The organism is Achromobacter pulmonis, assembly GCF_902859765.1.
GTDB classification, from domain to species: domain Bacteria; phylum Pseudomonadota; class Gammaproteobacteria; order Burkholderiales; family Burkholderiaceae_B; genus Achromobacter; species Achromobacter pulmonis.
In genome coordinates, this window is the sequence record NZ_CADIJV010000002.1 from 1 (window position 1) to 115343 (window position 115343).

Genomic DNA, 115343 nt, shown 5'->3' on the forward strand with positions numbered 1-115343 from the left:
CCCAAGCTGGGCGTGGTGCCGCGCGAGGTGACGCTGCTGCCGCGCCACTGGGACTGGCTGGCGGCACAGCCGGGCGGCGCCTCGGTGGCGCTGCGCAAGCTGGTCGAACAGGCGCGACGCGACAACGAGGCGCGCGACCGGCAGCGCCAGCGGCAGGAAGCGGCATACCACTTCATGTCGAGCATGGCAGGCGATCTGGCGGGCTTCGAGGAAGCGACGCGGGCGTTGTACGCCGGCGATCACGCGGCTTTCACGCGCCAGGTCGCTGCGTGGCCGGCCGATGTCCGTGAATACGCCCTGGCGCTGGCCTGGGCGGATGACGCCGCCTGAGCATTGCAGCGCCAGTCGCTGGTAAGCTGTACGTCATGGATACGGATAGCGCCCCCCGCAACTTCCTGCTGTACGACGGCGATTGCCCCTTCTGCACGAACTACGTGCGGATGGTGCAGTTGCGCAAGGCCGTCGGCCCCGTCGCATTGCTCGACATGCGCGAGCATCCCGAGCTGGTGGCGCACTACCGCGACCGCGGCTACGACCTGAACGAAGGCATGCTGCTACGGCTGGACGGGCACGTCTACTGGGGTGCCGATTGCATCAACCGGCTGGCGCTGATCAGCTCGGACAGCGACCTTTTCAACCAGGTCAATGCCGCGATCTTCCGCCGCCCCTGCCTGTCGGCGGCGCTGTATCCCTTCATGCGGCGCGGCCGCGCGCTGACGCTGGCGCTGCTGGGCAAGAAGAAGATGCCGGCCTGACGTCGTGCCCGGATCATTTCCCCGCGCTGACGCGGCGGCCGCGATCGCAGGCCTGCCGTTCGCCGAACAGGCGGCGGCATGATCGCAAGCCTGCCCTTCGTGCGCAGGCGGCGCTCCTCATGTCCATCGTTCGACTCCGGCGCAGGTTCCTCGCCACCGCGCTGCTGGCCATGGCCGAAGGCGGCGCCGCCGCGCAAGGCGATGCGGGCGCCGAGCTGCTGCGCGCCACAAGCCAGGACGACCCCGCGCGGGTCCAGGCGCTGCTGGCGGCCGGCGCCCGCTGATCCGCAAGGTGCCGGGATCAGGAAAACCCCAAAAGTGGCCGATTCATGTCCACGGCATGGACACCACGCCTGGCAGAATATCGCATATCTGATAAATTTCTCATCGCACTGGCTCGTGCCGGCGAGCTGTTGTGCTTGTTGTTGTATGTTTTATCCGGCCTTCGGGCCGGATTTTTTTTGCTTGCGCGACAGCGCTGCTGGCGCGGGCAGGCCGCCGCGGCCACATCCGCCTTTATCGGCCGGCATTTCCCACCAAACCGCGCCTTATTCGTCGATCCGGATCGACAGGCCGTCACCATCGACCACGATTGATCGCACCTGCACGTTCCAGCCGGCATTGATCGCTACTTCCTGGTCGTCGAACACGCCGTATTCGGTCACGGTGACCGCGCCGCGCAACGCGCGGCCATCGGCCCCTGGCCCATGCGCTTCGATCACCGGCAAATAGCCGTCCTGTATCCGCACCGCGCCGCGCGTGATCTGAAAGCCGTTGATGTTTTCCATGTGACGTCCAAGGCTGTGAAGGCACTCATCGTAGCGCGATGGCGGCCGCCCGGCCGGCGCCACTCGCGCCGCACGGCCGCCCGGCCCCTCAACACGGCCCCGCGTCCCCGGCCTGCAATTGCGTGCGCAGGCTGGCGATGAAGGCCTCGGCGGCTTGGGGCAGTACGCGGCCGGCCAGGGTCTGGACCTCGAAGTGGCGTTCGTTCATTTCCCGATCGCGCAGCGGCACCGCCACCACCTGCTTGCCCTGCAGCCGATAGCGGATCGCCAGTTCACCACAGAACGCCACGCCGCCGCCGGCCCCGGCAAACGCCACCAGCGCATCGACGCTGCGGCTGGAAAACACCGGTTCGCATTGCAGTTGCTGGCGGCTGCAACTGATGTCGATCAATTGCCGCAAGGTGGAATCGGCGTCCGGCAGCGCCAGGGGATAGGCCATCAATTGCGCCAGCGTTACCTCGGTCTGGCGCGCCAGCGGATGGCCGGCGGCCACCACCGCGCGCACCGGCGCCGGCATGCGCAATTCCACGCGCACGTCGCGATGCGAGGTCAGGCTGAGGGTGATGCCGACATCGGCCGCGCCATCGCGCACCCGGGCCGGCACCTCGCGCTGCGAACATATGTCCAGCGTGAAGCGAATGCCCGCGTATTGCTCGCGGAATCGCGCGATCGCGGCGGGCACCACGTCATGCACGAAGCCTTCGGTGCAGACGACCCGCACCAAGCCTTGGCGCAGGCCGCGCAGCCCCAGGATGTCGCCGGCGACGCGGTCCACGTCCTGTTGCGCGCGCCGGGCGTAAGCGGCCAGCAGCTCACCGGCCGCGTTCAGCGCCATGCCGCGTGAACGGCGCTCGAACAGCAAGGTGCCCAGTTCGCGTTCGAGGCGGGCGATCTGGCGGCTGACCGCCGACGGCGCCACCTCCAGCTTGTCCGCCGCCACGCTGACCGAGCCGCAGCGCGCCACTTCCAGGAAGTAGCGCACCGCCACTTCCTGCAGGATTTGCGGGTTCATCGGGTTTCCCCTTGGTTTGCGTAAAACGCAACGAATGATTCTAACAATTCATATTGCAGCAATACTAAGGCCCCGCCTAGGATGTGACCATCCGACGACGCTTTCCTTTGCAGCCACGGCATGATCCCGTCCCACGCCTCCGTTTCGTCCTTGTCCTTGGCGGCGCTGCGCGCGGCGCGTCCCGTATTGTGGACCCGCCCCGATCAGGCCGCGCCTGCCGCCGCCGCGCCCTATGGCATGGCCGACGTGCGCGCCGCCCATGATCGCTTTGTGCGGTTCGCGCCCTTGTTGGCGCAGTTGTTCCCGGAACTGGAGGCCGCGGGCGGCGTGATCGAATCGCCCCTGCTCGCCGCGCCCGCGATGCAGGCGGCATTGGGCCTGCCGGACACGGCCGGACGCCTGTGGCTCAAGGCCGATCACGCGCTGCCGGTGGCCGGCTCGATCAAGGCGCGCGGCGGCATCCATGAAGTCCTGGAGTTCACCGAAAACCTGGCGCTGGCGCAGGGCCTGATCGCCCCGGGCGACGACTACCGCCAGCTCGGCACGCCCGCCGCGCGCGCCTGCTTCGCGCAATACCAGGTGGCGGTGGGTTCGACCGGCAACCTGGGCCTGTCGATTGGCGTGATCGCCTCGGCGCTGGGGTTCCGCGCCGCCGTGCACATGTCGGCCGACGCCAAGGAATGGAAGAAGGCGCGCCTGCGCGCCCGAGGCGTCGAGGTGGTGGAGCATCCGGGGGATTACGAAAAAGCCGTGGCTGCCGGGCGCCGCCAGGTGCAGGCCGATCCACGCGGCTATTTCGTCGACGACGAACGCTCGGCCTCGCTGTTCCTGGGCTACGCGGCGGCGGCCCTGACCCTGCGCGACCAGATCGCGCAGGCCGGTCTTGTGGTGGACGCCGAGCATCCCTTGTTCGTGTATCTGCCTTGCGGCGTGGGCGGCGCGCCGGGCGGCATCGCCTTCGGCCTGTCGCTGCTGTTTGGCGCGCATGTGCACTGCTTCTTCGCCGAACCGGTGCAGTCGCCCTGCTTCCTGCTGCGCATGCTGGCCGGCCATGGCCAACTGCCGGGCGTGCCGGTGCCGCCATCGGTCTACGACATCGGCCTGACCAACCAGACCGAAGCCGACGGCCTGGCCGTGCCGCGCGCGTCCGACCTGGCCTATAGCGCCGTCGGCCACCTGCTGGCCGGGGTCTACACGGTGGCCGACGACACGCTTTATGGCGATCTGGCCCGCCTGCACGACAGCGAAGGCCTGCGCATCGAGCCATCGGCGGCAGCCGGATTCTCTGGGCCGCGCCATCTGCTGGGCAGCGTCGCCGGCCAGCAGTGGCTGCGCGCGCGCGGCCTGCTGCCGCATCTGCCACGGGCCACGCACCTGGCCTGGACCACCGGCGGACTGTATGTGCCGGCCGAAGCGTACGACCGATTCCTGAGCCGCGGGCAACGACTCGCGGCCGCCCATCAGGCGCAGACCAATGCGCCTTTCCTCCACCATCCCTCTTATCGAGCATGACCATGAAGACTGCCTTGATCGCCCTTGGTGTCGCCCTGGCGGGCGCCCTCGCCGCCGCCGCGCCGGCCAGCGCCCAGTCCGGCTACCCGACCCGTCCCGTTACCCTGGTGGTACCGTACCCGCCCGGCGGCGCCACCGATGTGCTCGGCCGCGTCATCGCGCAAAAGCTCGGCCAGGAGTTGGGCCAGACCGTCGTGGTGGAAAACCGCGCTGGCGCCGGCACCGCGATCGGCGCCGGCTATGTCGCCAAGGCCGCGCCCGACGGCTACACCCTGCTGGTCAGCTCCGGCACCACCTTCACCGTCAATCCGGCGATCCAGAACAAGCTGCCCTACGATCCGGTCAAGAGCTTCGAGCCGATCGGCATCGCCGGCCGTACCGGCCTGGCGCTGCTGGCCAACCCGCAGGTGCCGGTCAAGAACCTGAAAGAGCTGGTGGCCTACGCCAAGGCGCGCGACAAGGAGCCGCCGGCCTATGGTTCGTTCGGCGCCGGCACCACCGCGCATTTCGTGGGCGAGGCCTTCCTGGCCGCCGCCGGGATCAAGATGATCCACGTGCCCTACAAGGGCAGCGCCCCGGCCATGACCGACCTGATCGGTGGCCAGATTCCGTTCTCGGTCGACACGGTGGCCGCCGCGCTGCCGCAGAGCAAGCAGGGCAAGGTGCGGGTGTTGGCCGTGTCGGCCCCGGCCCGCTCGGCCTTCCTGCCCGACGTGCCCACGTTCGCGGAACAGGGCTACCCATCGGTGGCCATGGACACCTGGCTCATGTTCGCCGCGCCGCGCGGCCTGCCGGCGGACGTGAAGAGCAAGCTCGAAGCCGCCTTGCGCGCCACGGTCGAATCGCCCGACGTGCGCAAGAGCCTGGAGGCGCAAGGCTTCGAGGCGGCCTACTCCAGCGCGGCCGAGGGCGAAGCGCTGATCCAGAAGGAATTGCCGCAGATGCGCGAAGTCGCGCAGCGCGCCAACATCAAGATCGATTGAAGGAAACCCTCATGACCCTGGACGATTCCCTCGTCTGCCTATCGGCGGTGGAACTGCGCCGCATGATCGGCGCGCGCCAGTTGTCGCCGGTGGAACTGCTGGAGGCGTGCATCGCGCGCATCGAGGCGGTCAACCCCTACATCAACGCCGTCACCGCCACCGCCTTCGAGCGCGCCCGCATCGAGGCGCGCGCCGCCGAACAGGCGGTGATGGCCGGCGACGCGCTCGGCCTGCTGCACGGCCTGCCGCTGGGCGTCAAGGACCTGGAGCCCACCGCCGGACTGCTCACCACCTTTGGCTCGCCGATCTACCGCGACCACGTGCCGGCCGAGGACGTGACGCTGGTGGCGCGCCTGCGCCGCGCCGGCGCCATCGTCGCCGCCAAGACCAACGTGCCGGAAATGGGCGCGGGCGCCAACTCGCGCAACACCGTGTGGGGCGCGACCGGCAATCCCTTCAACCCGAATTTGAATGCCGGCGGTTCCTCGGGCGGCTCGGCCGCCGCGCTGGCCAGCGACCTGTTCCCGCTGTGCACCGGCTCGGACACCGGCGGCTCGCTGCGCATCCCGGCCGCCAAGTGCGGCGTGGTCGGCTTCCGGCCCTCGCCCGGCGTGGTGCCGAGCGTGCGCAAGCCGCTGGGCTGGACGCCGATCTCGGTGGTCGGCCCGATGGGCCGCACCGTGGCCGACGCCTGCCTGCAGATGGCCGCCAGCGCCGGCCCCGACGCTGGCGACCCGCTCAGCTATCCGCTCGATCCGTTGCAATTCCTGGCCCCCGGCGTGGCCGACCTGGGCCGCCTGCGCGTGGCCTATACCGAAGACTTCGGGCTATGCGACGTGGACGACGGCATCCGCGCCACCTTCCGCGCCAAGATCGCCGCCATGCGCCATCTGTTCGCGGCCTGCGACCCCATCGAGATCGACTTCGGTGAGGCCCACCGCTGCTTCGACGTGCTGCGCGCCGAGGCTTTCGTGGCCGGCATGCGCGACGCCTACGAGAAAGACCCGGCCAGCCTCGGCCCCAACCCCCGCGCCAATTTCGAGATGGGCGCGGCCATGAGCCTGAAGGACTGCGCCTGGGCGCAGGCCGAACAGACCCGGCTGATCAAGCGCTTCCAGCGCGCCTTCGACGACTACGACCTGATCCTGTCGCCGACCACGCCAGTGTCGCCATTCCCGTGGACGCAGTTGTATGCCGAGGCCATCAACGGCAAGCGCCAGGAGAACTATTACCGCTGGCTGGCGCTGACATATGTGATCACGCTGACCACGCATCCGGCGCTGACGCTGCCTTGTGGGCGCGATCACAAGGGGATGCCGTTCGGCTTGCAGATCGTGGGACGGTTTCGCGGGGATCGCGAGGTGCTGGCGGCGGCGCAGGGAATGGAGTCGGCGTTTGCGGGGAATGAGGAACTGCGGCGGCCAAGGCCGGATCTGGCGGGGTTGAAGGCGGCGGAGCCGGCGTTGACGTCGATCGTGACGGCGCCGCCGGGGCGGGCCCAAGGCGATGCAGCGGCGGCCGTGTCAGCGGTGTAAGCATGGCGCGGCTGCGGACGCCGCAGGCCTGACCGGCGAGCGGGCTCGCCGGGACGCAGGCATAATCCCGACCGAACCACTTCCCTGGCCCCGCCGGCGATGCCGGTCTTCAAGGACACCCATGCGCGCATTGCCTCGCATTCTCCTCGCCGGCGCCCTCCTGGGCCCGGCCTTCGCCGCTCAGGCCGGCGAGGTCGATAAAGAAAACTGCACCTACAACGGCATCCCGCTGCACGGCGCGGTCGAGATCGTCACCGCCTTTCCCGACATCAGGGTAGAGGTCGTCAACGCCTTCGCCGACATCCGCGTGCAGCGCGTGGACGCGTTCGCCGAGCGTTGCGGCGAGTGGAAGATCGTCGACACCTTCCCGGACTTCACGATCCAGCTGGTGGACTCTTTCCCCGACGTGACCGTGACGTGGGTCGACGCGTTTCCGGGCACGGACTGACGCGCGCCCGATACCGGTCGTCCCCTTGCCATGCTTTCCTCATTGAAGTGGCCTAGGGAAATCCCGTAAGCCATTGAAATAACGCGAAGTAATGAAAGGGCATAAGGAAATCCCGATTAGGGAATTTGCTTATGCCCTTTAATTATTTGTACGGCGCATACTTGATACGCAAGAATTCGTCCTTGGCATAAAGCAAGAAAGATGGAACTTCGTCAACTCGAGGCCTTCGCGGCCGTCATGTCCACGGGCAGCGTCACCGCTGCCGGGCGCTTGCTTGGCCGCTCGCAACCGGCCATCAGCCGCCTGCTGCAAGAGCTGGAGGCCGAGATCGGCTATGCGCTGTTCGCCCGCAGCGGCCCGCGCGTGACGCCGACCGATCAGGGTTTCCTGCTGTACGACGATGTCGAACGCGCCTTGTCCAGCCTGCGCCAGATTCGCGAACGCGCCGAGGAAATCGCCCGGGGCCAGGCGCAGCCGCTGCTGCTGGCGGCAACCTCGGCCCTGGCTGCCGGCTTGGTGCCGGCCGCCCTCAAGCAGGTGGAAACGCAAACCTCCTGCCCGCGCGTCGAGCTGCGCAGTGCCTCGCCCGAGCGGGTGGTGCACGCCGTGCTGAGCGGCGCGGCGCAATTGGGCGCGACCAGCCTGCCGCTGGAGCACCGCGGCCTGACGGTGCACTGGATCGGCCAGGCGCCCTGCGTGGTGGCGTTGCCGGAGGACGATCCGGCCGCGCGCCATGCGGTGGTGCCGGTGGCCGAACTGGCCGGGCGCCGCGTCGTCACCATGGCCAACCCTTACCGCCTGCGCCGCCGCCTGGATGCGGCCCTGCCGCCCAACGGCCACACGCTCGGTCCAATCGAAACCAATTCGTCCGTCAATGCCCTGGCCGCCGTGCGCGCCGGGCTGGGCGTGTCGGTGCTGGAACCCATCACCGCCTACGGCGCGCCGATGGCGGGCGTAGCGATCCGCCCGATCGACCTGGACATTCCTTTTTTCTTCGGGGTCATTACCTCGCAGTCGCAAGCCCTGACACCCGCCTGCCAGGCCATGGCCGACGCGCTGGCGCAGGCCGCCGCGCGCCTGCTGCCCGGCTTCGTGCTGCACGACGCCGGCCAGCACGGCGCGCTGCTGCAGTCGATCTACGGCGATGACACCCCTCTTACGGACCCCTCCGCATGAATCACTCCCTTGCCCCGGCCCCGCAGGGCCTGGCCGCGCTGGAAGCGCGCCTGCGCCAGGACCTGTCCTGGCTGGAACTCCCCGCCAAGCCCTGGGTGCCGCCGCGCCTGGCGGACGGCCAGCCGGTGCTGGACGTGGCCATCATCGGCGGCGGCATGGCCGGCCTGGCCGCGGCGGCCTCGCTGACGCATCTGGGCATCGCCGCGCCGATCTTCGACCAGTCGCCCGAGGGCTATGAAGGCCCGTGGGCCACCACCGCGCGCATGGAAACCCTGCGCTCGCCCAAGCAGTTGACCGGCCCGGCGCTGGGCCTGCCGGCGCTGACCTTCCGCGCCTGGTTCGAGGCGCAGTTCGGCGGCCCAGCCTGGGATGCGCTGGACAAGATCCCGCGCCTGCAATGGATGGACTACCTGCGCTGGTACCGCCGCGTGCTGAACCTGGACGTGCGCAACCAGCACCGCGTGCTGGCGGTGCTGCCGCGCGCCGATCAACTGGTGCAACTGGACATCGAAGCGCCCGCCGGCCGCCACACCGTGCTGGCGCGCCGCGTGGTGCTGGCCACCGGCCGCGACGGCCTGGGCGGCGCCTACGTGCCGGACTTCGCGCGCAAGCTGCCGCGCGACCGCTGGGCCCATTCATCGGACGTACTGGACTACGCGACCCTGGCCGGCAAGCGCGTCGGCGTGGTGGGCGCGGGCGCGTCCGCCATGGACAGCGCCGCCACCGCCCTGGAAGCGGGCGCGGCCAGCGTCGACCTGCTGATCCGCCGCAACGACATCCCGCGCATCAACAAGGGCAAGGGCGCCGGCAACCCCGGCCTGACCCATGGCCATCTGAACCTGCCCGATGAATGGAAGTGGAAGATCCGCCATTACATCAACGCCGCCCAGGTGCCGCCGCCGCGCGGCAGCACGCTGCGCGTGTCGCGCCACCCGAATGCCCGCTTCAACCTGGGCTGCGGCGTGCAGGACCTGGCGCTGGTCGATGACGCGATCCGCGTCACCACGCCCAAGGGCGTCTTCACGCTGGATTTCCTGATTTTCTCGACGGGATTCCGCATCGACTGGACCGTGCGTCCGGAATTCGCCGCGCTGGCGCCGCACGTGCGCGCCTGGGGCGACCGCTACGTCCCCGCCCCCGGCGAGGAGGACCAGGAACTGCATGACTCGCCCGACCTGGGCGCGGCCTTCGAACTACAGGAAAAGACCCCGGGCGCCTGTCCCGGCCTGGACCGGGTGCACTGCTTCTCGTACCCGGCCGCGCTGACGCATGGCACCGTGTCCGGCGACATCCCCGCCATCAGCGAAGGCGCCAGGCGCCTGGCGCAAGGCATCGCCGGCCTGCTCTACCGCGAGGATGTGACGACGCACTACGCCAATATGGAAGCCTTCTCGGAACCCGAGGTGTTCGGCGACGAATGGACGCCGGCCCCGGCGCCTGGCGTGACCCGGCAGGCGGAGACCGCGCAATGACCGCTTGGCTGCTCCGCCGCGTGGCGCAGGCCGCGGTGGTCGTGTTCCTGATGACGCTGATCGTGTTCGTCGGGCTGCACGCCATCGGCAACCCGGTAGACATCCTGATCGGTCAGGACGTCGATCAGGTCGACCGCGCCCGCATCATCGCCGAACTGGGGCTGGACAAGCCCCTGTGGCAACAGTACCTGGGCTTTCTGAACGGGGCGCTGCATGGCAACCTGGGCAACAGCTTCGTCTACAACATCCCCGCCGTCGAGCTGGTGATCCAGCGCCTGCCGGCCACGCTCGAACTGGCCATCGCCGCGCTGCTGCTGGCGGTGATCATCGGTCTGCCGCTGGGCCTGCTGGCCGGACTGTATCCGGACAGCCGCTTCTCCAAGCTGGTGATGGCGGGCAGCATCGTCGGTTTCTCGCTGCCGACCTTCTGGGTCGCGCTGATGCTGATCATGACCTTCAGCGTGTCGCTGGGCTGGCTGCCGGCCAGCGGCCGCGGCCAGACAGTGGAGTTCCTGGGCTTCCAGTGGTCCTGGTTGACGGCCGACGGCTGGCGCCACCTGATCCTGCCGGCGCTGAACCTGTCGCTGTTCAAGATCTCGCTGGTGATCCGCCTGACCCGTGCCGGCGTGCGTGACGTGGTGCCGCTGGACTTCGTCAAGTTCGCCCGCGCCAAGGGCCTGTCGCCCTTGCGCGTGGTCTGTGTGCACGTGCTGCGCAACACCATGATCCCGCTGGTGACGGTGCTGGGCCTGGAGCTGGGCTCGACCATCGCCTTTGCCGTCATCACGGAGAGCATCTTCGCCTGGCCCGGCGCCGGCAAACTGATCCTGGACAGCCTGAACGCGCTGGACCGCCCGGTGATCGTGGCCTACCTGATCGTGGTGGTGTGCCTGTTCGTGACGCTCAACCTGATCGTCGACATCCTGTACAAAGTGCTGGACCCGCGGGTACGGCTGGAGGCCGCGGCATGAGCGCGCCGAACATTCCCCAGGCAGAGGCCATGCAACCCGCAACGCCCACCGCGCCCGTCCTGAAGCGCGAATCGCCCTGGCGCCGCAACCTGCTGGAATTCCTGTCGTCCAAGACGGCGGTGTTCGGGCTGGTGATCGCCACCCTGCTGATCCTGGCCGCCATCCTGGCGCCGTGGATCTCCCCGCAAGACCCCTACGACCTGCTGCAGATCGACGTGCTGGACGCGCGCCTGGCGCCAGGCACGATGAACGGCCTGGACACTTTCCACTACTGGCTCGGCACCGACGGCCAGGGCCGTGACCTGCTGTCGGGCATCCTGTACGGCCTGCGCATCAGCCTGATGGTGGGCGTAGGCTCGGCGCTGATCGCCGGCGTCATCGGCACGCTGCTGGGACTCTTGGCGGCCTACGCCGGCGGCAAGGTCGACGCCCTGATCATGCGGCTGGTGGACCTGATCCTGTCGTTTCCGTCGATCCTGGTGGCCATGATGATCCTGGCCTACCTGGGCAAGGGCGTGGGCAACGTGGTGCTGACGCTGGTGATCCTGGAGTGGGCCTACTACGCCCGCACCGCGCGCGGCCAGGCCCTGGTCGAGCGCCGCCGCGAATATGTCGAGGCGGCGCGCTGCCTGGACATTCCCAACTGGCGCATCATGCTCAAGCACATCCTGCCCAACTGCCTGCCGCCGCTGATCGTCATCGGCACTTTGCAGATCGCGCGCGCCATCACGCTGGAAGCCACGCTGAGCTTCCTGGGCCTGGGCGTACCGGTGACCGAGCCCTCGTTGGGGCTGCTGATCTCCAACGGCTTCCAATACATGCTGTCCGGCGAATACTGGATCAGTTTCTACCCCGGCATCGCGCTGCTGATCACCATCGTCGCCATCAACCTGGTGGGCGACCGCCTGCGCGACGTGCTGAACCCGAGGACCCACAAATGAGCGCCGTCCGCCCCGTCGCGGCCCCGGCCGCCCCCACGTTGGAGGTGCGCAACCTGCGCACCCACTTCTTCACCCGCGCCGGCACCCTGCCCGCCGTGGACGACGTGTCCTTCACGCTCGAACGCGGCAAGATCCTGGGCCTGGTCGGCGAGTCCGGCTCGGGCAAGTCGGTCACCGGCTTTTCCATCATGGGTCTGGTGGACGCCCCCGGCCGCGTGGTCAGTGGCCAGGTGCTGTTCCAGGGCCGCGACCTGACCAGGCTGCCCGCGCGTGAACTGCGCCAGTTGCAGGGCAACCGCATCGCCATGATCTTCCAGGATCCGATGATGACGTTGAACCCGGTGCTGCGGATCGACGTGCAAATGATCGAAACGGTGCGCGCCCACAACCGCATGAGCAAGGCGCAGGCGCGCGAACTGGCGCGCGACACGCTCGACATGATGGGCATTCCCAGCCCCGAAGAGCGGCTGCTGGCCTATCCGCACCAGTTGTCCGGCGGCATGCGCCAGCGCGTCGCCATCGCCATCGCCATGCTGCACCGGCCCGACCTGATCATCGCCGACGAGCCGACCACGGCGCTGGATGTCACCATCCAGGCGCAGATCCTGTCCGAAGTGCAGAAGCTGGCGCAGCAGCACGGCACCAGCCTCATCTGGATCACGCATGACCTGTCGGTGGTGGCGGGCCTGGCCGACGACGTGGCGGTGATGTACGCCGGCCGCATCGTCGAGCACGGCAAGGTCGACGACGTGCTCGACCGCCCGCAGCATCCTTATACGGTGGGCCTGATCGACAGCCTGCCCAGCAACAACCAGCGCGGCCAGCGCCTGCGCCAGATTCCCGGCATGACACCCAACCTGCTCACCCTGCCCGCCGGCTGTGCCTTCGCGGCGCGCTGTTCGCGCGCCACGGCGCAATGCGGCCAGCAACCCGCCATCACCGACGTGCTGCCCGGCCATCAGGTGCGCTGCTTTCATCCGTCGCGGCAACTGCGCGAGGTGGCGGCATGAGCCAGACGACGATTCCGGATATCCGCGACCAGGTGGGCGCCGGCGCCCATGCCGCGCCGGCCAGCGCCGCCACGCCGCTCATCGACCTGCGCCAGGTCAGCAAGCGCTTCGGCGATCGCCCCGTCGGCGCCGCCGGCCGCGCCATGCAGCGCCTGGGCCTGTCCAAGCCGCCCGCCGTCACCCGTGCGGTCGATCATGTCGACCTGCTGGTGCGGCCCGGCGAAGTGGTCGGCCTGGTCGGCGAGTCCGGCTGCGGCAAGTCGACCCTGGGCCGCATTGCGGCCGGCCTGTTGACGCCGTCCGGCGGCGAGGTGCTGATCAACGGCCAGCGCCCCGCCGACATGACGCCGGCCCAGGCCCACGCCGCGCGCCTGAAGGTGCAGATGATCTTCCAGGATCCGTACGCCAGCCTCAACCCGCGCCTGCGCGTGGACGAGATCGTGGGCGAAGCCGCGCGCATCCACGGCCTGATCGGCAATGGCGACTTCGATGACTACGTCAGCGCCCAGCTACAGCGTGCCGGCCTCGATCCGGCGCTGCGCCAGCGCTATCCGCATCAGTTCAGCGGGGGCCAGCGCCAGCGCATCGGCATTGCCCGCGCCCTGGCGGTGCAGCCGTCGATGCTGGTGTGCGACGAGGCCGTGGCAGCGCTGGATGTGTCGATCCAGGCGCAGATCCTGAATCTGTTCATGGACCTGCGCGAACAGCTCAACCTGACGTACCTGTTCATCAGCCACGACCTGGGCGTGGTCGAACACCTGTCGGACCGCGTCGTCATCATGTACCTGGGCCGCGTGGTCGAGACCGCGCCGGTCGAGGACGTGTTCCGCCGCCCCAACCACCCCTACACCCAGGCGCTGCTGGCCGAGATCCCCAATCTGAAATCGCGCCACAAGACCTTCACCGCCATCAAGGGCGAGATCCCCAGCCCGCTCAACCCACCCGGCGGCTGCCACTTCCACCCGCGCTGTCCGCATGCGATGGCGCGCTGCAAAACCGAGGTTCCCACCTTGAAGGGAATCGCCATCAACCACCTGAGCGCCTGTCACCTGAACGACATGGCCTGACGCAGTTCCCCCTCACCAAGGACCCCGAACATGAAACGCCTGATTCTCTCGACCCTGACCGCCGCCATCCTCGGCGCATCCGCCGCGGCCGCGGCCGACAACCTGGCGATCGGCTTTGCCGACCCGCTGTCGTCGCTCGATCCGCAACTGAACAACCACGCCGGCGACCGCTCGGTCGATCTGCACTTCTGGGACCTGCTGGTCGAAAACAAGTGGAACAAGCTGCAGCCCGGCCTGGCCGTGAGCTGGAAGCCGCTGGACAGCACCACCTGGGAATTCAAGCTGCGCGAAGGCGTCAAGTGGCAGGACGGCGTGCCTTTCACGGCCGATGACCTGATCTATTCGTACACCCGCGCCCGCGCCGTGCCCGGCAGCGTCGCCACCTTCGCCGGCTACCTGCGCACCATCGAGTCGATGAGCGCCAAGGACCCGCTGACGCTGATCGTCAAGACCCGCGCCCCGAACCCCGACCTGCCGTTGAATCTGGCGTCGGTGCACATCGTCAGCAAGCACGTCGGCGAAAAGTCCACCACCGAAGACTACAACTCGGGCAAGGCCATGGTCGGCACCGGCCCCTACAAGTTCGTGTCGTACACCCCCGGCGACCGCGTCATCATGGAACGCAATGACGGCTACTGGGGCGAGAAGGCCACCTGGGACAAGGTCAACTACCGCTACATCAACAACGCCGCCGCCCGCACCGCCGCGCTGCTGGCCGGCGACGTCGACGTGATCGATAAGGTCTCGGTGTCGGACCTGGCCAAGCTGCAGAAGTCGCCCGGCATCTCCGTGTTCCCCTATGACGGCCTGCGCGTCATGCTGCTGCAGCCCAGCTTCAACCCCGCGCCCAACCCGTACATCACCGACAACAACGGCAAGCCGCTGGACAAGAACCCGCTGCTGGACGTGCGCGTGCGCCAGGCGCTGAACCTGGCCATCAACCGCAAGGCCATCGCCGACCGCATCCTGCAAGGCGCCGCCACCGAGGCCAACCAATGGATGCCCAAGGGCACCTTCGGCTACAACCCCGAGGTCAAGGACATCCCCAACGATGTCGCCCAGGCCAAGAAGCTGCTGGCCGAAGCCGGCTATCCCGAGGGCTTCAAGCTGACCATGCACGTGCCCAACGACCGCTACCCGCAAGGCCCGGAAACGGCCCAGGCGGTGGCGCAGTTCTGGACCCGCATCGGCGTCAAGACGCAAGTGGAAGTGGTGCCGTGGGCCGTCTACTCGGGCCGCGCCAACAAGAATGAATTCGCGGTCAGCATGCTGGCCTGGGGCAACGGCACGGGCGAAGCCAGCTACGCGCTGGTCAACATCCTGGCGACCGTGGACGCCAAGAAAGGCCTGGGCGCCTCCAACTGGGGCCACTACAGCAACGCCAAGGTCGATGCCGCACTGGACCAGTCCACCTCGGAATTCGACGTGGCCAAGCGTGAAGCCATCCTGCGCGACGCCGTCAAGATGGTGTCCGACGACGTCGGCATCATCCCGCTGTTCCACTACAAGAACATCTGGGCCGCCAAGAAAGGCCTGAAGGTCACCCCCATGACCAGCGACCGCACTGCCGCCATGATGGTCACCAAGGACTCGGCCAAGTAAGGCGCGCACATGGTACCCAGCCTGAGCATCCAACCTGCCGACGCGCTCATCGACGTGCCCCGCCAGATCCGGGTGGAGCACGCCGCGCCCGGCCAGACGGTGGAGATCACCGCCCTCACCCGCCGCAACGGCGTGCTCTGGCAAAGCCAGGCCGCCTTCATCGCGGGCGAGGACGGCGTGGTCGACCTGACGCGCGATGCGCCCGTCTCCGGCGACTATAGCGGCCTCGCGCCCATGGGCCTGGTGTGGTCGCAGTCGCCCGTGGACTCGCCCAGCCGCGAGCCCTTCAACCACCCGGTGACCGAGCCGCTGGTCACCGAGGTGGTGGCGCGCGTGGCCGGCGCCCAGAGCGTGGCGCGCTTCACCCAGCGCCTGGCGGCTGATGGCGTGACGCGCCAGGACGTGCGCGAGGACGGCCTGGTCGGCACGCTGTACCTGCCGCCCGGCGCCACACCCGGCTCGCATCCGGCTGTGCTGATCCTGAACGGCTCGGGCGGCGGCATCAACGAACCGCGCGCCGCGCTGTACGCATCGCGCGGCTACGCCGCCTTCGCGCTCGCTTACTTCAAGGCGCCCGGCCTGTCGGATTACATCTCCAACACGCCGCTGGAATACTTCCAGACCGGCCTGCGCTGGCTGCGCAAGAAGGTCCAGCCCAAGCACGACTTCGTCGCCATCAGCGGCCAGTCGCGCGGCGGCGAACTGGTGCTGCTGCTGGGCGCCACCTTCCCCACGGAAGTCTCGGCCGTCGTCGCCTACGTGCCCGGCGCCGTGGTCCACAGCGGCCAGAACGCCTGCGACCCCAAGATCGGCCGCGAAGGCCCGACCTGGCTGCTGGGCGGCAAGCCCCTGCCGCACGTCTGGGAGAACAACCGCACCGCCACCTGGGCGCCGTTCGACGAAGGCCCGTCGCCGCACCGCCACGAAAAGGCCATCCTCACCGCGCTGCAGGACCCCGACGCCGTGGCCCGCGCCCGCATCAAGGTCGAGGACATCCAGGGCCCGGTGATGCTGCTGTCGGCCACCGACGACGGCTCGTGGCCGTCCAGCCTGTACTCGAAGATGGTGCGGGACAAACTGGCGGAAGTGCAGCACCCGTACCCGGTTCAATGGCTGGACTACGAGAACGGCGGCCACTCGATCCTGTTCCCCTACGTGCCCACCACCCAACTGGTCTACGCCCACCCCGTGTCCGGCAAGATCAGCACCAGCGGCGGCAACCCCAAGGACAACGCGCGCGCCGACGAGCAATCGTGGGAAGGCGTGCTGAAGTTCCTGGACGCCGCGGTCAAGGCGCGCGGACAAGCCGCCCGCTGAACGACATCCAAGGAGATTGATTCAATGGCACACCCCCCCATCGTCTACGACGCCGCCCGCGACCTGGTGGACCAGCTCGTCGGCCTGCAGCCCGACAGCGCCACCTACGCCGTGCGCCACCAGCGCGACAAGGTGGCCGCCGCCACCCAGGGCAGCTACGACGCCCTGTTCGACCCGGCGCTGCCCGGCCTGACGCTGGCCGAGCGCCTGCTGGTCGCGCTGTACGCCGCGCGCCTGACGCCGTCGCCGGCGCTGGCCGCGCACTACCGCCAGCGCCTGGCCGAAGCCGGCGCCAGCGCCGCCGACATCCAGGTGGCCGAGTCCGGCACGCCGGCGGACGCCGCCGATCCGCGCCTGGCCGCCATCCTGGAATTCACGCGCAAACTGATCGAAAAACCGGTCGAAGGCGACGAGGCCGCGCTCAAGACCCTGCCGGCCGCCGGCGTCTCCACGCCGGCCGTGGTCACGCTGTCGCAACTGGTGGCGTTCCTGTCGTACCAGGTGCGCCTGATCGCCGGCCTGCACGCCATGCAGGCGCTGGCGGCCACGCCCCTGGCGGCCGGCGTCCCGCCCGCGCCCTTCCCGCCCAACACCGCCGCCACCGAGCCCGGCGCCGTCATCAAGGCCCACGGCTTCACCAACGAAGTGCTGGAATGGAAGGCGTGGCTGGACGTGGTCCAGGTCGACAGCGCCACGCCCGAGCAGATCGCGGTGCTGGAAGAAAGCCACCCCAAGGCCAAGGTCTCGGATTACTACCTGTTCCTGGTGCACCAGCCGGAAATCCTGCGCCAGCGCTCCACGGCCTTCAACGCCATCATGTACGCGCCCGGCGGCCTGTCGCGCGCCGAGCGTGAGCTGGGCGCGACCGTGGTGTCGCGCGTGAACGGCTGCGTCTACTGCGCCTCCGTGCACGCGCAGCGCTTCGAACAGCTGGCCAAGCGCAATGACGTGATCGCGCAAGTGTTCGAGGACCCGGCCACCGCCGGCACCACCGCGCGGGAACGCGCGATCAGCCAGTTCTCGATCCAGATCACGGACGCGCCGGCGTCGGTGGATGCGGCCAGCATCCAGGCGCTGAAGGATGTCGGCCTGAGCGACGGCGAGGTGCTGGACCTGCTGCACTCGGACGCGATCTTCGCCTGGGCCAACCGCTTGATGCTGAACCTGGGTGAACCGGTGCTCGTGCAGGTCTGACGCCGGCGTTTTCGTTAAACTGGCGCTTTCCGCCTATTCATGCGCCCCGCCCCACGCGGGGCGCATTGCCTTACCCCCATGTCCGAGAAAACCCACGACATCCGCCCCGGCCAGTCGATCGAACTGCTCAAGGCCCTGCACATCCTGACCCGCGACGGCAAGATGAACCAGGACAGCCGCCGCAAGCTCAAGCAGGTCTACCACCTGTTCCAGTTCATCGAACCGCTGCTCAAGGACGTCCAGCAACAGCGCGGCGCCGTCACCCTGGCCGACCATGGCGCGGGCAAGTCGTACCTGGGCTTCATCCTGTATGACCTGTTCTTCAAGGAACAGCCCGAGGCGCAAAAGGCCGGCTCGCACATCTACGGCATCGAGACCCGCGAGGAACTGGTCAAGTCATCGGAAGAACTGGCCAAGCGCCTGGGCTTTGGCGGCATGTCGTTCCTGAACCTGTCGGTGGCCGAATCCATCACCTCCGACAAACTGCCCGCGACCATCGACGTGGTCACGGCCCTGCACGCCTGCAACACGGCCACCGACGACGCGATCCATTTCGCGCTGGAGAAAAAGGCCAAGTACATCGTGGTGGTGCCCTGCTGCCAGGCGGAAGTGGCGTCGGTGCTGAGGAAGAACAAAGCCAAGGCGCTGGCCGATCCGCTGGCCGAGATCTGGCGGCATCCGCTGCACACGCGGGAATTTGGGAGTCAGATCACCAACGTGCTGCGGTGCTTACAGCTGGAAGCGCATGGGTACCAGGTCAGCGTGACGGAGCTGGTGGGGTGGGAGCATTCGATGAAGAATGAGCTGATCATCGCGCAGTACAAGGATCTGCCGCGTAGGAAGCCGGCACAGCGGCTGACGGAGATGCTGGATCGGATTGGGTTGCAGGAGTTGAAGGATCGGTTTTTCCTGCCGGAGCCCGTGGCGACGTCCTGAATGCGGCGACAAGGCCACGCCCGGGATCAATCCCCCGAGCTGCGGCGCAAGCGATCCGTCGACTGCTTGTTCAGCCGCTTCGCTTCGGCCTCTGCGTAGTCTTCCTCGCCCTGTTCGTATTTTCCTTCATACATGCAGCTGCTGCGAACCAAGCCGCACTCGCCGATGATTGAAGAACAGCCCGAGCTCAACGCGGCGAGAAATAGCACGACACCGTAACGGCCCAACGTGTGAATCGACATATGGCTCCTTGAGGAATCGCCGTAGTGTACCGGCGAGGATGACAGCCCCAGCCCAGGGCTGGGGTAAAAAATGGTGTCAAACGACGGCGTGCGCGCTCCGGTGGCCCCGGGTTGAGTGAACTGCCGGCAAGGCTGCGCGCCAGGCTACCGCGTCCGACCACCGCCGCCACGACCTAAGCCCCCCGACGCCCCGCGCTCCCCCGCCGCCTGCCGCAGACTCTGCATCAGTTGCGCCGCTACCGCCGTCGGCGTGCTCTCGCGCAGCGTGATGATCCCCACGCTGGGCAACTCCACTTCTACCGCCAGCCGCAGCACGGCCAACGTGCCGGCGCGTTCGAGTTCGCGCGCGGCGCTTTGCGCCATGAAGCCCACCGCGCCGCGCCGGCGCACGAATACCCCGACCGTCTGGTACGACCAGGACTCGATGATGTCCTCGGGCGGCTGGACGCCGTGGCGGTAGAACTGCTGTTCCAGCTTGACCCGCAACGAGGCCCACGGTGGCGGCATCACGCAGGGCATGGCGGCGATCTGCGCCCAGGTCGGCTTGCGACGGCGCGCCAGCGGATGGCCGGGCGGCGCCACCGCGACCATGGGCTCGGCGTAGAGGGCCTCGGTGGTCAGGTCGGGCGAGGCGTAGCCTGGTTCCAGGCGGCCGACGAAGCAGTCGATCTCGCCCAGCCGCAGCTTGGGCAACAGCCCGGTCAGGTCACCGGTTTCGATTAATACGGTGGCGCGTCCGCTGCGCTGCTTGAGCAGGTCCACGGCGTCGGCCAACAACGGCGACAAGGCGACATCCATGGCGCCCACGCGCACCCGGCCGGCGGCGCCGCTTTCGAGCGCGCCGATCTCGTCGCGGGTGCGCTCGTACTGAGCCAGCACCGAGCGGGCAAAGCGCACCATGGCGGCGCCGGCAGTGGTGGGCTCGGTGCCGCGCGTGGACCGCAGGAACAGGGTCTGTCCCAACATCGATTCGATTTCGGTCAGCATGCGCGACACGGCCGGCTGGCTGACGGACAGGAATTCGGCGGTGCGGCCCAGGTGGCGGAACTGGTCCAGCGCCACCAGCAATTGCAGGTGGCGCAGCTTGATGTTGCTGCGCAGGACGCGGTCGATCTGGGCCATGGGGATCTCTACTTAATGTCCATGTTATGTAGCAATGCCATTTTTTGATTGGAAGGTTATATAAACCGCCGCCACAATGCAAAGCAAGTCCGAACGCCAGAGTCGGGCCGAACCGAAAGCGAGGAGACAATGAAAGAACGTTTTGCGATGCAGCCGCTGCGGCGGACATTGCTACTGGGCGGCGCGGCCATGGCCGGCGCCGCGATGCTGCCCCGGGCCGCGCGCGCGGCCGGCTTCCCCAGCCGCCCCATCACCTTCATCTGTCCGTGGGCAGTGGGCGGCACGGCCGACCAGTCGATGCGGGTGTTGTGCCAGGCGGCCAGCAAAGTGCTGGGACAAACCATCGTGGTGGAAAACCGTGCCGGCGCATCCGGCATGATCGGCGCCAAGGCGCTGGCCAACGCCAAGCCGGACGGCTACACCATCGGCCAGATTCCGATTTCGGTGACGCGCTTTGCGCAGTTGGGCATGCTGTCGGCCGACCCGCGCCAGGACTTCACCTACATCGCGCGCACCTCGGGCCAGACCTTCGGCATCGTGGTCAGGGCCGATTCGCGCTTCAAGTCGCTGGCCGACATGGTGCAGTACGCCAAGGCGCATCCCGGCATCGTGACCTATGGCCACGCGGGCGTGGGCGGCGCGACGCATGTCGGCATGGAGCAGTTCGCCCTGGCGGCCGGCATCCAGTTCAACGCCATCGCCTACAAGGGCGGCGCGCCGGCGCTGCAGGACCTGATGGGCGGGCAGATTGACCTGCTGGCCGATTCCAGTTCGTGGGCCACACAGGTTCAGGCCGGCAATCTGCGGCTGTTGGCCACCTGGGGTGCGCAGCGCACGCCGCGCTTCAGCGATAGCCCGACGCTCAGGGACCTGGGCTATGACGTGGTGGTGGACGCGCCCAACGGCGTCGGCGCGCCCAAAGGCCTGGACCCGGCCGCCGAGAAAGTCCTGCGCGACGCCTTCCGCCAGGCCGTGGCCAGCCCTGAATTCAAGCAGGTCGCCGACAGCCTGGACGCGCCGGTCATGTACCTGGACGGCCCCGACTACCAGCGCTTTGTCGCCCAGGTCTATGGCCAGGAAACCGAACTGATCGAGCGCCTGCACCTGAAGGCCATGCTGCAACAGAGCTGAACCATGCCATCGCCGCTTATCCGCCTGCATCCCGACGACAATGTGCTGATCGCCCGCGACGGCCTGGGCCTGGGGCAGTCCCTGCCGGACCTGGACCTGCGCGTGCGGGCCCAGGTGCCCGCCGGCCACAAGATCGCCGCGCGCCGCATCGCGCAGGGCGAGACCATTCGCAAGTACAACGTCGTCATCGGCGTGGCGGGCCGCGATATCGAAGCTGGCGACCACGTGCATACGCACAACGTCGAGCTGGCGGACTTTCAGCGCGATCCGGGTTTCTGTCTGGACGCGGTGCCGGTGGCGCCGGTGGCGCCCGACGAGCAGGCGCGCTTTCTCGGCTACGTGCGGCCCGATGGACGGGTCGGCACACGCAACTTCATCGGCATCCTGGCATCGGTGAACTGTTCCGCCACCGTCATCAAGGCCATCGCGGCGCACTTCGACGCGCAGCGGCTGGCAGCCTATCCGAACGTGGATGGCGTGGCGGCGTTCGCGCATACCAGCGGTTGCGGCATGTCCTCGCCCAGCGAGCATTTCGACGTGCTGCGCCGCACGCTGGCCGGCTATGCGCGGCATCCCAACCTGGCCGGCGTGCTGATCGTCGGGCTGGGCTGCGAACGCAACCAAGTCGATGCGCTGGTCGATACCCAGGGGCTGGCGCGCGATCCGCGGGTGCGCACGCTGGTGATGCAGGACAGCGGCGGCACCCGAGCCACCATCGCCGCCGGGATCGCCGCGATCGAAGCCATGCTGCCGGCGGCGAACGACTGCGCGCGCAGCGAAGTATCGGCGCGGCACTTGAAGATCGGCCTGGAGTGCGGCGGTTCGGACGGGTTTTCCGGCATCACGGCCAATCCGGCGCTGGGCGCGGCCATGGACATCCTGGTGCGGCATGGCGGCACCGCGATCCTGTCGGAGACGCCGGAGATCCATGGCGTCGAATACCTGCTGACCCGGCGCGCCGCCAGCCGCGAAGTGGGCGAGAAGCTGCTGGCGCGGCTGGCCTGGTGGGAACGCTATGCCGCCGGCCAGAACGCTCAGTTCAATGGCAAAGTCGGCCACGGCAACCAGCAAGGCGGGCTGGCGAACATCTTCGAGAAGTCGCTGGGATCGGCCATGAAAGGCGGCAGCACGCCGTTGCAGGCGGTCTACGAATACGCTGAGCCGATCGACCAGCCCGGCCTGGTGTTCATGGACTCGCCCGGCTACGACCCGGTGGCGGTGACCGGTCAGATCGCCAGCGGCGCGAACCTGATCTGCTTTACCACCGGGCGCGGCTCGATGTTCGGCTCCAAACCGGCGCCGACCCTGAAGCTGGCCAGCAACACGCCCATGTTCCGCCGCCTGGAGGAAGACATGGACATCAATTGCGGCCCCGTGCTCGACGGCGAACTGAGCGTGGCGCAGATGGGCCAGCGCATTTTCGAGCAGATCCTGCTGGCCGCCTCGGGCCGGCGCACCAAGAGCGAATTGCTGGGCCTGGGCGATCACGAATTCGTGCCGTGGCACCTGGGCATCGTCAGTTGATCCATGGCGCCGCGTCCGCGGCGCGCTTCCTTCACGTCATTTGTCATAGGCGCTACTCATGCCCGCCCTGAATCCCTTCAAATCCGCGCTGGCGTCCGGCACGCCGCGCATCGGCCTGTGGCTGTCCATGGCCGACCCTTACCTGGCCGAAGTGGCCGCAACCGCCGGCTTTCACTGGCTGTTGATCGACGGCGAGCACGCGCCCAACGACCTGCGCAGCACCTTGCAGGCGCTGCAAGCCGTAGCCGCCTACCCGTCGCAGCCAGTGGTGCGGGTGGTCGACGGCGATCCGTCACGCATCAAGCGGCTGCTGGACATCGGCGCGCGCACCCTGCTGGTTCCCATGGTGGACACCGCCGAACAGGCCAGCGCCCTGGTCGCGGCCACGCGCTACCCGCCCCACGGCGTGCGCGGGGTAGGCAGCGCGGTCGGCCGCGCCTCGCAATGGAACCAACGCAGCGACTACCTGGCGGTGGCCGACGACGAGATCTGCCTGCTGGTGCAGGCCGAGACCACCACCGCCCTGCGCAACCTGCCCGCGCTGTGCGACACCGATGGCGTGGACGGCATCTTCATCGGCCCGGCGGACCTGGCGGCCTCGATGGGCCACCGCGGCAACCCCGGCCACCCCGAGGTGCAAGCCGCGATCGAAGCGGCCATGCGCACCATCGTGGCCTCGGGCAAGGCCGCCGGCACGCTGACGTCCGACCCGGCCCTGGCCCGGCGCTACCTGGAACTGGGCTGCACCTTCGTGGCGACCGGCGTGGACATCCTGCTGTTCGCCGGCGCCGCGCGCAAGCTGGCGCGCGATTTCGATTGCTGATCCGACCGGCCGCGGCGGCGCGGCCTACCTTCTGCCAATTCCCCCGGCCCGCCAACGGCCACGGAGCCTGAACGACATGACCACCCATGCCGACGCATCGGCGCTGTTCCAACCCGACAATTTCATCGACGACGCCTGGGCGCCGAGCCAAACCGGGCGCCGCTTCGAGGTGACCGACCCGGCCACGGGCGCGATCATCGCCCACGTTCCCGACAGCGGCCCGCAGGATGCCCGCGCCGCCGCCGACGCGGCCGCGGCCGCCCTGCCCGCCTGGCGCGCGCGCCTGCCACGCGAACGCGCCGAACTGCTGCGGCGCTGGCATGCGCTGATCCTGGCGCGCCAGGAGGAACTGGCCGCCCTGATCTGCCGTGAACAGGGCAAGCCGCTGGCCGAGGCCCGCGGCGAGGTGGCCTATGGCGCGTCGTACGTCGCCTGGTTCGCCGAGGAAGCCACCCGCATCTATGGCGACATCATCCCCGACCAACAGCGCGGCAAGCGCATGACCGCCATCAAGGAGCCGATCGGCGTGGTGGCCGCGATCACGCCCTGGAATTTTCCGCTGGCCATGATCGCGCGCAAGATCGCGCCGGCGCTGGCCGCCGGCTGCACGGTGGTCGGCAAGCCGGCCGAGGACACGCCGCTGACCGCGCTGGCGCTGGCGCGGCTGGGCCAGGAGGCAGGCTTTCCGCCTGGCGTGCTGAACCTGATCACCGCATCGCGCGCGCAGGCCGCGACGGCGGTGGATACATGGCTGGCGGACAGCCGCATCCGCAAGATCACCTTCACCGGCTCGACGCCGGTGGGCAAGCACCTGGCCCGCGAATCCGCCGCCACCCTGAAGAAGCTGTCGCTGGAACTGGGCGGCAACGCGCCCTTCATCGTGTTCGACGACGCCGACCTGGAGGCGGCGGTCGATGGCGTCATGGCGGCCAAGTTCCGCAACGGCGGCCAGACCTGCGTCTGCCCCAATCGCGTCTATGTGCAGGCGGGTGTGTATGATCGTTTCGCCACCCTGCTGCGCGACAAGGTCGCGGCGCTGCGCGTGGGGCCGGGCACCGACCCGGCCAGCCAGATCGGCCCCATGATCAACGCCCGCGCGGTCGACAAGATCGCCCGCCACGTCGACGACGCCCGCGCCCAGGGCGCCCGCGTGCTGACCGGCGGCGAGCGCCTCACGCACCTGGGGCCGCATTACTTTGCGCCGACCGTGTTGGGCGGGGCCCACGCCGGCATGGCGCTGTGCGGCGAGGAAACCTTCGGGCCGGTGGTGCCGCTGTTCCGCTTCGACGACGAAGCCCAGGCCATCGCCGCCGCCAACGACACGCCCTTCGGGCTGGCGTCGTACTTCTACACGCAGGACGTGCGCCGTATCGAGCGGGTGTCGCGCGCCCTGGAATCGGGCATCGTCGGCGTCAACGAAGGCGCCTTGGCCTCGGAGGCCGCGCCGTTTGGCGGCGTCAAGGAATCCGGCTACGGCCGCGAGGGTTCGAAATATGGCTTGGACGATTACTTGTCGATCAAGTATGTGTGCCAGGGCGGGTTGGGGTAAGCCGCCCGGGGTGCGGATCCGGCGCAGTGACCGGCCGAGGCGAGGCGATGAACCGCGTCACCACTGATACGCCACCTTCAGATTCACCACCCTCCCCGCCCCCGGGAAGCACCCGCCCATCGTCTCGTCATAGCAGCTCGCGATATGCCGCTTGTCGGTCAGATTGGTGACATTCAACTGCACCCGCGCGCCCTTCAGGCTCGGCACCTGCCGGCCCAGGTCGTAATGCAGCTGCGCATCCACCAGCGTGAACGCCGCCGTGCGGTACTGTTCCAACCGGCCGTCCCCCACCCAGGTCCCGCCGTTGTGCCGCACCCCCAGCGCCGCCCCCAGGCCAGACGGCGCATCCCACGCCAGCCAGACGCCGCCGAAGCGCTCCGGCACGCGCGGCGGGGTCTTGCCGATGTTGGCCGGATTGCCCTTGGTGTATTCCACGTTCTGCCACGTGTAAGCGGCGATCACGCTCCATTGCGCGCCGAGCTTGGCGCGCGCCTCCAATTCCAGGCCGCGCGAGCGCAACTCGCCGCCCTGGATGCTGAACGCCACGTTGGCCGGGTCGGCGGTGAGCAGGTCAGATTGCGTCAGATTGAAGACGGCGACGGTGAGCAGCGCGTCCCAGTGGTAGGGCTGGTACTTGAGGCCAGCTTCGATCAGCTCGCCTCGGCTGGGCTTGAACGGCTTGCCGCTGGATGACAACTGGTTGGTCGGCTGGAACGACTGCGCATACGTGACGTAGGGCGCCAAACCGTTCTGGAAGTGGTAGAGCGAGCCGACGCGCACGGTGGTGGCTTCGTCGTGCTGCTTGAAGCCGCCGCGCCCGAGCAGGTCGATCGTGTCGATGGTGGACCAATCGTGCCGCACGCCGAGCGTGGCGGTCCAATTACCCAGCGCCAGTTGGTCTTGCAGGTAAAGGCCGGTCTGCGTCGAGCGCACGCGATTGTTCGTGTACATCATCGGCGCGCCGGTCACCAACGCGCCATGGACGGGCTGGTACAGATCCAACGGCGATGCCGCTCCTTGGGAATAGTCGCCGCGGCCGCGCATCTGCTCCCAACTGATACCGGCCAGCAAGTCGTGTTGCAATGGGCCGCTCGTGAAACGGCCTTTCACCTGATTGTCCAGGGTGATGGCGTGATAGGTTTCCTCGGACAGCGAGGTATTGCGGTTCAGGGTGCGCAGATCCGGCTGCAAGCCATGGCCGATGACGACGTCGCGGTGCATGGAAATGCCGCTGTAGCGGCCGCTCGACGTTACCCACCAACCGCCGGCCAGGCGCTGGTCGACGCGAAAGCCGGCCACGCGTTGCTTGCGGGAGAAGGCGTCGTAGGACGGCTCACCGATATTGGTGTAGCGCGGAACGCGGCCATTGGGGTTGGGTAATACGCTGCCGGCGACGGGCACGGAGCCCAGCGAGCCCAGGGAAGGATCGTCCTGGTAACGCGCATACAGCGTCAGGCGCGTCGCGGCGCTCGGCTGCCACACCAGCGACGGCGCAACCGCGCGGCGCCGCGCGGGGAATCCGTCCACCTTGCCATCGCTGTTCCAGACGGTGCCGGCGATCCGGTAAAGCCAGGCGCCGTCGCGGTCGGCGCGGCCACCCAGGTCGAAGGAGCCGCGTCGATAGCCGCGCGTGCCGCCTTCCAGCTCGACCAGCCGGATCGTTTCATCGCGAGGCAATTTGCTAGTCAGGGCCAGCACGCCGCCCGGAGTGGCCATGCCGTACAGCACCGATGCGGGACCGCGCAGCACTTCCATGCGTTCCAGCAGGAAGGGATCGACCTGCTGCGCGCCGTAGACGACGCCTCCAGTCTGGCGCAAGCCATCGAGAAAGGTGTCGGCGCTGCCATTGCCACCGGTAAATCCACGGATGGTCAACTGATCAAAAGCCGTGACACCGCCCCATTGCTCGGTGGCGATGCCGGGCGCGTAGCGGAAGGCTTCGTTGATCGAGCGGGCGTCTTGCGCGTCCATCTGGGCGCGGGTGACCACGGAGACCGATTGCGCAATCTGGCCCAGCGGCAGGTCGCTGCGCGTGGCCGAACTGGCGCGGCGGGGCACAAAGCCGTCGTCCTCGACGCTGCCGACGACCTCGATAGACGGCAGCGTCGGCGCCTCGGCGGCCTCGGCCGCCAGCGCCGCGCCCGGCTGGGCCCAGGCCAACAAAAGCAGTTGAAATCCGACGGTAAGAACCCGGGGCGTTGTGCATCTGGCGCGGGATTGGAAGATCATGAGCGTGGTCCGGTTGTTTGAAGGCATACATCCCCTGCCACGGCAAGCGCCGTCGGCGCAATGTATGAACATTCCCTTGGGGCAACCGTATTTGATGGTGCGTCTCATTCCCTAAACTACCCGGATCGGGTCAATCACCCGCATCGGTTGCCTGTCCCACCGCCCGAATGAAATTCCAAGACTCCCTGCCGCCCAGCGCGGCCCGCGCCCTGCCCGAAGCGTCCACGACCGCGCTATGCGATCCGGATTACGTGGCGCGCCTGCTGCCGGAGCAGCAGCACAAGCTGGTGTGTCTGCCGGCCGGCGACGGCGTCGAGCTGTGCTACTGGCAGAGCGTGTTCGATCAGCCGCTGACCGCCCGCGTGCGCGACGCTGGCGACCGCGTCATTCTGTCGTACCAGTTGCGCGGGACAACACATTGCTGGCTGGAGGGCGGCCCCGCTGGCGGTGAAACGCAGCTGCGCGAGACCTCCGGCAGCATCTTCTTCGCGCCGGATCGGCGCGGGCACTTTTGCCAACAGGGGTTGTGCGAGAGCCTGTCCGTCGCAGTACGGCCCGACGTATTGCGAAAGTGGCTCGGACACGACACCCATCAGCCTCTGGAACGGTCGTTGGCGTTGGGCAGCTGCCTGCATGCCGGGTATCGCGGCGAAAAACTGCACCAGGCGGCACTGGCAGTCAGCCGGGATCTGAAGCACTTGCCCCCTCGATCCAACGAAACACGCGGCACGCGCTTGATCCGCGAGGCGCAGGCGCTGACGTTGGCGGGATTGTTCCTGGAAGACGAATACACGACCGGGGCGCGGGGCAATGCCGCCACGCCGCACCGCCAGCGCCTGCTGGCGGCGCGGGACTATCTATTGGCCGATCTGGCCCATCCCCCCACGCTGGCGCGCATCGCGGCCGAAACCGGCTTGAGCGCCATGCGCATCAAGCGCGGCTTTCGCGAGCTGTTCGGCCACAGCGTCTATGGCTTGTTCCAGCAGGAGCGGATGCGTGACGCGCAGCGGCGGCTGCGCGCGGGCGGAGTGACGGTGATGGAGGTGGCGTTCGACCTGGGGTATTCGAACCCCAGTCATTTCGCGGCGGCATTCCGCAAGGAATTCGGGCTGGGGCCGGGCGAATTCAAGCGCCGTGCGGCCGGCGCATGACGCGCCGGCATCGCCACGCAGTGCCGGCCCCATCCCGATTACCACTGCGCCCAAGCCCGGTGGCGCCCCCCACGCCAGCCAGACGCCGCCGAATTGCGCCGGCACGCGCACGGGCCGCTTGGCGACGACTCATGCGCGGCGCCGCAGCCAGGCGAGCCAACCGGCGATGCTATAGAAAAAAATGGCCGATCCAATGAAGCCGACGCCAAACACCGCCAAGATCAGGAACCAGTCGATGGGACCGCCAGCCCTCGGCAATCCGGAAGCAGACACATATGTCACGAGCGCCAGCGCGCCCGCGCCGCCAAGCAGCCCAAAGGCTTGCGATTGCTTCCACCTGCCGGCCATGATGCCATTTTCCCGGAACAGCAGCGCCGCGAACAGCACGGCGCATAGCATGACAAGAGCCAGCAGCACCCACAGCGCGAATCCAAGCATTTCGTGCAGCACGTAGAACATTGTCCAGGCATCGAAGTTCTTCATGGCGGTGGGCGGCTATGCGCGGCCGCGCAACATGCTGAGGTAAGTCGGCTTCAACGCGACCGTCTCCATTACCCAGCTAATCCACAGTTCCTCCAACGGCGCGATCACGCCCGGAAAAGATGGCGTCAGGTTATTGCGATAGTCGAACTCTACCAACATCGCCCGGCCCAGGCCGGTGATGAGCGGGCACGAGGTATAGCCCGTATAGAACGCATCGGGAAGCGCTCCGGCGATCTGCGAAACGAGATGGTTGACGGCGACGGGAACCTGCCATTTCACGCTGGCCGCGGTCTTGCCCTTAGGCACCCCGGCCACGTCACCCACCGCGAATACATTCGGGTAGCGCGCATGACGCAGCGTGCGGGGGTCCACCTCGACCCATCCCTCGGCTTGCCAAGGGCCGCTTTGCCAGGGCAAGGGGCTGTTGCGGATTGCCTGCGGCGCGCGCATCGGCGGCACCACATGGATGAAGTCATAACCCTGATCCTGCAAGCCCTCGGGCGTGTCGAAGGTGGCGATGCGCCTGGCGGGGTCGATGGCCCTGAGCGTGCGCCGGTAATTGACGCGGATGGCCCGCGACTCAAACAGCATCCGCACCTTTTCCGACACGATCGGAACGCCGAAAAGCGCATCGTTATGCGCGTTGTAGGTGATTTCGGCCTTGTCCCGCGTGCCACGGCGTCTCAGGTAGTCTTCCGTAATGAAAGCCATCTTGAGCGGCGCGCCGGCGCACTTTATCTCGGTCGCCGGGCGCGTAAAAATGCCGCGCCCGCCCTGCCCGACAAAAGCGGACATCATCCGCCAGGTGGCTTGCGCCGCCTGTGGGCCGTGATACACGCTGCCCACACCATGGCTGCCGATCAGGCCCGCATCCATCCCCTCTATCAGCCCATACTCGAGCGCCAGGCCAGTGGCGATGACCAGATAGTCATAGGCAATGGCCTGCGACCCGGTATGGACGCGCTGGCTATCCGGGTCGAACTGTGTCACGTGCTCCGGTATCAATTCGACGCCGGGCGGCAGGTATTCGGCAGTGCGGGAAATAACGTAGTCCGCCGGTTTCAGACCCGCCGCGATGAGCGTGAAACCCGGTTGATAGAAATGCTCGCGTCGCGGATCGATCAGGATGATGCGCGCGCCGTCGAGACTGGCCGCGAGCCGGGACGCGGTGGCCAGGCCGGCGGCGCCGGCCCCCACGATAACGATGCGGGCACGGGTTTTCACCGTCGTGGGCTGCTCGGCCACAGCCAGGCGCGGCAAGGCTGCCGCGCCGAGCGCGGCCAAGGCCAGCAGCGCCTGGCGGCGATCGATTGACCTGGCCTCGGCGCCGGTACGCGGCAACGTGCCGGCCTGGCGGATGCTCATGGTGTGCCCCTTCTTATATCGACGCGCAGAATAAGTTGATCTTGCGTCAAAAGACCTCACCCGCCCATGCGTTTGGTCAATATCGGCCCCGCTTGTCTTCTACCGGGCGGGCGCCTTGGCCACGAGCGCTATCCCACAGCGGCTCGGCACCGCCCGACCGACGGCCCCCAACGCCATCTCACTGGCCCAGCGCCCGACTGATCCGATGCCGCCCCACCGTCGTCTTCGGCACCTTGAACGGAAACCAACTGCGCACGTCCTCGTCCAGTCCGATCCTGTGCATGTAGTTGTAGATCGCCTTCTTCAACGCCCGCCCCAGCGCGTCGTGATCCACCCCGGTCGGGTCGTCGAAGCCGATGTCGTTCTTGGCGAACGTCACCTCCGGCAGCGGCCGCAGCGTCACGCCGTATTCCTCCGGGTTCAGCCCCACCGGCGAATGCACCGTACAGGCGAAGCGGTGGAAGAACCCGCTCTGGATACAGCCGTTCTCGAACAACTGGCGCACGTATTCCAGCGCGTCGACCGTATCCTGCACGGTCTGCGTGGGAAAGCCGTACATCAGGTAGGCGTGCACCAGGATGCCGGCGTCGCTGAAGGCGCGGGTGACGCGCGCCACCTGGTCGACGGACACGCCCTTTTTCATCAGATTCAGCAGGCGGTCCGAGGCGACCTCCAGGCCGCCCGAGACGGCGATGCAGCCGCTGTCGGCCAGCAGTTCGCACAGCTCGGGGGTGAAGGTCTTTTCGAAGCGGATGTTGCCCCACCACGAGATGCCGGCGTTGCGGTCGATCAGCTCGGTGGCCAGGGCCTTGAGGGACTTGGGCGGGGCGGCCTCGTCGACGAAGTGAAAACCGGTCTGCCCGGTTTCCTGCACGATGGCCTCGATGCGGTCGGCCAGCACCGTGGCCGACGCGCCTTCGTAGCGGCCGATGTAGTCCAGGCTGACGTCGCAGAAGCTGCACTTCTTCCAGTAACAGCCGTGCGCCACGGTCAGCTTGTTCCAGCGGCCGTCACTCCACAGGCGGTGCATGGGGTTGAGCATGTCCAGCAGCGACAGGTAGCGGTCCAGCGGCAGGCCGTCCCAGGTGGGCGTGCCGACTTCGGCGAAGGCGACGTCGGGCTCGACCAGGTTGACGTAGCGCACCGCGCCGCTGTCGGCGTCGCGCAGGAAGGTGCGCACCAGGCGCTGGCGCGAGCGCTTGCCTTGGACGTGCTCCAGTAGCGCCAGCAAGGGGCGTTCGCCGGCATCCAGGCTGACGAAGTCGAAATAGTCGAAGACGCGCGGGTCTTTCAGTTCGCGCAGCTCGGTGTTGACGAAGCCGCCGCCCAGCACGGTGATGATCTTGGGATCCTGCGCCTTGATGGCCTGGGCGATGCGGAAGGCGGCGTAGACGGCGCCGGGAAACGGCACCGACAGCAGCACCATGGTGGGCTGGTGGCGCGCCAGGGCTTCCAGGGTCAGGGCGCGCAGGGTGTCATCCACCAGGTTCAGCGGCGCGGCCAGCGCTTCGGCCAGCGGGTCGAAGGTCGGCTGGCTGCCGGCCAGCGATTCGGCATAGCGCACGAATTCGAAACGCGGATCGATGGCGTCGCGCAGCACGTCGGCCAGGTCGTTCAGGTACAGCGTGGCCAAATGCTTGGCGCGATCCTGCAGGCCCAGGGCGCCGAAGGCCCAGCCCAGCGGGTCGCCGCCTTCGTCGTCGACATACACGTCCAGCGAGGCAAAGCGCGGGCCTTCGGGCAGGAAGTGGCGGCCGACGATGCGGTGCGCCAGCGTCGAGTCACGGCCTTGCAGAAAGGCGATCACCGGGGCGATGGTGGCCAGGTAGCGCGGCTGCATGGCGATGAAGGCCTGGATCGCCGGGGTGTGCTGGTCCAGCGGCAACGCCTCCACCTTGGCCGCCACGGCGCGCAGGCCGTCGGGCGACAGCAGGCGCAGGACCAGCGCCAACGCCAGGTCTTCCTGGGAGGCCGTGACGCCGCGTGAGCGCAGGAAGCCAGTCAGGTAGGCGGTGGACGGGTATGGCGTATTGAGCTGCGTCATCGGCGGGATGACGGACAGCACGCGTAGGGGGGTGGCGGACATGGGACACGGCGGGAAATGCCGTCAAAGCGGGGATCGAGGGGGGATTATAGGCAGCGCGATGACAAGCGCCGATACCCGGAGGCAAATCCGGGTATCGGCGACACGTGCCATACGACTAATCCGCGTGGTTGGGGATATCGCACTTCCCCGTAGGATATCCAGCGCCGCTGAGCTGATAACTGACCGTGCCTACCGGCTCTACCGGCTCGCGCACCACCGTGCTGGACGGAGAAAGAACGAGCTGTTGAAGGCGGATATCGCAATTGCCGGGCGCGATATCGATGCGCAACTCGTATTGCTCCCCCTGCCTGGGCACGAAAACAGGAAACCGGCATTCGCTCGGTCGCTTTGCATTGATCTCTTCGTTGACCATGCCTGCCCCCACCGGATTCAGCACAAACAGCGTAGAGCCGAGGGAGAGCATCGTGACGAACCATTTGGGCACGATCGCGAACGGCTCACCCACCGGAATGCGCCGCTCCAGTATGCCGTCCTTGACGGGCGGGGCGCCATCAAGCATACCCACCCTGACAGCATCCTTCTGGGCGCCTTGGCTGAGAAAGCCGACCTGTGAACGCAGCTGGCAGGTGCGAGGGTCCAATTCCCCCAGCAGCAAGCCATAGTCATCCGGGTTGCCTTGCACCACCCGTAACTTGGCGGAGGATGACTCATCGGGCTGGATATAGGTGTTGTTGGCCGCGCAGCCGGCCAAGCTCGCGACGATCACGGTCACGACCAACCGCCGGGACAGGCTGGACAACGACGGGAACGTCGCTGACGTTCTCGCGGCCGCTGCCTGGAAGACCACCGGCAGATCAGACGCACTCATTGGAAGGGCTCCGCTTGGTTGACGAATGCAGGTTCGGAGATCGCGCGGAAATTGCCGAGCGGTGGATGCCGCGCTGCCCGACCTGTCTCCCTTGATGAAGCGCCGGCATCAGAGCTTCAACACGTCTCGCGCCAGCACTTCCGCGCATGCCACGGAGGCTTTGTCGAGATAGCTCTTGAGCAGCTCCGCATTGTTCTCCAGCAACTGATCCTTGGTCGGTGGATTCTTGTCGTCACCTTGCACCGAGGCGCAAGCGGACTGGGCCACGACCGTCTTGGTCACTGTGTCGATCAGTCGCAACCGCGCGTTGTAAGTCACGCGGTAATGTGCCCAGTCGGTCGGGTAGTAGTTGAACATCCAGCTCAGCGTCTTCACGTCCAAAAGAAAATCACTACCTGGATTGGCGGCCACGACTGTGGCAATGTCGTCTTTCTTGAGCACCGTAGTGGAAGCCATCGGCGTTGTGCGCTTGGCGGCGGCAAGCTTGCCCTGCAAGGCCGTTGAAATGGCGATTGCCGGGTCCTCGATGGCGTTCTCTTTCACAATGGTGTTGCCCTCCGAGATCATCGCGGCGGCACCGATCATCGCGAAAGCGGCCTTTCCAGCGGTGAATGCTGCAAAATCGGGGCGTTCATAACTCACAGTGGCCACTGATCGACCTTCCAACTTGTCCAGCGAATCCTGGGAAATGGGTGAGTGCTTGACGGTGGTGCAGGCCCCCAGGGTCAACGCAAGCGCAATTGCAGTACCGAACCGGAACATCGAGACTCTCTTTGAACGTGATAAAGGAAAATTTGCTGCCGCGAGCAAGCTTGCATGCACATGTCTCCCCCTCGGCATCAATACGGAACACAGGGGTTCTGGCCTCGCTTGCTCCCGAAATGTCCAGGAGAACCCCGCAAGCTACGCCAAAGCCCGCGGATATTACTATCAGTTAAGAAACAAGACAAAATAATTTCAATGCACCACCTGCGCACTTTTCCAACCTGACGTTGCAGGAGCATTCCGTGCTGAATCGAGACCGACATAAGGGCCGCCTGATTGACCACATCGGACTCGTCGTGCGAGATCTGCCGGCGAGCAAGAAGTTCTATACCGCGGTATTTGAAGCGCTGGGAATTCCGATCGGCGGGTCGGACGACAGGAATTTCTGGGCGGATGAGTTGTTCATTTCCACGCCGGATAGCGATGAGGTGCAGGGGCAGTTGACCGGGCGCCTGCATCTGGCGTTCCAGGCGCGGGACCGGGACATGGTGGATGCGTTCTACCAGGCGGCGATAACCAATGGCGGGCAGGATAATGGCGCGCTGGGGGAACGGGCGTACCACAAGGGGTATTACGCGGCGTTCGTGCTGGATCCGGATGGGAACAATATCGAGGCGGTTTGCCGGGATTCGGCGGTACGGAGTGCGGATTCTGTTGTAGTTAGGTATTGAGCTAGGCTAAAGCCGTGCCTAGGCATGCCTTGACACGTCCAATAAATTCCTCAAACATCGGCCATCCGCCTGCAATTTCAAAAGACTCTAAAAAAATACCTTAGATGCCGCACAAGAAGATCGTCTCAGATGCAATCAGCAGCTATCAGGAAACACTGAGCGAAGCGATCACCATCGCCCGCACTCTCACGCTGGAACCATTTTTCGAACTGAGTTTCAACACCTCTGCCGTTTCGAGAGAATGGACAGAGTCCAAACTTCAAGATCTGAGAACGGGCTACGCGCGGCCCGACAAGCGAAAGTGTGCCCTGTATATATTCAAACTGGACAATCCTCAACAAAGCAAGATCGTTCTCAGCGAAATCGAACGAGCCAAAGGCGGACAAGGCACAGACGACGGAAAGAAAAATCTCTGCACATTTAATCGTCAGTTCGATGGCTCTGAAACTCTCTACGTGGGTCGCAGCTTTACTCCTCGATCGAGAATAAGCCAACACCTGGTTTCGTCAAAAAGTGGCACCTACGCGATGCATTTGGAGGAATGGGCGAAACCGCTCGCATTGAACATCAACTTAACCATTTATGACGTCCCCCAATACAACGACGAGGTTGAAGTCGAACGAGCGATGAGCGTTCTGGAAACAGGTGTATGGGACCATCTTAGGCCACTCCTTGGGCGCAGGGGCGACAGGTGATCCAAGAAAATCAGCGACAAGGATTCCGATTGAAATAGCTTGTGAAGATTGCACCCCACGGACCTAGCCCCCTCCAAACAAATCCGCCCCCCGCGCATCCGCCGGCTCCACCACATACCCGATCTCCCCCGCCACCTCGCGCAGAATCCCCTGCGCCAGATTGAATGCGGTATTGGCCGCCGGCACGCCCGCGTAGATCGCGTTCTGCAGCAGCACTTCCTTCAATTCATCCGGGCTCAGCCGCGAATCGTCCTTGGCGGTCAGCGCGGCGCGCACGTGCAGTTCGAATTCTTCCCAGCGACCCAGCGACAGGGTCACCGCCAGCACCATCATGCGCCGCGCCTTGTGCGGCAGACCAGGGCGGCTCCAGATGTCGTGCCAGGCGTAGCGGGTGATCAGGTTCTGGTAGTCGGCGGTGAAGGTGGTGGCGCGGTCCAGCGATCGCTGCACCCACTCTTCTCCCAGTACGGCGCGGCGGTTGGCCAGGCCGCGCTCGAAATCGTCTTCCCGGCTCATTGCGGCATCTCCCAGAGTGCTTGCGTCGACCCGGCGGGCGGCGATGCCGCCCGCCGTGGGGCGATCAGTTCACCGTGATGTTATTGGTTTTCACCACCTCGGCCCAGCGAACCTGCTCGGCGTCGACGAACTTGGCGAAGTCGGCCGCGCTGCTGCCGACCGGCGTCAGGCCGAGCTTGGAGAGCTTTTCGCGGGTCTCCGGGCGGGCCAGGGCCTTTTGCACCAGGTCCTGCAATTTAGCGACGACTTGCGGGTCGGTGCCCGCGGGCAGGAAGAAACCATTCCATTCGACCACGTTGAAGTCCTTGATGCCGCTTTCGCTGACCGTGGCCACGTTGGGCAGTTCCGGCATGCGCTTGGCCGACGACACCGCCAGGGCCTTGAGCTTGCCGCCGCTGACGTAGTTCAGGCTGGAGGCGGCGTTGGCGAAATAGACGTCGACCTGCCCGCCCATGACGTCGACGATGGCGGGCGCGCCGCCCTTGTACGGCACGTGCACCACATCGATCTTGGCGTCTTTCTTGAGCAGTTCGGCGGCCATCTGCGCCAGGCTGCCCGGGCCATAGGAGGCAAAGGTGTAGCGGCCGGGGTGGGCGCGCGCCGCCTTGATGAAGTCGGGCAGATTGTTGAAGGCCGAACCGGGCGCGGCCACCAGGATGTTGGGCACGCTGACCGCTTGCGAAACCGGGATGAAGTCCTTCTTGGCGTCATAGGGCAGCTTGCGCAGCACGGGATTGATCGCGAAGGCGGACGCGTCATAGAGCACGGTGTAGCCGTCCGGCTTGGCGCGCGCCACATAGGCGGCGCCGATGGAGCCGCTGGCGCCGCCCTTGTTCTCGATGACGACGCTCTGGCCGGCGACTTCGCCCATGCCCTGGGCGATGATGCGGGCCGCATTGTCGGCGCCGCCGCCGGCGGAATACGGCACCACCACGGTGATGGGCTGGTCCGGATAACCGGCGGCCTGGGCCGCGCCCAGGGTGCAGGCCAGGCCCAGGGCGGCAGCGACGGGACGCAGTGCGGCCAGGGCCGCGTGACGGGTTTTCTTCATGTGTGCTCCTCACTTCTCCCCTGCGGGGATGTTGAATCGATCAAGGATCGCGGCGCGATCCGCCCGAGGTCAGACGGTCGCGATGGGGTTGACCGGCGCGCCCACCAGACCGGGCACGTACATTGGCGCGGCGGTCAGGAAGAAAGCGTGGCGGCCATGCTGGCGCAACCATTGCGCCAGCGGGGTCAGGTGCCAGAGTTCGCCCAGCGGCAGCCCCAGCTTGAAAAGGCATTGTTCGTGCAGCGGCAGCAACGGCCCGCTGCCCGCATCCAGGTGATGGTTGCGCAATTCGACCGCGTGGTTGTCGGCGGCGATGGCGGCGATGCGGCTGTCCTTGATCCAGGCCAGCAATTGCGCATCGGCGCCGTCCAACACGCAGCAGCTGGTCTTGAGGCGTTCCTGTTCATCGTCGCCCAGGGACAGCGCCAGGTCGGCCAGACCCGTATGCAGGCACAGGATGTCACCGGGCCGCGCCTGCACGCCGTCGGCGCGCATCACGTCCATCAGGTCCTGGTACGAGACCTTGCGGTGCGCGTCGCCGAAGTGCGCGCGCAGGTCGACCATCACGCCGCGCCCCTGGATGCCGTGCCGCGCCATTGGCGCGATGGACAGGTCCTGCGTGCCGGTAAAGCCTTCGGCGCGCGCTTCGCTGACGGCAAAGCCGTTGTAGCCGGTGGGCTGGGCCTGGCCGGTGCCGTGGGCGTCGTACATCGACCCCACGTGGCCCAGGGCGTCCCACTGGGTGGAGTATTGCGGCGACAGGGTGACACGGTCATCGCTGACCACGTCGGTGGCGCCGGGCACGTCCCGCGCCAGCGGATAGCGGTAGACCGGCACGCCGTTCTTTTCGGCGGGCTGGATCAGTGGCCCCTTGCGCCGCGGGTTGAGCACCGGCGCGCGCGGCACCGTCAGCGGCAGGCTCAGCGAAAACGACAAGCCCTCGCGGATTTCCGCGATAGCCGCCAGGCGCGCCTGGCGGTCCAGGTGATTCAGGGTGCCGAGCTGGTCGTCTTCCCCGAAATCGCCCCAGTTGGAGCCCTCGGGGCGGTGCAGATAGCGTGCGGGCATTCGGTTGTCTCCCCGTTCGTTGGCGGATGAGTCTTATTTTGTCGTGGCGGCTATTGCACCACCGACGACTGCAACAATTGGCGGATTTCCGGTTCGCTGTATCCCAGGGTGGACAGAATTCCTTCGCTGTGTTCGCCCAGGCCCGGCGCACCCCGCCCCGCCGCCTGGCTGGCCGCCGGTTTTTCGGCGGCGGCCCCGAAGTGCGCCCACTGCCCCAGGCCCAGGTAGCCGCCGGCCTGCGGGTTGCGGTAAGGGCGCATCAGTCCCATGGCCTCGACCTGCGGGTGGTCGAACATGTCTTCGACCGGGCGCACCTCGGCGCAAGGCACGCTCTGGCCGAAGCGCTCGGCCCACTCGCGGGCCGAAGCGCGCGACAGCGCCTGGCGCACCAGGGGCACCAGCACGGCGGCCTGCGCCGCGCGCTTTCTCACCGAGTCGTAATCGGGGTGGTCAGCCAGTTCGGGCAGGTTCAGGTGGCCGCACAGCGCGCGCCAGAAATGCGGCGTGTTGGCCGACAGATACAGATAGCCTTCGCGGGTGGGATGGATGCCGGTGATGCCGCCCGAGCGCATGTCGCGTTCGACGTGGCGCGGCTCGCCATCGGCCCAGACCAGGCGGGCCGATTGCATCGCCAGGGCGCTGCCCAGCAGCGAGACGTCGATCGCCTGGCCGCGCCCGGTTTTCTCGCGGCGGTAGAGGGCCGCCGCCACGCTGTTGGAGATCAGCGCGGCGCCGTAGTAATCGACCACCGAGCCATACAGCACTTCGGGCGGGCCGTCGGCCTTGGCCTGGGCCGCGCACATGCCGGTCATGGACTGCAGCACCTGGTCGTAGCCGGCGTGGCGCGCCATCGGGCCGACCGCGCCATAGCCGGTCATGGCGCAATAGACCAGGCGCGGGTTGACCGCCGACAGCGTGGCGAAGTCGATGCGCAGCCGTTCCGGCACGCCGGGGCGGAAGTTGTGGACCAGCACGTCGGCCTCGCGCACCAGCCGCAGCAGGACCTCGTGGCCGGCGGCTTCCTTCAGGTTCAGGCACAGGCCGCGCTTGTTGCGGTTGATGCCGAGAAAGGCGCGGCTCTCGGTCTCCAGCGTGGAGGGGTATTTGCGCAGGTTGTCGCCTTCGGGCGGCTCCACCTTGATCACGTCGGCGCCCAGGTCGCCCAGCAGGGCGCAGCCGTAGGGACCGGCGATATACGCGCTCAGGTCCAGGACCTTGATGCCGGCCAGCGGCAGGTCGGCGGGGGATTCTTGCTGCATGTCTTGATTCACTCGTTATCGGTCTCGTGGCCGGTTTCAGGCGGGGCGACCGGCGGCCAGCAAAACGTCCTGGGCGCGGCGCACGAAGGGGGCATCGATCATCTTGCCGTCGAGCAGGAACGCGCCGACGCCTTCGTGCTCGCGGCTGGCCGAGACGATGCGCTCGGCCTGGGCCACCTCTTCGGCGCTGAAGCCGAACACCTCGTTGGCGATGGCGATCTGGCTGGGATGCACGCAGGACTTGCCCAGGAAACCGAGCGAGCGCGCCAGTTGCGCCTCGGCCCGGAAGCCGTCGCCATCGCGCACGCGGGCATAGGCCGCGTCCATGGCGTACTTGCCGGCGCAGCCGGCGGCCAGGCGCAGGGCCAGCATCACCGCGCGCAGCGTGTCGGGCTGGTAGCGCTCGATGCCAAGCGGCTCGAACAGATCGGCCAGCCCCAACTGCAGGCCGGCGACACGGGGATGGGCGGACGCCAGTTCCGCCGCGCCGGCCAGCGCGCGCGGGGTCTCCACCGTCACCAGGAATTCGCCGGCAAAGCCGGCATCGCTGGCGTCGTCGATGGCGGCGCGCAGCGCGGCGGCGCTTTCGACCTTGGGCAGGTTCAGCAGGTCGATCGGCAGGCCCGGCAGCGCGGCCAGGTCGGCGGCGTAGTCGGGGGTGTCGGCGCCATTGATGCGGACGATAATTTTCTTGGCATATTGTGCACGGGCGCTGGCGAACGCCGCGCCCCCCAGCCAGGCGGCCAGGCTGGCGCGCGCCTGCGGCTTGCGGGCCGGCGCGACCGCATCTTCCAGGTCAAAGGACAGCGCATCGGCCTGACTGGCCATGGCCTTGTCGAACAGTTCCGGGCGCGAGGCCGGGACGAAAAGCTTGCTTCGCATTGATGTCTCCTGGCCGCATTGTGGCGTTGGAGACGGCCGACTGGGGACAGCCAATTTACGATAAGACGATAGAATATCTATCATCATGAACACTGACTTCCTGCACACGCTGGCCGCCGTGGCACGCCACGGCTCCATGGCCGAGGCCGCGCGCCGCCTGGGGCTGACCCACGGCGCGGTGGCGCAACAGATCCGCAAGCTGGAGCAGGACCTGGGCGTGGCGCTGGTGGCGCGGGCCGGCCGCACCGTGCACCTGACGGCCAAGGCCACCGAACTGATCGGGCCGATGCGCGAGGTGCTGGAGCGCATCGAGAAGATCCGCTATCTGGCGCGTTCCGACGAGATGATGGGCGAGTTGCGGCTGGGCGCCGGCAATACGGCGCTCAATTCCATGGTGCCGGCCATCCTGGAACACCTGGTGCGGCGCCATCCGCTGATCAACGTCGAGATCCAGCCGGGCCATTCGGCGCGCTTCTATCCCGCCATCGAGAGCGGCGAACTCGACGCCGCCATCGCGCTGGAGGCGCCCTACCCGCTGTCCAAGAGCCTGGGCTGGCAATTGCTGCGCGAGGAACCGTATGTGCTGGCGGCAGCGCCGCGCCATGCCGGGCGGCATCCGCACAGCCTGCTGGCGACGGAACCCTTCATCCGCTACCAGCGCAGCGACTGGGGCGGACGCTATGTTGACGACTACCTGCGGCGCGTCGGCATCGCGCCGCGCGAGCGTTTCGAGTTGAATGCCATCGAGTCCATCGCCGTGATGGTCAGCCGCGACCTGGGGGTGGCGATCCTGCCGCGCTCCACCAACGGCGCGATCGAACGGCTCGGTCTGCTGGCCCTGCCGCTGCCCGAACCCTGCGAGCCGCGCCGCTTCGGCCTGATCTGGTCGCGCGGCTCGCCGCGGCTGGCGCTGATCCATGCGTTCCGCGAGATCGCCGTGGTCGCGTACGGCAACGCCGGCGCCTGACCCGCGCCCCAAGGAGCAATCATGTACAAGACCCTGCTATCGATGTTGTCCGGCCGCCCCTTGACGGCGCTGCCAGCGGCGGCCGGCCGCGTCGTGCGCACCGGCTATCTCGGCCCGGCGGGCTCGTGGACGCACCAGGCCTGCCTGGACCTGTTCGGTCCCGATGGCCTGGTGGCGCTGTCGCGCGACGAGCTGTTCAAGGATTACCAGCGCAGCCGGATCGAGCGTGCATGCGTGCCCGTGACCACATCGGTGGTGGGCGTTACGCCGTACCTGGACGCGGTGCTGGACTTGCCCGAGGTGACGGTGGTGGCCGAGTATCCCAAGATGCTGAGCTACAGCCTGCTGGCCAAACCGGGCGCGCGGCTGGCCGACATCACGGAAGTGCTGGCCCACCCGGTGGCGTTCGAGGAGGTCAAGCCATGGATCGAGCGCGAAATGCCGCGGGTCAGGCGTACCGAAACCACGGGCGGCGGCGCCGCCGCCAAGGCGGTGGCCGACAGCCCAGGCCATCACAGGGCATCGTTCGGGCCGCGCATCGGCGCGGCGATCCACGCGCTGGAGCCGCTGGTGGACGGCATTGAGTTCGGGCCGCACAACGTGACCCGCTGGTGGGTGCTGGGCCGTGACCTGCCGGCGCCAACGGGGCGCGACAAGACCTCGCTGCGGGTCGATGCGTCCGACGACACGTTCAACGCCACACTGGCGGCCTTGGTGAACGCCAAGGTGCCGGTGCTGACCATTTACGAGCGGCCCAGCGGGAAGACGCTGGACACGCACCGCTATCTGATCGAGGTGGCCGGCCACGCCCTGCAGGAGCCGCTGGCATCCGTCCTGGCCGCCCATCCGCAGATGCGGCTGCTGGGCTCGTATCCCCGCCAGTGATCCCGCGATACGCATGGCCGGCGCCGCTCCCCGGCTGATCGGTCAGCCCGGCCGGACCGGCCGGGCTTGCCCTCAATACTGATACCGCATCGTCAACGTGGCGCTGCGCCCCGCCGCCCACGCGCCCTGGCTGTAGAAGCCGATCTGCGAGTAGTACTTGCGGTCCATCAGGTTGTTGATGTTCAACTGCGCCGACAGGCCCTTGTCGAACTTGTAGCGCGCCATCAGGTTGACCAGGGCGTAGCTGCCCTGCCCCACCCGCTCGCTGCCATTGGGACCGTTGGCAATCGTATAGACATGGCTCTGCCAGTTGACGCCGCCGCCCACCGTCAGCCGGTTCCAATCGCCCGGCAGCCGATAGGTGGTGAACAACCGCACCAGGCTGCGCGGCTGGTCGGTCTGGATCGGGCTGCCGTCGCCATCGCGCGCGGTCCAATGCGACCACCCCGCCGCCACGTTCCAGCCCGGCGTGACTTCTCCGGACACTTCCAGGTCGAACCCGCGGCTGCGCGTGCCATTGGCGGCGCGCGAGGCCTGGTTGAGCGTGCCCGGCACCAGGTAACCGACGTCGTCCTGCGCCAGATTGTCCTGGTTGATCTGGAACACCGCGGCCGACGCGTTCAAGCGGCCGTCGAGGAATTCACCCTTGATGCCGGCCTCGTACGCCTTGCCCTCCAGCGGATCGAGCCAGTTGCCGTTGCGGTCCTGCTTGTCCTGCGGGTTGAAGATCTCGGTGTAGCTGACATACGCCGTGTAGTTCTCGTTGATGTCGTACAGCAAGCCGGCGTACGGCACGAACGCGTCCTTGTCGAAGGCCTGCCTGCTGCTGCCGCCCCACCCCACCGCGTCCGTCTTCCAGGTACTGTAGCGGCCGCCGACGATCAGCTTGAGCGGATCGGCCAGGCTGAAGCGCAGCGCGCCGTACCAGCCGGCCTGCTTGGTGGTGTAGCGGCTGGCCAGGGTGGAGGTGTCGCTCCACTGCGGCTCGGGGTACGAGCCGTCCCAGTCCAGGAAATTGCCAACGGCGGCCGGCGACACAGCGCCACGGTTGCGGAAATCGGCGTACTGGCGCGTGAAGCTGGCGCCGACCACGGCTTCGTGCTGGCGGCCGAACAGGGTGAAGGGGCCGGAGGCCTTGAGATCGAGGCTGTTCTGCTTGCGGTCGCCGTAATAGCGTTGGGCCGATGCCCCCATGCCCAAGCCCGTGGTGCGATCGGGCCAGCCGGTCAGGTAGAGCAGCTTGCCGTCCATTTCGTGCTTGGAATGCGAGCCCACGGCCTGCACGCGCCAGCCATTGTCGAAGCGATGCTCCAGACTGGCGAAGGCGCCTTCGGTGGTGCTGGCCCATTGGGTCCAGTCGGCGCCGGTGTTGAGCGAGCGCTTCCAATCGGTGCGGCCGCCGTCGGCGTACCACAGCGGGAAGCCGCCCCAGCTACTGCGCTGCGGCGCATTGTCCTGGTAGTTGAAGCCGACGCTCAAGGTAGTGCGCGCGGTCAGGTCGGCGTCGACCACGCCGTAGAAGACCTTCTTGCGGTTCTGGTAGCCGTCCAGGTATGAATGATTGTCCTGGTAGGCCGAGACGATGCGGCCGCGCACGCTGCCGCTGGCGTTCAGCGGCGAGGACAGGTCGGCGGTGGCGCGGTAGGTGTCCCACGTGCCGGCGCTGACGCTCAGGTCGGCGGTGAATTCGCGGCTGGTGGCGTGCTTGCGCACCAGATTGACCGAGGCCGAGGGGTTGCCGGTGCCGGTCAACAGGCCGGTGGCGCCGCGCACCACTTCGACGCGGTCGTAGATGATGGGGTCGATGGAGGACTCGCCCGCGGCATAGCCAGTGTCGAAGCTGGTGGGAACACCGTCGTACAGGTAGTTGCTGATGGCGAAGCCGCGCGAGCTGAAGCTGTAGCGCTCGCTGTCGTAGTTCTGCACCGAGATGCCGGGGGTGTTGCCCAGGACGTCGGTCAGCGAACGCATGTCCTGATCTTCGATGCGCTGGCGCGTGACCACGGTGACCGATTGCGGGGTTTCGCGCAGCGACAGCGGCAGGCCGGTGCTGGCGGACGTGGCGCGCGGGGTGTAGGCGCCGGTGCCTTCGGTGGTGGTCGGGTCGCCGTCGGCCTGGACCTGCACGGCGGGCAAGGTGGCGACGCCCGCCTCCTGCGCCACGGCCGTACCGCTGGCAAGCGCCATCAGCACCAGGCCGGTGGTGCGCCGCAGGGCGAGGCGTGGACGAATGGCGGGGCGGATACCGGTGGGCCGCGGGTCTTGCATAACGGACTTCCTTGCTAAAAGGGTTAGAAATAATTAGCGAATAAGTGTAATGCGAACTTTTCTCATGCGCGTTTGTGTTGCGAATGCGCACATAGGTATTTCCCTTATAGCGGCGAACCTTGCAGCGCGTGTCGGACCGTGTCACGCGCCCGCGACGGGTGCTGCCGCCCGCCCTGGCCTGGCGTCCGCGTGCACCGCGGAAGTTTTCCGATACAATAAAAACGATTCTCAATATCGAAATTCAGTCTTCCTTTCCCCCTTTTCTCCATGACTGCCCGCCTGGCACCGGATCACGATCACGTGTGCGCACTCTATGCGGACCATCACCACTGGCTGGTGACCTGGTTGCGACGAAAGCTGGGCTGCGGCTTCGATGCCGCCGACATCGCGCACGACACCTTCCACCGCCTGCTGGTCCAGCCAGAGCGCGCCCGCGCCCTGCATGAGCCACGCGCCTACCTGACAACACTGGCGCACGGGCTGGCGGTGGACCACATCCGCCGCCGCCGGCTGGAACGCGCCTACCTCGACGAAATCGCCCTGCTGCCAGAGGAACATGCGCCGTCTCCCGAGACGCGCGCGCTGCTGTTCGAAGCGCTCGTGCGCATCGACCGCATGCTGGATGGGCTGAGCGCGAAGGCGAAAAAGGCTTTCCTGATGTCGCGGCTGGACGGCATGACCTATCCCGACATTGCCGCGGCGCTGCGCGTGTCGCTCAGTTCAGTGGAAAAATACATGGCCACCGCCATCCGCCATTGCTACGAGCTGCGCTATGGCTGATCGGGCCGTCGTGCTGGAACGCGCCATTTCCTTCGCCGTACGGCTCAATTCAGGCAACGCCGGCGCGGCCGACCACGACGCCTGCCGGCGCTGGCGCGAGGCCGACGCCGAGCACGAGCGCGTCTGGCGGCAATTGCAAGCCATCGAGACGGATCTGCGGACAGTATCGGAATCGCCCGCGGGACCGGCCGCCGCATCGGCCCTGCGCGCCGCGCCCAGTCAGCGGCGACGCCAGTTGCTGGCCATGCTGGGCCTGGGCGCGGCGGGCGCGGGGCTGACGCTGGCGTGGCGCGACGGCGCATGGGAACGCTATGCCGCCGATTACCGCAGCGGGGTGGGAGAGCGCCGCCGCTACGCGCTGGCCGATGGCGCCGAGCTGTGGCTGAACACCGATTCCGCGGTGCGGGCCGACCCGGGCGGCTTGCGGCTGACCCTGCTGGCGGGTGAAATGCGCATGGACACCGGCGCGAACGCGACCTGGGAAGTGCGCACGCGGCAAGCCTGCTTCAGCGGCACGCGCGCTCGGTTCCTGCTGCGCCAGTTGGACAACGCCACTTTGCTGGAATTGCTGGGCGGCGAACTACGCATCGCGCCCGTGCGCGGCATCGAAACACTGGCCGAACCCGGCGGCCGCTATCGTGTGAGCGACCACGCTGTGGGGCGGCAGCCGGCCGCGCCATTCGACGCCGACGGCTGGGCCAGGGGCGTGCTGACGGTGCGCGGCATGCGGCTGGCGGACTTCCTGCAAGAACTATCCCGGTACCAACACGGCTGGATCAGTTGTGATCCGGCGGTGGCCGACCTGCGCGTTTCCGGTGCCTTTCTCTTGGATGACCTGCCCGGCGCCCTGGACACCCTGGCGCGCGTGCTGCCCATGCGGGTCCAGCGCTACACCGGACTGTGGACCCGCGTGCTGCCCGCCTGACCGGCGTTACAAATTTCCCGCACTGCACGTTACGGGTTTCGGCGACCTCGCTCGACATAGGGAATGACAACCCCAGTTTGAACCAGGATCGCACCCGCCATGTCCCGCCCTGCCCGCGTCATACCTTATCGCCTGTTCCGCCTTCTGCCGCTGTGCGCCGCACTGGCGTTCGCCCCCACCCTGCACGCCCAGTCCGCCTCCATGGCGTTCGAGCAGGCGGCCGCGCCGCTCGATGCCGCCCTGAACCAATACGCCGCCACCGCCCGGGTAACGCTCTCGTTCGACGCGTCGCTCACGGCCGGGCGCCAGGCCCCGGCGCTGCGTGGCACGTATTCGGTCGCCGACGGGTTCGCGGCCTTGCTGGCCGGCAGCGGCCTGATCGCGCAACAGACCGGAGAACGCCACTTCATCATCCGCCCTGCCGCCCCGTCGGTCAGCACCCTGTCGGCCGTCACCGTGACGGCCGATGCGACCGCGGACCGCTACAACCCGCCCACCACCGTGGGCTCGAAATCGGCCCTGACGCAACGGCAGATTCCCCAATCCGTCAGCGTGGTGACACAGGAACGCATACGCCAACAGGCGATGCAGACGCTGGACGACGCCATGCGCAATACCGCCGGCGTCACGGTCGAACGCCGCGACAACAGCCGTTCGATCTTCCATTCGCGCGGCTTCGACATGACCTCCTACCAGGTCGACGGCATCCCCACGCAATACGACTGGCGCATGCTGTCCTCGAGCGACCTGGCGGTATACGACCGCGTCGAAGTGCTCAAGGGCCCGGCCGGCCTGTACAACGGCGCGGGCGGACTGGGCGGGGCCATCAACCTGGTGCACAAGCGGCCGGAGAAAGCCTTTGGATTCGAGGGCAGCGTGTCGGCAGGCTCGTGGGACAACTACCGCTCGCAGGTGGACCTGACCGGCGGGCTGAACGCCGATGGCTCGCTGCGCGGCCGGCTGGTCGGGGTCTACCAGGACCGCCGCTTTTTCTATGACAAGACCAACGAGAAACACTCGGTGCTGTACGGCGCGCTGGCCTACGACTTCACGCCCGCCACCACCCTGACGGTGGGCGCCAGCAACCAGAAGCGCGACATCCATGCATCGATGTGGTCGCTGCCGGCCACCATGACGGTGGGCGCCAACGGCCAGCCCAGTTTCGCGCTGGCCGACATCAAGCGCTCGACCTTCATCGGCGCCGACTGGAACCGCGACCAGTTCACCACCACCGAGGCCTTCGCCGACCTGGAACACCACATGGCCAGCGGCTGGACCGCCAAGCTGTCGGGGCGCTATGCCGAGAACAAACTAGACCGTGAACAGGCCTATGGCTGGGGGCCGGCCAATACCGCGAATGACCTGATCCAGCTGATGTCGGCCAAGGGCCCGACGCGGCAGACGCAATCCTCCTACGACGCCTATGCCGACGGCCCGTTCCAGCTTTTTGGCCGCACGCACAACCTGACGCTAGGCGCCAACTACACCGATTCCCGCTTCGACAGCGAGTGGAGCTACCCCACGCCCGCCTGGGCGCCGCGCATCGACATCACCCAGCCGCGCTCCGACTTCGACCGCCTCGACTATGCCTTCAACAACAGCACGCACGCGCGCACCCAGCAATGGGGCCTGTATTCCAGCCTGCGCCTGCGGCTGGCCGAAACGCTGACACTGGTGGCTGGCGGCCGCTACAGTTGGTGGGATCTGACCTCCACCCAGCGCACCGTGTCCACCGAGAAAACGCAGGATGCGAGGTTCAATGGCAAGTTCACGCCGAACCTGGGCCTGATCTACGACCTGAACGACACCTATTCGGTCTACACCAGCTATTCCGAGATCTTCTCGCCGCAGAACGGCTACTCGACGGCGGACGGCAACATGCTCAAGCCGCTGGAAGGCAAGCAGGTCGAGGCCGGCATCAAGGGCGAATACCTGGATGGCGCGCTGAACGCCTCGTTCGCGGTATTCGAGATCCGCGACCAGAATCGCGCCACGCTGGCCGCCGACTCCACGACCCAGTACACGGCCAACGGCAAGACGCGCAACCGCGGCTTCGAACTCCAGGTCAATGGCCAACTGCGTCCGGGCTGGAATGTCTATGCCGGCTATACCTGGCTGCAGGCGCGGGTGGACCAGGGCGCTTCGTACGATTCGAACGTGACCGCCATCGCGCCGCGCCACCTGCTGCGCCTCTGGACCGACTATCGCCTGCCGGGCGACTGGCATCGCTACACCGTCGGCGGCGGCGTCAACGTGCAAAGCGGCACGTATGTAGCGCTGCCCCAGTACAACGGCGCGCGGCTCGAACAAGGCGGTTTCGCCACCGTGGACCTGAAGTTCGGCTACGAGATCAGCCGCAACCTGAACGTGGCGCTCAACATTACCAACCTGTTCGACCGCAAGTACTACGCCACCATCAGCTCGCCCCGCTCGCAAAACGTCTTCGGTGAGCCGCAGGCCTTCCTGCTGACCTTGAACGCGAAGTACTGAGGACGCGATGGCAGGCGCGGCACGCCCGTTCTGGGTGCGCGTGCACCGCTGGGCGGGGCTGGCAACCGCCCTGTTCCTGTGCGTGGCAGGCCTGACCGGCAGCATCCTGGCCTTCAAGGAAGAGCTGGATGCGTGGCTCAATCCGCAGTGGTTCCTGGCGCCCGGTGACGGACGAGCCATGCTGGACCCATTCGCGCTGCGCGAATCGGTGCGCCAGCAACTGCCCTGGGCCGTCGTCGACCAGGTGCCGTTGCGGCGCGAGGCCGACCGCGCGGTGGTTTTCCGGCTGTCGCCACAACGGGATGCGGCCAGCGGCCGCGCGCTGCCGCTGGCCGCCACCCATGCCTTCGCCGACCCCTACAGCGGCAAAGTACTGGGCTGGCGCAACGAGGGGGTGGCATCGCTGGCACGCGAGAACCTGCTGCCCTTCATCTACCGCCTGCATCTGGACCTGACGCTGCCAGGCATCTGGGGCCGGCTGCTGTATGGCGTGGTGGCGCTGGTCTGGACCCTGGATTGCGTCGTGGGCTTCTACCTGACGCTGCCGGCGCCGGGCGCGCGGCGCCAGGGCTTCTGGCGCGGCTGGCGGCCCGCCTGGCTGATCAAGCGCGGCGCCTCGACGACGCGCCGCACCCTGGACCTGCACCGCGCCTTCGGCCTGTGGCTATGGGCGCTGCTGCTGGTGTATGCCTGGTCCAGCGTCATGTTCAACCTGCGCGACCAGGTCTACCAGCCGGTGATGTCGACCATCATGCCCTTCGACACGTCCTGGCGCGGCGCACCCGCGCGGCCGACGCCGCTGGTGACGCCGGCGTTGCAGGGGCCGGCGGCGCTGGCCGCGGCGCGCCGCGCCATGGCCGACCTGGCGCGCGAACGCGGCTTCACCGTGGACGGCGAGGAAATGCTGATGCTGGACCGCCGCCGCGGCCTCTACGGCTATCTGGTGCACAGCGATGCCGACCTGCGCCGCCACGTTGGCAACACGGCCATCCTGATCGACGCCGACAGCGGCGAACGCCGCGGCGTCTACCTGCCGACGCGGGGCGCGTGGGGCGACACTTTCAGCAACTGGCTGGGGGCGCTGCACATGGCCCATGTGTTCGGGCTGCCTTACCGGATCTTCGCGTGCCTGCTGGGGTGGGTGGTGGTGATGCTATCGGTGACGGGTGTTCTGGTGTGGCGCCGCAAGCAACTGGGGCGGACACTGGCGAAATCGCGGCGGCCCCCCTGAGCAGGTTCCGCTGGGTCAATACATGTGCCCCTCCCGGGCCAGAAATATGCTGATCCGCCGATAACCATACCGGGGATACTGGGCCGAGAGCGCCTTCATCCTCGCCACGACCGGCGCGTCCGCGCTCGCCTTGCTCGGCTCATAACGCAAACCCGAACGAGACACTTCATACAGCGTACAGGCCCGGCGCTGGGAAACCCCAAGCGAGCAAACCAGACGGGCTTGCTCCTGCCGAACCTGTACGCTCACCACTTTCGGCGATTGACCTCCTTCATCGCCTCGATCTCCAGATCCCGCTCGACCAGCAGCTTGCGCAGCCGAGCGTTCTCGGTCTCTATTTCCTTGAGCCGGCGCACCTCGTCCACCCCAAACTCCCCGAAACGCTTGCGCCAGCCATAGATGCTCTGCTCGCTCACTCCGTGCCGCTTGGCCACGTCGGCCACCGGGTCTCGGTCGGCCTCCCGCAGTATCCGAACTATCTGCTCTTCGCTGTACCTTGCCTTCTTCATCTCGCTTCCTTCTCGCGTCAGAAGCTATTTTCTCAAATACCCGGTGGTACGAATTTCTCAGAGCAGGTCAGCCCGGCGCCGTCGTAGTAGCGTGCGTCCAGCAGCAGTCCGCGCGCCGCAGCCCTTAACCCCGCGCTCCTGACACAAAAAAAACCCTCGGTACTACTACCTAGCGAGGCTTCTCTATTGCTGCCGCATCAAACGTAGTCTGACACGTTAATTTAAAGAATATTATTCAGCTTGCTTATACATCGCTCTTCATAGATGCACCCCAGCACTCTGACCGGATAATCTATCCAGTAAAAAATTGACGGCCTACTTTTATCATTCACCTGACCGATCCGTTTTTTTCGCTAGACCCCATAAGCCACAAAAACTATAAGAGCGCGAGACCATCTTTTGGCGAAACATTAAAATCAGACCAAAAAATATGAAGCCCCTTCATTATTACACCGTATTTTCATAAATCAATGAAAATCGGATGACGGCTTCGACTTACACTCCTTAAAAACACCCTCTGCCAAAATGACCATTGCCCTTCGCTTCAATTCCTCATTGCTCATTAAATAGACTCCATCCAAGTCATCTTTGTCGAGATCGTTTATTTCCACAAGATCTGGAAACTTTGAGAAATAAGATCTCGCTTGGCTCTTATCCAAATCGGAAATCATCTCGTCGCCCAAAAAATACCCTAACGCATCCACACGCAGAAAGCGATTTAAAAAAACTATATCACTATAACCCGCAAGCTCCTCTATACAACGCGATGCATCTGGTCTAGGAGAGACTCGCCGCATCAACTCAACCCATTTTTTTGAGTCAAACCCCTCCCACACGTATGGAGCACCCATAATAAACTCCAATACGTAAACATGAGAGTAAGTAGCCATATGCAGAGAAATCACTTCAATTGGATCATACAACAGTAAACTATTTTTGAATTCCAACAAATATTCCACACCATATTTTTCGGAAACGCCATACCCATCGTATATAAAGTCCGACAACTCTACTAAGGAAGGTGTATTTTTCATTTCTTTTGAATCTCATTAATCATAAGCGTTCTACCTATCACAAATCCATCCGCATCCGAATGGGATTCCCAAGCCTGGAATCTTGTATCCTTTAGATTCACACCCAACCTTCTGAACAGTTCTGGAAATTTCATTGCTTCAGACACCGACGGACGGTAATGGCCAGATTGATTATCAATGACCCTCAACCGGCCATCCCCGGTAATTTTTAGCTGTCCCGCCGCCAATACATCCCTCTTATCTGCGAGAGTCATGTGACTTCTTCCCAACAACAATCTATTGTCAGTTGAAATCACAAAATCTGCCGCTGTCGGGACATTCCGCCCTGGGCCGAGTGTCACTTTCCCATCTACCACGACCACTTCCCCAAATATCTTTCCTTTTGAATCGAAAGGGTCATTGGGGAATTTATTCGTAATATAGCTTGCTGCGGCGTCTACAGACGCGGGGAGGAAGTTCCCTCCGCCAATACCACCGAGACGGAACGAAGCGGAAGATGGCACTGCGCTCAGCATGAAGCCCGACTTCGCCATGCGGTAATCAATTGCCGATGCTAAGATCTGTCCCGTACGCGACGCTCCGAAATCCTCAACCGCAAGACGTAGTCCCACACCTGTGCTTCGCACTGCTTGCGTTGTCATAGGAGCGATGCCCGGCAAAATTCGCGTCGCCCCAGCCGCACCACCCGCCGCATTCAGCGCCATCGACCCCCACAATGCCTGCGCACCACGATAGTCACCGCTGGCTTCAAGCTGCATGGCGCGGTCGATCTGGAAGAAGTCGCGGACTCCTTGGTAGGCCTCATCCACGCCCATATTGAAGGTGGCTAGGCGCAATCCGGAACCAGCTATTCGCTCTCCAGCATTCCACAACATTTGACCGCGGACCCTGTTCCTGGAGACTGCGTAACCAAACTCATCGAAGTTGGCAGAAAGCCGCCCTCCCGATACAGCGTCTGCGGATGTCAACACCGAGTCGTAAACGTAGCCGACCGCTCCTCCAGCTATGCCGGCAGTCATGTCGACCATTCCGAGCATTCGCTCTCCCAGCTCGGATAGCACGCCGATCCGAGGCCGCGGCAGTTGTGCCTGATTCACCTTAAGGCCGACCAATTCGGCATAGCGCGCACCGTCGGCCGCATCTAACTCCTTCATTGCCAGACTGACTGATTGAGAGTCGAAACCAGTACTCGAAGCCACCGTCACGGAGCCACCAAATCTCCTCTGCTCCCGCGGATAAAATGCATCCACTACCGCATCAACATCCGCTTGAGCAGGCGGATCCTGCAAGGCTCCCCAATTCACCTCTCGCTGCGAATCGTGGAAGGCGGGAATGGAGGACATCTCGCCCTGAGGACGATACGAAGCAGGCATCAGTGAATCAAAGGACCCCAGCATTTGCTGCCCGGACCTTGCACTATCGTTCACCCTAATGGGTTGCGACGATGGCCCCGACATCCCAGCCATCTCGTCCAGTACGGAATTGCCCAAAGCGTTCCCAAATGCGTCAACGGCAATCTGCATGTAGTTCGCCTTGCCGCCTGAGAGCACCGAAGCTGCCACCCCACCCACAGCGCCAGACACGAATCCACGAGTCAATCGTTCACTGAAATCCGACGCGTTCGGGAACACCTGCGCTCCAACAGCCGAACCGACACCAGCGCCGATGCCGGCGGCCGCTACGTTCGTCCAGTTGAACTGCGACTGCAACCCCGTCGCCACCCCAATACCTTGGCTGATGACGGAACTCATCACTGCACGGCCTGCCATTCCCCACGCGCCAACGGCCGCTGTACTCGCCGCGTTATTTACAGTGAAGAAGCTGCCAACGCCCATGCCAGTTCCCACACCCGACGTCACGCCAGCCGCCGCCGCACTGACGGCGACACCCTTCCAATTGAACTTGGACTGTGCACCAATGGCCATGCCAACGCCTTGGCTGACAACACTACCTATGGCGCCGGCGGCCACGCTAAGGCCAATCGCTGCCATGCCCGATATGCCGGTCGCGGTTCCTGTGAGAATCGCCGCCCCCGTCATCATCGTCCCGGCCAATCCTCCCGCAGTGCCCGCAGCGCCGGCTGCTGCCGCGGCCGCGGGCGCCAACGCCCCCGCCGTCAACACCGTCGCCACCACCGCCACCACTGCAACGATGATCATCCCGATCCCGCCACACCCACCACCGCCGCCACCGCTATCCGGCTTCGGCACAGGCATCGTCGGCTGCGTATCCCCGATCAGCTTGCCCGGGTCATACGGCTTGAACGTCTTGTAGTCGTTATGGTTGCCCGACACCCGGTTCGGGATCGTGACCGTCGCCCCAACCCGCAAATCCCGGTCGCTGGCAAGACCATTGGCTTCTGCCACCAGGTACCACAACCGGCTATCCCCATACGCCTGCTGCGCGATGCTCTGCAGCGTGTCGCCCGCCTGGATCCGGTACGAACCCGGGCTGGCCGACGGGTTGCCGCCGTCGATCGGCCGGAACGCTGGCGAGAAATCGTCCGCGCCCACCGCCGGCCCGGTCGTCCCCAACAGCTCGCCGTTGACCACCAGCGACCGAATCGTCTGGCCGTTCTGCACGCGTTGCAGGATCTTGCCGCTGGCGTCGTTCACCAGCGTCTGGTTCTTGCTGCTGTCCTTGGTGTCCACCACCCCGATCAGGTTGCCGTTGACGTCGTACTGGTACGTCGTCTGGCCCGGGTCCAGCGCGGTGCTGGTGCCGGACAGGGTGGCCTCGCGGTAGCCTTCGTAGCGGGCGTGCGTGTAGGTGTAGGTGTTGGTGTACGGCGAGCCGTCGTACACGTCCATGCGGTACTGCGTGACGTTGCCCGCCTGGTCGTAACCCGAGTAGGTCGTCGCATAGCCGCCGGACAGGCCGGCCGCCGTCATCTTCAGCACCCGCGCCGAATACAGCCGCCCAGCGCCGTCGTAGACGTTGCGGCGCTGTTCGCCCGCCAGCCCCGACCGGTCGAAGAACGCCTTGCCCAATGACCCATCGATGCCGCTGAGCACCACCCGGTCGGCCCCGTCATAGTAGCGCGCATCCAGCAGCAGTCCGTCGCGCCGCAGCGTGGTCAGGCGGTTGATGGCGTCGTAGGTGTACCGTTCCGTGGTGAAGCCGGCGGCCGTGCCTCCATCGGCGTAGATGACCTTGTCCCAATACGTGTCGGACAGGCGGTTGCCGTTGGCGTCGTAGTCGATGCTATGGCGCAGGTAGCCGTCGGGCACTTCACGCAGGCGGAATCGTGCAGTGACCTTGCAAGGAAAAAATCATAACCAGAGTAAATAACTGGCTTGCCCCAACCGGACCTCAGCACATAACAAAAACCCCGACTACAATTTTTCGGCCAGGCATTCCTAAATACTGTCGAATTAAACGTAGCCTAGCACGTTAAATTACCTTCTTTTTTACAATTAAACGCAGCCAGACATGCCAACTTGTTAAGAAAATTCCTTAATGTAGTTTTCTTTTGCCTCATCATTACCAATCATATAAACAACAAAGGCGCAAAAGTCTCGCTCTTTATCCTCGGGATATCCATAAGCAGGGGAAGCAAGAGGAAATTTTTTCCACCAAGATTCGTAAATAATTTTTTCAGAGCCACCGGCACCAGAGATATAGAATTGAGTACCCCCCCATCGATATGCTCATACTTAACAACCAAAGAAGAATCCAATACATCCACTATTGTATTCTTTGCCAGTATAAAAATCTTCGCATTCTTCACATACAGCGCAACCAGATCCTCACCAAAAAAATCTCCCTCTCCAGATAAAATCTGGCCATCCCCCAAAGAAAAAATCTCCTTGGCCGCACCTCCCATCCCGTTAACTTCGATAAATGATTCTTTATTGAACCTTTTAAATATCATCACCAGCCCCTATGAACATCGTCAATCCCAAGAAGTTTATTCAATGCCGGATCTTTCCGCATCGAGCTGGAAATAACATCTTCCCAACTTCTCGATTTCCGGAAGCCATTAACACCAGACATCAACGAGGTTACGTCACCTGTCATCATACCAACGCCTTCCGCACCGCTTCTCGGCCGGGCGGTAATAAGTTCGGACAAGTAGTCGCCGCCACCGCTTATCCTATTCTGTACATCCGAAACATCCATACGAAGCAAAGCTCCGCTCATTTCCAATTCGGCCTGAGCTTGCCCCACTGCGCTTTGAATTAAAAGCGCACCCGCAAAACCGGCTTTATTATTCCGCAAGCTTTTTAGATTGCCTGCGGCAAAGCCAAGAGGATTTCTCACTACCTCCCCGGCGGGACCATCAAAGCCTGAAGCGGTAATTGCCGGCAAACTACTATCCAAAACAGCAAACCCGCCGCCTAATGCTACGGCTGCTTGCTGGGCATACGGATTAATTTCGGTACCATCTGCCAGGAAGGTTGTACCAAAGCGAGGCGAATATCGATCGATGCCGAAGGCAAAGACGCCGCTGGCATTTGTCTCCTTGGCTTTGTTGAAGGCCTCCAGCGTGATTGATCTGGTATCCGACTCATCGCCACCAGCATCGTCGTTTGCCGCGAGTAGCACTTTCTGTCGACCGAAGCCCTCTCTCTCTTCCCTTTGCCATTCGGCATGTGCTTGCTTCAGCTTTCGATCCTGCTCTTCCGTCAAATGACGCGCAGCTCGATCCGTCGCCTCCGAAACAATCGAATTCCCCAACGCATTCCCAAACGCGTCAGTGGCAATCTGCAAGTAGTTCGCCTTGCCGCCTGACAGCACCGATGCAGCAACGCTGACCTGCTCGGATTTTTCACACCACCGGGATTTGGAATTTAGCTTCGGTTAGTAATCCTGATGCAGCGACCTGGGCGGCCTGCTGCGGTGTCAAATAGCCCAGACTGGAATGCGGCCTGACAGTTAATGCTCGCGCCAGTCTTCGATCACGATGCGTGCCTCGGTTCGGTTCCGGAACCATTCCATATTCAAGCACTCGTCGCGCAGCTTACCGTTAAAACTCTCGGTCGTGCCGTTCTGCCAGGGCTTGCCCGGGTCGATCAGCGCCGTCTCAATGCCTTGATCCGCAATCCATTGCAGCAAGGCGCGCGAGACGAACTCCGGGCCATTGTCCGAACGCAGATATCGGGGAGCTCCGCGGTCACTGATGACGCGGGTCAATATCTCGATCACTCTGCGTGAGCGGATTGACCCGGCCACATCAATAGCCAGGCATTCCCTCGTGTACTCATCGACCAGCGTCAGGCATTTGATCTGCTGACCGTTGGCGCACGCGTCAAAGACGAAATCATAGGACCAGACCTGGTTGGCTCGCGCCGGCGTCAGCGGTCGCGGGCGAGAAGCTGCCACGCGGCGCCGAGGCCGTTTATGGGGCACTTGCAGCCCCGCCACGTTCCACAATCGCCACGCGCGGGACATACTCATCGTGTGCCCCTCCCGGGCCAGAAATATGCTGATCCGCCGATAACCATACCGGGGATACTGGGCCGAGAGCGCCTTCATCCTCGCCACGACTGGCGCGTCCGCGCTCGCCTTGCTCGGCTCATAACGCAAACCCGAACGAGACACTTCATACAGCGTACAGGCCCGGCGCTGGGAAACCCCAAGCGAGCAAACCAGACGGGCTTGCTCCTGCCGAACCTGTACGCTCACCACTTTCGGCGATTGACCTCCTTCATCGCCTCGATCTCCAGATCCCGCTCGACCAGCAGCTTGCGCAGCCGAGCGTTCTCGGTCTCTATTTCCTTGAGCCGGCGCACCTCGTCCACCCCAAACTCCCCGAAACGCTTGCGCCAGCCATAGATGCTCTGCTCGCTCACTCCGTGCCGCTTGGCCACGTCGGCCACCGGGTCTCGGTCGGCCTCCCGCAGTATCCGAACTATCTGCTCTTCGCTGTACCTTGCCTTCTTCATCTCGCTTCCTTCTCGCGTCAGAAGCTATTTTCTCAAATACCCAGTGGTACGAAATTCTCAGAGCAGGTCACTGCGGGTAAAGATCCGCGACGACGGCGGGGTCAGCAATCGGGCGGTGTACTTGCCGCTGGGCGTGCAGGCCGATGGTAAGCGCGACGTACTGGGCCTGTGGGTCGAGCAGACCGAGGGGGCCAAGTTCTGGCTCAAGATCTTCAACGAACTCAAGACCCAAGGGTGCTAGGACATCCTGATCGCCGTGGTCGACGGCCTGAAGGGCGTGGCCGCCGCCCTGCACCCGGTTTACGCTGCCGCCAGCGCACAAGCGGCCGAGCACGCGCCGCAGGCGTTCGCCGATGGGCCCTGGGGAATCAAATACCCAACGATCCTCGCGGCCTGACAGCGAGCCTGGGAGAGCGTCACGCCGTTCTTCGTCTTACCTCCGAACACAAGGCGCGTGATCTACACGACCAACGCCATCGAGAACTTGAACATGCAACTAAGCAAGATCAGGCATAACTCCGGCGAAGATGTTCGATGCCGGCAAGACGCAGCATCCCGCTCCGCAGGACGTGTTCGCCGAGGCTGCTTGAGAAAACGCCGGCTTGGGGGCCGATGTCAGTTCAATACTGTCTCACTACAGCTCAGGCACTCCCACCGAGCACCGCCCCCCTTCTACATGAGGATCTCTCATTTGCCAGCACTGGCACCGATAATAAAAATTTAGGCAGAAATTCTTTATTAAAATTTCCCAACAAAAAACCAATCAAAGACATTTTCAAACCAAAATCTGCGTGAAATCAGGAATACGAGCAGCCACGTCTTGAATTGGGGCATCGAAAGAAAGAAAAGGGGCACCGGGCGGTATCGCCACCCGAGATAAGTTTGCGCCTTTATTGCAATTCACACACCACATCGCCACATATCCTATACGACTCCCCCCATCACCCACATACTGAAAATCCACAGAAGTGGACCCACACTCCGGGCAGATTAAAGGTCCGGCATCACTCGCATTTTCATATATCTTCTTATACAAATCCAACCAGTCTTTAAGCATTATCTCCCTCCATTCAAACGCCAGTATTTAACGAAAGAGTCTTCAATCCCATAAGCCGCTCTCTCATTTAAATTCAACTCGACCGAGCCATTAGGACGGCCAAAAATTCTAGCCTGATATAAATGAGTTCTTTCGTGACCAAGGGTGCGGACCAATTCTTCTGGGCTACTAAACGCATCGGGATACAACTCTAGCGTCTTGCCATTGGGATGAGCAAAACCAGTAACTCCTCTGCCCACCAAGCCTTCATCGCGTAGGATCTTAACCTTGATTCCGGTCAGACCAACACCAGCATCTTCTGCATATCGATGTACCGTCCTCAAATCCATGGTGACCGGCAAATCTGCGAACGCACCTTGATTGGCAGTTCTTCTGAACATATCAAGAGCATTCGGCGAAACAGCGTCAGCACCAATCCAAAACTTCGAATCACTAGGCAACAAATTCGGTGCCAACCCCTGCCGACTAAGAGTGCCCTCGACGCGATTCGCCAACGCGTCGCCCACCCAGTGCCCGCCTCCCACAATCGCATCCCCGGCTATACTAGCGCCGCCCTTCACAAGCTTTCCTGCTACGCCGCCCAAAGCCAATTCCGCAGCGATTTCGCCCATCTGCTCTGGGTTTCTATTCACAACGGCCCGCAGCGGACGTGCAACCATACCGTCCACCATCTCGAGACCGTACTTTGCAGTGGTCAGGCCTGACGTCACCCCCGTTTCGCAGCAGTTGAAAACTAGAATTCGGTCGGCTCAGGCAGGCTGACCTGCTGTGTTTTGGCGTATTCACTCGGGGTCAGCATGCCGAGCGAGCCATGGGGTCGGTGGTCATTGTAATCAGCACGCCATGCTTCAATGACCGTCTTCGCATGCTCAAGCGATAGGAATTCATGCGCGTTCAGGCACTCATCCCGTAGCCGGCCGTTAAACGACTCGTAAAGGCCGTTATCTGTGGGTTTGCCCGGCCGAGTGAAGTCCAGCAACACTTTGTTCTCCCAAGCCCATAAATCCAGTGCTTTGGACGTGAATTCTGTTCCATGGTCGACGGTGATACTGGCCGGCAAAGCAACCCTCTTGGCGACTCGATCGAGCGCCTGAACCACGCTGTCACCGGTTAGCCGAAAACCCACCTCCAACACGGGACTCTCACGGCTCCAGTTATCCACGACGGTCAGCACCCGAAACGCTCGCCCGTCAGCTAATTGATCATGCACGAAATCCATGCTCCAGCGCTGCCCAGCACCTGTTGCTTGCGGTGCGGGCCCCCGATGCAGACTCAACCGCTTATTGCGGCGGACGCGCATCCGAACCTGCAGCCCTTCCAGGCGGTACAGGCGATGGACTCGCTTGAGATTGACCTACCAACCTTCTCGGCGCAAAAGGATATGAATCCGCTCATAACCAAATCTCGGTCTGCTCATCGCGATGTCTCGAATGCGCATCCGCAATGCCGACCGATCTCGCGCGCTGCTTTTGCGATACCAACTGCCGCTGGAAAATTGACCCAGCCGACACGCCCTCTGGACACTTACCTGATGCACGTCCAGGATCCATTGAACCACCTCCCGGCGGCGTATCGGCGTCAGACCTTTTTTCGGATCACGTCCTGCAGAATATGCTTGTCCAAAGTCAGGTCGGCCACAACCCGCTTGAGCCTCGCGTTTTCCTCTTCAAGCTGGCGCAGCCGACGAATCTCGCTAGCCGCAAGATCGCCGTACTTCTTCCTCCAGTTGTAGAACGTCGCCTCTGATATCCCCAATCCGCGGCAAACATCCGATACAGGCGTACCGGCTTCTGCTTGGCGCAGTGCGTATGTCACTTGCGCCTCGGTGTAGCGTGACTTCTTCATCGCGTCCTGCTCCTTCTTCAAAAAGAGCCTGAAGCGACCTTACTCTAGTTTTGAGATACCCACGTTTTTTGGGAGAACGTCAATCCGCGCAAATATAGTCCCTAAGATTTTTTGGCGCGCGCAGCCATCCGCCTGCGCATTTCTCTCATAGCATTTTCATCTTCGATAACAAGCATATAGTGCTCGAAATTAGCCGGACACTGAAGACCATGCAAGGGCATCCCTGGCTTCCACTCTTCGGGAACGGTTTTTAAAATCTCCCCACATACAGGACACTGCAATTGCTGCCCCTGCCTTATGAGCTGTATCGCTTCATCACCAGACATGTTCTTTGCACTTATGAGATTCATGGTTTAACTCCGAATGGATATTTTCCTTGCGGCAAATGTGGATAGAGAGATTGAACGTCATTCCATATCTCCAATCGTTCCGCAAGCGAAGGCCTCACCCCATTTTGAAATAACATTTCATTTCTGAAAGCTTGATATTCCGAGAATTGCGCATTCTGTGGCCTACCTTTGTAGAAACCATTCTGATGAGTAGCCTCGTGCACGATTGTAGACGCAGCTTCTCTAGCGGAGAAATGGCGTGTAATGACCCAGTGAAAACCTGCTCACGTCATAATCGAGGGAATTGACGATGAGCATGAAGATGGAAGACGACATCAAACGCTGGACGGCCAAGCGCAAGAGCGCGCTAGTGCTGGACATCATTCAAGGCAAGACCACCGTCGCAGAAGCCAGCCGCCAATACGACCTGTCGCCCTCAGAGGTCGAACAGTGGGTCGACGATGGCAAGCGGGGCATGGAGAATGCCTTGCGGGCCAATCCACAGGACGTGCGCGAGCAGTACGAGCGCCAGCTCAAGGACCTTCAAGAGGCCTACGGCGAGGCGATGCTGGAGCTTCGCGCGAGAAAAAAATTGCAGTCCCTGCTGGGCGAGGACGAGAAGTGATCGAGACTCGGCGTCCCCGACGATCCACCAGGGACTGCAAGCCGACGGCATCACCGTCTCGATCGCCAAGCTGTGCCGCTGGTTCGGTGTGCCGCGCCGCACGGTGTACTACAAGCCAGTGAAGTCCGCGCCGAAGGTTGATCCGAAGTTCGCCTCGCCGATCAAGGCGATGATCAAGGAGTCGCCGTCGTTTGGATACCGGACCGTCGCGCACCTGCTGGGGTTCAACAAGAACACCGTGCAGCGCGTGTTCCAGCTGATGGGCTGGCAGGTTCGTAAGCGGCCGATCGGCTTCAGGCCGCGGATACAGGCGCTGCCATCGGTGGCAACGATGCCTAACGAGCGCTGGTCCACGGATATGTGCCGGATGTGGGCTGGCCGGGACGGTTGGCAACGCTGGCGCTGGTGATCGACTGCCACACGCGCGAACTCTTAGGCTGGCACCTGTCTCGCAGCGGCAAGGCCGGCACCGCGGGTAGCGCCCTGGAACATGCCTTGATTGCGCGCTTCGGGACGTTGGGCCGCGTGCCGATGCCGTTTCTGTTGCGCTCGGATAATGGGCTGGTGTTCACGTCGCGCAGCTACACCGCACTGGTACGCGGCTATGGGTTGCGCCAGGAGTTCATCACGCCGCATTGCCCTCAGCAGAACGGTATGGTCGAGCGTGTGATCCGCACGCTCAAAGAGCAGTGCGTGCATCGGCATCGCTTCGAGACGATCCAACATGCCAGCCGCGTGATCGGCGACTGGATACGCCTCTACAACGACCGACGACCACACCAAGCGCTCGGCATGAAGACACCGGCTGAGGCATTTGCTTTAGCCGCTTAACCTGAGCAGGTTCCGCTGGGTCAATACACCAACGCACAAGCGGCCGGGCAGGCGCTGCAAACGTTCGCCGATGGGCCCTGGGGAACCAAGTAGCCTATGATCGTCGCTGCCTGGCAGCGGGCTTGGGAGCACATCACGCTCTCCTATGGCTGGCGCTACGCAATGTGCTGGCCAAGTCCGTGAGGGCGACCTTCGACTGGAAAGTCGCAATGAACAAGTTTGCTATCCTGTTCGACGAACGGTTTGCGGCGGGGCTGGGATAACAACTTTTAAAACGCCTCGCCCACAAAAATACGGACAGGCTCACTTTTCTTCCGTGGTCATACGTACTCTCCGGATCATGCAACAAGTAGGGGTACCCGTTTCATAACCCGGCTTGGGGTCGTATGACCACGCCCCAACGTGGTCAACTGTCAGGTGAATACTGTCTCAGTACAGCATACCCATGATCTTCAGTCCTCATGATATGCCTCGCAAAAAAAATCACGGACAGGCCCGAAAGCCTCGACGCAACACCCAGTCGGGGTTTTATTTATTGCACCAAAAGAATGCAAATATCACAACACACAAACTAAGCCGCACCGAATCCTATCCTGTTAAACGTAGTCTGCCACGCCAACCCCCCATATACAGCACTACCGAACCCTTGGTATGCCCGGACGATAATCATCATGGGACTCTCCAAGAAGAATTATATCGAAGGTCTTATAAAGCGTGTATGCCATCTGACGCACGAGTTCGTTATCTTTCGAATAAGGCGCTTCGTTCTCAAGAATTTTTGCAGTGATATAGAGATCATTTACTATCTGGCGTGGCAATTGCTCAGCCCCCCTTAACAATATTGCTAACTCCCTGGAAGCCCTATCCAGACGCTCGAATGCCTGCTGCTTAATCTCTTTGGTGGACTGCAACGCCATCACCAGTTCTGCCCCACTACTCCGCAACTCTGCGGCCACACCTTCAATACCACTCATCAATTTTCTCCAGATCTAAATGTACCAATCCCGCCGGTGAGCAAGCTTCTACGCATGATTGGGGCTAACTGCTCTTGGTTCAATGGGGCCATCGGAGTGTAGACGGCCTGCGAGGAAATTGACCGAAATACGGTTACCTCCTCGGCCCAGATGGAACGATGATAGGCCATCGATTCACCCTATATATTCGACCGAACCGCGCCCCTCCAGACCTCGACCTGGTTTGCTGCGGGTATACGGCTGAGATTCACTGCAACAATGCCGTTTCCACTGCCGTACCCCACTGTAACGTCGAAATCTCGAGTAGTCGAGGTCCAAGGGCTGTTCAAAATAGAGCACCACCCCGGCCCGGACCAAAGTTCAACACATGTTGTTCAGCAGTCCAATCGCTGTTAAGCGCCTTTCCCTGGATACCCACTCCGCTTTCCTGTGATTTCGCGTCGGCGCTATTCAATGCGCGATAGGATGTGTTATTTAAGACACGGTTTTCCGCCAAGCGGAGCCCTTGGCCCAAGGATGCCACACCGCCGACAAAGGGAATGGCTTGATCTACGCCCCGAGCAATCAAAGGAGAACCCGTAAGTTCCTATGCTGTTTGATAGGTCAATGTGGTGCCATCTCCATTGCTGAAGATGCGGTTCAATCCCGCACCGATGTTATCGCCACCGTGAAGCGCCAAAGGCGCGGCCACTACCGCGCCGAGCCCCGTTGAACTTAAACCAACTGCGCCAGCGGTAATCCCCCCATTTTTAGCGATTGTGGATTCAGACGGTCAGTGCAACTGACCCTAACCCAGTTTTTAGTACCGATCTAAATTAGAGAAATCCGGCATGATTTCACCATATGGAATAGGAGCCGTGCCGTGAAGAGATCGAAATACACCGAAGCGTTTCCAGCGTGGCCGAGCGCCTCTCGTCGTTCAATAGGCGGCTCTGGTTGCGCTCCGAGAACGCCTGTAGCGCGTCATGCAGGCCAGCTTCCACCTGGCCGCTTTCGCGCAGGTTGTAATGCATGATCGGAGTGGGCCACAACCATTGGATTTCGCGGGACATGGATAAACCAGGCAAGCACACGCGGCGCGCCTTTCGCGCCGCTACATTCCTAAGTTATCCCCCCGGCTCGAAATCAGTTTAGGGGTGGAAATCAAATATTTCTCCAACCACGGGAAAAGGCGTCGCGAGCGCTTGCGGACTCCCAGAGCGGGAGAAAACCTACCGATCCACCGACTTCATATCGCAGGTCGTCTCCTGCACATCGCAAAGCCCCCGGAACCACGCGCGCCCGGCCAGTTGTTCGCCCTGGGCGCGCGCGACAATCTCGTCCTGCGGCGAGCGCTTGCGGTCCACCAGGTAATCGAGCAGCACCCAGTTTTCATGGCAGGCGCGGATGCCTTGGACCTTGCCTACTTCGGTCAGCCAGTCGCTGCCCAGGTCCAGCACGCGCTGGCTGGCGGCGTCCGGCCGCAGATAGCCGCGCGCCGACTGGATGCCGACGCGCGCGTCATCGGCGCGGATCCAGCCTTCACCCTTGTAGACCTTGCGCGGCGGCAGGTCGGGATATTCTTCCTCGTTATAGGCGTCGCTGGCGTTGGCGATCCTGAGCCAGCCGTCCTGCGCCTGACGCACGTCGAAGATGACGCTGTAGGCGTATTCGGGCTCGCCGGCCGCCGGTCGGGTGGGAATCCGGCCCAGCACCTTGGCGGTGGCGGCGGGCGCCGCATGCACGGTGATCGACGGTTTGTCATAGTTGGCCCAGGCGCCGAAGGCGCAGGCGGTTGCGCCGGCCGCAAGTTCGGCCTGCGGCGCGGCGGCGCGGGCCGATGGCGCGGCAAGCAGCGCAAGGGTGGCGAGCGAAGCGGCCAGGCGGGCACGAACAGGCATGAAGACTCCGGAGCGCTGACTATCTGAACCCTGCCGGTCTTGCCGGCAGGCGTTTTCATTGATCGGGCAATGCCGCGACTGTAGCAAATACGCCCGGCCCGCCGCCCTACCGGAACCGCAGGTGCCGCCGCTGCAGTTCGCCCACCGTCCGGCAGCCCATCAGCTTCATCGCGCGCTCGATCTCCACGCGCATCTGCTCCAGCGCCCGTTCCACGCCGGGCCGGCCGGCGGCGGCCAGCGGGAACAGGTAGTAGCGGCCCAGCCCCACCGCCTTGGCCCCCAGCGCCAGGGCCTTGAGCACGTGCGTGCCGCGCTGCACACCGCCGTCCATCATCACGTCGATGCGGTCGCCGACGGCGTCGACGATTTCGGCCAACTGGTCGAAGGCGCTGCGCGAGCCGTCGAGCTGGCGGCCGCCGTGGTTGGACAGCACGATGCCGGTGCAGCCGATGTCGACGGCGCGCCTGGCGTCCTCGACCGACATGATGCCCTTCAGGCAGAACTGGCCGTCCCACTCGCGCACCATGGCCGCGACGTCGTCCCAGGTCATGGCAGGATCGAGCATTTCGGTGAAGTAGCGGCTGATGGACATGGCGCCGCCGCCCATGTCGACGTGGCCGTCCAGCTGCGGCAGGCGGAAGCGCTCATGGGTGAGGTAGTTGATGGCCCAGGCGGGCTTGAGGGCGAACTGGGCGATGCCGGCCAGGTTCAGGCGGAACGGGATAGCGAAGCCGGTGCGTTTGTCGCGTTCGCGGTTGCCGCCGGTGATGCTGTCCACGGTCAGCATCATGACCTGCACGCCCGCGCTCTTGGCGCGCGCCATCATGTCGCGGTTCAGGCCGCGGTCCTTGTGGAAATAGAACTGGTAGACCTGGGGGCCGCCGCTGATGCGGCGCGCCTCTTCCAGGCTGACGGTGCCCAGCGACGAGACGCCGAACAGGGTGCCGAACTTGCCGGCGGCGGCGGCCACGGCGCGTTCGCCGTCGTGGTGGAACAGGCGCTGCAGCGCGGTGGGCGAGCAGTAGACCGGCATGGCGAGCTTCTGGCCCATGACGCTGACGGACATGTCGACGTCGGCCACGCCGCGCAGCACGTCGGGCACCAGGTCGCAAGCCTTGAAGGCCCCGGTGTTGCGGCGGTAGGCGGTTTCATCGTCGGCGGCGCCGTCGATGTAGTTGAAGATCGGGCCGGGCAGCCGCTGGCGCGCCATGCGGCGGAAGTCGTGGAAATTCAGGCACTGGTTCAGACGCATCGGGGGACCTTTGTCTACGCTGCACGTACAGACGACATACCAGGCGCCGCCTGGCCGGCGGCGCAAACCACTGCTGGCCCGATGGCGGATGCCGGATCGTCCGGGCGCCAGGGCTTGGAGCGGGATTGTAGTCCGGGGGGGCCGAAGTCCGGCCAGGTTGTGCGTATCCTGGACAGGCCGATTGTGCTCCCAACCGGCACGCCGCGGAGTCTGATACCGTTGGACCTGTTGCCGATCACGCCCTGCCTTCATGTCTCCCCGTTCCGACCTGTTCGCGCCGCCCGCCAAGCGACGCGCCGCCCGCGCCAATTCGCTGCTGTGGATCCTGGACCCGCTGGAACGCGACCCCGGCTATCTGCGCCGCAAGATGTTCGGTTGCGATGCCGCATATCTGGACGACGTGCTGTATTTGGTGGTGGCCGACCGCGAGGAACCCTGGAATGGCGTGATGGTGTGTACCTCGCACGAGCGCCAAGCGGCGCTGCGGGCCGAACTGCCGGGCCTGCAGCCGCATCCGGAACTGGGCAAGTGGCTCTACCTGCCGCAGACCGACGCCGCCTTCGAGACCCTGGCCGCGCAGTTGGTGACGCTGGCCCTGGCGCGCGATCCCCGGCTGGGGGTGGCGCCCAAGCCAAGCAGCCGCCGGCGCAAGTCCTGGCGGCCCGGGCAATAGCGCAGTGGCCCGCAAGGCGCCGTCCCGTGGCGAACGGCGCGGCCCCTGTGCGCCATGATGGCGAACGGCAAGGCCGCCTCGCCAGCTTGCATTCGATTCAATCCGCGGCGGCGCGTTCGACTTCCAGGGCTGCCTCCAGCCGGTTGCCGCCCAGCGACTTGGCGCGGTACAGCGCCAGATCGGCACGCGCCAGCGCATCGGCCAGCGGCGGCACGTCCTCGTCGAAATAGGCCAGGCCGATGCTGACCGTGGCGGCGATGCCCAGGCCGTCGGCCGGATTGGCGACGCCGGTGGCGAAGCGCCGCGCCGCCGCCGCCCCCAACGGGTGGGCGCGGCGGGCGTCATCGCCCGCCAGCAGCGCGGCGAATTCCTCGCCGCCCAGGCGCGCCAGGATGACCTGCGGTCCAAGCACGTCGCGCGCCGCGGTGGCGAACGCCGCCAGCACCAGGTCACCGGTGTGGTGGCCGAAGCGGTCATTGATGGCCTTGAAATGGTCCAGGTCGAAGGCCAGCACGGCGATAGGCTCGCGCCCGGCGTTGCTCGCGATGAGGCGCGCGCCCTGCTCGAAGAACCAGCGGCGGTTGCCGAGCCGCGTCAGGTAGTCGGTCTGCGACTCGTGCACCAGCTGCACATGGGTTTCCTCGCGGATCAGCTTGATCAGCGTCATCGGCAGCAGCACCGAATACAACACCCCTTCGTACATGGTGATGTTGCTGGCCAGCAGGTGTACCGAGGGGCCGTCGACGGCGACCCACCAGGGCAGCAGGAAGGCCCGGCCAAAATAGATCAGCGCGTGCACGCCGGCCACCGCCACGGCGAAGTTGCGGGTTTTCAGCATGCGCATGGAATCGCAGCGCAGCAGTTCCCACGCGGTCAATGCGCTGACGATGGCAATGGGCAAGGCGCTGACGTATTTCCAGACCCGCTCCTGCCCTGGCACGCCGGCCGCCAGCCAGATCAGCGCCATGACAACCAGCAAGCCCGCCGAACGCTTGCGGTAATGGCGCCCGTTCAGCGAGGCGACACCGTTCAGCACCAGCAGATAGCCGCCGAGAATGACCAGGTTGCTCAGCGGCGCGCCGATCGCGGCCGGCATGTCGGCGCGGAACAAGGCGCAGATACAGCCCACCGCCAGCGTGGCGAAGCCGGCCGCCAGGATGCCCAGCGAACGGCTGCGGTTGGGGTGGGTCCGATGCTCCCAGAACGTCAGGCCGGCACTGGCCAGCAGCGTTCCGATAGTGATGAAGTAAAGGGTGAGGAGATCGACGTGCATCTCGGCCGGAAAGAGGGGGCACGCCAGGCGATCGCGGCGGCGTTCGCAATTTTAGGGGCAAATCCGCCGCGAAAATGTGACGGAGGCGCGGCCGCCGGGAAGCAATAAGTCCCCAATTAGGCCGCGCGTCCGCCCATCAGGATCAGAATCGATATGTCACGCTGCCGACCACCGTGCGGCGGGTGCCGAAGAAGCAATCGCCGCGGGCCAGGCAGGTGCCCACATACTGCTTGTCGAAGAGGTTGGTGACGTTCAGCGCAAAGCGCATGGGGCCCGCGTCGTAGGCCAGCACGGCGTCGTACAGCGTGACCGCGGGCACGCCGTTGTGGCCAGTGCCGTCATCGCTGCTGCCGTTGTAGCGCACGCCCGCCCCCGCCAGGAAACCCGGGGTTCCCATGACGCTGAAGCGGTAGTTGGCCCAGAACGACGCCATGTGCCGGGGAATGCTGGCCAACTGGCGCCCCTGTTCGGCCGGCGTGCCCTTGGCGACCTTGGCATCCAGGAAGGTGTAGGTCGCGACCAGGTCGACATTGCCCAGCGATGCCAGGGCTTCCAGTTCGGCGCCCTTGGTGCGCACCTCGCCCACCTGCACCGTGTCGGCCAGGCCGTTGACCACGCCCGCGACCTTGCGGTTTTTCTCGGTCATGTCGAACACGCTGGCGGTGACCGTCAGGTTTTCGCCCGGCGGCTGGTACTTCAGGCCAACCTCCCACTGCTTGCCCCGCAGCGGCTTGTACGCCTGGTTGGAGCGGTTGAAGCCGGCCTGGCCCTGGAACGATTCCGAGTAGCTCAGATACGGATTGAGGCCGGCCTCGGAGCGGTACATCAGGCCGAAACGCTTGCTCACTTCGCTGTCATCGCGCGACCCCGAAGGCGTGTCGTCGACCGACGCGCGCGAACGGTCATGGCGCAGCCCCAGCATCAGCAGCCATTTTTCCCATTCAAGCTGGTCCTGCATGTACAGGCCCAGTTGGTTGCCGCGCGAGGTCGGCGCGTTGACTGTCCCGGTGGGCGGCGTGAAGTTGCCGTACACGGGGTTGTGCACGTCGATCGGCGCGACCGTGCCGCCCACGCCCTGGCGCGCATCCAGCACGGAGCGCTGGTAATCGATGCCGGTCAGCAGGGTATGGCGGATCGGGCCGGTCTGGAACTTGAACTGGCCCTGGGTATCGACCGCGAACTGCTTGAGGGTCGGCTGGTTCTGGTACATCACGCGGCGCAGCAGCGTATCGCTGCCCGGCACCCAGCCGTGGCCGGCGCCGTTGAAGCCGGCGGTGTAGATGCTGCGGTAGTCCACTTCGCTGTGGGTGTAGCGCAGGTTCTGGCGCACCGTGACCGCGTCGTTGAAGGCATGCTCGAACTGATAGCCGATGGCGCTCTGGCGCGCGGTGTATTTGTCGAAATCCGGTTCGCTGACGAAGAAGTCCTGCGGGATGCGGCCGGCGGGCGTGCTGGTGAGCGTGCCGCGCCAGGGAAAGAACCCGACCATCGAACCCGTGTTGTCCTTCTGGAAATTGGCCAGCAGCGTCAACGAGGTGGCGGCGCTGGGCCGGTAGGTCAGCGACGGCGCGATGAAATAGCGGTCGTCGTCGACGTGCTTGACCGAGCTGTCGCTGTCGCGCCCCAGCGCCACCACGCGGTACAGCCATTTGCCGTCGGCATCGATCGGGCCGGTCAGGTCGGCCTGGATCTGCTTGCGGTTGTGGTTGCCGTAGCTGACGCCGATCTCGCGCATGGCCTCGGGCTGCGGCCGCTTGCTGACCTGGTTGACGATGCCGCCGATGGCGCCCTGCCCGTACAGCATGGCCGATGGCCCGCGCAGGATCTCGATGCGTTCCAGCGCGTACGGGTCGGGCCGGGTGTTGTTGTAGGAGCCGACCGCGTTGAGCAGGCCGTCCAGGTATTGGGTGGAGTCGGTGCCGCGGATCTTGATCGAATCGCCGCGGTTGTCCGGGCCGAACGCGCCGGCGGTGACGCCCGCGGTATAGGCCGCCGCCTGCTGCACCGACTGGGCGCCCTGCAAGGTCATGCGATCCTGCGTGATGATGCTGATCGACTGCGGCGTTTCCATCACCGGCGTGTCGGTCTTGGTGGCGGTGACGGCGCGGTTGGCGACGAAACCCTGCACCGGGCCGGTGGCGGTCTGCTCGACATCCGCGCCGGTGACGGTCACCGCGGGCAACTGGATGTCGGCGGCGGCGGACTGGGCGGCGCCGTTCGTGGCGACGCCCAGTCCGAAGACGATCAAGGGAACATGCCGGGCACGGGGAAACACCAGGCGCAAGCGAGACAACGGGCGGGCAACCATCAACACTCCATTCCAATCATATTCGAAGTAAGAATTAGTCTTATTCTTTGAAAGAAAGGAATTATAGCCACGACTGTTCAGGGGAATGCCAGGAAATGCGGCCATCGGGAAGACTGTATTGCCCGCGTATTCCCCAATCAGGGGGGCTGGCCGCGCATCGCGCGATGGATAAGCCAAGCCTTGGCTCGCCAGGAACCCGCATGGCGTGACAAATCCGTCACTCATCTACAATCCGGGATCCCCTTGACCGGCCCGCATGGCGGCCGGCTCGCAGCCCCCAGGTAGCATGACGCGCGCGAAGAAACCCGTTCCCAGAAAGAGAAGCTCTCCCTCCCGCTCCCCTTCCCGCTCCCGTTCCGCCGGCCGCGTGCCGCGTTTTCTGCGGGCGCTGGTGATCAGTTCGCTGGCCAGTTTCGGCGCCGCCACCTATGTGTTGCATCCCCAATGGCAGATGCCGGCCGCAGTCGGCGACATGCTGTCGCGGCTGCAATGGCCATCGCTGCAGCGCAGCGCGCCGATGGCGCTGCCGGCGCCCAACGCGGCGCTGGTGCAGACCACGTTCGACGCTTGTCCGCAGTTCTTCCCGAACGCGCGGGCGCCGGCGGTACCTGCCGCGCAACGTTTGCGCGAGGTCTGTTTTTCCTCATTCGCCATTCTGCACAACGGCCAGACCAAGACGCCGGTGTTCGTGGCCGAGCGCCTGAACCGCCAGAATCTGATGCAGGCCAAGGGGCAGCACCGGACCGACAGGTTCTATGCCGAGGCGCGGGTGCCGCGCGCCGAGCGCGCGGAGTTGGACGACTACCGCGGCTCGGGCTATTCGCGCGGTCATATGGCGCCGGCCGGCGACATGGCCACGCCCGAGGCCATGGCACAGAGTTTTTCGCTGGCCAACATGGTGCCGCAGGACCAGCGCCACAATGCCGGCCCCTGGAGCCGCATCGAGCAGGACACGCGTCAGTACGTGATGCGCGCGGCCGGCGACGTGTATGTCTTTACCGGGCCGGTCTACGCCGAGCGTCCCAAGACCATCGGCGCCGGCGTGGCGGTGCCCACCTATCTGTACAAGGTCGTCTACGACGCCACCACGCACCGCGCGTGGGTGCACTGGCAGGCCAACCGCGCCGACACCAAGGCCGGGCCCCCGATCGGCTATGACGAATTCGTGAAGCGGACCGGCTTGCGGCTGCTGCCGCCCTGACGCCAGGCCGGAACCGCGCCGCGCCATGCACCGCGATACATCGTGACATGCGCTTGCGGCGCGCCCGACGGTATGATGCGCGCCGCATCCATGCATACTGGGAGAACCATGAAGCACGTCATCCGGATGGGCCGCCTGAGCGCGGTGATATTGTTGGCCAGCCTCGCCGGCAACGCGATGGCGGCATCCTCGCCCGCTGCCACGCCAGCCGCCGCCCGCCCCGGGGCGTCCTCCAATCTCACCGGCGCCGGCAACCTCGGCCCGATGGGCGAGCCGGAATACATGACCCGCATGGAAGCCGCGTTCAACAAGCAGGACATCAACGCCGACGGCTACCTCAGCCGCGGGCCACTGCTGCAGGAAGCCACGGCCGAACAGATCACCGCGATGGACACCGATGGCGACGGCCGTATCAGCAAGGCCGAATTCCTGGCTTTCGCGCTGAAGAATTTCAAGAGCCGGCCCAAGTTCGAGCAGAACATCAAGCGATAAACCGCCGCCACGGTCCCCGCACCCGGCCCCGCCGGCGGTTAACTATTGATACACAAGACGGAATCGGCAATCAAGCGGCCGCGCGCGCGTGCTAAGTTACGAGCCCGTCAGCGCCCTCGTCCCGCGGGCGCCGATCCCCTGCGCTTCCCCTTCCTTTCTTCACGACCATCATGCACAAGAAACAAGATCGCGTTCCGGCCCAGGCTGGAAAGAAACGGATAGCCGGCCTGATTGCAGTGGCCCTGGCTTTGGCCACCGGCGCCTCGCTGGCGGGCGACCTGCCGCCTCGTGGCGGCGCGGCGGCGCAGACGCAGGCGCAGCCGCGGGACGAAGGCCGCCTGCCGCCACGCGGCGGCGCGGCCCAGCAGGCGCCGGCCAGCGCGCAGGCCCCCACCCAGGCAGCGGCCGCCGGCACCGAACAAAAGACCGAGATCAAGAGCCAGGCCGCCTACGAACGCCTGCTGCACAACAGCGGCATCAGCGTGCAATGGCTGTGGACCGATGAGCGCGGCAAGTTGAACGCGGTCGACGACAACGACGTGGTGCGCCTGGAAGGCGGCCACAGCAACGCCAACGGCTCGGTGACGATCAAGGGCCGGGTGCTGTCGATCTCGGCCGACCGCTTCACCTTCCGCGGCACCATCCTGATCGTGGACGCGCCGGACAAGGGCCGCCGCTGCGAACGCACCGGCGACTATGAATTCCGCGCCACCGGCAAGCGCAAGTACTGGCGCCTGCAGCAGATGGAAGCGTGCGGCGGCCTGACCGATTACGTCGACATCTACTATTGATCAATGCGCAGGCCTCGATGCGGCGCCCCCCGAGGCCGCCGCATCGGTATCAACGCCCACGTTTCACAGATGCCGGTGGCTGCACGCCATCGGCTGGTCGACCATCTGGCCGATCGCCCGCGCCAGCGCCTCGGCGCTGCCCTGCTCCAGACAATTGGCGCGGATCATGCGGAACCCCAGCGCCAGGCTGTAGTGCCAGTCCAGGTCGAACAGATGGTAATCGCGCCCGTTCGCCGGATGGCGCCAGCGCACGGCCGGGTCTTCATACGCCGCGCCGATGAAGTCGACGTGCGAACCGAAAGGCGGCATGGCCTCCAGGGGCTCGTCCGAACCCGGCAGGCTGGGGGCTTGCAGGTTCTCGCCCACGCCGACATAGGGCTCGGGGCCGTCGAAGGCCAGCATGATCACGCTGAACCCGGCCGGGTCGGCGTCGTAATACGCGCGCTGGCCGGGATTCAGCAATGCGCGGGCCGCCGGGCCAAGGCAATAGTGCGGGCTGCACCAGCTGCTGTGCTCATCGTCCAGCGTAAAGTCGGGCACGATGCCGTGCGCCGCCAGCAACGTCAGTGTCTCCTGCATGGTGTCGTGATGACGCACCGGCACGGCAGCCGGCACGTCGCCGGCGGACTGGTACAGCGCGACCACATCGCCGGTGGTGCGCAGGCCGTCGCGGTACTGGAACGAGCCTTCGCGCAACCGGGCCAGCCCGAGGCTCAGCGTGTCCAGGGCCTCGCGCGGCACGCGGTCGCCGCGCGGCTCCAGCAGGTAGCCTTCGGCCAACAGGCGCGCCTGCAGTGCCGGCCAGTCGGGCGGCGGCAAATGGGGATAACGGGGAAAGATGAACTGATGGTGTTGGGACATCGGATAGGCGCCGTGTATTGGCGTATTCTCTGGTGCTGAGGCAATCGACAGGATATCCCGAATGAGTTCGACAGTGATCAAGTGGGTGGCCAGCATCGGTTTCGGGCTGGTCATCGGACGCGCCGCCTTCAGCATCGTGAACCCGTTGATGCAAGCGGTGTTCGGCCTGGATGCGCCGGCCACGCAGCCTTACGTGCCAGTCGATCAGGCCGTGGTGGACCGCATGCTGATGGCAACCGGCGGCCTCTGCCTGATGATCGCCATCGCGGTGGCCGCAGCGCTGCTGCGCGTCGGCGACAACCGCCGCCTGGCGGCCTGGGGCTGCGCGATATTGGGCGTGGTGCTGCTGCTGACGCTGCCCATGGCGCTGGTGAGCATGGAACCCACGCCACAGGACCCGGCCGGCGCCCGCGACGTCAAGACGGCCATGTTCTTCTGGTGGATGATCTTCGGCCTGCCCTATCTGGCCGCCGGCCTGGCGCTGACGATCGGCGGCGCGGTCATGCTGCGCAAGTTCCGCAAAGCGGCGTGATCGCCGGCCCGCGCATACCAGCGCAAGGGCCTCACGCCCGCGGCGCCGGGGCCGCGTTCAACGCCACCGCGGCGCGGATCAGCGCGCTGAATGCCGATTCGTCAAGGACATCGCCTTCATGGATATCGATGGCACGGCGGACCTTGCCTTCGAGGCTGGCGTTGAACAGCCCGGCCGGATCGGCCAGCGCGGCGCCCTTGGGAAAGGTCAGCTTGACCGCGCGCCGGTAGGCTTCGCCGGTACAGAGGATGCCGTCGCGCGACCATACCGGCACGCGCCATTTCCATTCCTCGACCACCTCGGGGTCGGCCGCCAGGATCAACTGGCGCACCCGCGCCAGCACCGCGCCGCGCCAGTCGTTCAGTTCGCCGATGCGGGCATCGATCAATTGCGACGGCGACGGGCTGGCGGATTTGAGGGTCGTCATGAAGGCTCCTGATGCGGAACACCGGAAAAGGCGGCTGGCGGTCTTTATACCCAAGCCGCGTCGGGACGTCCATGCGCCGCCCGGCCACGCCGGCTCGAGTTCCTTGCAGTCTGACACCATTTCCAAGGCGCCGATGCGCGACGCCCACCGGGCCATGCCGGTACAATTTCCCCGCGTTTTCCCCTGCCGTTCCACCTGTCGTCCAAGCGTCTCGTCCATGTCCAATCTCATCGTCCACGGCGGCACGCCGCTACGCGGCCGCGTCACCCCGTCGGCCAACAAGAACGCGGTGCTGCCCATCCTGTGCGCCACGCTGCTGACCGACCAGCCGCTGCGGCTGCATGGCGTGCCCGACATCACCGACGTGCGCAAGATCCTCGACATCTTCCGCACCCTGGGCAGCGAGGTACGGCTGGACGAAACCACCCGCACGCTGGACCTGCACCATCGCGACACCACATTCGACGCCACCCGCCACCGCCTGCCGGAAGAGATGCGCTCGTCCATCATGCTGGTCTCGCCGCTGCTGGCGCGCTTCGGCGTGGCGCGGCTGGAAGACAACGTCAAGGGCTGCACGCTGGGCGTGCGCGAGATCGATCCGCACGTCGACATCTTCCGCTCGTTCGGCGGCGAGGTCGAACGGACCAGCGGCTCGCTGCTGGTGCGCAGCGCCGGCCCGCTCAAGCCAACCCATCACTGGCTCGACTACGCCTCGGTCACCACCACCGAAAACTTCGTGCTGTGCGCGGCGGCCGCCGCCGGCGAATCGACGCTGACCAACGCCGCCTCCGAGCCGCACGTGCAGGAATTCTGCCGCTTCATGACGATGATGGGCGCCCACATCGACGGCATCGGCACCTCGCGCCTGGCGGTGCGCGGCGGCGCCACGCTGCGCGGCGGCGAGTTCACCTTCGAGGAAGACTTCCACGAGATCACCACCTTCCTGGCGCTGGGCGCGATCACCGGCGGCGACGTGGTGGTGCGCAACAGCACGCCGTCCAACTTCCCGCTGATCGACCGCACCTTCGCCAAGTTCGGCGTCCGGATCGTGCACGAGAACGGCTGGTCGCGCGCGCTGCGCGATGGCCCGCTGAAGGTGCAAACGCCCTTCACCAGCAACGTGCTGACCAAGGTCGAAGCCGCGCCCTGGCCGTATTTCCCGGTGGACCTGCTGCCCATCTTCATCGCCCTGGGCGTGTGCGCCGAAGGCAACGCGATGTTCTGGAACAAGGTCTACGACGGCGCGCTGGGCTGGACCGGCGAGCTGTCCAAGTTCGGCGCGCACGTGTTCTCGTCGGACCCGCACCGCGTCATCACCTTCGGCGGCAACCCGCTGACGCCGGCGGTGGTGGAAAGCCCCTACATCATCCGCGTGGCGATCGCGCTGTTCATGGTCGCCAGCAGCATCAAAGGCCGTTCCGAGATCCGCAACGCCACGCCGATTCGCCGCGCCCACCCGCGTTTCGTCGAGAACCTGCGCAGCCTGGGCGTGCAGGTCGAATGGACCGCCGAGGAATAGCGCCGGCGGTTTCCTATAATTCCGGGATTGCCTCGAACGGCGCCGCCGCGCCCGTTTCCTTTTGCCTGCCAGGATCGTTGAATGCCGTCGATTGCCAGCCACGATGTCCATGTGCCCACCCAGCAAGGCCGCCTGTTCGCACGGCGCTGGGATCCCGCCGGGCGGGATGCGGACGCGGCGCCGATCGTGCTGCTGCACGATTCGCTGGGCTGCGTCGAGCTGTGGCGCGACTTCCCCGAACGCCTGGCCGAGGCCACCGGCCGCGCCGTCATCGCCTATGACCGGCTTGGCTTTGGCCGCTCCGATCCCAACCCCGCCACGTTGGCCACCGGCTTCGTCGAGGCGGAGGCCAGCGACGGCTTCCAGGACTTGCGGCGGGCGCTCGACATCGGCCCTTTCATCGCCTTCGGCCACAGCGTCGGCGGCGGCATGGGCATCTGCTGCGCCGCGGTCCACCGCGAGGATTGCCAGGCGCTGATCACCGAGTCCGCCCAGACCTTCGCCGAGGACCGCACGTTGGACGGCATCCGCGCGGCGCGGCGCAACTTCGCCGAGCCCGGCCAGTTGGACCGCCTGAAGAAATACCACGGCGACAAGGCCGCCTGGGTACTGAGCGCCTGGGTCGACACCTGGCTGTCGCCCGCCTTCGCCGACTGGAACCTGGACGACGCGCTGCGCCGGGTGCAATGCCCGGTGCTGGCGTTGCACGGCGAAGAGGACGAATACGGTTCGACCGCCCATCCGGGCATCATCGCGCGCCTGGCGGGCGGCCGGCAGGCGCTGCTGGAAAACTGCGGCCACGTGCCGCACCGCGAACAGCCGCACATCGTGCTGGACCTGGCCAGCCAGTGGCTGCGAGGCGCGTTGCCGGCCTGATCCCCCCGGCCCGCACTGGCCCCATCGGGCACGGCGCCCTGCCGCCGCGCCCGTTTGCCGGCGCGCGCGTCATGCCTTCTTCAGCCCGGAAGGGAAAACCCCAGGGGCGTATTGGCGCAAAGGTTGTATACACTCTTTGCACACCAGAATACGCGCCAGGCTACGTCCAAGTGTTGCTGCTGTATTGGTCCGCCCGGCTTCCTTCAAGACCATGCCCACCCCTGGGTCAGGGAGCTAGCCATCGATATCCGAAATCCTTCGCCTGGTCTCTACAACGAGGACCTGGCCCCCACCAAGGAGCGCCGCTGGGGCGCCTTCAGCATCTTCAACGTCTGGACTTCGGACGTGCACAGCCTGTGGGGCTACTACCTGGCCGCCAGCCTGTTCCTCTTGTGCGGTAGCTTCGTCAACTTCCTGATCGCCATCGGCCTGAGTTCGCTGGTGATCTTCTTCCTCATGAACCTGATGGGTTATGCCGGCGAAAAGACCGGCGTGCCCTACCCGGTGCTGGCGCGCGCCTCGTTCGGCATCTGGGGCGCCAACCTGGCGGCGCTGGTACGCGCGGTGGTGGCCTGTTTCTGGTACGGCGCGCAGACGGCGGCGGCCTCGGGCGCCATCGTGGCGCTGCTGGTGCGCAACGACAGCCTGCTGGCCTTCCACCAGAACACGCAATGGCTGGGCCATTCGGGGCTGGAGGTGATCTGCTATGTCGGGATCTGGGCGCTGCAATTGCTCATCATCCAGAAAGGCATGGAGACCGTGCGCCGGTTCCAGGACTGGGCCGGCCCGGCCGTGTGGATCGCCATGCTGGTGCTGGCGGTGGGGCTGTGCGTGAAGGCCGGCGGGTTCAGCATCGATCACGGCATCCCGATGGACGTGCTGCTGGACAAGACCCGCGACGCAGGCGTGACCGGCGCGCCGGGCAGCTTCTGGGCCCTGATGGCGGTCGGCGCCACCTGGATCACCTACTTCGCGGCGCTGTACCTGAACTTCTGCGATTTCTCGCGCTATGCCCGCGACAAGCAGGCCGTCAAGCGCGGCAACCTGTGGGGACTGCCAGTGAACCTGGTGGCGTTCTCGCTGGTGGCCGGCATCACCACCATCGCCGCCTACAAGGTCTATGGCGAGGTGCTGCTGCACCCCGAGCAGATCTCCACCAAGTTCGACAGCTGGGTGCTGGCGCTGCTGGCCGCGCTGACCTTCGCGGTGGCCACGCTGGGCATCAACGTGGTGGCGAACTTCGTGTCGGCCGCGTTCGATATCTCGAACGTGTTCCCCAGGCGCATCAGCTTCAAGCGCGGCGGCTACATCGCCGCGTTGATTGCGCTGGTGCTGTATCCCTTTGCGCCCTGGGAAGGCGGCGCGGCGCATTTCGTCAACGCCATCGGCGCCACCATGGGGCCGCTGCTCGGCATCATCCTGGTCGACTACTACCTGGTGGCCAAGGGCCGCATCAATGTTGCGGCGCTGTATGACGAGCATGGCGAATACCGCTACCAGGGCGGTTGGAACATCAACGCGCTGATCGCCACGGGCATCGGCAGCGTGTTCTCGACCATCCTGCCGAACTTCACCGACCTGCTGCCGGCCTGGTGGGGCACCTATGGCTGGTTCTTCGGCGTCGGCATCGGCGGCGCCGTCTACTGGGTGCTGGCCACGCTGCGCCCGCGCGCCGTCGCGGCCATGGCCTGACACGGCCGCGCCCCTGCCGGCCGCCAGATGCCGGCACGGGCGTGCGCAACTCGACGCCCGGACCGGGCTCGCGCTACCCTGCATGCGATGCTTGCCCTCCGCGACATCGCGCCCATGCATGGAGACCCGCCCCCATGAGCCACCTGGTCCTGCTTCTGCTCGGTATCGACTATCTGCACAAACGCGCCCGCGCGCTCATTATCGGGGGTTGGCTGATGCTGGCGGCCGGCGCCTTCGTCTTCATCGACGCGCTGGACAACGCACTCTATTTCCCCCTGAATTTTTTTGCCGCGCTGCTGGTGGCCGAAGGCATCGCCACGCTGGCCATCGCCAAGTCCGGCGTCGGCGGCCAGCGGGTGCTGCGCTACACCAAGGGCGTATTCGTGCTGCTGGCGGGCACCCTGGTGCTGGCCGGTCATCATCACGGGCATTTCGCGCTGTCGATGATCTTCGGACTGCTGTTCCTGGTGGACGGACTGATCCAGTGCATCGCCGCCTACGTGGTGCGCTACCAGCGCTGGCGCGTGGTGTTCGCCTCGGGCGTGGCCGAGGTGCTGCTGGCGATCTTCTTCTTTCAGCCCTATCCCACCCACTACGTCGGCACGGTGCCGTACTGTATCGGGCTGTTCCTGGCGATCTCCGGCGTGAAGCTGCTGTGGCTGGCGCGCCGCGTGCGCAATCTGCACGCCAACCCGGCACTGGCCGCCAACCCCGATCCCGCCTTCATGCCGACGCGCGCCGACGGGCCGGCGCAGAAGGTGTTCGATGGCCCGCCGCAAGCCAGCGAGCGCGCGTTGACCGTGCATGTCTGGACGCCGTCGGGCTCGGCCAGGACCGAGACGCGCAACTACCCATTGATCGATCGCTACATCGCGGCGGTGGACATCAACGGCGTGGTGTCCACCGGCCATGCCGCGCTGGAATCGCCCGAGGGCATCTACATCAGTCTCTATCCGGCCGTGGAAATCGACCACTCGCCCGAGCAATTCGGCACGCTGCTGCGCGCCACCGCCGAGAACAACGTGCCGGGCGTGTACCAGCCCGACTACGCCACCGAGTCCAAGGCCTGGTGCCCCTCGACCATGCAGGTGCGCATCCGCAATTACGACGCGGCCAAGTTGCGGGCCTTCTGGGATGAGTACCGCAAGACCGAGATCTACAACCTGACCCACCGCAACTGTTCCAGCTCGGTATCGGCGGCGCTGGAAGCGGCGCTGGACGGCGTGGTCGGCCGCCTGCACGGCCCGCAGGCCGGCTGGGCGGTGCTGTGGCGTCTGTTGCTCACGCCCGAATTGTGGGTGGCGGCGCAGATCCGCAAGCGCGCCCTGACCATGGCCTGGACCCCGGGCCTGACGCTGGACTATGCGCGCGCGCTCAGCATGCTGGCCGATCCGCGCCCGTTCGGCTGGTGGAAGATGTCGCAGGCGGCGCTGCGCCAGATCGCAACGCTGCGCGCCGCTTGGCGCCGGCAGGACCGCGAGGCGGTCGCCCGCAACGCCCAGACCCAACCATGACGGCGCTGCTGGCGGCCGTGGTCGTGGCCGGCGCCCTGTGGGGCGCGCTGGCGCTGTGGTTCCAGGCGCCCGGCCGGGGCCGCGCACGCCTGCTGGCGCCGCTGGCCTGGCTGGTATTGGCCGCCGCCGCGCTGGCCGGGCTGGCCTGGGGTTACCGGCTGCCGGCCGCGGTGTACGCGGCGATGTTGCTGGTCATGCTGGCCTGGTGGGTGTGGTGCATGCGGCCGTCCAACGAGCGCGACTGGATGCCCGAGGTCGCCCGCAGCACCTACGGCGAGGTGGACGGCGACCGCCTGACGCTGCACAACGTACGCAACTTCGACTGGCGCTCGCGCACCGACTTCGACGCGCGCTGGGAAACCCGCCGCTACGACCTGTCGAAGCTGGCATCGGTGGACCTGGCGCTGTCGTACTGGGGCCGGCCGGCGATCGCGCATGCGCTGGTGTCGTTCGGCTTCGGCGACGGCCAGTATGTGGTGTTCTCGGTGGAAATCCGCCGCAAGCGCGATGACACGTTCTCGGAGATCGGCGGCTTCTTCCGCCAGTACGAACTGTCGGTCTTGGCCTCGGCCGAGGAAGACAGCCTGCGCGTGCGCACCAATGTGCGCGGCGAGGACGGCTACCTGTATCGCGTTCGCATGCCGCCGGGCGCGCCGCGCCAGCTGCTGCTGTCGTACGTCGACACGGCCACGCGCCTGCGGCGCCAGCCGCGCTTCTACAACACGCTGACCGCCAACTGCATCACCATCGTGTACCGGCTGGCCGGCAGGATCGTGCCCGGCCTGCCGCTGGACTACCGTTTGTTGCTGTCGGGCTATCTGCCGGAATACCTGTACCGGCTCGGCGCTCTGCAAGGCGCGGACAGCGTGCAGGCCTATCGCGACGCGGGCCGCTATACCGAGCGGGCGCGCGCCACGCAGGATGCGGCGCAGTATTCGCGCAATATCCGGCAAGGCGTGCCGGGCGTGCCGCCGTCCGAAGCGGACGCATGACCGGGGCGCCGGCCGCGCCTCAGGTCAGGTTCAAACCGCCGTCCGACAACAGGATCTCGCCCGTCAGATAGTCGGACTGCACCAGCCACGCCACCGCCTGGGCGATGTCGTGCGGCTGCGCAGCGCGACGCATCGGCGCCCGTTCGCGCCACAGTTGCTGCGCCTGGGTCCAATCCCGCGTCAACGGCGTATCCACCAAGCCGGGCGCCACCGCGTTGACGCGGATGTCCGGCGCCAGCGAGACCGCCAGCAGACGCGTCACATGGTTCAGCGCCGCCTTGGCCGCCGCATAGGGAATCGACGCGCCCTTGGGCCGCACGCCGGCATGCGAGCTGACATTCACCACGCACCCCGGCCGGCCACGCGCCGCCGCGGCCGACAACGCCGACTGCGCCTGGGCCACCAGGCGGAACGGCGCGACCACGTTGACCTCGTGCATCTCGTGCCAGACCTCGGGCGTGGCCGCGGCCAGGTCGCCATGGGGAATCACGCGGCTGATGCCGGCGTTGTTGACCAGCACGTCCAGCCGGCCCCACGCCGCCACCGCCTCGCTGACCAGGCGCACGCGGTCGCCATCCTCGGCGAGATCGGCCTGTACGTATACGGCCGAGCCCAGCTCGGCGGCCAGCGCCTTGCCCGCCGCGGCCGACTGGCGCGAATGCAGCACCACGGCATAGCCATCGCGCGACAGGCGCCGGGCAATGGCGGCGCCAATGCCGGAAGTGGAGCCGGTCACCAGGGCGACAGGAAGGGAAGCGGTCATGTTGTCAGCCGTCAGGATAGGAGCGGGCAGCCGCCCAAAGACCGGTCATCTTACTCCCGCGCTGGAGCCCGCGCGCGCTGCGGCGCGGAGCACCGGAGGCTACGCGCGGGCCTGCCGGCGCGCCGGTTCGGCGCTTCGCCCCAGGCGGTCGAGATACGCGCACAGCATGTCGGCCAGCGCGTCCGCGTAGGTCGCTATCTCGGCCTCGGTACGCGGGCTTTCCGAGAACTGCTTGCCGACCGCGCTTAGCGTATGGGTGATGAGTTCGCCAGCCAGGGCGCGCGTGGCGTCGGAAGCCGCCGGCAGGGCTTCGCCGAGAAAGGCGAGCACGATGCGGCCGCCCTCTTCCTTGGTGGCGCGCGCCTCGGGCGCATCGCGGTAGAGCGGCGCGGCGTCGTTGAGGGCGATGCGCATCACCGCCTCTTCGCATTCCGAGCGCACGAAGGCATGCACCAGGTTGCGCAAGCGCTGCGGCGGCGGGTGGCGGGCGTCTTCGAGCAGGCGGCGCAGCAGGTCCGAGGTCTGCTGCCATTCCTGCGTCTGCAGGCGGTACAGGATGGCCGCCTTGTTGGGAAAGTACTGATAGAGCGAGCCGATGCTGACGCCGGCTTTCTCGGCAACCCGCGCGGTGGTGAAGCGCGTCGCGCCTTCGCGCGCCAGAACCTGAGCCCCCGCTTGCAGAATGGCCGCGACCAGCTCGGCCGAGCGGGCCTGCTGGGGCTGTTTTCTCTCGGACAGGCGGGTGCTGCGGCGTGTGGTCATGGCGGCGCGCGAAATGCGAATAGAGAAATGCGATGGATTCGTCGTATTCTAAACCGTGCCCTCGCCGCGCCCACGCAACGTTTTCGCGCCCCTGGACGGCGGGCAATCCGGCCTGTCGCGGCCTCGTCAGCGGCCGCCTTGCGCCCCTATCCCGACTGGAAACCCATCTCCATGACCGACACCCTGACCTCCTCGCCCCTGGCCCCGCTGCTGGACCGGCTGTTCAAGCAGGCCGACGCCTCGTGGTCGAACGCCGACCCCGCCCTGGCCAACATGTCCGCCGCCGAACAGGCGCGGCTGATGCGCAGCAAGACCGATTACCGCGAGTTCTACGGCCGCATGAAAGACCTGCCGCTGGCCGTGTCGCCCGCGACCGGCAAGCTGCTCTACATGCTGGCGCGCAGCACGCGGGCACGCGCCATCATCGAGTTCGGCGCCTCGTTCGGCATTTCAACGCTGCACCTGGCGGCGGCGCTGCGCGACAACGGCGGCGGCCGGCTGATCACCACCGAATTCGAACCGGCCAAAGTGGCGAGAGCCAACGAGAACCTGGCCGAGGCCGGCCTGGCCGACCTGGTGGAGCTGCGCCAGGGCGACGCGCTGCAAACGCTCGCTACCGAACTGCCGGAGCGCATCGACCTGGTCCTGCTCGATGGCGCCAAGGCGCTCTATCCGGACATCCTGACCTTGCTGGAAAGCCGCCTGCGGCCCGGCGCGCTGATCGTGGCGGACAATGCCGACCACAGCCCCGAGTACCTGGCGCGCGTACGCTCGCCGGCATCGGGCTATCTGTCGACGCCGTTCGGCGACGACGTGGAACTGTCGATGCGGCTGGGGTAGGCCGCCGCGCGCGGGCGTCAGGCCCGCGCCGCCGCCGCAACCGTTCGCGCCTCGGACTTGCCGAGGAACAGGAACACCACCAGCGCGGTCAGCACCGTGATCGCCGCGAGGATCCAGAGCAATGTGGCGAATGCCTCGGCGCACGCCTGCGCCAGCACCGCGCGGCCGACGCCGGGCAGTATCGCGGCCAGCGCGTCGAAGTCCCCGGCGACCAGTCGCTGGGCCGCCGGCGTTGCCCGCGATGCGGCGCCCGGTAACGCCGTGGCGAGATGGCGCGCGGTCAACGCCGTCAACAGCGCGCCGACCACGGCCAGCGCCACGCCCTCGCCCGCCACCCGCGTCGTGCTGAAGATGCCGGCGGCCATGCCGGCGCGCTCGGTCGGCACCACACTGACGGCCAGCCCATCCATCAAGCCCCACGGCAGGCTAATGCCGATGCCGATCAGCAGCATCGGGCCGACCCGGGCCGTCACCGGCCCCGCCGTCATGGCCAGGCTGAGCCAGGCCAGGCCGGCGGCGGCCAGCAGCAGCCCCACCCCGCAGATCGGCGCCGGCGCCAGCCAGCGCGTCAGCTGACCCGCCACCACGGGCAGCAGCAACAACGGCGCGGACAGCGCGATCATCATGCGGCCGGCCGCGATCTCGCCGAGACCGTCGACGGCGATGAAGTGCAGCGGCAACAGGATCAGCAACACCACGAAGGCATAGGCCGGCGCGGCCGCCAGCAACTGCACGCCCAGAAAGCGCGGATAGCGGAACAGCGTCAGGTCGAGCATCGGCCGGGCCGCGCGCAACTCGATCATGCCGAATAAGGCGAACAGCGCCAACGACGCCGTCAGCAGCGCCAACGTGGCAGGCTCGCCCCAGCCGCTCTGCGGCGCGCGCATGATGCCCCAGGTCAGCAGCGCCAGCGCCGCGCTGAAGGTGGCCGCGCCGGGTAAGTCCAGGCGCCCCGCCGCCGGATCGCGCGATTCCCGCAGGCAACGCGTGCCCAGCGCCAGCGCGATGGCGGCCAGGGCGATCACCAGCAGGAAGATGCTGCGCCAGCCGTAATGCTCGATCAGCAGCGCCGAGGCGATCGGCCCGAACGCCAGCCCCGCGCCAAAACTGGCGCCCAGCAGGCTGAAGGCGCGCATGCGTCCCGGCCCGTCGAACGCCTGCGCCAGCGCCGCGGCGCCGCCCGAGAAGATAGCCGCGCCGCCCAGGCCCTGCGCGGCGCGCAGCAAATCGAAGGCGACGATGCCCGGCGCCTGGACCAGACCGACGGAAGCCGCGATGAAGATCGCCGCGCCCGCCAGGAACACGCGGCGGCGCCCGTAGCGGTCGGCCAGTGCGCCGGCCACCAGCAGCGTGCTGCCAAACACCAGCATGAAGGCATTGGTGATCCAGTTCAGCGCGACCGGGCTGCCGCCCAGTTCGCGCGCGATCGCAGGCAGCGCGATGGCCGGACCGGTGAACGTGAACGGCATGGCCGCGCATGCCAGGCACACGGCCACCAGGATCAGGACCCTGCGGGCGGTTGGCAGCGGCGGGGAAGCGGAAGACGACATGGCGGGCATCAATGCGAAATGGAAACAGCATTGAAGATACTTACGCGCGATATTTTGATAAATAGGCTAAAAATCCACATACCAAGGAATTAAATTCTTCAATGGAATCGCCATGGACCGCTTGAGCGGCTTGTTACCGTTTGTCCGCAGTGCCGAGCTGGGTAGCTTTGCCGCGGCCGGCCGCGACCTGGACCTGTCGCCCTCGGCGGTCGGCAAGGCCGTGGCGCGGCTGGAACAGGACCTGCATGTGCGCCTGTTCCAGCGCAGCACGCGCCGCATGCAGCTGACCGAGGAAGGCCGGCTGTTCTACGAGCGCTGCAAACGCATCCTGGAAGACCTGGACGACGCGCACGCCACACTATCGCAGACGCTGCGCGAACCGCGCGGGCGCCTGCGCGTCAGCGCGCCGCTGGTGAGCTACCACTTCCTGCTGCCGGTGCTGCCGGCTTTCGCGGCGCGCTATCCGGGCGTCGAACTGGACATGGATTTCAACGACCGTATCGTCGACCTGATCGGCGAGCGCGTCGACGTGGCGATCCGCAGCGGCGACCTGCCCGATTCGCGCCTGACGGCGCGGCCGCTGGGCAGATTCCGGCTGCGCCTGTACGCCGCCCCCGACTACTTGGCGCGCCACGGCACGCCGCAGCGGCCGCGCGACCTGGAACGGCACCAGGCGGTGCGGTTCCGCTACCCGAACGCCGGCACGCTGCAGGAATGGCCGCTGGCGCTGGCCGCGGGCGAGGCCGCGCCACGACTGGCGGCCGCGTTCACCTGCAACAACATGGAGGCGCTGCTGGGCGCGACCATCCAGGGGTTCGGCATCGCTTGCATGCCGGATTTCCTGGCGCGCCAGGCGCTGGCGGCCGGCAGGCTGAACACGGTGCTGGACACACAGGTGAACGGCGCTGGCCGCTTCCAGGCGCTGTGGCCGTCCAATCGCAACCTGTCGCCCAAGGTCAGGGTGTTCGTCGACTTTCTGGGCGAACGGCTGTTTCGCGACAGCCCGCCCTAGAACCGGCTCACGCCACGGGCATGCGCTCGCACAGCGTGCCGATCGCCGCCAGGTCGCCCAGCCGCGCCAGGCGCTGCACTTGCAGGCTGAAGTCCTTGAAGGCCGGGTCGCGCGCCTGGATCGCGCGCGCCCAATCCATCAGGTCCGAGATACCGCCGATGTCCAGCAGGCGCCGCACTTGTTCCAGTTCGGCGCGCGACAGGCGCGGCAGCGGCGCCGAGCCGGTCGCCGCCTCGCTGGCGGCCTGCTGCGTCGACAGATGCAGCAATCGGGCCAGCACGTGCCGCAATTCAACCAGGTCGATCGGCTTGAGCAAGCTGGCGTCATAGCCGGCGCCATCCAGCGTGGGCGCCTCCTGCGGGGTCGCCGATACCGCGACCACGGGCAGGTCCGGCCAGCGCGCGTGCGCGGCCGCGAGCACGGCCGCGCCGTCGGCGCCTTCCATGCGATGGTCGGTCAGGATCAGATCGGGCCGGCGCGCGTCATCGGCCCGGATGCGCGCCACCATGCCACGGCCATCCGCCTCGCTTTCGACGGCAAAGCCCAGGCTGGCCAATTCCTCGACCAGGAATTCGCGGATTTCCGGCGTGTCCTCGGCCAGCCAGATGCGCTTGCCCGCGCCGTCCAGCGCGGGCAGCACGTGCGCGGCGGCGGCAATGTAGTGGTGCGACACGCGCGACTCGTCGACCTGCCTGAGCGGCAGCGCCACGCTGATGGTGGTGCCCTGGTCCACTTCGCTGTCGACGTGGATACGGCCATTCATGCGCTGCACCCACTGCTGGACGATCGCCAGGCCCAGCCCGACGCCAGGCTGGCTATCGGCCGACGACAAGCGCTGGAACGGCTCGAAGATGTGCTGCCGGTCTTGCGGCGCAATGCCGCAGCCGGTGTCGCGCACCGCCAGCGCCAGCCAGCCGGCGGTCTGGCCGGCGCCGGCCGCGGTGTAGTCGGCCGTCAGCGTGAGCACCCCGCCGCGCGTGAACTTGGCGGCATTGTCGATCAGGTTGAACAGCACCTGCCGCACGCGCTTGCCGTCCATGTCCAGAACGGCCGGCACCGTTTCCGACACCCGCAGCTCGAAGCGGTTGTCCTGCCGGGCAGCGATCGGCGCGGCTTCCTTGGCCGTCGCGTCGAGCAGGGCATGCACATATTCAGGCGCCAGCCTCAGCGCCTGGCCGCCAGCGCCGGCGGCGTAGTCGATCAGGTCGTTGACCATGCTCAGCATGTGATCGGCGCTGCGGCGGATGATGGCGCCACGCGGCGCATCGTCGCGCCCGCCCGCCTGGATCAGGTCGGCAAAGCCGATGATCGAGGTCAGCGGGGTGCGCAAGTCATGACTGATACGCGCCAGGAAATCCTGGCGCACGCGGCCGGCCTCGTCGGCCCGGATCAGCGCGGCCTGCAGCGCGCGCGTGCGCTCGGTGACGGCCTGGTCCAGGCGCTGGTGCTCGCGCTCGCGCGCCAGCGCCAGCTCGCGCTGGGCCGCCAGCCGTTCCTGGCGATGTTGGCGCGAGCGCCCGTACAGCAGCACGGCCAGCATCAGCGAGATCGACAGCAGATCCCAGGCGACTTCCGGACCGCCCTGCCAGCGGCCGGGCAGCAAGCCCTGAATGTAGGCCACCCGCAGCAGCAGACAGCCGCAGTAGACAGCAAAGGACAGCAGGAAAATGCGCGCATTGGCATGGCCGCGGCGCCAGCCATCGGCCATGGAGACGAGCCAGACCACGGCCCACAGGAAGATCAGGCCGATCAGCGCCTGCGCGGCCTCGCGGTAATCGCCCAGCGCCGCCCACACCGCGCCGGCGAATCCGGCGGCGATCAGCCCCAGGTAGACGCCGCGCCACATGCGGATCCGGTGCAGGCCGGCGAACAGCATCGCCATGCCCCCGAACAGCGACGCCGCCACCGTCGCCAGCACGCTGGGCGCGCGCAGCACCATGTCGCCGCCGCCCGTCAGGACGTAGCGATACAGCAATCCCTGGAATGAGAGGCTGTACAGGATCTCGACGAAAATGGCCGCGGACAGCAGCAGATACACCGGATCGCGGTGGACCACGCCAAGCAGGCCGGCATAAATGCCCACCATCACCAGCGCGCCGACCAGCAGCGCCACCAGCATGGTGTTGCGCTGGGTCACGCCGACGAAGGCCGCCGGCGTGCGCAAGGCGGGTTCCATGTTGATCGCCGAGCGGCTCTGGACCCGCACCAGCACCGTCATCCGCTCGCCAGGCTCCAGCCGCAGCGGCGCCACCGACACGGTGGACGGCACCTCGCGGGTGGCCAGCGGCTCGCGGTTGCCCGCCAGCAGGACCTTGGCCGGCTCGCGGCTGCCCTGGGGGAACAAATAGAAGCGCACGTCCTCCAGCCGCGGCACGCCGAATGACAGCCAGCGCTCCTGCGGGCTGTCGCTGGCGTTGCCGATCTCCAGCCGCAGCCAGAACGCCGACGTGGAGTATCCCCGGTTCAGCCAGCGGGGCGACACGGGCTGCCATTCGTCATCCAGGATCTGGCCGGCCTGGCGCGCGCCGGTCGGGTCCTCGATGCCGCGCAACTGGCTGGCCAACGGCAGGTTGACGCGCACCGCGCCCAGGTCGACAACGGGTTGGACGTCCTGCCCGCGCGCCGGCAGCGCCACGCAGCACATGGCGAGCCACAATAGCCACGCCAGCCAGCCCGCGCGGCCGCTAGCCATGCGGATCCTGCTCCTGGCGCAAGGCCGTGGGCGCCATGCCGAAGCGTTCGCGGAACGCGGTGGAGAAATTGCCGCGGTTGCCGAAACCCACCGCCTGCGAAATCGCCTGGATGTCCAGGCCGGTCTCGCACAACAGGCGGCGCGCCTCGCGCATGCGTTCTTCGCGCAGGAATTCGAACACGGTCGTGCCGGCGCAACGCCGGAATGCCTGGTTCAGCCGCCGCGCGTTGGTGCCCAGCGCCTGGGCCAGGGCCACCAGTTCGGGCGTGTGGTCGAGGCGTTCGCGCAGCAGCTTGCGGGCGGCGCGGAACAGCACCCCGTCGAGCGAGCTGCCGGCAGCGACGGCCGAGGTGCCGTCGTTGACGGCGGCGGCCGGCGCGAGCGCGGGCGTGGGCGTCACCCGCAGGTGGATCAACAGGCGCAGGCGCACTTCCTCGAAGTCGAACGGCTTGGCGACGTAGTCGACCGCGCCCGCCGACAGGCCGGCGACCCGCTCGCCGGGCAAGGACGCCGCGGTCAGAAAGAGGATGGGAATGGCGCGCGTGGCCTGGTCGGCCTTGAGCAGGCGACAGGCCGCGAGGCCATCGCAGCCCGGCATGTTCACGTCCATCAGGATGATGTCCGGCTGCACCAGCTGCGCCTTGCGATAGCCGTCGTTGCCGTCCTCGGCCACATATACCCGGCAGTCCTGGCTGGTCAGGAAATCCACCAGCAGCATGCGGTCCTCGGGACGGTCCTCGACGACCAGCACGCGCAAGCCGGCAAGCTGGCCGGGAACGGGCGGATAAGAGGCGTCATTCATGCCGCGCATTCTTTCATGCCGGCCGGTCCGCGCGTTGGTAACAGGCGACAAAACCGTGCCGGTTTTGTGAATATTTTTCCTTGCGGCAAACGTGCCGTGCATTCCGGCAAACCTCATAGGCGCAATCATTATTCACACATGATAGTGTTTGTTACATGAAGCTACGGGCCCGTCAGGGTCCTGGCACCCCACGGCTGGGCGCGGCCCAAGCCGCCTCGCCACCCGCAGGAAACCGGCATTTCCACCAGCCAAAGCGCGGGCAAGCATCCCGCAGCCCGCCGAATGTGTAAAGAACTTTAGAAAGACTGTTTATAGAAGTCTACAAAATATATCAAAAAATCTCATTTAAATCTGATTGTAACGACTCGCTACCCGAGCACCCATGCGCCGCCTACCCCATTCCCGCCGTCCCGCCGTTTCCTGCCAGCTTCCCTCCTCCCTGCGCGCCGGCTTCGTCGCCGTGCTGCTGGCGTTAGCCGCCGGACCGGTGGCGGCGCAGAACGCGCCCGTCCAATTGCCCTCGGGCGCCGAACCCGGCCGCCAGTTGCCGCAACCGGCCATGCCGCAAAGCACCCCCGGCGCCGCGCCAGTGACCGTGGAACAGGGCAGCGCGACCGAAGCGCCGGCCGGGGCCGACAAGCTGCGTTTCACGCTGACTGACCTGCGCGTGGAAGGCGTGACCCGCTATCCCGCCGACACGCTGCGTCCGCTCTACCAGGACCTGCTCGGCAAGACCATTACGGTGGCGGACGCCTTCAAGGTCGCCAACGACATCGAGCTGCGATACCGCAATGACGGCTACGTCACCACGCGCGTGATCGTGCCGGCGCAGACCATCGAAGGCGGCCAGTTCCGCATCAGGGTGGTCGAGGGCTATATCGCCGACGTGAAGTACGACGGCGACATCGGTCCGGCGCAGGCGGCAATCGAGAAACTGGTGCAGCGCCTGCGCGGCGTGCGCCCCATCAACGTGGCCGAAGTAGAACGCCAGCTGCTGCTGGCCAACGACCTGAATGGCCTGACCGTGCGCGCCTCGCTGGAAGCCTCTCCCACCGAAGTGGGCGGCTCGGTGCTGGTGGTGCGCAGCGAGCGCAAGCCGGTCGACGCGCGCCTGGGCATGGACAACCGCGCCTCGCCCTACCTGGGCTGGAGCGAAATGACCGGCCAGGTCACGCTGAACGCGTTTGGCGCGCGCGCCGACAGCCTCACCCTGACCGGCCGCGTGGGCTTCCCGGCCTATCGCAGCAAGGCGGTGGGCGCCAACTACGACATGCTGGTCACCGACAGCGGCATGACGGTGGACATCGCCGCCAGCTACGCCAAGAGCGAACCGGGCCGCGAGTTGGCGCCCTTGAACGTGGCCAGCGACGTGCAGGCCTATTCCGCCACCGCCACCTACCCGCTGATCCGTTCCCGCCTGCAGAACCTGCGGGCTTTCGGCATGCTGGACGTGCGCAACGTCACCACCGACATCACCGGCATCCCGTTCACGCGCGACCGCCTGCGCGTGCTGCGCGCCGGCCTGAGCTACGACCGCACCGACAGCTGGAACGGCATCACGGCTGTGCGCGGCACGGTGCACCAGGGCCTGGACGCCATGGGCGCCTCCAAGGAAGGCAACGAACTGGCTTCGCGCGCCAAGGGCCGCCCCGACTTCCTCAAGCTGACGGCCGAACTGACGCGCCTGCAGCAGTTGTCCGAGCGCTTCAGCCTGGTGGCCACCTTTGCCGGCCAGTACAGCGCCAGCCCGCTGCTGGCCAGCGAGGAATTCGCGCTGGGCGGCCCCAACTTCGGCCGCGGCTATGACGACGGTGAAATGTCCGCCGACTCCGGCGTGGCCGCCTCGCTGGAACTGCGCTACGCGGTGTCGTCCGACCGCTTCCTGCCGCAGGGCGCGCACGTCTACACGTTCGTGGACGGCGGCCGCATCTGGTCGCGCAGCGAAAGCGCGCCGCTCACGCGCGCCAAGCTGTCCTCGTATGGCGCCGGCATGCGCGCCAACCTGACCAAGAACCTGTACGCCACGCTCGAAGTGGCCAAGCCCATGAGTTCCGATGTCCTGACCCAGGGCAACAAAGATCCCCGCGTGTTCTTCAGCCTTTCGGCCCAGTACTAATCCGCGACAGAAAAGCGACCGACCATGACCCGTCATTCCCGCAGCCTCGCCCCCTCCGCCCGCCGCCAGCCCCTGAAGAATGCCCCGCCGCTGCCCGCGCTCACCACGCTGGCCGTGGTGATCGGCTCGCTGGCCTCGGGCAGTGTCCATGCCAATCCCACCGGCGGCAACGTGGTGGCCGGCTCGGCCACCATCAACAACCGCGGCAACGGCACGCTGGACATCAACCAGTCCACCGGCAAGGCCATCATCAATTGGAAAGACTTCAGCATCGGCGCCAACGAGACGGTCAATTTCCGTCAGCCGGGCAGCAACAGCATCACGCTGAACCGGGTGGTCGGCAATGACCCTTCGGCCATCTTCGGCCGCCTCAACGCCAACGGCACGGTGATGCTGGTCAACCCGAACGGCGTGCTGTTCGGCAAGGGCGCGCGCATCGACGTGGGCGGGCTGATCGCCACCACCGCCAACATCAGCGACAAGGACTTCCTGGCGGGCAAGTACAAGTTCAACCAGGCGTCGTCCAAGGCCGGCGCCATGATCGTCAACGAAGGCACCATCAGCATCAAGGACAGCGGCCTGGCTGTGCTGGTAGCCCCGGCGGTGCGCAACTCGGGCGTGATCGAGGCCAAGCTGGGCCGCGTGGCGCTGGCCGGCGCCAAGACCGTCACGGTCGACTTCCAGGGCGATGGCCTGTTGAGTTTCGACGCCACCTCGGCCGTCAGCGGCCTGCCCAAGGACACCGACGGCAAGCCGGTATCGGCCCTGGTGGCCAACAACGGCGTGATCCGCGCCGACGGCGGCACGGTGTACATGACGGCGCGCGCGGTCAAGGGCGTAATCGATAATGTGGTCAACACCGATGGCATCATCAGCGCCAAGGCGGTGGGCACGCAGAACGGCAAGATCGTCCTGTCCGGCGGCGACGCCGGCACGGTCAATGTGGCCGGCACGGTCGACGCCACCGGCGCCAACGCCGGCGAGCGCGGCGGCAAGGTGGTGGTGACGGGCGAGCACGTCAATGTGGCGCGCGGGGCCGCCATCGACGTGTCCGGCGCGGCCGGCGGCGGCGAGATCGCGCTGGGCAGCCAGGGCGTCGCGCCCGACGACGGCTCGGCGGCGTTCAGCGGCAAGTCGTCCAGCGTCAAGGTGGCGGCGGGCGCCACGCTCAAAGCCGACGCGCTGGTCAACGGCAACGGCGGCAGCATCACCATGTGGTCCAACGACGCCACCGCCTTCGCCGGCAGCCTGTCGGCGCGCGGCGGCGCGCAGGGTGGCGACGGCGGCTTCGCCGAAGTCTCCAGCAACAAGAACATTGGCCTGACCGGCTCGGCCGACCTGCGCGCGCCCAAGGGCAAGACCGGCCTGCTGCTGATCGACCCGACCGACCTGCGCATCGTCGATTCCGGTAGCGGCGGCGGCTCGCAGGACGGCGCGGCCGGCGATGGCGTCATCAACGGCGGCGATGCCAACACCGCCGACAACACCGTCTCGCGCGGCCTGCTGGAAAGTCTGGCCGGCACCACCAATATCAAGCTGGAAGCCACCGGCCAGATCACGGTGGCCGACATGGCGGCGATCAATCTGCAGACCACCGCCGGCCACAGCTTCACGATGCGCTCGACCCAGACGGGCGGCATCCGCTTCGAGAATTCGAACACCGAGATCAGCACCCAGGGCGGCGCCATCACGCTCGAAGCGCTGGGCGTGGGCAGCACGCTGGACAACATCGGCAAGCTCACCAGCCGCGGCGGCGCGATCACGCTGAACGCCACCGGCGACATCAACCTGGCCAACCTCATCGACGCCGGCAGCGGCACGGCGCTGATTCGCACCAGCGCGGGGTCGATCCGCAACACCGGCGGCGCCAGCCAGGGGGTGGCCGGCAACACCGTCAAGCTGGATGCCAGCGGCGGCAGCATCGGCGACCTGGCCGCGCCGGTCAACACCCAGACGGCGCTGCTGTCGCTGGCGACCGGCGGCAACCTGGCAGTCGCCAACCGCCAGACCCTGGCATCGCTGGACATTACCAGCCGCCATGCGCAGCCGGGCGTCAACAACAGCTTCCAACTGACCTCGCCGGGCCTGGCCTTCGCGCTGCAGGACAGCAACGGCTACCAGTTGAACACGGTCAACCAGTCGGGCCTGAACTTCTCGTTCACCGGCGACCGCACCATGACCGTCGGCGACGTGAACCTGGGCACCGGCACGCTGGCCCTGGCCTCGACGGCCGGCAACATCCTGGGCACCGCTGGCGGGCTGCTCAATGCCGGCCAGATCACGCTGAGCGCCGCCGGCAGCGACGGCCGCAGCGGCGCGATCGGGTCGTCGGCGCAGGCCCTGCGCATGCAGACGGCGGCCCTGACCGCCACCAGTGGCACCGGCGGCATCTACGTGAACGGCGAGGGTTCGCTGAACCTGCAGGCGATCGACACCACCGGCAATCTGGCCACCCAGACCACCGGCCACCTGACCCTGGGCAACATCAAGACGGGCGGCAGCGCCGTGCTGACCTCGGTGTTCGGCAACATCGTGGACGACGGCAACGACGCCACCAGCATTGCCTCCTCGTCGCTGACGCTGTCGGCCGAACAGGGCATCATCGGCAGCGCCACGCGTGCCCTCAAGACCAATGCCAGCACGCTCTCGGCCAGCGCGGGCGCGGGCGGCGTGTACCTGGACAGCACCAGCGCCAACCTGAACATCACGCAGGCGCAGGCCAATGGCGGCCCGATCGCGATCACCGGCGCGGGCAGCGTTTCGGCCAACAACGTCAGTTCCGGCGGCGGCGCGATCTCCCTGACCGGCAACAGCATCGCGGCCGGCCAGGTCAATGCGGGCACGGGCAATGTCACGCTCACCGCGCGCGCCGGCAGCATCACCGGCACCTCGGCCTCGCTCATCACCGGCAACGTCGTCACGCTGCTGGCCCCGGCCTCCAACACCAGCTACACGGTGGGCACCTCGGGCACCTACCTGCGTACCGCCGCCGGCGTGCTCAACGCCACCGGTGGCAGCATCTACCTCAACCAGGCACAGGGCTCGGTGCTGCTGGACGACTTGAAGGCCAGCAACGGCATCTACGTCACCGGCGTGGCTAACCTGAGCGGCAACATGCTGGATGCCGGCAACGGCACGCTCTGGCTCAATGCGCAAGGCGGCAGCATCGTGCGCGCCAACGCCGACAGCGCGCTGGCCGGCAGCAGCATCATCCTGCAGGCCCAGCAACACATCGGCACGGCCAGCGACCAAATTAAGACGGCCACCACCAGCCTGACGCTGGGCAGCGGCGGCGACATCTATGTCGACAATCCCGCCAAGACGCTGACCTATCTGGCCATCACCAATTCGCACGCCGACCCGGCCCGCCGCAATACGCTGCAGGTGGCCGCGCCGTTCCTGAACTTCGACATCAACGACGACCTGGGCAATGCCTACGAACTCAAGCAGGTCTACAGCTCGCTGCTGAGCCAGTTCTCGTTCACCGGCGACCAGAGCCTGAAGCTGGGCAACATCCGCGCCGGCAGCAACGTCACGCTGGTCTCCAGCCAGGGCAGCATCCTGGACGACGGCATCGCCGAGACACGCGTCACCGCCAATAACGTCAGCCTCAGGGCCGCCCAGGACATCGGCACCAGCGCCAATGCCGTCGCCGTCAATGCGCCCGGCCTGACGCTGGACACGCGCGGCAACCTATACGCCACCGACATCGCCGACCTCAATTCGTTGACGGTGTACGCGCGCCACAAGGACACGGACGACCGCTATACGCTGGACGTGCGCGCGCCGTCGCTGCTGTTCAACATCACCGACGACGTCGGCGGCCACACGATCCATGAAGTCCGCGACAGCAACTGGGTCAACTTCAGCTTCACCGGCGACCGCGACATCACCGTCGGCAGCATCGATGCCGGCTACAGCGGCAGCATCACGCTGAACGCCGCTGGCGATCTGCGCGACGACGGCGACAAGCAGACCCGCCTGCTGGCCAATTCGGTCAACCTGAACGCCGGCAAGGCTGTCGGCGCGACCGGGCCGGATTACATGGACGTGCTGACCGGCTACCTGAGCGGCGCGGCGAACAATGGCGGCTTCTATGTGCAACTGCCCAATCCGACCGGCTCTGGCAATTACGCCGGCATCGTTACGCTGAACAACATCACCGCCACGGGCGATGTGCAGATCGACACGCGCCAGGGTGACGCGCTGCTGGCGGGCACGGTGCGCAGCTGGAATGGCACGGTGGCGCTGAACGTGGCGAACGGCTCGCTGTTCGGCAATGGCAGCGGCAACGTCTACGCTGGCGCCAACGACATCTCGCTCAATGCCGCGGGCGCGATCGGCGGCGTATATGGCGGCGCCCTGCGCTATGTCGGCGTGGGCGGCGCCGGCCAGGTCAATGTGCAGGCAACCGCCGGCACCGACCTCTACCTGAACGGCACCAGCGGCAACATCAATCTGACGCGCCTGGAGGCCGGCACCGGACAGATCGGCTACACCCAGTCGTACGGCCTCACCACCATCGGCAGCCTGAGCGCCGGCGGCGCGGCCACGCTGGCCAATAGCGGCGGCACGCTGCAGGACGACGGCGACGCCGCCACCCTGATCCGTGCCAGCCGCATCGCCCTGACGGCGGGCGGCGCGATCGGCGCGGCCGGCGCGGCGCTGACGCTGCAGGCGCCCGACGTCAGCCTGACCAGCGGCGGCGACATCGCCGTCGACAGTCTCACCGGCCTGACGCGGCTGGACGTCACGCGCAACGGCACCGCCAATGGCGCATACCGCATCACCGCGCCCAACCTCACGGCCTTCACCGTAACGGATGACGGCCTGGGCATCCACCTGGCGAACATCGCCAGCTCGGGCAACCTGGACTTCGGCTTCACCGCCAGCGACAAGAACCTGTTGGTCGGCAACATCGACGCCGGCGCCAACGGCAAAGTCAGCCTCGAGTCCGGACTGAACATCGCCAACGACGATCCGGCCAACCCCGGCGCCATCCGCGCCGCGAGCGTGGCGCTGACGGCGGGTTCGGGCGGGTCCATCGGCTCGGCCGTCACCGGCGGCGCGCTGGTCCTGAACGGCACCTCGGCGCTCAGCCTGACCGCCGGCAACAACATGTACGTCGGCAGCGACACCGTGCTGCGCAGCCTGGCCATCAACAGCCTGAAATCCGCGGGCAGCGCCGCCAGCTTCGGCATCGGCGGCGGCGCCGGCCAGGTCATCACCCTCAGCGACGATGGGGCCACCCAGTATCTGGAGCAGGTCACGGGCGGCCTGACCGACTTCAGCTTCAGCGGCCGCAAGAATATCCAGGTCGGCACCCTTACCGCCAGCAACTCGATCAGCCTGACCACCGCGGGCGGCGGCGTCAATTCCAGCATCACCAGCGACGGCGGCAACGGCCGCATTACGGCCAGCAGCGTCACGCTTTCCGCCACCGGCTCTGACAGCTATACCGCGCGCGACGCCCACACCGGCGCCATTGGCGCCAGCAGCCGCGCCCTGCGCCTGAGCGCCAGCAATCTCGCCATCGCCAACAACGGCGACATCAACCTGAACAACGGCGGGTTGGCGCTGAACAGCCTGAACCTGTACCTGTCGCGCCGCGACGCCGGCAGCAGCACTAACTTCGACACCAACAGCTACGCCTTCGGCGGCCTGGGCAGCCAGACGCTGACCATCTCCGGCGGCACGAACCTGTCGATCGGCGCCAGCATGAGCGGCGCCGCGCTGACGGTCAATACCGACACCGCCATCACGTCGAACACCATCAACACCGGCAACGGCTCGGTATCGCTGACGTCGCGCTACGCCAACACCGGCCTGGCCCCCACCATCGGCGGCTCGGGCCTGATCACCGGCAACACCGTCAGCCTGAGCGCGCTGGGCACCAACGGCAGCGTGTCGGCCCAGACCAGCACCGCCAACCTGGCGGTCGCCTCGGCCGGCAATGTGTCCGTCGCCAACAACAAGCAGCTCGATTCGCTGGCGCTGACGGCCAACCACAGCAGCAGCAGCGGCTCGGTCAACAATACGTACAGCATCAGCGCCAGCGGCATGACGGCGTTCTCGCTGAGCGATTCGACCGGCGTTGCCGGCCTGACGCTCAGCAACATCACCAACACCGGCAACCTGGCGCTGTCGATCTCGTCGGACCGCTCGCTGACCGTCAACAACGTCAGCACCGCCGCCGGCGGCTCTGTGAAGCTGGCCAGCAACGGCACCATCTACGGCAATAGCGCCAGCGCCAGCGCGCCCAACATCGCCACCGGCGCGCTGACGCTCAATGCCGGTTCGGTCACCGGCACCTACGCCACCTACCAGCCGCTGTTCGTCAGCGTCGATTCGCTGTCCTCCGATGTGCGCGGCAGCATGTGGGTGTCGAACAACAAGAGCCTGACGCTGCTGGACAACAGCGCCGCCGGCTCGGCCCAGGTCAACGTGACCAACGGCTCGATCACGCAGGGCGCCGGCCGCTTCGTCACGCCGGTGCTGACGCTCACGGCCACGCAGTCGATCGGCGCCGCCGGCAACGCGATGCAGACCGACACCCGCCAGCTCACCACGCAGTCGGGCGGCGACCTGTACATCAACAACGCCAGCGACCTGTTCTCGCTGAACATCACCGCCAACCACGCAAACAGCGCCGTGGACAACGTGCTGCAGGTGGCGGCCAAGGGCCTGACGTTCGACGTCACCGACGCCGGCGTCTATACGCTGACGGCGGTCAGCGACCTGACCGGCCTGAACTTCTCCTTCAATGGCGACCGCACGCTGTACATCGGCAACGTCGACGTCGGCCCGGCCAACACCGTGAGCCTGAATGCCTATGGTTCGGGCGCCAACATCCTGAACCTGACGCCGACCTCGCACGTCACGGGCGATGTGGTCACGCTGGGCACCAGCGGCCAGATCGGCGTGGCGTCGGGCGACAACTCGGGCTCGATCCACACCACCACCGGCGAGCTGTACCTGACGGCCGGCAGCCACGTCTACCTGGACAACGACCGCGACCTGGCCAGCCTGTCGCTGTACGCCACCGGCTCGTCGGCGGCCACCTACCAGATCCTGTCGAACGAACTGCTGTTCGATGTGGCCCATAACGGCAGCCGCCTGCAGGTCAACGAGGTGCGCGACAACACCGGGCTGAACCTGATGCTGTCGAGCAACGTCGGCCAGGACATCGGCGTCATCGACACCACCCAGAGCGGCACGGTGCGCCTGTCGAGCAACAACAGCATCCTGGGTAGCGCCGACGACAGCCAGCGCGTCACTGCCGCGCAGGTGTGGCTCACCACCCAGGGTTCGGGCGCCATCGGCGCCGTGGGCCGCGAGATCAACCTGTCGGCGCCGCTGGTGAACATCCAGAATGCCGGTGACGTGTACATCGACTCCGACCGTCACATCGACGCGCTGACGCTGTATTCCACCGGCAACAGCGCCCGCAGCTATGGCATCACCTCGCCCACCCGCGACGGCGGCAACATCGTGTTCCAGGCCGCGGACGGCGGCAGCGGCAGCAGCGCCGGCCTGGTCCTGACCAAGGTCGAGGACAGCGGCGGCCTGAACCTGAGCGTCACCAGCGACCGCAGCATCACCGTGGGCGCCGTCAACGTCGGCTACGACAACGTGGTGCTGAATTCGCGCGGCGGCTCGCTGCTGGGCGACGGCGATGCCAACACCAAGATCGACGCGGCCAGCCTGACCCTGACGGCGGCCAACGCGATCGGCGCCGCAGGCGCCGGCAATGCCATCGACACCCGCGTCAGCACGCTGAGCGGCCGCGCCGACAACGGCGGCGCGTTCATCACGGTGGAAGGCAACACCAACCTGCCGAGCCTGACCTCGACCGGGGCCAGCGCGGTCAGCAACACCGCCGGCGACATCGAACTGGGCACGGTCAACACCAATGGCAACGCCTTCACCGTCAACAATACCGGCGGCTCGATCCTGAGCGGCACGATCAACAACGCCACCAACGTCAGCCTGACGGCCAACGGCTCGATCGGCAACCAGAGCGCCATCCGCACCTATGCGCTGAACGGCGGCACCACCACCGTCACGCTCAACGCCACCAAGACCGACCGCGCCGACGGCAGCATCGCGCTGACCGAGACCTACGGCCTGCAGGCGACCTCGGTCACCGCGCCGGGCGACATCACCCTGATGGCCGACACCGGCAACAGCGGCCGCAACCTGACCGTGGGCACCGTCACGTCCACCGACGGCGCGGTCACGCTGTCGACCGCGCGCGGCAGCATCACCGGCATTGACGATAGCAACCTGGTCAGCGGCAAGAGCGTCAGCCTGACGGCCAACTACGGCACGGCCTCGAAGATCGGCGCGTCCACCTCGGCGCGCCTGCATCTGAACACCGAGAAGCTGACGATGGCCACGCCCGGCAGCATCTACGTGGACAACCTGGCCGACCTGTCCGACCTGACCATCATCCGCAACAACGCGCAGGGCTCGAACCTGGGCAGCGCCGGCTCCCTGGCCATCGACGCCCAGAACCTGACGTTCAGCGGCGCCGACAGCAACAACGCCACCGCGCTGACCATCGTGCGCGACACGACCGGCCTGAACTTCACCTACCAGGCCATCGGCGCGATCAACGTGCACGACATCGACGTCACCCAGAACGGCTCGGTCAACCTGTCGACCAACCCGTACTACTACACGGGCGGCTCGATCCAGGGCATGAACGCGTCCTCGAAGATCGTCGCTGGCGACCTGACGCTGTCCACCGGGTCGGGCGACACGCCCAACACGATCGGGTCGGCCAGCCTGGCCCTGAGCACCCAGGTCAAGAACATCGCCGCCACCGCCTCGGGCGGCATCTGGCTCAAGCAGACCGGCTCGATCAACCTGGGCAACCTGCGCGCGGGCGGCGACCTGTCGGTCACCACCACCACCGGCGACATCCTGGTCGGCACGGTCAGCTACGGTACCGGCAACGTCCTGACCCTGAACGCCCAGACCGGCAGCATCCTGTACGGCGGGGGCACGCTCTCGGGCGCCGGCGCCGGCGCCATCACGCTGACGGCGCAGAATGGCATCGGCACGCGCGACGCGGCAATCAGGATCGCCGCGCCGAACAGCCCGGTGTCGGCCACCGTCACCGGCGACGGCTCGCTCTACCTGGACAGCAGCGGCAACCTGCTGGGCGGCCTGACGACCTCGGTCGCCAATGGCGAAACGCGGATCAACGGCAACGGCAGCCTGGTGCTCACCAGCGTCACCTCCGGCACCGACGCCACCGGCAACGACATCTCGGTCAAGACCACTGCGGGCAACATCACGGTCAAGAACGTGCAGGCCGGCGCCAATCACGGCCAGGTCACGCTCAACGCCGAAAACGGCTCGATCCTGGCCGACGCCGCCGGCGCCACCGTCAAGGCCTACGGCGTTGCGCTGAACGGCGCCAACGCCGTCGGCGCCGCCAGCGGCCGCATCAACGCCACCGGCCAGCGCGTCGAAGTCACCACCAATGGCGGCATGTACCTGGCGGCAGACAACAATTCCGTCTACTCGTACCTGTCGGGCAACACGATCGACATCGCGGCCGCCGGCAATCTGCAGATCGCCAACGCCGTCGCCAGCAACGGCCTCATCAAGATCGTCGGCAACGGCACCAACAGCCAGTTGGTCGCGGGCAACATCGACGCCGGCGCCGGCAGCGTCAACATCGACTTCAGCAAGACCGGCAGCACCATCGTCGACGACCGCGAGGAATCGACCCGCATCATCGGCAACAGCGTCACGCTCAAGGCCGGCTCGGGCATCGGCGGCGCGGCCGGCTCGCCCGACAACCTGCAGACGACCGCCGCCAACATCATCGCGGAAGTCACCGGCAGCGGCTCGCTCTACCTGAACGACAACCGCGCGGCCGGCACCACGCTGGCCTCGATCATCACCCAGGACGGCGCCATCGGCATCACCAGCGCCGGCCCGACCCTGGTCACCAGCGCGGTCAGCAAGACCAGCTCGGCCAACAACGGCATCTCGATCGCCACCACCAGCGGTGACCTGTCGATCAACACGATCGACGCCAAGCTCGCCGGCAACGTCACGCTGCAGGCCGACGGCTCGATCAAGGGCGCGCTGGCGGGCAACCTGATCACCGGCAACAGCCTGACCGCCATCGCCGGCGGCAGCATCGGCTCGGCCGCCTACCCGGGCAACGGCACCGGCGGCATCGCGCTGCGCACCAACCTCGGCGCGCTGGGCAACCTGTCGACCTCCGCCGACGGCGCCGTCATCGTAATCAACAACGTCGGCACGCGCGCGCTCTCCGCCAACAGCGGCAACATCCAGCAGGCCGGCGCCCACAGCTCGGTCTACCTGACCACCGCCGGCGATCTGGACGCCAGCGGCGGCATGTCCAACAGCGCCGACAATCTGCTGCTGTCCTCCGGCGGCACGCTGACGCTGGCCAGCACCGGCGTGCAGGCCAACGGCACCCTCACGCTGCGGGGCACGCAGGACGTGGTGGCGGCCGGCGCCACGCCGCGCACAATCGCCGCCAAGGGCACCACGGTCAGCTTCAGCAGCGGCGCCGCGGGCGGCGACACCAGCCTGGTGACCGAAGCCAGCACGGTCGCGGCCAGCCTGACCGGCACCACCACGGCGGCCGACCTGACGCTGAGCAACACCGGCGCGCTCGACGCTTCGCTGAGCACCGCCAATGGCGATATCAATGCCACGGCCAGCGGTTCGCTGACGGCCTCGGCCACCGCCGCCGGCAGCAACCGCAGCATCACGCTGACCTCGCAGCACGGCGACGTCGAGATCGACACCGTCAATGCCGGCGCCGCCAGCGGCACCGTGGTCCTGAGCGCCGCCGAAGGCTCGCTGCTGGGCCTGGGCAACAGCCTCACGGCCAACAGCCTGGACCTGACCAGCAAAACCGGCATCGGCACCTCGACCAGCCACGTCACCACGGCAGCCCGCAATCTCAAGGCCAACGTCCTGGGCAACGGCGACATCTACGTGGACGGCAGCGGTGCGTTGACGTTGGGCCGCGTCGCCACGGCCGACGGCAACATCGGCATCACGTCCAGCGGCAACCTGACCAGCGCAGTCGGCCTGGCGGCCGGCAACAACGGCGATGTCACGCTGGCCTCCGGCGCCGGCAACGTCACCGTCAGCCACGACATCGCCAGCACCGATGTGCATGACCTGTCCGTGAGCGGCACGGCCATCGCCATGGCAGCCGCCAACACCAGCGGCAGCCAGACCTATACCGGCAACATCACCCTCAACGGCGACCTGACCGGCAGCGCCATCGGCATCACTGGCGACACCACGCTGGCCGGCGGCAAGCGCACCCTGACGGCCAACGGCGCCAATGGCGGCGTCACCCTCTCGGGCACGCTCAACGGCGGCGCCCAGCAGGCGGTGATCGTGGCCGAACACGGCGACGTCACGCTGGGCGGCAATGCCTCCAACCTGGCCAGCCTGACCATCAGCGGCGACAGCATCGACCTGCGCCAGGTCGCCAGCACCGGCGCCCAGCTGTACAACGGCGCCACCACGCTGCGCGGCGCCTACACCACCACCGACGGCGCCTTCGGCGTCGATGGCGCGACGACGCTGGCCAGCGCCGTCAGTGTGGCCACCGGCAGCGGCGCGGTCGCCTTCACCGGCGGCGTGTCGGGCGCCAACGCGCTGACCGTCACCAGCAGCGGCGCCACCACCTACGGCGGCGCGGTCGACATCGCCTCGCTCAACCAGGCGGGCAGCGGCGGCACGGCCATCAACGGCGGCAGCGTCACCACCAGCGGCACGCAGATCTACAGCGGCCATGTGGACCTGGGCGACGATGCAGTGCTGACCGGCACCACCATCACCCTGGCCAACGGCGCAGACGGCGCCCATGCGCTGGAGATCGACGGCACGGCCTTGCTGACCGGCGCCATCGGCGCCACCACTAAGCTGGCCAGCCTGACCCTGGACGGCAGCGCCACGCTCAACGCGGGCAGCATCGCCACCACCGGCAACCAGCAGTACAAAGGGGCCACGACCCTGGGCCGCGATCACACGCTGTCCACCACCACCGGCGACGTCGCGTTCGACGGCGCGCTGGACGGCACGCACGACCTGCACGTGGCCTCGACCGCCAGCGGCGACGTCAGTTTTGCCGGCGTGGGCGACAGCGGCCAGCGCGTCGGCAACCTGACAGTCGACACCGCTGGCACGACCACCTTCAACGGCACCGTCTACGCCGCCTCGCTGCAGACCGACGACCCGGGCGCCGTGACCATCAACGGCGACCGCATCGACACCACCGGCACCCTGCGGTTCGGCGAACGGGTCACGCTGGGCGCCAACGTCGCGCTCAAGGGCGCCACGGTGACGCTGGCCGGCGGCGCGAACTCGACCGACGAACAGCAGGGCCTGACCATCGAGAGCCCGGCCGTAATCGGCGGTCCGATCGGCAACGGCGCCAATGGCCGCCTCGCTTACCTGACCCTCGAGGGTGACGCGCAACTGTCCGGCGGTCCGATCCAGACCGTGGGCGATCAGTCCTACCAGGGCACGGTGCTGCTGACCGGCGCCACACAGATCGGCACCGGCGGCGGCAAGGTGACGTTCAACGACACGGTCACCAGCAGCAACGGCAGCGACCTGACGGTCAGCAGCGGCAGCGGCGACGTGCGCTTTGCCGAACAGGTCGGCGATGCCACCACCGGCCGCCTGGGCAACCTGGCCGTCGACAGCCAGGGCGCCACCACCTTCGAGAAGGCCGTGTACGCCGCGTCGGTCAACACCGACGTCGGCGGCACCGTGGCCATCAACGGCGGCCTGGTCGACACCACCGGCACCCAGTCGTACGGGGAGCGGGCCGTGTTCAGCACCGACACCGTGCTCAAGGGCAGCACCGTCAGCCTGCTGGGCGGCGGCGACGGCGAGCACGACCTGACCATCGACGGCAACGCCGTGCTCAAGGGACCGCTGGGCGCCAACGACCCGCTGGCCAGCCTGACCGTCAAGGGCAACGCCACGCTGGGCGCCGGCAGCATCGTCACCAACGGCGAGCAGTCGTACCAGGGCAATGTGACCGTCGGCGGCGACGTCTCGGTAACCAGCCGCCAGGGCGACATCGGCTTCGACCAGGCGGTCGATGGCGGCCACGGCCTGACGGTCGTCGCCAATCAAGGCGAAGTGACCTTCTCCGGCCCGGTCGGCCAGGGCTCGCGCCTGGGCGACCTGAAGGTCAGCGCGGCCGGCGACATCGTGCTGGACGGCCCGGTGCGCGCCGCCTCGGTGCAGACCGGCGGCAACGGCGACGTGCTGATCAATGGCGGCTCGGTCGACACCACCGGCACGCAGCAATATGGCCAGCACGTCATCCTGAGCGGCGTGGACACCACGCTGACCGGCAGCACCGTGCAGCTCAAGGCCGGCGTCGACGGCACCGAATCGGGCGAGCAAGGCCTGATCATCGCCGGCAACGCCGACATCCAGGGCGACGTCGGCGCCACCACGCCGCTGCGCACCGTGGCCGTCACGGGCGCCACCACCCTGAGCGGCGGCAAGACCCGCACCACCGGCGACCAGGTCTACAACGGCGCCGTGACCCTCAAGGGCGACCGCGACCTGGCCAGCGACACCGGCTCGGTGATCCTGGGCAGCAAGCTGGACGGCGGCAATGGCAACAATCTGAACGTCAACGCGGCCAGGAACATCCAGGTGGCGGGCGACGCCACCGGCCTGGGTTCGCTGACCCTGCGCGCCGTCGATACCATCGTGTTCAACGGCGACGTCAGCGCCTACCGCGTGCAGCAACTGGAAGCCAGGACCGCCAGCTACAACGGCGCGCTGCGCGCCTCCGGCCCGGACGGCATCGATCTGTCCGGCGGCACGCTGTCGTTCGGCAAGGACGTCACCGCCGACACCGGCGCCATCCGCATCGCTAACACCAGCGCGACCGGCACCACGACGTTTGGCGGCGGCAGCACGGTCAAGGCGGCCACGGGCTTCACCCAGACCGGCGGCGCCGGACTGACGCTGCCGGCGCAATTGCTGGTGACGCAGGGCCCCATCAACCTGGGCGCGCCCGCCAGGCTGCAGGGCTCGAATGCGACCATCCGCACCAACGGCGACATCACCGCTGTCGGCCTGAATGGCCCGCAGACCTCGCTGACGCTGGCTTCCGGCGTGGGCGCCCTGCGCATCGGCCAGAATGACGCCAATCCGGACCACAAGCTGAATGTGGCCGCGCTGATCGTCCCCAACGCCGGCTCGGCCGACCTGTGGGGCGCGATCGGCGGCAAGACCGGCTCCATGGCCGCCACCACGATCCGCAGCTCGCTGGCTGGCGCGCCGTACTATATGAACGGCGCCGCCTGGGGCCAGACGGACGTGATCGACCGCCTGGCCTCGGTGACCGCGCCGCGCACCGTGATTCCGACCACGCCCAGCGCCAACCCGCTGTTCCAGGGCACGGTGCCGCCCCAGGGCTTCGGCCCCAACGCGCTCGGCGCATACGCCGATCCGCAGGTGCTGACGGTGGCCTCCGCCTTTTCCTGGCAACTGCCGGCGGGCGACAATGCGGTGTTGACGGTGCCCAATGGCAACAACCCGGTGCTGCAAACGACCGGCGCCCATCCGCAGCGCCCGGCCGTCGAAGGCCGTCCGTCATCCGATGACGCGCGCCGCGACACCGATAACCAATCCCTTACTCTCTGATCCAGACACCATGACGACGCAGACCTCGCTTCCCCTGTTCTACGAACAACCCCGTCCGCTCGCCGCCGGCGTACACGCCAACCTGTCGCTGGCCGGCAATACCGGCTTCGGCTACGCGGCCAAGACCAACGCGGTGCCGCTGGTGGCCACCGAACTGCCGACCGCGTGCCGGCACTTCCCCATCGTGTTCACCGATGGCGAGCAGCCCACGCCGGTCGCGGTGCTGGGCGTGCGCGGCCAGGAGAACCTGTTCGTCAACGCGCAGGGCCAATGGCGTGCCGGCACCTACATCCCGGCCTACGTGCGCCGCTATCCCTTCATCTTCATGGAGAACGAAGACCGCAGCCAGTTCACGCTGTGCGTCGACGAGAAGGCCGCCGCGGTGGTCGAGGGCCGCGACAATCCGTTCTTCGATGAGGCCGGCGAACCGACCGCGCTGGCGCGCAGCGCGCTGGAATTCTGCCGCGACTACCAAAACCAGCACGCCTACACGCTGGAGTTCGCCCGCGCCCTGGCCGAGGCCGACCTGCTGATCGAGAACCGCGCCGACATCACCCTGGCCGACGGCCAGCGCCTGGCCATGTCCGGCTTCAAGGTGATCGACGAAGCCAAGTTCAACAAGCTGCCGGAAGCGGAATTCCTGCGCTGGCGTGCCAACGGCTGGCTGCCGCTGGTCTATTGCCACCTGCTGTCGATCAACACCTGGCCCGCCCTGATCGATCACGTGCAACCGGCGATTGCAGCCGAGGAAACCGCCGAGGCTTGATTTGCCGGCTGGCCCGCCGGCCTGCCGGCGCCATCACGGCCCCGCCGGCCTCGCCGGTCGGGGCCGTGTGCCTTATTGCCCAGGCCCGGCCGCGCGCGCCAGGAATTCCAGCACCGCGCGATAGGCGCCCTCGTTGCCGGCGGCGTTGGCCGACGGCGTGCCGCCCGCGTCCAGCAACAGGCCGGACATGGGATGCGGTTTGCTGATCAGCGTGGCTGGCAGGCAGGGATATTGCACGTGGTGGCCGGCGCCCGAGCACACGTAGTGCGAGGTTGGCAGGCCATGCGCCTGGCGCTGGCGCATGACGATCTCGCAATACGCGGTGCTGGGCCAGAAGCCATCGTCCGACGCGCTCACCAGCAGGACCGGCCCGCGATAGCGTTCCACCGGAATGCGCGCGCGCTCGAAAGCGGCGGCGTCGCGGCTGGCGCTGAGAAAGGCATGGGTCTGCCGGTACGGCGGGTCCGAGGCATAGGCCGCCTCCCAATCGGCGCTGGCGTTGTCCTGCCACAGGTGCGACAAGGGCTCGCCAGCCTTGCGCCAGACCTGGGCGTTGCGCCCGGTGCCTGGCTCGCCCGCGCTGACCACCCCATGCATCACCGGCGACGGCACATAGGCCACCACCGCGCTGACCAGATCCGGATAGTGCGACGCCACCAGCAACGACGTCTCGCCGCCCCGGCTGATGCCGGACAGCGCCACGAAGCCGTCGCGCGGCTTCAGTTCGGCGCGGGCCCAGCGCAGCGCCTGCTCGAAATACTCCAGCGGCATGTCATTCAGGTACTTGGGGCGGCCGTCGTAGTTGAAGATGGCCAGCGCCAGGCACTGGTAGCCGTGGGCCGCGAACAGGGCGGCGCGCGGCGCATTGACGCCGCCGGACGAGCCGTTCATGTAGATCACCAGCGGATGCGGGCCGGGCCCGGCGGGCGTATAGCATTCGCCCGACAGCGTCATGCCGCCGACCTGCTCGCGCACGGCGCGGTGCGTGACGCCCTCGGCCACGAAGGTCTGCACCAGCCGCGCCGTCGCCTCGTGGCGGCCGTCGCTGGCGTGCAGTTCGATCGCCAGCGGCTCGACGCGATCGGGCGGAAACACCACGCGGTCCATCTCTTCGCATGTCATCGACCACACCAGCCCCATGGCGGACGGCTCGGCATAGCTGCCGGACACGGGGCAATCGCGCGCCAGATCCAGGCTGCCGTCGTGGCCGGCCAGGAACACCGCCTGCGAACGCCACGGCACGCCGCACATGCGCATGCGCGCCGTGACGGTGACGAAGGCATAGGCGGGAAAACCGTCGATGCGGATCGCGCGCGGCACGTCGATCAGCGCCGTTTCGGGATGAACGGTGATGCGGGCTTGCTCGGTCATGGCGCGTCCTCAGCCTTTCAGGTCGGTCTTGGGCACGTTGTTGGCACGGATCACCCCGGCCCACAGTGCCGATTCCTCGGCGATGACGCGCTCCAGATCCGTCGACGAGGTGAACGCCACGGTCACGCCCTGCTCGGCGAACTGGCGCACCAGGGCAGGATCGCGGGCGCCTTCGCGCACCGCGTTCTCCAGCGTGGCGGCCACCGCCGCCGGCATCGCCGCCGGGCCCGAGATCATCATGCGGGTGTACAGCTCGAAACCCTCGACGCCGGCCTCCTTCATGGTCGGCACGTCGGGCAGACTGGACAGGCGCTGGTCCGCCGTCACCGCCAGCACCTGCAACTTGCCCGAATGGATGTTGGGCAAGGCCGAAGTCGGGAAATCGAAGGTGCTCTGCACCGTGCCGGCCATCAGGTCCAGCAGCGCCGGGCCGCTGCCCTTGTACGGCACATCCTGGAACTGCGTGCCGGTCTTGGACTGGAAGTGCAGCAAGGCCAGATGGTTGATGACGCCGCGCCCGGCATGCGCGCAGGTGATGTCACCGGGCTTCTTCTTGGCCAAGGCGATGAATTCCTGCACGTTCTTCACCCCCAGCGCGGGATGCACGATCAGCAGCATCGGCGACTTGCCCATCGAGCCCAACTGCTTGAAGTCGGACCGCCGGTACGGCAGGTCGTTGTACAGCAGGGGATTGAGGATCATGCCGTTGGTGCCGACGAAAGCCAGCACGTAGCCGTCGGGCTCGGCCCGCGCCACCGCCGCGGTGGCGATGATGGTCTGGCCGCCCGGCCGGTTCTCGACCACCACGCTGCCCTTGAGGATCTTGCCCATGCGCTCGGCCAGTGCGCGCGCGGCGATGTCGGTCAGGCCACCGGGCGCGAAGCCGACCAGCAGGCGCACCGGACGGGTCGGAAAATCGGCCTGCGCCCGTACAAGACGGGGCATCAGCGGCAACGCGGCAAGCGTGCCCAGGGCGTGGCGGCGGGTGAACGGCATAAGGCTCTCTCCAGACAGGCGCGCGGCATCCGCATGGCTGAGAGCCACGCGGGCCATGCAATGGATGATGGGGAAGCAGGCACAGGCCGCCCGCCCGACGGCGGGGGTCTCATTGACAGTATTCTGTATTCAATATGCGATGCGGGCTATCTAGGGATATCCCGCGCCCGCGGCCACGCGATGCCGGCCAGGCCCCTGCCGCTCAGGGCTGGGTCATCAACCGCCGCCAGCCTGCCAGGCCCAGCCGCTGCATCGTCCCGATATTCTTCTCGTAGATCTCGGCGGCGTCCGGAAACGACTCGACCGCGCGGTCGATGCTGGCCTCGCGCAGCAGGTGCAGGATGGGGTACGGCGACCGGTTGGTGTAGTTCTCGATGTCGTCCGGCTGGGTATCGGCGAACTGGAACTGCGGATGGAACGTGGCCACCTGCAGTTCGCCCACCAGGCGCATGCGCTTGAGCAAGCGGTCCGACAGGTCCTCGAAGTCGTTGAACTCCAGGAAGTCGTCGAGCGCGTCGGGAACGATCAGCAAGGTGGTGTCGATCTTGTCCGGATCGGCCTCGGCCAGCAACGCCAGCTCGTCCTGCAGGTCGGTCAACACGCCTTCGGCGTCGGTCGCATCGCTGACGGCAAAGCGGATCTGGTCCTTGACCTGGACCGCTTTGGCGAACGGACAGAGGTTCAGGCCGATCACGGCCCGATCGAGCCAGTGGCGGGTTTCGGCAACCACGTTGGCATAGGCATCGGAAGTGGAAATCATGGTGGGGCAATCCTGGAAAAAAGCGAGTATAGGCGACCGTTTCGCGCGCCCTGCCGGCGCCGGGTGGCGCGGCAGCCGCCGCCGCCTCGATAACATCGGATCATTCCGAATTCACCGCCGCCCCCGCGGCATGCCCGCGGGCCACGGTAGAGTGGCATCGCGACTGCCACGGGAGGAACGGATGGACATCGCGCTCACCTACTTCTTGAACCGTCTGTCCGACGACGACCTGGCGGCCCTGCTGCGCCGGCGCAAGGATTTCTACCTGGAGAACATTACCGCCATGGACGTCCTCACGACCCGCCTGCAGGCCCTGCTGGCGGCGGACGGCTTGAGCAGCGTGGTGCAGGAACCGCCGCGGGGAGGCACTCTCGGCGATGACCTGCTTCCCAACGTGACCACGGGCATCATCGCCCTGCTCCACCTGCTGTGGATGCTGCTGCGCCTGCTTGCCCGGCGCCCCGCCCGCCGCCGCCGCGACGTGATCCTGCGCATCACGTCGGATGCGGCAATGCACGTCATATTCCGCCCCCAAGCCCCCGAACACCGAGGCATGAAGGCATCATGATCGGCGCGGCGAAAGCCGAACGCCCTCCCGGTTCGCCAGGAGGGCGTTGCAACATGCAATCGTCCGGTCATGCGCCCGAAGGCGCATCAATCGGGGAGTTCGCCGATCAGGCCGCCGGCATCGCCGCCATGGTCTGCGCCACCGCGGCCGTCAGCTTCTTGCCGTAAGGCACGTGCAGGAATTCGTTGGGGCCGTGGGCGTTGGACTTGGGACCCAACACGCCGCAGACCATGAACTGCGCCTGGGGGAAGCCCTTCTGCAGGATGCTCATCAGCGGAATGGTGCCGCCCTGGCCAATGTAGCCGCAGGGCGCGCCATAGTATTGCTGCGAGGCGGCATCCAGCGCCTGGGTCAGCCACGGCACGGAGGCCGGCGCGTTCCAGCCGGTGGCGGCGCCTTCATTGGCCTTGAAGATGACCTTGGCGTTGTAGGGCGCGTCGGCTTCCAGCAGGGCCTTGATTTCCTCGGAGGCGGCAACGGCGTCCACCAGCGGCGGCAGGCGCAGCGACAGCTTGAACGCCGTGCGCGGCCGCAGCACGTTGCCGGCGCTGGACAGCGGCGGCAGGCCTTCGGCGCCGGTCACCGACAGGGTCGGGCGCCAGGTGCGGTTCAGCAGGGCCTGTTCCGGCTCGGTGGTCATGGGCAGCACGAAGCCGCCCTCGGCGCCGCAGCTCCAGGGGAACCGGCGCCAGACTTCGTCGCCCAGGATGCGGGCGGTGGCGTGCACCTGTTCGATGCGGTCGGCAGGGATTTCGCAGTGCAGGCTCTGCGGCAGCAGGCGGCCGGTGGCGCTGTCTTCCAGGCGGTCCAGCAGGTGGCGCAGGATGCGGAACGACGACGGCACCACGCCGCTGGAGTCGCCCGAGTGCACGCCTTCGTCCAGCACCTGCACTTCCAGCGTGCCCGAGACCATGCCGCGCAACGAGGTGGTCATCCACAGTTGGTCGTAGTTGCCGGCGCCCGAATCCAGGCACACCACCAGGGCCACGTTGCCGAGGCGGTCGCGCAGCGCGTCGACATAGGGCAGCAGGTCGTAGCTGCCGGACTCTTCACAGGTCTCGACGATGCCGACGCAGCGCGGGCGCGGCACACCCTGCTTGTCCAGCGCCATGATGGCTGTGAGCGAGGCGTACACGGCGTAGCCATCGTCGGCGCCGCCACGGCCGTAGAGTTTGCCGTCTTCATACTTGGGGGTCCAGGGGCCCAGGCCGGCGCGCCAGCCCGAGAATTCCGGCTGCTTGTCCAGGTGGCCGTACAGCAGCACGGTGTCGCCGTTGTCGCTGCGGGTGGCGGGCGCGTCGAAGAAGATCACCGGGGTGCGGCCCGGCAGGCGCACCACTTCCAGCTTCAGGCCCGAGACCTTCTGCGCTTCGACCCACTGCGCCGCGTCACGCACCACGCGCTCGATGAACGCGTTCTTTTCCCAGTCGGCGTCGAACGCCGGGCTCTTGGCCGGGATGGCGATGTAATCGGTCAGCGCGGGGATGATCTCGTTGTCCCACTTGTCGTCCACAAAAGCCTGCAGGGCCTTCGGATCGAGGGTGGGAGGAAGGGCGTCGTCGGGGATGCGTGCGTTCATGGCGCGGGATCCTGTGGTCGGGAAGCGAAATAATCCACCATTCTATGCCTGCCGGACGCGCTCGGCATCTTTCGTCCCTGTTTGTCCGGCGGCCGCGGGAAAACGGTGCCGGCAGGTGGCTCCCGCTGCCCGCGCCGCCCCGCCCTAACGCGCCGCGTAGGCCTCGATCCGGCTCCAGACCTGGCGCGCCAGCGGCTTGGCGTGGTCCACCGACTGGTACAGCCGGATCTCCATGTGGATGTCATTGCGCGCGCTGTCGGCCCGTACCAGGGTACCGGCGCGCAAGTCCGACTCGACCAGGGTATGCGGCAACCAGGCCAGCCCGAACCCCTGGCGGGCCATGGCGTGCAGGGCGTCGGCCAGATCCGATTCGTACAGGGTCTGCAACTGCGCCGTCACGCACAGGCCGCGCAGCCGGTCGCGCAGGATGCGGCCCAGCGACATGCTGTCGGCGTACGCCAGGAACGGCACGGCCGGGTCCGAGGCCAGTTTCGGCACCGCATGGCGAGGATGCCGGCCGCCCGGCGCGAGCGGCGCGCTGACCGCCACCAGCTTGTCGGCGCCGACCCGGCGGCAGCGGTAATTGGGATTGTCGATCTGCGCGTACAGCGGCTCGTGCGCGTGGCACAGCAGGAAATCGACCTCGCCGTCGGCCAGCATGTCGATGCCGTAATTGAGCGTAGTGGTGATGACCTTCAGTTGGAACGGCGGCACGCCCCGCTGCACGCTGGCAATCAGCTCCGGCAGCATCGAATGCGCCAGCGTCTTGCCCGACGCGATGACGATGCGGCGGCTGCGTTCGAGTTCCGGCTTCTGCAAGCCCTGGCGCGTCTCGCGCAGAATGTCGAGCACATCGATGGCCGCGGCCAGCATGCTGCGCCCGGCCGCATTCAGGCTGGTCACCTGATGACCGCGCTCGACCAGCGGCACACCGGCCCAGTCCTCCAGCGCCTTGATGCGGCGTCCGAAAGCCGGATGCGTGACATTGCGCGCCTCGGCCGCCTGGAACAGATTGCGCACCTTCGACAACGCGACGAAGTCCTCCAGCCATTTGATGTCCATCCCGTCCGCCCCTTCCGGTCTTGCTGTGCCGTATCGGCACAGCCTCTGCACATTTTGCACAAACTAAACGATTGTTACAACTAGTATGGCGATGTTCCCCTGGAGATGCCGATGCCCGAGTCCCCGATCCTGTTGAAGTCCCTGCGCAGCCACTTTCTGGGCGGACACGAGGTCGCCGCCAACGGCTTGCCGGTGCTGCGCAAACAGGTCGTGGGCAACGGCGCGGCGCGCGCCATCGACATGAACGGCAGCTACTGCGCCGGCCAACTCTATGTGCAGGAGTACCGGCTGGCCGAGCCGCGCCATCCGCATCCGGTGCTGCTTTGGCATGGCGGCGGCATGACCGGCGCGCAATGGGAAAGCACGCCCGACGGCCGCCAGGGCTGGCTGTGGCGGCTGCTGCAATCCGGTTATGACGTGTTCGTGGCCGACGCGCCCGAGCGCGGCCGCGCCTCCTGGGCGATGTACCCGCAGGTCTACGATTCGGCGCCGATCTTCCGCTCCAAGGAAGAGGCCTGGCACCTGTTCCGCATCGGCCCCGCGGACGGCTATGCCGCGCGCCGCACCCACCCGGCGCAGCAATTCCCGGCCGAAGCCTTCGATACCTTCGCCAAGCAGTTCGTGCCGCGCTGGCTGGCGCATGAGGCCATGGCGCTGGCCGCCTACCGCGCGCTGCTCGACCTGGCCGGTCCCTGCATCGTCATCGGCCACAGCCAGGGCGGCGGCTACGCCACCCAACTGGCGCGCGAGTGCCCCGGCCCGATCCGCGCGCTGGTGGCGGTCGAGCCCACCGGCACGCCCGGGCGCGTCGACGGCCCCCTGCCGCCGCAATTGCTCGTGTGGGGCGACCACGTCGACCAGCACGACACCTGGCGGCGCTATCGCGCCCAGACCGATGCGTACTGGCAGGCGCTGCAACGGGCCGGCCGGCGCGCCGACGTGCTGGACCTGCCCGCCACCGGCATCGCCGGCAATTCCCATTTCTGCATGCTGGATCGCAACAGCGACCGCATCGCCGAACTGATCGTCGACTGGCTCAACAGCCTCGACTAACCTTCGCCTGGAGACATCATGAAACTGACCAAAACCGCAATTGCCGTGGCGTTGCTGAGCGGCGCCTCGCTGATCGCGGGCGCCGCCTCGGCGCAGCAGGCCGACTACCCCAACAAGCCCGTGCGCCTGATCGTGCCGTTCGCGCCCGGCGGCACCGCCGACATCATCGGCCGCGTGTTCGCCGCGCAGCTGGGCACCGAACTGGGCGCCACCGTGGTGGTCGAGAACAAGGCCGGCGCGGGCGGCTCGATCGGCACGCGCTTCGTGGCCGATTCGGCGCCGGACGGCTACGTGCTGCTGCTGGCCTCGTCCAGCACCCACGGCACCAACCCGGCGGTCTACAAGACCCTGACCTACGACGCGGTGCGCGACTTCACCGCCATCACGCAGTTGGTGACGGTGCCGGGCGTGCTCAGCGTCACCAAGGACTTCCCCGCCACCGATCTGAACGGCCTGATCGCCGCCGCCAAGGCCGATCCGGACAAATACACCTACGCCTCGTCGGGCGCGGGCGGCCTGGGCAACCTGGCAATGGAACTGATGAAGTCGATGACCGGCGCCAAACTCATGCACATCGCCTATCGCGGCGCGGGGCCGGCCTTCACCGACGTCATCAGCGGCCAGGTGTCGATGATCTGGGAACCGGTGCCGGCCTCGCTGCCGTATATCAAAAGCGGCCAGATCCGCCCCCTCGCCATTGCCGCCGACAGCCGTTCACCGGAACTGCCGGACACGCCGACCTTCAAGGAAGCCGGCCTGCCGCGCTACGAAGCCAACGCCTGGAACGGCCTGTTGGCGCCCAAGGGCCTGCCGGCCGACGTCACGCAGAAGCTGCATGATGCCTCGGTCAAGGCGCTCAACAACCCCGAGGTC

The 115343-nt window shown here is 66.4% G+C and carries 92 protein-coding genes and 5 pseudogenes (1 of these 97 running past the window's edge); 53 read left to right on the plus strand and 44 right to left on the minus strand.

Going from position 1 to position 115343, the window contains the following annotated elements; genetic code table 11:
* From HV701_RS01665 to HV701_RS01675, 3 genes are all read left to right on the plus strand, one after another.
* On the plus strand, window positions 1-330 hold a 330-nt coding region (locus tag HV701_RS01665), incomplete at its 5' end, for a DUF2239 family protein (RefSeq protein WP_175131406.1).
* A gap of 35 nt (window positions 331-365) precedes the next feature.
* A complete protein-coding gene (locus HV701_RS01670) occupies window positions 366-755 on the plus strand; it encodes a DCC1-like thiol-disulfide oxidoreductase family protein (RefSeq protein WP_175131407.1) in 390 nt (129 codons plus the stop codon).
* A 119-nt stretch (window positions 756-874) separates the two neighbouring features.
* A complete protein-coding gene (locus HV701_RS01675; RefSeq protein WP_175131408.1) occupies window positions 875-1039 on the plus strand; it encodes a hypothetical protein in 165 nt (54 codons plus the stop codon).
* 264 nt (window positions 1040-1303) lie between these two features.
* Here the strand turns inward: HV701_RS01675 and HV701_RS01680 are convergent, their stop codons facing one another.
* Both HV701_RS01680 and HV701_RS01685 read right to left on the minus strand, forming a co-directional pair.
* The gene (locus HV701_RS01680; protein ID WP_175131409.1) at window positions 1304-1543 is read right to left on the minus strand and encodes a hypothetical protein; all 240 of its coding nucleotides are present in this window, start codon (window positions 1541-1543) and stop codon (window positions 1304-1306) included.
* Between the two features lie 88 nt (window positions 1544-1631).
* On the minus strand, window positions 1632-2555 hold the full coding sequence (locus HV701_RS01685) for a LysR family transcriptional regulator (RefSeq protein ID WP_175131410.1): 924 nt from the start codon (window positions 2553-2555) through the stop codon (window positions 1632-1634).
* A 120-nt stretch (window positions 2556-2675) separates the two neighbouring features.
* Here HV701_RS01685 and HV701_RS01690 point away from each other — a divergent pair, with 120 nt between their 5' ends.
* The 14 genes from HV701_RS01690 to HV701_RS01755 all read left to right on the plus strand — a co-directional run bounded on the left by HV701_RS01690 (window position 2676) and on the right by HV701_RS01755 (window position 18719).
* Entirely contained in the window at window positions 2676-4067 is a 1392-nt protein-coding gene (locus HV701_RS01690) for a D-serine ammonia-lyase (RefSeq protein ID WP_175131411.1), read from the plus strand.
* Window positions 4064-5050, plus strand: coding sequence for a Bug family tripartite tricarboxylate transporter substrate binding protein (locus HV701_RS01695; protein WP_175131412.1), 987 nt, complete (start codon window positions 4064-4066; stop codon window positions 5048-5050). Before HV701_RS01690 ends, HV701_RS01695 begins: the two co-directional genes overlap by 4 nt.
* 11 nt (window positions 5051-5061) lie before the next feature.
* On the plus strand, window positions 5062-6585 hold the full coding sequence (locus tag HV701_RS01700) for an amidase (protein WP_175131413.1): 1524 nt from the start codon (window positions 5062-5064) through the stop codon (window positions 6583-6585).
* Window positions 6586-6706: 121 nt separating this feature from the next.
* Window positions 6707-7033, plus strand: coding sequence for a 7(1) septoil knot domain-containing protein (locus tag HV701_RS01705; protein WP_175131414.1), 327 nt, complete (start codon window positions 6707-6709; stop codon window positions 7031-7033).
* Between the two features lie 201 nt (window positions 7034-7234).
* Complete coding sequence (locus HV701_RS01710) at window positions 7235-8209, plus strand: LysR family transcriptional regulator (protein WP_175131415.1); 975 nt, start codon at window positions 7235-7237, stop codon at window positions 8207-8209.
* A complete protein-coding gene (locus tag HV701_RS01715) occupies window positions 8206-9681 on the plus strand; it encodes a flavin-containing monooxygenase (protein ID WP_175131416.1) in 1476 nt (491 codons plus the stop codon). Before HV701_RS01710 ends, HV701_RS01715 begins: the two co-directional genes overlap by 4 nt.
* Complete coding sequence (locus tag HV701_RS01720; protein ID WP_175131417.1) at window positions 9678-10652, plus strand: ABC transporter permease; 975 nt, start codon at window positions 9678-9680, stop codon at window positions 10650-10652. The genes HV701_RS01715 and HV701_RS01720 overlap by 4 nt, the downstream gene beginning before the upstream one ends.
* On the plus strand, window positions 10649-11593 hold the full coding sequence (locus HV701_RS01725; protein WP_419761611.1) for an ABC transporter permease: 945 nt from the start codon (window positions 10649-10651) through the stop codon (window positions 11591-11593). The genes HV701_RS01720 and HV701_RS01725 overlap by 4 nt, the downstream gene beginning before the upstream one ends.
* Window positions 11590-12603 carry an ABC transporter ATP-binding protein gene (locus HV701_RS01730; protein WP_175131418.1) on the plus strand — a complete coding sequence of 338 codons (1014 nt, stop codon included), beginning with the start codon at window positions 11590-11592 and terminating at the stop codon, window positions 12601-12603. Before HV701_RS01725 ends, HV701_RS01730 begins: the two co-directional genes overlap by 4 nt.
* Window positions 12600-13670, plus strand: a complete 1071-nt coding sequence (locus tag HV701_RS01735) for an ABC transporter ATP-binding protein (protein WP_254595090.1) — start codon at window positions 12600-12602, stop codon at window positions 13668-13670. Before HV701_RS01730 ends, HV701_RS01735 begins: the two co-directional genes overlap by 4 nt.
* Before the next feature lie 30 nt (window positions 13671-13700).
* Window positions 13701-15272: an ABC transporter substrate-binding protein gene (locus HV701_RS01740; RefSeq protein WP_175131419.1), complete on the plus strand. Its 1572-nt coding sequence runs from the start codon at window positions 13701-13703 to the stop codon at window positions 15270-15272.
* A gap of 9 nt (window positions 15273-15281) precedes the next feature.
* Window positions 15282-16589: an acyl-CoA thioesterase/bile acid-CoA:amino acid N-acyltransferase family protein gene (locus HV701_RS01745; RefSeq protein WP_175131420.1), complete on the plus strand. Its 1308-nt coding sequence runs from the start codon at window positions 15282-15284 to the stop codon at window positions 16587-16589.
* Window positions 16590-16613: 24 nt separating this feature from the next.
* Window positions 16614-17783 carry a CMD domain protein gene (locus tag HV701_RS01750; protein ID WP_175131421.1) on the plus strand — a complete coding sequence of 390 codons (1170 nt, stop codon included), beginning with the start codon at window positions 16614-16616 and terminating at the stop codon, window positions 17781-17783.
* Window positions 17784-17861: 78 nt separating this feature from the next.
* On the plus strand, window positions 17862-18719 hold the full coding sequence (locus HV701_RS01755) for a class I SAM-dependent methyltransferase (protein ID WP_175131422.1): 858 nt from the start codon (window positions 17862-17864) through the stop codon (window positions 18717-18719).
* Between the two features lie 26 nt (window positions 18720-18745).
* Here the strand turns inward: HV701_RS01755 and HV701_RS01760 are convergent, their stop codons facing one another.
* Together HV701_RS01760 and HV701_RS01765 are read right to left on the minus strand one after the other, a co-directional pair.
* A complete protein-coding gene (locus tag HV701_RS01760) occupies window positions 18746-18961 on the minus strand; it encodes a hypothetical protein (protein ID WP_175131423.1) in 216 nt (71 codons plus the stop codon).
* Between the two features lie 144 nt (window positions 18962-19105).
* Window positions 19106-20083: a LysR substrate-binding domain-containing protein gene (locus tag HV701_RS01765; RefSeq protein ID WP_175131424.1), complete on the minus strand. Its 978-nt coding sequence runs from the start codon at window positions 20081-20083 to the stop codon at window positions 19106-19108.
* 129 nt (window positions 20084-20212) lie between these two features.
* Between HV701_RS01765 and HV701_RS01770 the strand changes: the two genes are divergently transcribed.
* The 4 genes from HV701_RS01770 (at window position 20213) to HV701_RS01785 (ending at window position 25110) form a co-directional block, all read left to right on the plus strand.
* Entirely contained in the window at window positions 20213-21214 is a 1002-nt protein-coding gene (locus HV701_RS01770) for a tripartite tricarboxylate transporter substrate binding protein (RefSeq protein ID WP_175131425.1), read from the plus strand.
* Between the two features lie 3 nt (window positions 21215-21217).
* Window positions 21218-22738 (plus strand): UxaA family hydrolase, encoded by a 1521-nt coding sequence (locus HV701_RS01775; protein ID WP_175131426.1) that lies wholly within the window; start codon window positions 21218-21220, stop codon window positions 22736-22738.
* Window positions 22739-22796: 58 nt separating this feature from the next.
* Window positions 22797-23561 (plus strand): 4-hydroxy-2-oxoheptanedioate aldolase, encoded by a 765-nt coding sequence (gene hpaI / locus HV701_RS01780; protein ID WP_175131427.1) that lies wholly within the window; start codon window positions 22797-22799, stop codon window positions 23559-23561.
* Window positions 23562-23637: 76 nt separating this feature from the next.
* The gene (locus tag HV701_RS01785) at window positions 23638-25110 is read left to right on the plus strand and encodes an NAD-dependent succinate-semialdehyde dehydrogenase (protein WP_175131428.1); all 1473 of its coding nucleotides are present in this window, start codon (window positions 23638-23640) and stop codon (window positions 25108-25110) included.
* A 57-nt stretch (window positions 25111-25167) separates the two neighbouring features.
* Here HV701_RS01785 and HV701_RS01790 read toward each other — a convergent pair whose 3' ends face one another.
* Window positions 25168-27273 carry a TonB-dependent siderophore receptor gene (locus tag HV701_RS01790; RefSeq protein ID WP_175131429.1) on the minus strand — a complete coding sequence of 702 codons (2106 nt, stop codon included), beginning with the start codon at window positions 27271-27273 and terminating at the stop codon, window positions 25168-25170.
* 233 nt (window positions 27274-27506) lie between these two features.
* Between HV701_RS01790 and HV701_RS01795 the strand changes: the two genes are divergently transcribed.
* A complete protein-coding gene (locus HV701_RS01795; protein ID WP_175131430.1) occupies window positions 27507-28490 on the plus strand; it encodes a helix-turn-helix transcriptional regulator in 984 nt (327 codons plus the stop codon).
* Between the two features lie 129 nt (window positions 28491-28619).
* Here HV701_RS01795 and HV701_RS01800 read toward each other — a convergent pair whose 3' ends face one another.
* The 5 genes from HV701_RS01800 to HV701_RS01820 form a co-directional block, all read right to left on the minus strand.
* Window positions 28620-28973: a DUF5368 family protein gene (locus tag HV701_RS01800; protein ID WP_175131431.1), complete on the minus strand. Its 354-nt coding sequence runs from the start codon at window positions 28971-28973 to the stop codon at window positions 28620-28622.
* 12 nt (window positions 28974-28985) lie between these two features.
* Window positions 28986-30338, minus strand: a complete 1353-nt coding sequence (locus HV701_RS01805) for an NAD(P)/FAD-dependent oxidoreductase (RefSeq protein ID WP_175131432.1) — start codon at window positions 30336-30338, stop codon at window positions 28986-28988.
* Window positions 30339-30516: 178 nt separating this feature from the next.
* Window positions 30517-32424, minus strand: coding sequence for a B12-binding domain-containing radical SAM protein (locus tag HV701_RS01810; protein ID WP_175131433.1), 1908 nt, complete (start codon window positions 32422-32424; stop codon window positions 30517-30519).
* 115 nt (window positions 32425-32539) lie between these two features.
* Window positions 32540-33253, minus strand: a complete 714-nt coding sequence (locus tag HV701_RS01815; protein ID WP_175131434.1) for a hypothetical protein — start codon at window positions 33251-33253, stop codon at window positions 32540-32542.
* Between the two features lie 108 nt (window positions 33254-33361).
* The gene (locus tag HV701_RS01820; RefSeq protein ID WP_175131435.1) at window positions 33362-34015 is read right to left on the minus strand and encodes a hypothetical protein; all 654 of its coding nucleotides are present in this window, start codon (window positions 34013-34015) and stop codon (window positions 33362-33364) included.
* A 245-nt stretch (window positions 34016-34260) separates the two neighbouring features.
* On the opposite strand from HV701_RS01820, the gene HV701_RS01825 reads away from it, so the two are divergent.
* Together HV701_RS01825 and HV701_RS01830 are read left to right on the plus strand one after the other, a co-directional pair.
* Window positions 34261-34689, plus strand: coding sequence for a VOC family protein (locus tag HV701_RS01825; RefSeq protein ID WP_175131436.1), 429 nt, complete (start codon window positions 34261-34263; stop codon window positions 34687-34689).
* Between the two features lie 104 nt (window positions 34690-34793).
* Window positions 34794-35384 (plus strand): hypothetical protein, encoded by a 591-nt coding sequence (locus HV701_RS01830; protein ID WP_175131437.1) that lies wholly within the window; start codon window positions 34794-34796, stop codon window positions 35382-35384.
* A 63-nt stretch (window positions 35385-35447) separates the two neighbouring features.
* Here HV701_RS01830 and HV701_RS01835 read toward each other — a convergent pair whose 3' ends face one another.
* The 5 genes from HV701_RS01835 to HV701_RS01855 form a co-directional block, all read right to left on the minus strand.
* The gene (locus HV701_RS01835) at window positions 35448-35900 is read right to left on the minus strand and encodes a carboxymuconolactone decarboxylase family protein (protein WP_175131438.1); all 453 of its coding nucleotides are present in this window, start codon (window positions 35898-35900) and stop codon (window positions 35448-35450) included.
* Between the two features lie 64 nt (window positions 35901-35964).
* Window positions 35965-36951, minus strand: coding sequence for a Bug family tripartite tricarboxylate transporter substrate binding protein (locus tag HV701_RS01840; protein WP_175131439.1), 987 nt, complete (start codon window positions 36949-36951; stop codon window positions 35965-35967).
* A 69-nt stretch (window positions 36952-37020) separates the two neighbouring features.
* A complete protein-coding gene (locus HV701_RS01845) occupies window positions 37021-38019 on the minus strand; it encodes a cyclase family protein (RefSeq protein ID WP_175131440.1) in 999 nt (332 codons plus the stop codon).
* Window positions 38020-38069: 50 nt separating this feature from the next.
* The gene (locus HV701_RS01850) at window positions 38070-39278 is read right to left on the minus strand and encodes a CaiB/BaiF CoA transferase family protein (RefSeq protein ID WP_175131441.1); all 1209 of its coding nucleotides are present in this window, start codon (window positions 39276-39278) and stop codon (window positions 38070-38072) included.
* Window positions 39279-39314: 36 nt separating this feature from the next.
* On the minus strand, window positions 39315-40160 hold the full coding sequence (locus tag HV701_RS01855; RefSeq protein WP_175131442.1) for an HpcH/HpaI aldolase/citrate lyase family protein: 846 nt from the start codon (window positions 40158-40160) through the stop codon (window positions 39315-39317).
* An 85-nt stretch (window positions 40161-40245) separates the two neighbouring features.
* On the opposite strand from HV701_RS01855, the gene HV701_RS01860 reads away from it, so the two are divergent.
* Together HV701_RS01860 and HV701_RS01865 are read left to right on the plus strand one after the other, a co-directional pair.
* A complete protein-coding gene (locus HV701_RS01860) occupies window positions 40246-41127 on the plus strand; it encodes a LysR family transcriptional regulator (RefSeq protein ID WP_175131443.1) in 882 nt (293 codons plus the stop codon).
* A 21-nt stretch (window positions 41128-41148) separates the two neighbouring features.
* Window positions 41149-42012 (plus strand): prephenate dehydratase, encoded by an 864-nt coding sequence (locus HV701_RS01865; RefSeq protein WP_175131444.1) that lies wholly within the window; start codon window positions 41149-41151, stop codon window positions 42010-42012.
* A gap of 72 nt (window positions 42013-42084) precedes the next feature.
* Here the strand turns inward: HV701_RS01865 and fhuE are convergent, their stop codons facing one another.
* Window positions 42085-44280 carry a ferric-rhodotorulic acid/ferric-coprogen receptor FhuE gene (gene fhuE / locus HV701_RS01870; RefSeq protein ID WP_175131445.1) on the minus strand — a complete coding sequence of 732 codons (2196 nt, stop codon included), beginning with the start codon at window positions 44278-44280 and terminating at the stop codon, window positions 42085-42087.
* A 267-nt stretch (window positions 44281-44547) separates the two neighbouring features.
* On the opposite strand from fhuE, the gene HV701_RS01875 reads away from it, so the two are divergent.
* The 4 genes from HV701_RS01875 to HV701_RS01890 all read left to right on the plus strand — a co-directional run bounded on the left by HV701_RS01875 (window position 44548) and on the right by HV701_RS01890 (window position 49706).
* On the plus strand, window positions 44548-45060 hold the full coding sequence (locus tag HV701_RS01875) for a sigma-70 family RNA polymerase sigma factor (RefSeq protein WP_175131446.1): 513 nt from the start codon (window positions 44548-44550) through the stop codon (window positions 45058-45060).
* On the plus strand, window positions 45053-45985 hold the full coding sequence (locus tag HV701_RS01880) for a DUF4880 domain-containing protein (protein ID WP_175131447.1): 933 nt from the start codon (window positions 45053-45055) through the stop codon (window positions 45983-45985). Before HV701_RS01875 ends, HV701_RS01880 begins: the two co-directional genes overlap by 8 nt.
* 99 nt (window positions 45986-46084) lie before the next feature.
* On the plus strand, window positions 46085-48475 hold the full coding sequence (locus HV701_RS01885; protein ID WP_175131448.1) for a TonB-dependent siderophore receptor: 2391 nt from the start codon (window positions 46085-46087) through the stop codon (window positions 48473-48475).
* Window positions 48476-48482: 7 nt separating this feature from the next.
* Window positions 48483-49706, plus strand: a complete 1224-nt coding sequence (locus HV701_RS01890) for a PepSY-associated TM helix domain-containing protein (protein ID WP_175131449.1) — start codon at window positions 48483-48485, stop codon at window positions 49704-49706.
* A 24-nt stretch (window positions 49707-49730) separates the two neighbouring features.
* Here HV701_RS01890 and HV701_RS26675 read toward each other — a convergent pair.
* The 6 genes and pseudogenes from HV701_RS26675 to HV701_RS01920 form a co-directional block, all read right to left on the minus strand.
* Window positions 49731-50215: pseudogene (locus HV701_RS26675) on the minus strand (transposase); the annotation flags it as partial.
* Window positions 50216-50682: 467 nt separating this feature from the next.
* On the minus strand, window positions 50683-51249 hold the full coding sequence (locus HV701_RS01900; RefSeq protein WP_175131450.1) for a hypothetical protein: 567 nt from the start codon (window positions 51247-51249) through the stop codon (window positions 50683-50685).
* Entirely contained in the window at window positions 51246-54479 is a 3234-nt protein-coding gene (locus HV701_RS01905) for a LysM peptidoglycan-binding domain-containing protein (protein WP_175131451.1), read from the minus strand. Before HV701_RS01905 ends, HV701_RS01900 begins: the two co-directional genes overlap by 4 nt.
* A gap of 260 nt (window positions 54480-54739) precedes the next feature.
* Entirely contained in the window at window positions 54740-55123 is a 384-nt protein-coding gene (locus HV701_RS01910) for a hypothetical protein (protein WP_217467943.1), read from the minus strand.
* The gene (locus HV701_RS01915) at window positions 55123-55962 is read right to left on the minus strand and encodes a hypothetical protein (RefSeq protein ID WP_175131453.1); all 840 of its coding nucleotides are present in this window, start codon (window positions 55960-55962) and stop codon (window positions 55123-55125) included. The genes HV701_RS01910 and HV701_RS01915 overlap by 1 nt, the downstream gene beginning before the upstream one ends.
* A 58-nt stretch (window positions 55963-56020) precedes the next feature.
* A pseudogene (locus HV701_RS01920) lies at window positions 56021-57137 on the minus strand (IS3 family transposase).
* A gap of 37 nt (window positions 57138-57174) precedes the next feature.
* On the opposite strand from HV701_RS01920, the pseudogene HV701_RS01925 reads away from it, so the two are divergent.
* Window positions 57175-57660 (plus strand): annotated as a pseudogene (locus HV701_RS01925) (transposase); the annotation flags it as partial.
* 252 nt (window positions 57661-57912) lie between these two features.
* On the opposite strand, the gene HV701_RS01930 reads toward HV701_RS01925, so the two are convergent.
* The 4 genes and pseudogenes from HV701_RS01930 to HV701_RS01945 all read right to left on the minus strand — a co-directional run bounded on the left by HV701_RS01930 (window position 57913) and on the right by HV701_RS01945 (window position 60389).
* Window positions 57913-58194 (minus strand): hypothetical protein, encoded by a 282-nt coding sequence (locus HV701_RS01930; RefSeq protein ID WP_175131454.1) that lies wholly within the window; start codon window positions 58192-58194, stop codon window positions 57913-57915.
* Window positions 58194-58904 (minus strand): hypothetical protein, encoded by a 711-nt coding sequence (locus tag HV701_RS01935; RefSeq protein ID WP_175131455.1) that lies wholly within the window; start codon window positions 58902-58904, stop codon window positions 58194-58196. The genes HV701_RS01930 and HV701_RS01935 overlap by 1 nt, the downstream gene beginning before the upstream one ends.
* Before the next feature lie 23 nt (window positions 58905-58927).
* A pseudogene (locus HV701_RS01940) lies at window positions 58928-60039 on the minus strand (IS3 family transposase).
* A 101-nt stretch (window positions 60040-60140) separates the two neighbouring features.
* Window positions 60141-60389, minus strand: a complete 249-nt coding sequence (locus HV701_RS01945; RefSeq protein WP_175131456.1) for a hypothetical protein — start codon at window positions 60387-60389, stop codon at window positions 60141-60143.
* A gap of 289 nt (window positions 60390-60678) precedes the next feature.
* On the opposite strand from HV701_RS01945, the gene HV701_RS01950 reads away from it, so the two are divergent.
* From HV701_RS01950 to HV701_RS01960, 4 genes and pseudogenes are all read left to right on the plus strand, one after another.
* Window positions 60679-60993 carry a DUF1153 domain-containing protein gene (locus HV701_RS01950; RefSeq protein ID WP_033535077.1) on the plus strand — a complete coding sequence of 105 codons (315 nt, stop codon included), beginning with the start codon at window positions 60679-60681 and terminating at the stop codon, window positions 60991-60993.
* A 103-nt stretch (window positions 60994-61096) separates the two neighbouring features.
* Window positions 61097-61402: a hypothetical protein gene (locus HV701_RS26680; RefSeq protein WP_236756380.1), complete on the plus strand. Its 306-nt coding sequence runs from the start codon at window positions 61097-61099 to the stop codon at window positions 61400-61402.
* On the plus strand, window positions 61381-61824 hold the full coding sequence (locus HV701_RS26685; protein ID WP_236755518.1) for an integrase core domain-containing protein: 444 nt from the start codon (window positions 61381-61383) through the stop codon (window positions 61822-61824). The genes HV701_RS26680 and HV701_RS26685 overlap by 22 nt, the downstream gene beginning before the upstream one ends.
* Window positions 61825-61836: 12 nt before the next feature.
* A pseudogene (locus HV701_RS01960) lies at window positions 61837-62087 on the plus strand (IS256 family transposase); the annotation flags it as partial.
* A 372-nt stretch (window positions 62088-62459) separates the two neighbouring features.
* Here HV701_RS01960 and HV701_RS01965 read toward each other — a convergent pair.
* The 4 genes from HV701_RS01965 to HV701_RS01980 all read right to left on the minus strand — a co-directional run bounded on the left by HV701_RS01965 (window position 62460) and on the right by HV701_RS01980 (window position 65930).
* Window positions 62460-62798, minus strand: a complete 339-nt coding sequence (locus HV701_RS01965) for a hypothetical protein (RefSeq protein ID WP_175131457.1) — start codon at window positions 62796-62798, stop codon at window positions 62460-62462.
* Window positions 62799-63634: 836 nt separating this feature from the next.
* Window positions 63635-63850, minus strand: a complete 216-nt coding sequence (locus HV701_RS01970; RefSeq protein ID WP_175131458.1) for a hypothetical protein — start codon at window positions 63848-63850, stop codon at window positions 63635-63637.
* A 159-nt stretch (window positions 63851-64009) separates the two neighbouring features.
* A complete protein-coding gene (locus HV701_RS01975; protein WP_175131459.1) occupies window positions 64010-64678 on the minus strand; it encodes a hypothetical protein in 669 nt (222 codons plus the stop codon).
* A 106-nt stretch (window positions 64679-64784) separates the two neighbouring features.
* Entirely contained in the window at window positions 64785-65930 is a 1146-nt protein-coding gene (locus tag HV701_RS01980; RefSeq protein WP_175131460.1) for an alpha-hydroxy acid oxidase, read from the minus strand.
* Between the two features lie 250 nt (window positions 65931-66180).
* Here HV701_RS01980 and HV701_RS01985 point away from each other — a divergent pair, with 250 nt between their 5' ends.
* Window positions 66181-66603 (plus strand): hypothetical protein, encoded by a 423-nt coding sequence (locus tag HV701_RS01985; protein WP_175131461.1) that lies wholly within the window; start codon window positions 66181-66183, stop codon window positions 66601-66603.
* A gap of 97 nt (window positions 66604-66700) precedes the next feature.
* Here the strand turns inward: HV701_RS01985 and HV701_RS01990 are convergent, their stop codons facing one another.
* Both HV701_RS01990 and HV701_RS01995 read right to left on the minus strand, forming a co-directional pair.
* Window positions 66701-67876 carry a GGDEF domain-containing protein gene (locus HV701_RS01990; protein ID WP_175131462.1) on the minus strand — a complete coding sequence of 392 codons (1176 nt, stop codon included), beginning with the start codon at window positions 67874-67876 and terminating at the stop codon, window positions 66701-66703.
* A 142-nt stretch (window positions 67877-68018) separates the two neighbouring features.
* Window positions 68019-70184, minus strand: coding sequence for a TonB-dependent siderophore receptor (locus HV701_RS01995; protein WP_244957751.1), 2166 nt, complete (start codon window positions 70182-70184; stop codon window positions 68019-68021).
* Window positions 70185-70470: 286 nt separating this feature from the next.
* Here HV701_RS01995 and HV701_RS02000 point away from each other — a divergent pair, with 286 nt between their 5' ends.
* The 3 genes from HV701_RS02000 to HV701_RS02010 all read left to right on the plus strand — a co-directional run bounded on the left by HV701_RS02000 (window position 70471) and on the right by HV701_RS02010 (window position 72668).
* Window positions 70471-71385, plus strand: a complete 915-nt coding sequence (locus HV701_RS02000; RefSeq protein ID WP_175131463.1) for a DNA/RNA non-specific endonuclease — start codon at window positions 70471-70473, stop codon at window positions 71383-71385.
* 108 nt (window positions 71386-71493) lie between these two features.
* Window positions 71494-71877, plus strand: coding sequence for an EF-hand domain-containing protein (locus HV701_RS02005; protein WP_236756377.1), 384 nt, complete (start codon window positions 71494-71496; stop codon window positions 71875-71877).
* Window positions 71878-72113: 236 nt separating this feature from the next.
* Window positions 72114-72668: a hypothetical protein gene (locus HV701_RS02010; protein WP_254595091.1), complete on the plus strand. Its 555-nt coding sequence runs from the start codon at window positions 72114-72116 to the stop codon at window positions 72666-72668.
* A gap of 63 nt (window positions 72669-72731) precedes the next feature.
* On the opposite strand, the gene HV701_RS02015 is transcribed toward HV701_RS02010, so the two are convergent.
* The gene (locus tag HV701_RS02015; protein ID WP_175131465.1) at window positions 72732-73529 is read right to left on the minus strand and encodes a hypothetical protein; all 798 of its coding nucleotides are present in this window, start codon (window positions 73527-73529) and stop codon (window positions 72732-72734) included.
* A gap of 61 nt (window positions 73530-73590) precedes the next feature.
* Here HV701_RS02015 and HV701_RS02020 point away from each other — a divergent pair, with 61 nt between their 5' ends.
* On the plus strand, window positions 73591-74061 hold the full coding sequence (locus tag HV701_RS02020) for a hypothetical protein (RefSeq protein ID WP_175131466.1): 471 nt from the start codon (window positions 73591-73593) through the stop codon (window positions 74059-74061).
* Window positions 74062-74092: 31 nt separating this feature from the next.
* Here HV701_RS02020 and HV701_RS02025 read toward each other — a convergent pair whose 3' ends face one another.
* Window positions 74093-74488: a DUF1801 domain-containing protein gene (locus HV701_RS02025; RefSeq protein WP_175131467.1), complete on the minus strand. Its 396-nt coding sequence runs from the start codon at window positions 74486-74488 to the stop codon at window positions 74093-74095.
* Window positions 74489-74705: 217 nt separating this feature from the next.
* On the opposite strand from HV701_RS02025, the gene HV701_RS02030 reads away from it, so the two are divergent.
* The 5 genes from HV701_RS02030 (at window position 74706) to HV701_RS02050 (ending at window position 81081) form a co-directional block, all read left to right on the plus strand.
* On the plus strand, window positions 74706-76007 hold the full coding sequence (locus HV701_RS02030) for a UDP-N-acetylglucosamine 1-carboxyvinyltransferase (protein WP_175131468.1): 1302 nt from the start codon (window positions 74706-74708) through the stop codon (window positions 76005-76007).
* A gap of 81 nt (window positions 76008-76088) precedes the next feature.
* Complete coding sequence (locus HV701_RS02035; protein WP_175131469.1) at window positions 76089-76883, plus strand: alpha/beta fold hydrolase; 795 nt, start codon at window positions 76089-76091, stop codon at window positions 76881-76883.
* A gap of 240 nt (window positions 76884-77123) precedes the next feature.
* On the plus strand, window positions 77124-78575 hold the full coding sequence (locus HV701_RS02040) for an NCS1 family nucleobase:cation symporter-1 (protein WP_175131647.1): 1452 nt from the start codon (window positions 77124-77126) through the stop codon (window positions 78573-78575).
* A gap of 134 nt (window positions 78576-78709) precedes the next feature.
* Entirely contained in the window at window positions 78710-80089 is a 1380-nt protein-coding gene (locus tag HV701_RS02045; RefSeq protein ID WP_175131470.1) for an HdeD family acid-resistance protein, read from the plus strand.
* Window positions 80086-81081, plus strand: a complete 996-nt coding sequence (locus HV701_RS02050) for an Lnb N-terminal periplasmic domain-containing protein (protein WP_175131471.1) — start codon at window positions 80086-80088, stop codon at window positions 81079-81081. Before HV701_RS02045 ends, HV701_RS02050 begins: the two co-directional genes overlap by 4 nt.
* Before the next feature lie 19 nt (window positions 81082-81100).
* Here the strand turns inward: HV701_RS02050 and HV701_RS02055 are convergent, their stop codons facing one another.
* On the minus strand, window positions 81101-81844 hold the full coding sequence (locus HV701_RS02055) for an SDR family NAD(P)-dependent oxidoreductase (RefSeq protein ID WP_175131472.1): 744 nt from the start codon (window positions 81842-81844) through the stop codon (window positions 81101-81103).
* Window positions 81845-81943: 99 nt separating this feature from the next.
* On the minus strand, window positions 81944-82606 hold the full coding sequence (locus tag HV701_RS02060) for a TetR/AcrR family transcriptional regulator (protein ID WP_175131473.1): 663 nt from the start codon (window positions 82604-82606) through the stop codon (window positions 81944-81946).
* Between the two features lie 171 nt (window positions 82607-82777).
* Between HV701_RS02060 and HV701_RS02065 the strand changes: the two genes are divergently transcribed.
* Window positions 82778-83446, plus strand: a complete 669-nt coding sequence (locus HV701_RS02065; RefSeq protein WP_175131474.1) for an O-methyltransferase — start codon at window positions 82778-82780, stop codon at window positions 83444-83446.
* Between the two features lie 17 nt (window positions 83447-83463).
* On the opposite strand, the gene HV701_RS02070 is transcribed toward HV701_RS02065, so the two are convergent.
* Window positions 83464-84996, minus strand: coding sequence for an MFS transporter (locus tag HV701_RS02070; protein ID WP_175131475.1), 1533 nt, complete (start codon window positions 84994-84996; stop codon window positions 83464-83466).
* 112 nt (window positions 84997-85108) lie between these two features.
* Between HV701_RS02070 and HV701_RS02075 the strand changes: the two genes are divergently transcribed.
* Entirely contained in the window at window positions 85109-86008 is a 900-nt protein-coding gene (locus HV701_RS02075) for a LysR family transcriptional regulator (RefSeq protein WP_175131476.1), read from the plus strand.
* A gap of 7 nt (window positions 86009-86015) precedes the next feature.
* On the opposite strand, the gene HV701_RS02080 is transcribed toward HV701_RS02075, so the two are convergent.
* Window positions 86016-88700, minus strand: coding sequence for a hybrid sensor histidine kinase/response regulator (locus HV701_RS02080; protein WP_175131477.1), 2685 nt, complete (start codon window positions 88698-88700; stop codon window positions 86016-86018).
* Window positions 88693-89511: a response regulator transcription factor gene (locus HV701_RS02085; protein ID WP_175131478.1), complete on the minus strand. Its 819-nt coding sequence runs from the start codon at window positions 89509-89511 to the stop codon at window positions 88693-88695. Before HV701_RS02085 ends, HV701_RS02080 begins: the two co-directional genes overlap by 8 nt.
* Before the next feature lie 373 nt (window positions 89512-89884).
* Here HV701_RS02085 and HV701_RS02090 point away from each other — a divergent pair, with 373 nt between their 5' ends.
* Genes HV701_RS02090 through HV701_RS02100 form a run of 3 tightly spaced genes read left to right on the plus strand, consistent with a single transcriptional unit; the run spans window position 89885 to window position 107081 of the window.
* Window positions 89885-91618 (plus strand): ShlB/FhaC/HecB family hemolysin secretion/activation protein, encoded by a 1734-nt coding sequence (locus HV701_RS02090; protein ID WP_236756371.1) that lies wholly within the window; start codon window positions 89885-89887, stop codon window positions 91616-91618.
* 24 nt (window positions 91619-91642) lie between these two features.
* Window positions 91643-106315, plus strand: coding sequence for a filamentous hemagglutinin N-terminal domain-containing protein (locus HV701_RS02095; protein WP_175131479.1), 14673 nt, complete (start codon window positions 91643-91645; stop codon window positions 106313-106315).
* A 10-nt stretch (window positions 106316-106325) separates the two neighbouring features.
* On the plus strand, window positions 106326-107081 hold the full coding sequence (locus tag HV701_RS02100) for a SapC family protein (RefSeq protein ID WP_175131480.1): 756 nt from the start codon (window positions 106326-106328) through the stop codon (window positions 107079-107081).
* A 72-nt stretch (window positions 107082-107153) separates the two neighbouring features.
* Here the strand turns inward: HV701_RS02100 and HV701_RS02105 are convergent, their stop codons facing one another.
* The 3 genes from HV701_RS02105 to HV701_RS02115 all read right to left on the minus strand — a co-directional run bounded on the left by HV701_RS02105 (window position 107154) and on the right by HV701_RS02115 (window position 110208).
* Window positions 107154-108452, minus strand: coding sequence for an alpha/beta fold hydrolase (locus HV701_RS02105; RefSeq protein ID WP_175131481.1), 1299 nt, complete (start codon window positions 108450-108452; stop codon window positions 107154-107156).
* Window positions 108453-108461: 9 nt separating this feature from the next.
* Window positions 108462-109448, minus strand: a complete 987-nt coding sequence (locus HV701_RS02110) for a Bug family tripartite tricarboxylate transporter substrate binding protein (RefSeq protein ID WP_175131482.1) — start codon at window positions 109446-109448, stop codon at window positions 108462-108464.
* Between the two features lie 202 nt (window positions 109449-109650).
* Window positions 109651-110208 carry a DUF1415 domain-containing protein gene (locus tag HV701_RS02115; RefSeq protein WP_175131483.1) on the minus strand — a complete coding sequence of 186 codons (558 nt, stop codon included), beginning with the start codon at window positions 110206-110208 and terminating at the stop codon, window positions 109651-109653.
* Window positions 110209-110389: 181 nt separating this feature from the next.
* Between HV701_RS02115 and HV701_RS02120 the strand changes: the two genes are divergently transcribed.
* The gene (locus tag HV701_RS02120) at window positions 110390-110776 is read left to right on the plus strand and encodes a hypothetical protein (protein ID WP_175131484.1); all 387 of its coding nucleotides are present in this window, start codon (window positions 110390-110392) and stop codon (window positions 110774-110776) included.
* Window positions 110777-110882: 106 nt separating this feature from the next.
* On the opposite strand, the gene HV701_RS02125 is transcribed toward HV701_RS02120, so the two are convergent.
* Window positions 110883-112355, minus strand: coding sequence for a M20 family metallopeptidase (locus HV701_RS02125; RefSeq protein WP_175131485.1), 1473 nt, complete (start codon window positions 112353-112355; stop codon window positions 110883-110885).
* Between the two features lie 144 nt (window positions 112356-112499).
* A complete protein-coding gene (locus tag HV701_RS02130) occupies window positions 112500-113417 on the minus strand; it encodes a LysR family transcriptional regulator (RefSeq protein WP_175131486.1) in 918 nt (305 codons plus the stop codon).
* 111 nt (window positions 113418-113528) lie between these two features.
* Here HV701_RS02130 and HV701_RS02135 point away from each other — a divergent pair, with 111 nt between their 5' ends.
* Both HV701_RS02135 and HV701_RS02140 read left to right on the plus strand, forming a co-directional pair.
* On the plus strand, window positions 113529-114470 hold the full coding sequence (locus HV701_RS02135) for an alpha/beta hydrolase (RefSeq protein ID WP_175131487.1): 942 nt from the start codon (window positions 113529-113531) through the stop codon (window positions 114468-114470).
* A gap of 18 nt (window positions 114471-114488) precedes the next feature.
* Window positions 114489-115343, plus strand: the 5' portion of a protein-coding gene (locus HV701_RS02140) for a Bug family tripartite tricarboxylate transporter substrate binding protein (protein WP_175131488.1). It continues 132 nt past the right edge of the window; only the first 855 of its 987 coding nucleotides appear in the window; its start codon is at window positions 114489-114491; its stop codon lies off the right edge, out of view.

Excerpts from the sequence above, each read along its gene's own strand:
- HV701_RS01670 (WP_175131407.1), top strand. The coding sequence starts at position 366 with ATGGATACGGATAGCGCCCCCCGCAACTTCCTGCTGTACGACGGCGAT.
- HV701_RS01675 (WP_175131408.1), top strand. The coding sequence starts at position 875 with ATGTCCATCGTTCGACTCCGGCGCAGGTTCCTCGCCACCGCGCTGCTG.
- HV701_RS01680 (WP_175131409.1), bottom strand. The coding sequence starts at position 1,543 with ATGGAAAACATCAACGGCTTTCAGATCACGCGCGGCGCGGTGCGGATA.
- HV701_RS01685 (WP_175131410.1), bottom strand. The coding sequence starts at position 2,555 with ATGAACCCGCAAATCCTGCAGGAAGTGGCGGTGCGCTACTTCCTGGAA.
- HV701_RS01690 (WP_175131411.1), top strand. The coding sequence starts at position 2,676 with ATGATCCCGTCCCACGCCTCCGTTTCGTCCTTGTCCTTGGCGGCGCTG.
- HV701_RS01695 (WP_175131412.1), top strand. The coding sequence starts at position 4,064 with ATGACCATGAAGACTGCCTTGATCGCCCTTGGTGTCGCCCTGGCGGGC.
- HV701_RS01700 (WP_175131413.1), top strand. The coding sequence starts at position 5,062 with ATGACCCTGGACGATTCCCTCGTCTGCCTATCGGCGGTGGAACTGCGC.
- HV701_RS01705 (WP_175131414.1), top strand. The coding sequence starts at position 6,707 with ATGCGCGCATTGCCTCGCATTCTCCTCGCCGGCGCCCTCCTGGGCCCG.
- HV701_RS01710 (WP_175131415.1), top strand. The coding sequence starts at position 7,235 with ATGGAACTTCGTCAACTCGAGGCCTTCGCGGCCGTCATGTCCACGGGC.
- HV701_RS01715 (WP_175131416.1), top strand. The coding sequence starts at position 8,206 with ATGAATCACTCCCTTGCCCCGGCCCCGCAGGGCCTGGCCGCGCTGGAA.
- HV701_RS01720 (WP_175131417.1), top strand. The coding sequence starts at position 9,678 with ATGACCGCTTGGCTGCTCCGCCGCGTGGCGCAGGCCGCGGTGGTCGTG.
- HV701_RS01725 (WP_419761611.1), top strand. The coding sequence starts at position 10,649 with ATGAGCGCGCCGAACATTCCCCAGGCAGAGGCCATGCAACCCGCAACG.
- HV701_RS01730 (WP_175131418.1), top strand. The coding sequence starts at position 11,590 with ATGAGCGCCGTCCGCCCCGTCGCGGCCCCGGCCGCCCCCACGTTGGAG.
- HV701_RS01735 (WP_254595090.1), top strand. The coding sequence starts at position 12,600 with ATGAGCCAGACGACGATTCCGGATATCCGCGACCAGGTGGGCGCCGGC.
- HV701_RS01740 (WP_175131419.1), top strand. The coding sequence starts at position 13,701 with ATGAAACGCCTGATTCTCTCGACCCTGACCGCCGCCATCCTCGGCGCA.
- HV701_RS01745 (WP_175131420.1), top strand. The coding sequence starts at position 15,282 with ATGGTACCCAGCCTGAGCATCCAACCTGCCGACGCGCTCATCGACGTG.
- HV701_RS01750 (WP_175131421.1), top strand. The coding sequence starts at position 16,614 with ATGGCACACCCCCCCATCGTCTACGACGCCGCCCGCGACCTGGTGGAC.
- HV701_RS01755 (WP_175131422.1), top strand. The coding sequence starts at position 17,862 with ATGTCCGAGAAAACCCACGACATCCGCCCCGGCCAGTCGATCGAACTG.
- HV701_RS01760 (WP_175131423.1), bottom strand. The coding sequence starts at position 18,961 with ATGTCGATTCACACGTTGGGCCGTTACGGTGTCGTGCTATTTCTCGCC.
- HV701_RS01765 (WP_175131424.1), bottom strand. The coding sequence starts at position 20,083 with ATGGCCCAGATCGACCGCGTCCTGCGCAGCAACATCAAGCTGCGCCAC.
- HV701_RS01770 (WP_175131425.1), top strand. The coding sequence starts at position 20,213 with ATGAAAGAACGTTTTGCGATGCAGCCGCTGCGGCGGACATTGCTACTG.
- HV701_RS01775 (WP_175131426.1), top strand. The coding sequence starts at position 21,218 with ATGCCATCGCCGCTTATCCGCCTGCATCCCGACGACAATGTGCTGATC.
- hpaI (WP_175131427.1), top strand. The coding sequence starts at position 22,797 with ATGCCCGCCCTGAATCCCTTCAAATCCGCGCTGGCGTCCGGCACGCCG.
- HV701_RS01785 (WP_175131428.1), top strand. The coding sequence starts at position 23,638 with ATGACCACCCATGCCGACGCATCGGCGCTGTTCCAACCCGACAATTTC.
- HV701_RS01795 (WP_175131430.1), top strand. The coding sequence starts at position 27,507 with ATGAAATTCCAAGACTCCCTGCCGCCCAGCGCGGCCCGCGCCCTGCCC.
- HV701_RS01800 (WP_175131431.1), bottom strand. The coding sequence starts at position 28,973 with ATGAAGAACTTCGATGCCTGGACAATGTTCTACGTGCTGCACGAAATG.
- HV701_RS01805 (WP_175131432.1), bottom strand. The coding sequence starts at position 30,338 with ATGAGCATCCGCCAGGCCGGCACGTTGCCGCGTACCGGCGCCGAGGCC.
- HV701_RS01810 (WP_175131433.1), bottom strand. The coding sequence starts at position 32,424 with ATGTCCGCCACCCCCCTACGCGTGCTGTCCGTCATCCCGCCGATGACG.
- HV701_RS01815 (WP_175131434.1), bottom strand. The coding sequence starts at position 33,253 with ATGAGTGCGTCTGATCTGCCGGTGGTCTTCCAGGCAGCGGCCGCGAGA.
- HV701_RS01820 (WP_175131435.1), bottom strand. The coding sequence starts at position 34,015 with ATGTTCCGGTTCGGTACTGCAATTGCGCTTGCGTTGACCCTGGGGGCC.
- HV701_RS01830 (WP_175131437.1), top strand. The coding sequence starts at position 34,794 with ATGCCGCACAAGAAGATCGTCTCAGATGCAATCAGCAGCTATCAGGAA.
- HV701_RS01835 (WP_175131438.1), bottom strand. The coding sequence starts at position 35,900 with ATGAGCCGGGAAGACGATTTCGAGCGCGGCCTGGCCAACCGCCGCGCC.
- HV701_RS01840 (WP_175131439.1), bottom strand. The coding sequence starts at position 36,951 with ATGAAGAAAACCCGTCACGCGGCCCTGGCCGCACTGCGTCCCGTCGCT.
- HV701_RS01845 (WP_175131440.1), bottom strand. The coding sequence starts at position 38,019 with ATGCCCGCACGCTATCTGCACCGCCCCGAGGGCTCCAACTGGGGCGAT.
- HV701_RS01850 (WP_175131441.1), bottom strand. The coding sequence starts at position 39,278 with ATGCAGCAAGAATCCCCCGCCGACCTGCCGCTGGCCGGCATCAAGGTC.
- HV701_RS01855 (WP_175131442.1), bottom strand. The coding sequence starts at position 40,160 with ATGCGAAGCAAGCTTTTCGTCCCGGCCTCGCGCCCGGAACTGTTCGAC.
- HV701_RS01860 (WP_175131443.1), top strand. The coding sequence starts at position 40,246 with ATGAACACTGACTTCCTGCACACGCTGGCCGCCGTGGCACGCCACGGC.
- HV701_RS01865 (WP_175131444.1), top strand. The coding sequence starts at position 41,149 with ATGTACAAGACCCTGCTATCGATGTTGTCCGGCCGCCCCTTGACGGCG.
- fhuE (WP_175131445.1), bottom strand. The coding sequence starts at position 44,280 with ATGCAAGACCCGCGGCCCACCGGTATCCGCCCCGCCATTCGTCCACGC.
- HV701_RS01875 (WP_175131446.1), top strand. The coding sequence starts at position 44,548 with ATGACTGCCCGCCTGGCACCGGATCACGATCACGTGTGCGCACTCTAT.
- HV701_RS01880 (WP_175131447.1), top strand. The coding sequence starts at position 45,053 with ATGGCTGATCGGGCCGTCGTGCTGGAACGCGCCATTTCCTTCGCCGTA.
- HV701_RS01885 (WP_175131448.1), top strand. The coding sequence starts at position 46,085 with ATGTCCCGCCCTGCCCGCGTCATACCTTATCGCCTGTTCCGCCTTCTG.
- HV701_RS01890 (WP_175131449.1), top strand. The coding sequence starts at position 48,483 with ATGGCAGGCGCGGCACGCCCGTTCTGGGTGCGCGTGCACCGCTGGGCG.
- HV701_RS01900 (WP_175131450.1), bottom strand. The coding sequence starts at position 51,249 with ATGAAAAATACACCTTCCTTAGTAGAGTTGTCGGACTTTATATACGAT.
- HV701_RS01910 (WP_217467943.1), bottom strand. The coding sequence starts at position 55,123 with ATGATATTTAAAAGGTTCAATAAAGAATCATTTATCGAAGTTAACGGG.
- HV701_RS01930 (WP_175131454.1), bottom strand. The coding sequence starts at position 58,194 with ATGCTTAAAGACTGGTTGGATTTGTATAAGAAGATATATGAAAATGCG.
- HV701_RS01945 (WP_175131456.1), bottom strand. The coding sequence starts at position 60,389 with ATGAATCTCATAAGTGCAAAGAACATGTCTGGTGATGAAGCGATACAG.
- HV701_RS01950 (WP_033535077.1), top strand. The coding sequence starts at position 60,679 with ATGAGCATGAAGATGGAAGACGACATCAAACGCTGGACGGCCAAGCGC.
- HV701_RS01965 (WP_175131457.1), bottom strand. The coding sequence starts at position 62,798 with ATGAGTGGTATTGAAGGTGTGGCCGCAGAGTTGCGGAGTAGTGGGGCA.
- HV701_RS01970 (WP_175131458.1), bottom strand. The coding sequence starts at position 63,850 with ATGTCCCGCGAAATCCAATGGTTGTGGCCCACTCCGATCATGCATTAC.
- HV701_RS01975 (WP_175131459.1), bottom strand. The coding sequence starts at position 64,678 with ATGCCTGTTCGTGCCCGCCTGGCCGCTTCGCTCGCCACCCTTGCGCTG.
- HV701_RS01980 (WP_175131460.1), bottom strand. The coding sequence starts at position 65,930 with ATGCGTCTGAACCAGTGCCTGAATTTCCACGACTTCCGCCGCATGGCG.
- HV701_RS01985 (WP_175131461.1), top strand. The coding sequence starts at position 66,181 with ATGTCTCCCCGTTCCGACCTGTTCGCGCCGCCCGCCAAGCGACGCGCC.
- HV701_RS01990 (WP_175131462.1), bottom strand. The coding sequence starts at position 67,876 with ATGCACGTCGATCTCCTCACCCTTTACTTCATCACTATCGGAACGCTG.
- HV701_RS01995 (WP_244957751.1), bottom strand. The coding sequence starts at position 70,184 with ATGGTTGCCCGCCCGTTGTCTCGCTTGCGCCTGGTGTTTCCCCGTGCC.
- HV701_RS02000 (WP_175131463.1), top strand. The coding sequence starts at position 70,471 with ATGACGCGCGCGAAGAAACCCGTTCCCAGAAAGAGAAGCTCTCCCTCC.
- HV701_RS02005 (WP_236756377.1), top strand. The coding sequence starts at position 71,494 with ATGAAGCACGTCATCCGGATGGGCCGCCTGAGCGCGGTGATATTGTTG.
- HV701_RS02015 (WP_175131465.1), bottom strand. The coding sequence starts at position 73,529 with ATGTCCCAACACCATCAGTTCATCTTTCCCCGTTATCCCCATTTGCCG.
- HV701_RS02020 (WP_175131466.1), top strand. The coding sequence starts at position 73,591 with ATGAGTTCGACAGTGATCAAGTGGGTGGCCAGCATCGGTTTCGGGCTG.
- HV701_RS02025 (WP_175131467.1), bottom strand. The coding sequence starts at position 74,488 with ATGACGACCCTCAAATCCGCCAGCCCGTCGCCGTCGCAATTGATCGAT.
- HV701_RS02030 (WP_175131468.1), top strand. The coding sequence starts at position 74,706 with ATGTCCAATCTCATCGTCCACGGCGGCACGCCGCTACGCGGCCGCGTC.
- HV701_RS02035 (WP_175131469.1), top strand. The coding sequence starts at position 76,089 with ATGCCGTCGATTGCCAGCCACGATGTCCATGTGCCCACCCAGCAAGGC.
- HV701_RS02045 (WP_175131470.1), top strand. The coding sequence starts at position 78,710 with ATGAGCCACCTGGTCCTGCTTCTGCTCGGTATCGACTATCTGCACAAA.
- HV701_RS02050 (WP_175131471.1), top strand. The coding sequence starts at position 80,086 with ATGACGGCGCTGCTGGCGGCCGTGGTCGTGGCCGGCGCCCTGTGGGGC.
- HV701_RS02055 (WP_175131472.1), bottom strand. The coding sequence starts at position 81,844 with ATGACCGCTTCCCTTCCTGTCGCCCTGGTGACCGGCTCCACTTCCGGC.
- HV701_RS02060 (WP_175131473.1), bottom strand. The coding sequence starts at position 82,606 with ATGACCACACGCCGCAGCACCCGCCTGTCCGAGAGAAAACAGCCCCAG.
- HV701_RS02065 (WP_175131474.1), top strand. The coding sequence starts at position 82,778 with ATGACCGACACCCTGACCTCCTCGCCCCTGGCCCCGCTGCTGGACCGG.
- HV701_RS02070 (WP_175131475.1), bottom strand. The coding sequence starts at position 84,996 with ATGTCGTCTTCCGCTTCCCCGCCGCTGCCAACCGCCCGCAGGGTCCTG.
- HV701_RS02075 (WP_175131476.1), top strand. The coding sequence starts at position 85,109 with ATGGACCGCTTGAGCGGCTTGTTACCGTTTGTCCGCAGTGCCGAGCTG.
- HV701_RS02080 (WP_175131477.1), bottom strand. The coding sequence starts at position 88,700 with ATGGCTAGCGGCCGCGCGGGCTGGCTGGCGTGGCTATTGTGGCTCGCC.
- HV701_RS02085 (WP_175131478.1), bottom strand. The coding sequence starts at position 89,511 with ATGCGCGGCATGAATGACGCCTCTTATCCGCCCGTTCCCGGCCAGCTT.
- HV701_RS02090 (WP_236756371.1), top strand. The coding sequence starts at position 89,885 with ATGCGCCGCCTACCCCATTCCCGCCGTCCCGCCGTTTCCTGCCAGCTT.
- HV701_RS02095 (WP_175131479.1), top strand. The coding sequence starts at position 91,643 with ATGACCCGTCATTCCCGCAGCCTCGCCCCCTCCGCCCGCCGCCAGCCC.
- HV701_RS02100 (WP_175131480.1), top strand. The coding sequence starts at position 106,326 with ATGACGACGCAGACCTCGCTTCCCCTGTTCTACGAACAACCCCGTCCG.
- HV701_RS02105 (WP_175131481.1), bottom strand. The coding sequence starts at position 108,452 with ATGACCGAGCAAGCCCGCATCACCGTTCATCCCGAAACGGCGCTGATC.
- HV701_RS02110 (WP_175131482.1), bottom strand. The coding sequence starts at position 109,448 with ATGCCGTTCACCCGCCGCCACGCCCTGGGCACGCTTGCCGCGTTGCCG.
- HV701_RS02115 (WP_175131483.1), bottom strand. The coding sequence starts at position 110,208 with ATGATTTCCACTTCCGATGCCTATGCCAACGTGGTTGCCGAAACCCGC.
- HV701_RS02120 (WP_175131484.1), top strand. The coding sequence starts at position 110,390 with ATGGACATCGCGCTCACCTACTTCTTGAACCGTCTGTCCGACGACGAC.
- HV701_RS02125 (WP_175131485.1), bottom strand. The coding sequence starts at position 112,355 with ATGAACGCACGCATCCCCGACGACGCCCTTCCTCCCACCCTCGATCCG.
- HV701_RS02130 (WP_175131486.1), bottom strand. The coding sequence starts at position 113,417 with ATGGACATCAAATGGCTGGAGGACTTCGTCGCGTTGTCGAAGGTGCGC.
- HV701_RS02135 (WP_175131487.1), top strand. The coding sequence starts at position 113,529 with ATGCCCGAGTCCCCGATCCTGTTGAAGTCCCTGCGCAGCCACTTTCTG.